Annotated in this window: 86 protein-coding genes (1 of these 86 only partly in view); 47 read left to right on the forward strand and 39 right to left on the reverse strand. The window is 42.6% G+C overall.

Features of this window, described 5'->3' with window-relative positions:
- The 3 genes from AC1DXF_RS11460 to AC1DXF_RS11470 all read right to left on the reverse strand — a co-directional run.
- Nucleotides 1-1,832: the 5' portion of a YfhO family protein gene (locus tag AC1DXF_RS11460; RefSeq protein ID WP_477448647.1), read on the reverse strand. It extends 655 nt beyond the left edge of the window; 1,832 of the gene's 2,487 nt are visible here — the first part of the coding sequence; the start codon lies at nucleotides 1,830-1,832; its stop codon lies beyond the left edge, outside the window.
- Nucleotides 1,833-1,923: 91 nt separating this feature from the next.
- Nucleotides 1,924-2,211: a hypothetical protein gene (locus AC1DXF_RS11465; protein WP_477448649.1), complete on the reverse strand. Its 288-nt coding sequence runs from the start codon at nucleotides 2,209-2,211 to the stop codon at nucleotides 1,924-1,926.
- A 6-nt stretch (nucleotides 2,212-2,217) separates the two neighbouring features.
- Complete coding sequence (locus tag AC1DXF_RS11470) at nucleotides 2,218-2,466, reverse strand: DUF4834 family protein (RefSeq protein WP_477448651.1); 249 nt, start codon at nucleotides 2,464-2,466, stop codon at nucleotides 2,218-2,220.
- A gap of 330 nt (nucleotides 2,467-2,796) precedes the next feature.
- On the opposite strand from AC1DXF_RS11470, the gene AC1DXF_RS11475 reads away from it, so the two are divergent.
- Complete coding sequence (locus AC1DXF_RS11475; protein WP_477448806.1) at nucleotides 2,797-4,053, forward strand: IS4 family transposase; 1,257 nt, start codon at nucleotides 2,797-2,799, stop codon at nucleotides 4,051-4,053.
- A 52-nt stretch (nucleotides 4,054-4,105) separates the two neighbouring features.
- Here the strand turns inward: AC1DXF_RS11475 and AC1DXF_RS11480 are convergent, their stop codons facing one another.
- From AC1DXF_RS11480 to AC1DXF_RS11490, 3 genes are all read right to left on the reverse strand, one after another.
- Complete coding sequence (locus AC1DXF_RS11480; protein WP_477448652.1) at nucleotides 4,106-4,432, reverse strand: DUF6686 family protein; 327 nt, start codon at nucleotides 4,430-4,432, stop codon at nucleotides 4,106-4,108.
- Nucleotides 4,433-4,510: 78 nt separating this feature from the next.
- Nucleotides 4,511-5,437 (reverse strand): DUF6607 family protein, encoded by a 927-nt coding sequence (locus tag AC1DXF_RS11485; RefSeq protein WP_477448654.1) that lies wholly within the window; start codon nucleotides 5,435-5,437, stop codon nucleotides 4,511-4,513.
- A gap of 552 nt (nucleotides 5,438-5,989) precedes the next feature.
- Nucleotides 5,990-6,514, reverse strand: coding sequence for a helix-hairpin-helix domain-containing protein (locus tag AC1DXF_RS11490; RefSeq protein ID WP_477448656.1), 525 nt, complete (start codon nucleotides 6,512-6,514; stop codon nucleotides 5,990-5,992).
- 137 nt (nucleotides 6,515-6,651) lie between these two features.
- On the opposite strand from AC1DXF_RS11490, the gene AC1DXF_RS11495 reads away from it, so the two are divergent.
- Complete coding sequence (locus AC1DXF_RS11495) at nucleotides 6,652-8,895, forward strand: tetratricopeptide repeat protein (protein ID WP_477448657.1); 2,244 nt, start codon at nucleotides 6,652-6,654, stop codon at nucleotides 8,893-8,895.
- 94 nt (nucleotides 8,896-8,989) lie between these two features.
- Here the strand turns inward: AC1DXF_RS11495 and carA are convergent, their stop codons facing one another.
- Nucleotides 8,990-10,090 carry a glutamine-hydrolyzing carbamoyl-phosphate synthase small subunit gene (carA, locus tag AC1DXF_RS11500; protein ID WP_477448659.1) on the reverse strand — a complete coding sequence of 367 codons (1,101 nt, stop codon included), beginning with the start codon at nucleotides 10,088-10,090 and terminating at the stop codon, nucleotides 8,990-8,992.
- A 300-nt stretch (nucleotides 10,091-10,390) separates the two neighbouring features.
- Between carA and panB the strand changes: the two genes are divergently transcribed.
- Together panB and AC1DXF_RS11510 are read left to right on the forward strand one after the other, a co-directional pair.
- Nucleotides 10,391-11,203: a 3-methyl-2-oxobutanoate hydroxymethyltransferase gene (gene panB / locus AC1DXF_RS11505; protein WP_274209530.1), complete on the forward strand. Its 813-nt coding sequence runs from the start codon at nucleotides 10,391-10,393 to the stop codon at nucleotides 11,201-11,203.
- Nucleotides 11,204-11,345: 142 nt separating this feature from the next.
- The gene (locus AC1DXF_RS11510; protein ID WP_147052598.1) at nucleotides 11,346-12,071 is read left to right on the forward strand and encodes an RluA family pseudouridine synthase; all 726 of its coding nucleotides are present in this window, start codon (nucleotides 11,346-11,348) and stop codon (nucleotides 12,069-12,071) included.
- Between the two features lies 1 nt (nucleotide 12,072).
- On the opposite strand, the gene AC1DXF_RS11515 is transcribed toward AC1DXF_RS11510, so the two are convergent.
- From AC1DXF_RS11515 to yiaK, 3 genes are all read right to left on the reverse strand, one after another.
- A complete protein-coding gene (locus tag AC1DXF_RS11515; RefSeq protein WP_477448662.1) occupies nucleotides 12,073-12,429 on the reverse strand; it encodes a helix-turn-helix domain-containing protein in 357 nt (118 codons plus the stop codon).
- A 5-nt stretch (nucleotides 12,430-12,434) separates the two neighbouring features.
- A complete protein-coding gene (locus AC1DXF_RS11520; protein ID WP_477448664.1) occupies nucleotides 12,435-12,728 on the reverse strand; it encodes a type II toxin-antitoxin system HigB family toxin in 294 nt (97 codons plus the stop codon).
- Between the two features lie 79 nt (nucleotides 12,729-12,807).
- The gene (gene yiaK / locus AC1DXF_RS11525) at nucleotides 12,808-13,797 is read right to left on the reverse strand and encodes a 3-dehydro-L-gulonate 2-dehydrogenase (protein WP_477448666.1); all 990 of its coding nucleotides are present in this window, start codon (nucleotides 13,795-13,797) and stop codon (nucleotides 12,808-12,810) included.
- A 173-nt stretch (nucleotides 13,798-13,970) separates the two neighbouring features.
- On the opposite strand from yiaK, the gene AC1DXF_RS11530 reads away from it, so the two are divergent.
- The 6 genes from AC1DXF_RS11530 to AC1DXF_RS11555 all read left to right on the forward strand — a co-directional run bounded on the left by AC1DXF_RS11530 (nucleotide 13,971) and on the right by AC1DXF_RS11555 (nucleotide 20,818).
- Entirely contained in the window at nucleotides 13,971-14,489 is a 519-nt protein-coding gene (locus tag AC1DXF_RS11530; protein WP_477448668.1) for a lipocalin family protein, read from the forward strand.
- Nucleotides 14,490-14,591: 102 nt separating this feature from the next.
- Nucleotides 14,592-15,170, forward strand: coding sequence for a phosphoribosylglycinamide formyltransferase (gene purN / locus AC1DXF_RS11535; RefSeq protein ID WP_477448670.1), 579 nt, complete (start codon nucleotides 14,592-14,594; stop codon nucleotides 15,168-15,170).
- A 144-nt stretch (nucleotides 15,171-15,314) separates the two neighbouring features.
- Nucleotides 15,315-15,650, forward strand: a complete 336-nt coding sequence (locus AC1DXF_RS11540; RefSeq protein WP_090653238.1) for a MerR family transcriptional regulator — start codon at nucleotides 15,315-15,317, stop codon at nucleotides 15,648-15,650.
- 395 nt (nucleotides 15,651-16,045) lie between these two features.
- The gene (locus tag AC1DXF_RS11545) at nucleotides 16,046-18,148 is read left to right on the forward strand and encodes a ComEC/Rec2 family competence protein (RefSeq protein WP_477448672.1); all 2,103 of its coding nucleotides are present in this window, start codon (nucleotides 16,046-16,048) and stop codon (nucleotides 18,146-18,148) included.
- Nucleotides 18,149-18,223: 75 nt separating this feature from the next.
- Entirely contained in the window at nucleotides 18,224-18,868 is a 645-nt protein-coding gene (locus tag AC1DXF_RS11550) for a hypothetical protein (RefSeq protein ID WP_477448674.1), read from the forward strand.
- A 138-nt stretch (nucleotides 18,869-19,006) separates the two neighbouring features.
- The gene (locus tag AC1DXF_RS11555) at nucleotides 19,007-20,818 is read left to right on the forward strand and encodes an LTA synthase family protein (RefSeq protein WP_477448676.1); all 1,812 of its coding nucleotides are present in this window, start codon (nucleotides 19,007-19,009) and stop codon (nucleotides 20,816-20,818) included.
- A 335-nt stretch (nucleotides 20,819-21,153) separates the two neighbouring features.
- Here AC1DXF_RS11555 and AC1DXF_RS11560 read toward each other — a convergent pair whose 3' ends face one another.
- The 4 genes from AC1DXF_RS11560 to AC1DXF_RS11575 are packed head-to-tail and all read right to left on the reverse strand — an operon-like array spanning nucleotide 21,154 to nucleotide 24,437.
- Nucleotides 21,154-21,759 carry a hypothetical protein gene (locus tag AC1DXF_RS11560; protein WP_477448677.1) on the reverse strand — a complete coding sequence of 202 codons (606 nt, stop codon included), beginning with the start codon at nucleotides 21,757-21,759 and terminating at the stop codon, nucleotides 21,154-21,156.
- Between the two features lies 1 nt (nucleotide 21,760).
- Nucleotides 21,761-23,026 carry an adenosylmethionine--8-amino-7-oxononanoate transaminase gene (gene bioA / locus AC1DXF_RS11565; RefSeq protein ID WP_477448679.1) on the reverse strand — a complete coding sequence of 422 codons (1,266 nt, stop codon included), beginning with the start codon at nucleotides 23,024-23,026 and terminating at the stop codon, nucleotides 21,761-21,763.
- Nucleotides 23,023-23,463 (reverse strand): NUDIX domain-containing protein, encoded by a 441-nt coding sequence (locus tag AC1DXF_RS11570; RefSeq protein ID WP_477448681.1) that lies wholly within the window; start codon nucleotides 23,461-23,463, stop codon nucleotides 23,023-23,025. The genes bioA and AC1DXF_RS11570 overlap by 4 nt, the downstream gene beginning before the upstream one ends.
- Complete coding sequence (locus AC1DXF_RS11575) at nucleotides 23,463-24,437, reverse strand: cation diffusion facilitator family transporter (protein WP_477448683.1); 975 nt, start codon at nucleotides 24,435-24,437, stop codon at nucleotides 23,463-23,465. The genes AC1DXF_RS11570 and AC1DXF_RS11575 overlap by 1 nt, the downstream gene beginning before the upstream one ends.
- A 90-nt stretch (nucleotides 24,438-24,527) precedes the next feature.
- On the opposite strand from AC1DXF_RS11575, the gene AC1DXF_RS11580 reads away from it, so the two are divergent.
- A complete protein-coding gene (locus AC1DXF_RS11580; protein WP_477448685.1) occupies nucleotides 24,528-25,721 on the forward strand; it encodes a pyridoxal phosphate-dependent aminotransferase in 1,194 nt (397 codons plus the stop codon).
- A gap of 213 nt (nucleotides 25,722-25,934) precedes the next feature.
- Here the strand turns inward: AC1DXF_RS11580 and AC1DXF_RS11585 are convergent, their stop codons facing one another.
- Both AC1DXF_RS11585 and AC1DXF_RS11590 read right to left on the reverse strand, forming a co-directional pair.
- A complete protein-coding gene (locus tag AC1DXF_RS11585) occupies nucleotides 25,935-26,507 on the reverse strand; it encodes a hypothetical protein (RefSeq protein ID WP_477448687.1) in 573 nt (190 codons plus the stop codon).
- A gap of 400 nt (nucleotides 26,508-26,907) precedes the next feature.
- Nucleotides 26,908-27,261: a winged helix-turn-helix transcriptional regulator gene (locus AC1DXF_RS11590; protein ID WP_477448689.1), complete on the reverse strand. Its 354-nt coding sequence runs from the start codon at nucleotides 27,259-27,261 to the stop codon at nucleotides 26,908-26,910.
- A 103-nt stretch (nucleotides 27,262-27,364) separates the two neighbouring features.
- Between AC1DXF_RS11590 and AC1DXF_RS11595 the strand changes: the two genes are divergently transcribed.
- Nucleotides 27,365-28,108, forward strand: a complete 744-nt coding sequence (locus AC1DXF_RS11595) for an SDR family oxidoreductase (RefSeq protein WP_477448691.1) — start codon at nucleotides 27,365-27,367, stop codon at nucleotides 28,106-28,108.
- Nucleotides 28,109-28,247: 139 nt separating this feature from the next.
- Here the strand turns inward: AC1DXF_RS11595 and AC1DXF_RS11600 are convergent, their stop codons facing one another.
- The 3 genes from AC1DXF_RS11600 to AC1DXF_RS11610 form a co-directional block, all read right to left on the reverse strand.
- Complete coding sequence (locus tag AC1DXF_RS11600; RefSeq protein WP_477448693.1) at nucleotides 28,248-31,427, reverse strand: efflux RND transporter permease subunit; 3,180 nt, start codon at nucleotides 31,425-31,427, stop codon at nucleotides 28,248-28,250.
- A gap of 68 nt (nucleotides 31,428-31,495) precedes the next feature.
- Nucleotides 31,496-32,674 (reverse strand): efflux RND transporter periplasmic adaptor subunit, encoded by a 1,179-nt coding sequence (locus tag AC1DXF_RS11605; protein WP_477448695.1) that lies wholly within the window; start codon nucleotides 32,672-32,674, stop codon nucleotides 31,496-31,498.
- 57 nt (nucleotides 32,675-32,731) lie between these two features.
- Nucleotides 32,732-34,078, reverse strand: a complete 1,347-nt coding sequence (locus tag AC1DXF_RS11610) for a TolC family protein (protein WP_477448697.1) — start codon at nucleotides 34,076-34,078, stop codon at nucleotides 32,732-32,734.
- A gap of 365 nt (nucleotides 34,079-34,443) precedes the next feature.
- On the opposite strand from AC1DXF_RS11610, the gene spt reads away from it, so the two are divergent.
- The 12 genes from spt (at nucleotide 34,444) to AC1DXF_RS11670 (ending at nucleotide 48,424) form a co-directional block, all read left to right on the forward strand.
- The gene (gene spt / locus AC1DXF_RS11615; protein WP_477448699.1) at nucleotides 34,444-35,649 is read left to right on the forward strand and encodes a serine palmitoyltransferase; all 1,206 of its coding nucleotides are present in this window, start codon (nucleotides 34,444-34,446) and stop codon (nucleotides 35,647-35,649) included.
- A 112-nt stretch (nucleotides 35,650-35,761) separates the two neighbouring features.
- A complete protein-coding gene (locus AC1DXF_RS11620; protein ID WP_477448701.1) occupies nucleotides 35,762-36,880 on the forward strand; it encodes a hypothetical protein in 1,119 nt (372 codons plus the stop codon).
- A complete protein-coding gene (locus AC1DXF_RS11625; RefSeq protein ID WP_477448702.1) occupies nucleotides 36,877-37,863 on the forward strand; it encodes an NAD-dependent epimerase/dehydratase family protein in 987 nt (328 codons plus the stop codon). Before AC1DXF_RS11620 ends, AC1DXF_RS11625 begins: the two co-directional genes overlap by 4 nt.
- A gap of 200 nt (nucleotides 37,864-38,063) precedes the next feature.
- Nucleotides 38,064-39,389, forward strand: a complete 1,326-nt coding sequence (locus AC1DXF_RS11630; RefSeq protein ID WP_477448704.1) for an inositol-3-phosphate synthase — start codon at nucleotides 38,064-38,066, stop codon at nucleotides 39,387-39,389.
- 598 nt (nucleotides 39,390-39,987) lie between these two features.
- On the forward strand, nucleotides 39,988-42,546 hold the full coding sequence (locus tag AC1DXF_RS11635) for a DUF5686 and carboxypeptidase-like regulatory domain-containing protein (RefSeq protein WP_477448706.1): 2,559 nt from the start codon (nucleotides 39,988-39,990) through the stop codon (nucleotides 42,544-42,546).
- Between the two features lie 25 nt (nucleotides 42,547-42,571).
- On the forward strand, nucleotides 42,572-43,291 hold the full coding sequence (locus AC1DXF_RS11640) for a CDP-alcohol phosphatidyltransferase family protein (protein WP_477448708.1): 720 nt from the start codon (nucleotides 42,572-42,574) through the stop codon (nucleotides 43,289-43,291).
- 246 nt (nucleotides 43,292-43,537) lie between these two features.
- Nucleotides 43,538-44,164: a sterol desaturase family protein gene (locus AC1DXF_RS11645; RefSeq protein ID WP_477448710.1), complete on the forward strand. Its 627-nt coding sequence runs from the start codon at nucleotides 43,538-43,540 to the stop codon at nucleotides 44,162-44,164.
- Between the two features lies 1 nt (nucleotide 44,165).
- Nucleotides 44,166-45,104: a phosphatase PAP2 family protein gene (locus AC1DXF_RS11650; RefSeq protein ID WP_477448712.1), complete on the forward strand. Its 939-nt coding sequence runs from the start codon at nucleotides 44,166-44,168 to the stop codon at nucleotides 45,102-45,104.
- A gap of 242 nt (nucleotides 45,105-45,346) precedes the next feature.
- Nucleotides 45,347-46,114, forward strand: coding sequence for a hypothetical protein (locus tag AC1DXF_RS11655; RefSeq protein ID WP_477448714.1), 768 nt, complete (start codon nucleotides 45,347-45,349; stop codon nucleotides 46,112-46,114).
- A 434-nt stretch (nucleotides 46,115-46,548) separates the two neighbouring features.
- A complete protein-coding gene (locus tag AC1DXF_RS11660) occupies nucleotides 46,549-47,097 on the forward strand; it encodes a CAP domain-containing protein (protein WP_477448716.1) in 549 nt (182 codons plus the stop codon).
- A gap of 296 nt (nucleotides 47,098-47,393) precedes the next feature.
- Complete coding sequence (locus AC1DXF_RS11665) at nucleotides 47,394-47,666, forward strand: hypothetical protein (protein WP_477448718.1); 273 nt, start codon at nucleotides 47,394-47,396, stop codon at nucleotides 47,664-47,666.
- The gene (locus AC1DXF_RS11670) at nucleotides 47,663-48,424 is read left to right on the forward strand and encodes an MBL fold metallo-hydrolase (protein ID WP_477448720.1); all 762 of its coding nucleotides are present in this window, start codon (nucleotides 47,663-47,665) and stop codon (nucleotides 48,422-48,424) included. The genes AC1DXF_RS11665 and AC1DXF_RS11670 overlap by 4 nt, the downstream gene beginning before the upstream one ends.
- A 345-nt stretch (nucleotides 48,425-48,769) precedes the next feature.
- Here the strand turns inward: AC1DXF_RS11670 and AC1DXF_RS11675 are convergent, their stop codons facing one another.
- The gene (locus tag AC1DXF_RS11675) at nucleotides 48,770-49,237 is read right to left on the reverse strand and encodes a hypothetical protein (RefSeq protein WP_477448722.1); all 468 of its coding nucleotides are present in this window, start codon (nucleotides 49,235-49,237) and stop codon (nucleotides 48,770-48,772) included.
- Nucleotides 49,238-49,494: 257 nt separating this feature from the next.
- Between AC1DXF_RS11675 and AC1DXF_RS11680 the strand changes: the two genes are divergently transcribed.
- The 3 genes from AC1DXF_RS11680 to AC1DXF_RS11690 all read left to right on the forward strand — a co-directional run bounded on the left by AC1DXF_RS11680 (nucleotide 49,495) and on the right by AC1DXF_RS11690 (nucleotide 53,641).
- The gene (locus tag AC1DXF_RS11680; RefSeq protein ID WP_477448724.1) at nucleotides 49,495-50,757 is read left to right on the forward strand and encodes an alkaline phosphatase family protein; all 1,263 of its coding nucleotides are present in this window, start codon (nucleotides 49,495-49,497) and stop codon (nucleotides 50,755-50,757) included.
- A 201-nt stretch (nucleotides 50,758-50,958) separates the two neighbouring features.
- A complete protein-coding gene (locus tag AC1DXF_RS11685; RefSeq protein ID WP_477448726.1) occupies nucleotides 50,959-52,590 on the forward strand; it encodes an amidase in 1,632 nt (543 codons plus the stop codon).
- 124 nt (nucleotides 52,591-52,714) lie between these two features.
- Nucleotides 52,715-53,641 carry a DUF72 domain-containing protein gene (locus tag AC1DXF_RS11690; RefSeq protein WP_477448728.1) on the forward strand — a complete coding sequence of 309 codons (927 nt, stop codon included), beginning with the start codon at nucleotides 52,715-52,717 and terminating at the stop codon, nucleotides 53,639-53,641.
- Here the strand turns inward: AC1DXF_RS11690 and AC1DXF_RS11695 are convergent.
- The 3 genes from AC1DXF_RS11695 to argH all read right to left on the reverse strand — a co-directional run bounded on the left by AC1DXF_RS11695 (nucleotide 53,638) and on the right by argH (nucleotide 55,984).
- A complete protein-coding gene (locus AC1DXF_RS11695; RefSeq protein WP_477448730.1) occupies nucleotides 53,638-54,276 on the reverse strand; it encodes a DUF1345 domain-containing protein in 639 nt (212 codons plus the stop codon). The genes AC1DXF_RS11690 and AC1DXF_RS11695 overlap by 4 nt on opposite strands.
- A gap of 128 nt (nucleotides 54,277-54,404) precedes the next feature.
- The gene (locus AC1DXF_RS11700) at nucleotides 54,405-54,608 is read right to left on the reverse strand and encodes a YwbE family protein (protein WP_477448732.1); all 204 of its coding nucleotides are present in this window, start codon (nucleotides 54,606-54,608) and stop codon (nucleotides 54,405-54,407) included.
- A gap of 41 nt (nucleotides 54,609-54,649) precedes the next feature.
- Nucleotides 54,650-55,984, reverse strand: coding sequence for an argininosuccinate lyase (argH, locus tag AC1DXF_RS11705; protein WP_477448734.1), 1,335 nt, complete (start codon nucleotides 55,982-55,984; stop codon nucleotides 54,650-54,652).
- A gap of 298 nt (nucleotides 55,985-56,282) precedes the next feature.
- Between argH and AC1DXF_RS11710 the strand changes: the two genes are divergently transcribed.
- The 3 genes from AC1DXF_RS11710 (at nucleotide 56,283) to AC1DXF_RS11720 (ending at nucleotide 61,105) form a co-directional block, all read left to right on the forward strand.
- Nucleotides 56,283-56,834: a dihydrofolate reductase family protein gene (locus tag AC1DXF_RS11710; RefSeq protein WP_477448736.1), complete on the forward strand. Its 552-nt coding sequence runs from the start codon at nucleotides 56,283-56,285 to the stop codon at nucleotides 56,832-56,834.
- A gap of 550 nt (nucleotides 56,835-57,384) precedes the next feature.
- The gene (locus AC1DXF_RS11715) at nucleotides 57,385-60,492 is read left to right on the forward strand and encodes an HsdM family class I SAM-dependent methyltransferase (protein ID WP_477448738.1); all 3,108 of its coding nucleotides are present in this window, start codon (nucleotides 57,385-57,387) and stop codon (nucleotides 60,490-60,492) included.
- A gap of 1 nt (nucleotide 60,493) precedes the next feature.
- Nucleotides 60,494-61,105, forward strand: coding sequence for a hypothetical protein (locus tag AC1DXF_RS11720; RefSeq protein ID WP_477448740.1), 612 nt, complete (start codon nucleotides 60,494-60,496; stop codon nucleotides 61,103-61,105).
- A 360-nt stretch (nucleotides 61,106-61,465) separates the two neighbouring features.
- On the opposite strand, the gene AC1DXF_RS11725 is transcribed toward AC1DXF_RS11720, so the two are convergent.
- On the reverse strand, nucleotides 61,466-62,023 hold the full coding sequence (locus AC1DXF_RS11725; RefSeq protein ID WP_477448742.1) for an REP-associated tyrosine transposase: 558 nt from the start codon (nucleotides 62,021-62,023) through the stop codon (nucleotides 61,466-61,468).
- Nucleotides 62,024-62,246: 223 nt separating this feature from the next.
- Between AC1DXF_RS11725 and AC1DXF_RS11730 the strand changes: the two genes are divergently transcribed.
- On the forward strand, nucleotides 62,247-62,498 hold the full coding sequence (locus tag AC1DXF_RS11730) for a hypothetical protein (RefSeq protein ID WP_477448744.1): 252 nt from the start codon (nucleotides 62,247-62,249) through the stop codon (nucleotides 62,496-62,498).
- A 260-nt stretch (nucleotides 62,499-62,758) separates the two neighbouring features.
- Here AC1DXF_RS11730 and AC1DXF_RS11735 read toward each other — a convergent pair whose 3' ends face one another.
- Together AC1DXF_RS11735 and AC1DXF_RS11740 are read right to left on the reverse strand one after the other, a co-directional pair.
- A complete protein-coding gene (locus tag AC1DXF_RS11735) occupies nucleotides 62,759-63,370 on the reverse strand; it encodes a dihydrofolate reductase family protein (RefSeq protein ID WP_477448746.1) in 612 nt (203 codons plus the stop codon).
- Nucleotides 63,371-63,530: 160 nt separating this feature from the next.
- Nucleotides 63,531-63,941 carry a DoxX family protein gene (locus AC1DXF_RS11740; RefSeq protein ID WP_477448748.1) on the reverse strand — a complete coding sequence of 137 codons (411 nt, stop codon included), beginning with the start codon at nucleotides 63,939-63,941 and terminating at the stop codon, nucleotides 63,531-63,533.
- A 133-nt stretch (nucleotides 63,942-64,074) separates the two neighbouring features.
- Between AC1DXF_RS11740 and AC1DXF_RS11745 the strand changes: the two genes are divergently transcribed.
- Nucleotides 64,075-65,052, forward strand: a complete 978-nt coding sequence (locus tag AC1DXF_RS11745) for a GlxA family transcriptional regulator (protein WP_477448750.1) — start codon at nucleotides 64,075-64,077, stop codon at nucleotides 65,050-65,052.
- Nucleotides 65,053-65,292: 240 nt separating this feature from the next.
- A complete protein-coding gene (locus AC1DXF_RS11750; RefSeq protein ID WP_477448752.1) occupies nucleotides 65,293-65,493 on the forward strand; it encodes a hypothetical protein in 201 nt (66 codons plus the stop codon).
- 193 nt (nucleotides 65,494-65,686) lie between these two features.
- Here AC1DXF_RS11750 and AC1DXF_RS11755 read toward each other — a convergent pair whose 3' ends face one another.
- From AC1DXF_RS11755 to AC1DXF_RS11770, 4 genes are all read right to left on the reverse strand, one after another.
- The gene (locus AC1DXF_RS11755) at nucleotides 65,687-66,583 is read right to left on the reverse strand and encodes a slipin family protein (protein ID WP_477363408.1); all 897 of its coding nucleotides are present in this window, start codon (nucleotides 66,581-66,583) and stop codon (nucleotides 65,687-65,689) included.
- 1 nt (nucleotide 66,584) lies between these two features.
- Nucleotides 66,585-66,950: a GntR family transcriptional regulator gene (locus tag AC1DXF_RS11760; RefSeq protein WP_477448754.1), complete on the reverse strand. Its 366-nt coding sequence runs from the start codon at nucleotides 66,948-66,950 to the stop codon at nucleotides 66,585-66,587.
- Between the two features lie 520 nt (nucleotides 66,951-67,470).
- A complete protein-coding gene (locus AC1DXF_RS11765) occupies nucleotides 67,471-67,971 on the reverse strand; it encodes a GNAT family N-acetyltransferase (protein ID WP_477448756.1) in 501 nt (166 codons plus the stop codon).
- Nucleotides 67,968-68,264 carry a type II toxin-antitoxin system TacA family antitoxin gene (locus AC1DXF_RS11770; RefSeq protein ID WP_477448758.1) on the reverse strand — a complete coding sequence of 99 codons (297 nt, stop codon included), beginning with the start codon at nucleotides 68,262-68,264 and terminating at the stop codon, nucleotides 67,968-67,970. The genes AC1DXF_RS11765 and AC1DXF_RS11770 overlap by 4 nt, the downstream gene beginning before the upstream one ends.
- 332 nt (nucleotides 68,265-68,596) lie before the next feature.
- Between AC1DXF_RS11770 and AC1DXF_RS11775 the strand changes: the two genes are divergently transcribed.
- The 7 genes from AC1DXF_RS11775 (at nucleotide 68,597) to AC1DXF_RS11805 (ending at nucleotide 76,136) form a co-directional block, all read left to right on the forward strand.
- Nucleotides 68,597-70,438, forward strand: a complete 1,842-nt coding sequence (locus AC1DXF_RS11775) for a PQQ-dependent sugar dehydrogenase (RefSeq protein WP_477448760.1) — start codon at nucleotides 68,597-68,599, stop codon at nucleotides 70,436-70,438.
- Complete coding sequence (locus AC1DXF_RS11780) at nucleotides 70,428-70,874, forward strand: c-type cytochrome (RefSeq protein WP_477448762.1); 447 nt, start codon at nucleotides 70,428-70,430, stop codon at nucleotides 70,872-70,874. The genes AC1DXF_RS11775 and AC1DXF_RS11780 overlap by 11 nt, the downstream gene beginning before the upstream one ends.
- A gap of 46 nt (nucleotides 70,875-70,920) precedes the next feature.
- On the forward strand, nucleotides 70,921-71,382 hold the full coding sequence (locus AC1DXF_RS11785) for a RidA family protein (RefSeq protein ID WP_477448764.1): 462 nt from the start codon (nucleotides 70,921-70,923) through the stop codon (nucleotides 71,380-71,382).
- 9 nt (nucleotides 71,383-71,391) lie between these two features.
- Nucleotides 71,392-72,597, forward strand: a complete 1,206-nt coding sequence (locus AC1DXF_RS11790; protein ID WP_477448766.1) for an aminotransferase class V-fold PLP-dependent enzyme — start codon at nucleotides 71,392-71,394, stop codon at nucleotides 72,595-72,597.
- Between the two features lie 82 nt (nucleotides 72,598-72,679).
- Entirely contained in the window at nucleotides 72,680-73,972 is a 1,293-nt protein-coding gene (locus tag AC1DXF_RS11795) for an amidohydrolase/deacetylase family metallohydrolase (protein ID WP_477448768.1), read from the forward strand.
- A 23-nt stretch (nucleotides 73,973-73,995) separates the two neighbouring features.
- Nucleotides 73,996-74,925 carry an RraA family protein gene (locus AC1DXF_RS11800; protein WP_477448771.1) on the forward strand — a complete coding sequence of 310 codons (930 nt, stop codon included), beginning with the start codon at nucleotides 73,996-73,998 and terminating at the stop codon, nucleotides 74,923-74,925.
- Between the two features lie 119 nt (nucleotides 74,926-75,044).
- Nucleotides 75,045-76,136 (forward strand): bile acid:sodium symporter family protein, encoded by a 1,092-nt coding sequence (locus AC1DXF_RS11805; RefSeq protein ID WP_477448773.1) that lies wholly within the window; start codon nucleotides 75,045-75,047, stop codon nucleotides 76,134-76,136.
- 97 nt (nucleotides 76,137-76,233) lie between these two features.
- Here AC1DXF_RS11805 and AC1DXF_RS11810 read toward each other — a convergent pair whose 3' ends face one another.
- Nucleotides 76,234-77,025: an SDR family oxidoreductase gene (locus AC1DXF_RS11810; RefSeq protein ID WP_477448774.1), complete on the reverse strand. Its 792-nt coding sequence runs from the start codon at nucleotides 77,023-77,025 to the stop codon at nucleotides 76,234-76,236.
- 122 nt (nucleotides 77,026-77,147) lie between these two features.
- On the opposite strand from AC1DXF_RS11810, the gene AC1DXF_RS11815 reads away from it, so the two are divergent.
- The 4 genes from AC1DXF_RS11815 (at nucleotide 77,148) to AC1DXF_RS11830 (ending at nucleotide 79,446) form a co-directional block, all read left to right on the forward strand.
- Complete coding sequence (locus AC1DXF_RS11815) at nucleotides 77,148-77,525, forward strand: winged helix-turn-helix transcriptional regulator (RefSeq protein ID WP_477448776.1); 378 nt, start codon at nucleotides 77,148-77,150, stop codon at nucleotides 77,523-77,525.
- A gap of 47 nt (nucleotides 77,526-77,572) precedes the next feature.
- Nucleotides 77,573-78,346 carry a DUF2185 domain-containing protein gene (locus tag AC1DXF_RS11820; protein ID WP_477448778.1) on the forward strand — a complete coding sequence of 258 codons (774 nt, stop codon included), beginning with the start codon at nucleotides 77,573-77,575 and terminating at the stop codon, nucleotides 78,344-78,346.
- 294 nt (nucleotides 78,347-78,640) lie between these two features.
- The gene (locus AC1DXF_RS11825) at nucleotides 78,641-79,213 is read left to right on the forward strand and encodes a DUF6088 family protein (protein WP_477448780.1); all 573 of its coding nucleotides are present in this window, start codon (nucleotides 78,641-78,643) and stop codon (nucleotides 79,211-79,213) included.
- 2 nt (nucleotides 79,214-79,215) lie between these two features.
- Entirely contained in the window at nucleotides 79,216-79,446 is a 231-nt protein-coding gene (locus AC1DXF_RS11830; RefSeq protein WP_477448782.1) for a hypothetical protein, read from the forward strand.
- A gap of 82 nt (nucleotides 79,447-79,528) precedes the next feature.
- On the opposite strand, the gene AC1DXF_RS11835 is transcribed toward AC1DXF_RS11830, so the two are convergent.
- The 4 genes from AC1DXF_RS11835 to AC1DXF_RS11850 form a co-directional block, all read right to left on the reverse strand.
- Nucleotides 79,529-80,182: a response regulator gene (locus AC1DXF_RS11835; protein WP_477448784.1), complete on the reverse strand. Its 654-nt coding sequence runs from the start codon at nucleotides 80,180-80,182 to the stop codon at nucleotides 79,529-79,531.
- A 180-nt stretch (nucleotides 80,183-80,362) separates the two neighbouring features.
- The gene (locus tag AC1DXF_RS11840; protein WP_477448786.1) at nucleotides 80,363-81,172 is read right to left on the reverse strand and encodes a sensor histidine kinase; all 810 of its coding nucleotides are present in this window, start codon (nucleotides 81,170-81,172) and stop codon (nucleotides 80,363-80,365) included.
- Nucleotides 81,156-81,821 carry a hypothetical protein gene (locus tag AC1DXF_RS11845; protein WP_477448788.1) on the reverse strand — a complete coding sequence of 222 codons (666 nt, stop codon included), beginning with the start codon at nucleotides 81,819-81,821 and terminating at the stop codon, nucleotides 81,156-81,158. The genes AC1DXF_RS11840 and AC1DXF_RS11845 overlap by 17 nt, the downstream gene beginning before the upstream one ends.
- Before the next feature lie 15 nt (nucleotides 81,822-81,836).
- Nucleotides 81,837-82,394, reverse strand: coding sequence for a hypothetical protein (locus AC1DXF_RS11850; protein ID WP_477448790.1), 558 nt, complete (start codon nucleotides 82,392-82,394; stop codon nucleotides 81,837-81,839).
- Nucleotides 82,395-82,732: 338 nt separating this feature from the next.
- Between AC1DXF_RS11850 and AC1DXF_RS11855 the strand changes: the two genes are divergently transcribed.
- On the forward strand, nucleotides 82,733-83,284 hold the full coding sequence (locus tag AC1DXF_RS11855; RefSeq protein WP_477448791.1) for an inclusion body family protein: 552 nt from the start codon (nucleotides 82,733-82,735) through the stop codon (nucleotides 83,282-83,284).
- Nucleotides 83,285-83,544: 260 nt separating this feature from the next.
- Here the strand turns inward: AC1DXF_RS11855 and AC1DXF_RS11860 are convergent, their stop codons facing one another.
- Together AC1DXF_RS11860 and AC1DXF_RS11865 are read right to left on the reverse strand one after the other, a co-directional pair.
- Nucleotides 83,545-83,904 carry a hypothetical protein gene (locus tag AC1DXF_RS11860; protein WP_477448793.1) on the reverse strand — a complete coding sequence of 120 codons (360 nt, stop codon included), beginning with the start codon at nucleotides 83,902-83,904 and terminating at the stop codon, nucleotides 83,545-83,547.
- On the reverse strand, nucleotides 83,901-84,542 hold the full coding sequence (locus tag AC1DXF_RS11865; protein ID WP_477448795.1) for a TNT domain-containing protein: 642 nt from the start codon (nucleotides 84,540-84,542) through the stop codon (nucleotides 83,901-83,903). The genes AC1DXF_RS11860 and AC1DXF_RS11865 overlap by 4 nt, the downstream gene beginning before the upstream one ends.
- A 253-nt stretch (nucleotides 84,543-84,795) precedes the next feature.
- Between AC1DXF_RS11865 and AC1DXF_RS11870 the strand changes: the two genes are divergently transcribed.
- Both AC1DXF_RS11870 and AC1DXF_RS11875 read left to right on the forward strand, forming a co-directional pair.
- Complete coding sequence (locus AC1DXF_RS11870) at nucleotides 84,796-85,365, forward strand: C40 family peptidase (RefSeq protein WP_477448797.1); 570 nt, start codon at nucleotides 84,796-84,798, stop codon at nucleotides 85,363-85,365.
- A gap of 170 nt (nucleotides 85,366-85,535) precedes the next feature.
- A complete protein-coding gene (locus tag AC1DXF_RS11875) occupies nucleotides 85,536-86,321 on the forward strand; it encodes a hypothetical protein (RefSeq protein ID WP_477448799.1) in 786 nt (261 codons plus the stop codon).
- 103 nt (nucleotides 86,322-86,424) lie between these two features.
- Here the strand turns inward: AC1DXF_RS11875 and AC1DXF_RS11880 are convergent, their stop codons facing one another.
- Together AC1DXF_RS11880 and AC1DXF_RS11885 are read right to left on the reverse strand one after the other, a co-directional pair.
- On the reverse strand, nucleotides 86,425-87,069 hold the full coding sequence (locus AC1DXF_RS11880; RefSeq protein WP_477448801.1) for an START domain-containing protein: 645 nt from the start codon (nucleotides 87,067-87,069) through the stop codon (nucleotides 86,425-86,427).
- A gap of 334 nt (nucleotides 87,070-87,403) precedes the next feature.
- A complete protein-coding gene (locus AC1DXF_RS11885; protein WP_477448802.1) occupies nucleotides 87,404-88,048 on the reverse strand; it encodes an START domain-containing protein in 645 nt (214 codons plus the stop codon).
- Nucleotides 88,049-88,444: the final 396 nt, after the last annotated feature.

Consider the following 88,444-nt stretch of genomic DNA (forward strand, 5'->3'; position numbering starts at 1 on the left):
AAACCACCTACTGTTTTGTAGAAATACGATGAATGCGAGTCGTGAAAAGGATCGCCGGATGTCATGTCAAATACGCGGAAGTTAGGATCGGTATCTTTCATGATAAATTGGTCAACCTCGCGCGGCGTATATTGCTGCTCCAGGTCAGATTTGGCTACAAAATTGGCATCTTTAAGGTAGCGTTTATCAACAGTCCACATATCAATTATAACAATAGCAGCCAACAGCAGGGCGGCAATATTTGCTTTGATTTTTTGTTTGATAATTAACCATAACAGGCCGGCTGTTAACAAAACGAAAACTAATGAACGAATGGCATCGGCGCGCTCTAAACTCGCCCTGTCATCCACTACAGCGTTGGCAACGGAGTTTGCCATTCCGGTATCACCTTTAAAAATTTGTGTAAGGTTAGCCACAAAAGCCACGTGCTCATCTGCCCTAAAGCTCAATAGCGCCTGCGGAATGGCTATCATAAGTAATAATAAACCGCCGGTAATGTAAAAGGCGATTTTAGCGCGCTTTAAAATAAATGCTTTATCGGTATTGGTGATAACTTCGTTCACTGCAAGTAATGCCAGTATAGGGAAACAAAATGCCGCTATCACAAGGGTTGACTCAACCGCCCTGAACTTGTTGTACATGGGTACATAGTTGAAAAAGAAATCGGACAGAAAAGGCAGGTTTTTGCCAAATGACAATAACATGCTCAATAGTACCGCTCCTAAAACCCACCATTTAATACGGTTTTTAACAATCAGCAACCCTAAAATAAACAGGAAGCATATTGCAGCCCCAAAATACCATGGGCCAAATGTACTTGGCTTATTGCCGTAGTACATTGATTGTGAAACAAAGCCCTGTGCCTGGCCTGGATCAACACCTTTATCGGTTAATATTTTTACCGCTTTGGAGTCCTCATCAACAACTGTGCTGCTGCCACCCCCATAAGCGTTTGGTACTAAAAAGGTAAGGCACTCGCCAACGCTTTGGCTCCAGGTATAAGCATAATCTTTATCCAAACCATGATTAGGGCCCGCCGTGCCTTTGGTAGTTAAATTTGCTTTGCCCCTGATGGTATATTGGCTATATTCATAAGTGGTCCACAATGTACTTGCATTTACTGCGATGGCCAATACAATACCGGCCGCCAAAAAACCTATCGACTTTAAAAATGGCTTGGTTTGCTTGTCTTTTATAGCGTGATAAAGTTCGATACCCAATAATATAGCTATAGATAACAACAGGTAATAAGTCATTTGCACGTGGTTACTGCGGATTTCCATAGCAAGGAAAAACGCTGTAAGCGAAGCACCCAAAAGGTAGCGTCCACGTAGAGTTAAAATAATGCCTGCCAGTAACGGGGCAAAAAATGCTATAGCATAGGCCTGGTTACTATGGCCCGCAGTGATATAGATGAAGTTATATGACGAAAACGCAAAAGCTATTGCCCCTGCTGCCGCTAGCCAGGGCGAAAGCCGCAATACGCTGAATAACAGGTAAGCCCCCAATAAATAAAGCAATACAGTATCAACCGGGTTGGGGAACACCGTTTTTAAAGTGCTAATCACATGTGTTGTGAGGTTTAATGGGAATGCGGCCCAGATTTGATAAGCAGGCATCCCACCAAACATTTGATTGGTCCATAACGGTGCTTTACCGGTTGCCGCCCTAACATCGTTAATCTCTTTTTGCATGGACTGCGCCTGAGATACATCACTTTGAAATAAAACCTTGCCCTGTGTTAATGGAGTGATGAAATAAGCAAAGGAAATTGCTATAAAAATTGCCGCAATAATGAGGTGAATACTATTGCGCTTGAACCAGTTATTCATTTATATTTTTTGAAATGGATATTAATTCCTCAAAAATAGAAATTTGAACGGGAATAGGAATTATTAGTTGTAAAGGAATTGCTTAACAGTTTTAGGGGCGGGCGCGCATTACAAAAAAGAAAATAACCATGATAACAAGGCTTGAAATGTAGGCTATCACCTGCGCTTTGTTATAGTCTTCCCGGTATTTACGGATATTAAAGAAATTATAAACCGCCAGTGCGCCAACCACCACCCAAAAAAAAGTACCAATCTTGTTAGCAGATACAAACAACTGCGTTGCCACAGCAAAAACAATAAAGTTTGCAATGATCAGGGTAATGGATTCTGGTGTATTGTTGTGGTTTGGGCGTCGTTTATATACTTCGTCTGGCAACATAAAAGGTTATTTTACTTCTTCATAATCAACAAACTCGCCTTCGGTATCCGGTAACTTACCTTTTTTGCCTTCGGGAATATAGTCAACCTTTACAGCGCCTTCCGGCTTTCTTTGCTGATAATTTTGCTGCTGTTGGGCCTGTTGCTGTGCTTTATTGATAACGCTTTGAAACAAAGCAGGTATCAGGTACCGCATTAAACTGCGGATAATGTATAAAATACAAATTGATATGATCAGGAAACGAATAAGTAACATCTGATTAATTTTAAGCTTACAAATATAAGTATATAACGGGTAAATTGTTTTTTTGATGTATGGATAGATGTGCAAATGTGCAGATTTCAGATGTGTAGATGATTTTTAGGTATGCAGATGAACAAATCTTGCAATCATTTTACAATCACGACATTATTACCGGTGTTTAAATTCCTCATCTGCATATCTGCACATCAATGCCGTTTACTTAAGGAAAAGGTAAAAAAAGATTAGGATAATGAGGCTATTTTTCGTAAATTGATATCATAAAAGGATTTCCGGGAGCTATTTCTCAAGGAAGTAAAATCAACAATCGAAAATGAGTCATTTATTAACAGAAGCCGCTCAGAGAGCGGTAAAAAAGGGTTTTGTCGCAAGCGAAAGATTCATTTTGTCCATCTGATTATTTTGCTTACACAAGGTTTAAGTCGGTCTCTTCAGCGTGAGTTGAACAGTTTTTACCAAAAGCTTTATAAAAAAGATTTTCTGGACCAGCATGTTACCAAAGGTGCATTCAGCCGTGCCYGGGCTAAACTTAAGCYGGAAGCATTTGCAGAATTAAATCAGATCGGGCAGGAAAACTTTTATAGAAATGCTCCATGGCGCAAGTGGCGTAACTTCCGTTTGCTGGCCTGTGATGGCAGCACTGCTATGTTACCTAACCATAGCARTGTGGTACAGGAATTTGGCGTAACCGTCTTTGGCCGGGAAGGGGAGCCGGAACGGCCCCACTCGATAGCCAGAATTTCATTATTATATGACGTACTGAATTTTGTGACGCTGGATGGCAGGATCGCCTCTTATGATACCAGCGAAAAAGCGCTGTTACGAGAACACCTTAACTGCCTGAAAGCTAAYCAGGATCTGTTGATACTTGACCGTGGCTATCCTACCTATAAGCTAATGTTTGAGCTACAGGCGCTTGGTATTCACTATTGTATCCGTTTACAGGATAAATGGTGGCTTGAAGTACGTAAAATGCTCCAAGATGGCGAGCTCGAAAAGGCTGTAGTATTTCAGCTTTCCAAAAAAGAAAAGGAATTACGCGAGCTATATCCTGATGCATCGACGGACATCCGGTGCAGGTTGATTGTTGTTAAGCTTCCTGATGGAAGTCAGCAAATATTATGCACATCCTTATTAGATAAGGAGCAATACCCTGCTGAGTGTTTTGCTGAACTTTATCATTTCAGATGGAATATCGAAGAGGGCTACAAGCTTTACAAAGTCAGAATGGGCCTTGAAGCATTTTCGGGAAAGACGGCGTTATCAATAAAACAGGACTTTTATGCAGGTATTTTTATGATGACAACTGCTGCTGTTATGGCTTTCCCAATAGCCGAAAAGGTTAAACAAATATCACCTAACTCTAAACGAAAGCATCCTCATCAGATCAATCGTGTAAATGCAGTAGCGTTAGTGCGTGATATGGCTATTAACTTTCTCAAAGGAAAGTTGATACGAAAAGCCCTGACCGCTTTTGATAATGTCCTATCCCGAACTACAGAAATTGTCAGACCAGGAAGAAAGGTGCCAAGAAAAAAAGGACGGAAAAAACCACCATCCATGAATTATAAACAACTTTAATCCTTAAGTAAACGGCATTGATCTGCACATCTGAAATCTGCACATCTAAAATCTACTCCCCCCCTTCCATCAGGCTATAAACTTGCTGCATGTAAGCGGCTTCGTTCATAGCGGCATGGAAATCTTCCCATTCATCACTGCTGAAGGTGAACTGTACATCATTTACCGGGGTACGCATTACCATACGCTCCTGCCCGTCGGGAAAGGGGAAGGTATAATTTTCAAAATTAAGCTCAAGCGTAAAATCCCGGAATTGTATAAACTGCTCGGGCGTAAAGCTCAGGATAAGGTTATTATTCCAGATGAAGATACAACGGCACTCCTGGCACCGGCTTATAACCGATGCCCCAACCTGGCTCAATACTTTTGCGTCGCACATAGGTAGATGATTTAATTTGTGCCTGCCCTGTAAAAAAGCTATTACGGCGTTTATTACTACAGAGCAGGACTTTATATTTTAAACTGTTTTTTCAACGTAAATGTCAATTACCTTGCGGGCAGCGGCTTTACTTTTTTCCGGTGTCCATTTTTCTTTAACAGATTGATCTGCCAATTCAAACAACCATTCAAACAACAGCCTGCCATCAACTTTTCCCTTTAATTTAAGGGTTTCCGGTTGGGAATAAACATCATCCCACACCTGGCGAACGGCTGTCCAATAGGGTTGCTGGCTTGCCCACCATTTTTGGGCAAAGGCAAATTTATTTTCGTCTGCTTTAGTGAATTCCTCGTAGCCTTTTTCGCGGGCCAGCAACTTGTCGCCGTTTTCGCTGCGGATTATCTTTTGATTGTCCTGCTCAAACATCCAGCCTTTATCTGTTAAATAAATGCGGTTACCCCGGCGTAATACATTATAATCGCTGCGTTTGGTAAATTCACGACGCGGCAAAGGCGAATCACATGTTGATTGCCATTCGTGGCGGCCATCAACATGTACCCAGGTACCTATGCTTTCATATCGCGGACTATCATCAACCTGGTAAACCTTTTGCACCCAACGCCCTTTTGCATCGGCCGGGTTTAGCTTTGTTTTTTTCCAGGTGCTGTTTTCATCAAAATTGAGCAGGTTAGTTTCTTCGTAAACCCAGTCTTCGCGCCAGTGCTTAATAACCGACGAATCGCCGGTAACCAGGATATGTTGGATCACTATCTTTTTTGGCGATACCTGCTCCACTACAGCCCATTCGTACCCGGCTGCATGATACGGAGCATGGTTTTTATATGCCGTATCGGGCGAAAAGGTCTCGGCATAATCAAAGCTTACTTTGTAAAAGCCGCCCAGGGCCAATACAGCCTTCCTATCCTGCTCCGGTTTCGATTGGGCTTTGATCAACGTGGTTTGAAATGCAACGAGGAGTATCGACAGGCAAAAAATCTTCTTCATTATGCAATATTCTTTTAAAGATGAACTATGATCTGCATTGAACAAAAGCAAAGTAAATCCTTATTTAGAATAAATCCAAATAAAAATAAGAATTAAAAGAAGAGGCAGGAGTTAAGAGACAAAAATTAAGAAACTGCGGTGTAGTGTCAACAGTCAGGAAAATCATGTTTAAAGTTTATTACCTATGTAATAACTTTTAATGCTGAAATGGGTAGCCCCATACGGGGCATAAAAGAATTTTAGATAGATATTGCTACAAACGGGTAGCCTCTACGAGGCACCGGACTTTTGTATCGTCCTAAAAAAAGTTTACAGTTTTTTAGATAATCCTGTTATGTATTTACAGGCTGTTGGGTTAATACTGTCTTGCCTCGTAGAGGCTACCTGTTTGTAGAACAATGCTCAAATGTATCTTTTGCCCCGTAGGGGCTACCCCTTCTATGTCAAGTTTTTAAAGCGATTTTCCATGTCAGCTAAGAAATGATGGAGGGCATTTAGCCCAAAGTTTATGTCAAAAATAACAAATCACACTTATAGCTTACAACTAAGTACTTACAACTTACCCGTAGTATTATCCTTATTCAGGCTATCGGCATACTGTTTCATTTTGGGATATTGCGCCGAATCATACCACGCGCGCTTTGGCCTGTCGGCAGGGAAGCCGTGTTGGGCGCGGTAGGCTTTGCGTTCGGCAGTGAAATGCCACCAACGTTTACTGTCATCGCGGTGCAAAATATAATGAGTCAGCAAACGGTACGAATCCTCAACACATGGGTCGGCCCAGGCGCCGCAATGCTTTTCAAACGCGTCGTACAGCTCAACAGGATCCTTACCTTCAAGCTGCTTTAATGAATAATACCCTTGTTCAATAAGTTCGGTTGCAAAGTTGATGCCTAACGATGGGATGCTTTGAAATTCCATCAGCGCGGCAATTTCATTGGCCCGTTGGGGCGATGCCTTCAGGATAGCTGCTATTTCATCAGGAGCGTAGCCGGCCAGCGTGTTCATTTTTATTTTTTGGCTTTTTAGCACCACCTTTTCTTCAGCGTTTAATTTGAGGTCGATATTCTTTTTCATTGCACCTGTTAAAGCATTAAAATTAATTGAAGAGAATTAATTAAGCCCACTCCTAAAATACCCTATATTTATTAATTAAAATAAATCAAATCAATTTCGCCATTTGTTTCGTATAATGCATTAACTATTTACTGATCTTGAGATTAAAAAAATATATTATTACAGGCAATAGTGTTGCACGGGGATTGATATCAGCGGCTGTTTTTATATTCATAAGCCTTCGGGCATTTGCCAATTCGCATCCCGAAGTTGACAGTATTAAAAACCTATTATTGCCCGCGTCTGCATATCAAAAAAATCCCGATACGGCTACCATTAATAAGCTGAATAAAATAGCATCAAACTATTTTAAATCAAACCCCGATAGCGCTTATTATTACGGTCAAAAAGGCATTGAACTATCGCGTAAAATCAAATACCCCGAAGGGATAGCCAACGGTTTGCTGGAAACCGGGCACGTAAATTATTTTAAAGGCAATTCCACACGGGCTAAACAGAATTTCGACGAAGCGATAGCCATATTCAAAAACCTGCACAACGACAAGGGCCTTAGTAAAGCATACATTTCGTACGGGCGGATGTATAACCAATTGGCCGAATACAAACTCGCCATAGACTATTTAGATAAAGCACGCCTGATTTGCCTGCGCAACCAGGATGAGCCCACCTTAACAGATTGTTATAAAAATATAGGTATAACTTACTTTAGTAGAGGCCAGCTTTCAAATGCGCTTGATTTTTACTATAAAGGACTTTTTATCGCTTTAAAAAATAAATATGTAACAACCTCGGCCGAGATTTATAACAATATTGGCGTAGTGTTGCAAAATATGGAGGTGTTTCCCAACGCGCTGGAATATTTTAAAAAGGCCATCCAGGTATTTGAAGCTACCAATAATAAGCAGGCCATTGGCACCATCAATGAAAATATTGGCGAAGTACTGCTTGCCCAGCATAAGTACGACGAGGCTATAGTGTATTTATTAAAATCGTTAAAAACAGCCAAACAGCAGGATGATAAAGACGGGTTAAGTTCGGTTTATACAGATCTGGGCATGTGTTATGTGCATAAAAACCAAATACCACTTGCCAAATCATATCTTGACACATCATTACGGATAGCCACTAAATACCAGATTGTTTATAACCAGGCTTACGCTTCAAATGGCTTTGCAACGTTTTATAATTTGTTAAAGGATTATAAAAATGCCTATAAATACGCTATTGAAGGCCAGGCGCAAGCCATTAAACTGGGGAATATTTCGGTACGCTCAAACTCTGCTTTACAACTTAATAAAGCGATGGCCGGCCTTGGCAAATTTGAGGACGCCAACCGGATGCTAAATGAATACATCGCGCTTAAAAATCAGGTTAACGATAATGAAAGTATTCAAAAGCTAACATCATATAATTACGAATTGGGCTTTGCCGAAAAAAAGCGGCAGCTTGCCCAGCAACAGCGCGAACGCGACCTGATATATCAACAGAAAATAAAAAGCCAGCGGCTGGTTAATGCTATATTTTCTATCATCATTGTGGGCATGGTTGTTACCCTGGGTATTTATTACCGGCAAAAACAAAAACAGCAAAAGATTAACGCATTGCTTGAGGACCGTAACAGCGAGATATTGAAACAAAAAACCAATATTGACGACCAGGCCGAAAAACTAAACGATTTAAATGTATTAAAAGACCGGCTGATATCTATTTTAGCGCATGACCTGCGCGCGCCGCTAAGCACACTACGCGGCCTTTTCAGCTTATTACAGGATGATAGCATCAGCCACGAGGAATTACTGGAAATGATACCCAGCGTATTAAAAAAGCTGGAATATACTTCTGATTTCCTGGACACCCTGCTGTTCTGGATAAACAGCCAGATGGAAAACTTTGAAGCATCGGTAAAAAACTTTTCGATAAAAGGGCTGGTGAGTTTAGAGATTGAGACCTATCATGAGCAAGCCGAATTAAAAGGCATCACCCTGCTGGATAGTATCCCCGGCAATCTATCTGCCTGGGCCGATCCAAACTCTATCCGCATTGTTATTCGTAACCTGATCACCAATGCGCTGAAATTTTGCCGCGAAGGTGACACCATCGAGATTTCGGCCACGATGGAAGACAACGAAAGAATTATTGTAAAGGTAAAGGATACCGGTGTAGGCATGTCTGCCGATCAGCGCGATAAACTATTTAAAGGCAAGGTAAATAGCAAGATGGGCACCAAAAATGAATCGGGCACCGGCATGGGCATGCTGTTTTGCAAGGACCTGGTTGAAAAATGCCACGGTAAAATATGGGTAACCAGCGAACCGGGAGTAGGTACCGAATTTATGTTTACGCTGCCGGCGGTAGCAGTTGCCACGCCAACAGAGGTATAAACAAACAATAAAAAAAGCCTTTCAAGTTTAAAACTCAAAAGGCTTTCAAAATCATCTGCACATCTAAAATCTGCACATCTGCATATCTGTGGGCTTATTTCATCAGGTTGATAAAATCATCAAACAAATACCTTGAATCATGCGGGCCAGGTGATGATTCCGGGTGATACTGTACCGAGAATGCTTTTTTATCTTTTACACGAATACCTTCTATCGATTGATCGTTAAGGTTCACGTGGGTAATTTCTACTTTATCAGATGCGCGTACTGCTTCTGGTATTACACCAAAACCGTGATTTTGCGATGTTACTTCGCAATGGTTAATGATGATGTTTTTTACCGGATGGTTTAAGCCACGGTGACCGTTAAACATTTTTTTGGTTGGGATATCATTGGCCAGGGCCAGCAACTGGTGGCCTAAGCAAATACCAAACATTGGTTTATCTGCAGCTAAAATTTCCTTTACAGTATCAATAGCATAGGGCATAGCCGATGGATCGCCGGGGCCGTTTGATATAAAATAGCCGTTTGGTGCAAAATCCTTTTCCATTTCGGCATAGGTAGTTTTTGCAGGGAAAACTTTGGCGTAAACATCACGGTCGTCAAAGTTGCGCAGGATGTTTTTCTTTACACCCAAATCAAGTACCGCTACCCGGTAGGCGGCGTCTTCGCTACCAAAAGTGTAAGTTTCGGTGGTTGATACCTGCGACGATAGCTCTAATCCGTCCATTGAAGGCACTTCGGCCAGTTTGGCTTTCAGCTCTTCAATGTCTAATATCTCCGAAGAAATAATAGCGTTCATTGCACCTTTATCGCGAATATGGCGTACTATCTGGCGGGTATCAACATCGCTGATGCCTACTATATTTTGCTGCTGGAAATAGTCCTGGATAGACTCATTGGCCTGTTTGCGGCTGTAAGCAATGTTGTAATTTTTGCAAACCAAACCGGCAATCTGGATATTACCCGATTCAACTTCGATATCGGCTATGCCGTAATTACCAATGTGCGCATTGGTAGCAACCATTATTTGCCCAAAGTATGATGGGTCGGTAAAAATTTCCTGGTAGCCGGTCATCCCTGTATTAAAACAGATCTCGCCGGTAGTGGTACCTATCTTTCCGGCGGCTTTACCGTAAAATGCGGTGCCATCGGCCAATAAAAGTACTGCCGGTAATTTGGTGAAGTGCGTCATTTAGTAAAAAAATTGAATGGATTATTAAATCGGATCGCCTGGTTCAAAGCCCCGTGAAAACTGATAGAAATATTGAAGTAAGGAACTTCCGGATTCACGGTGCAAAAGTAAGAGAATATTTCGGATTTAAAACACGAATTTCACGAATTTAATAGACACGAATTTCACGAAGGGAATAAATTAACCCGAATTGAATGCGCTGCCAGTTGAGTTAATTTATTTGGGTTAGTCTAATTCGATTAAATTCGTGAAATTCGTGCCTTTCAAATTACATTTGCGCTTTCTTTAACACATTTAACTATGTCTGTAAACAAAGAAGTTAAAAGGATTACCACGCATATTCTGCAGGAGATGAAAAACCGTGGCGAAAAAATTGCCATGCTTACCGCATACGATTACTCCATGGCTACCATTGTAGATGAAGCCGGTATGGACATCATCCTGGTGGGCGATTCGGCCTCGAACGTGATGGCCGGGCATGAAACCACGCTTCCGATAACGCTCGACCAGATGATATACCATGCGTCATCAGTCGTTCGTGCGGCCAAACGCGCGTTGGTGGTTGTTGATCTGCCGTTTGGATCATACCAGGGTAATTCTAAAGAGGCGCTTAACTCGTCTATCCGGATCATGAAAGAGTCTGGTGCGCATGCCGTTAAAATGGAAGGAGGCGTAGAAATTGCCGAATCTGTAAGCCGTATCCTTACGGCGGGAATCCCGGTAATGGGCCATTTGGGCTTAACGCCGCAGTCTATCTATAAATTTGGCACCTACACGGTACGCGCCAAGGAAGAAGTTGAAGCCCAAAAATTGCGTGAAGATGCCCTTAAGTTACAGGAACTTGGCTGCTTTGCTATTGTGCTTGAAAAAATACCGGCCAAACTGGCAACAGAAGTTAGCCAAAGCGTGCAAATACCCATTATAGGAATAGGCGCCGGCCAGTGCGACGGCCAGGTTTTGGTGATACATGACATGCTGGGCATCAACAACGACTTTAAGCCGCGTTTTTTACGCCAGTATTCTAATTTATATGAGCAAATGAACGGCGCTTTCAAAAATTACATCAGCGATGTAAAATCAAAAAGCTTCCCGAGTGATAAGGAACAATATTAAGTAGATGTGCAGATTTCAGATGTGCAGATATGCAAATGATTTGAAAATTTGAGGATTTGAAAATTTGAAAATGAGAAGGAAGAACTACCTCCGCTATTAAATCAGCAAATCCGAAATCGAAATTCCCAAATCCGAAATAAAAATGGCCCGCCCCGAGTTTAATTATACCAGTTTTGATGTTACCGATAAGGATATTCTTTATGAGGATAACCACCTTATTGCGGTGAACAAACGTGCCGGGGATATTGTGCAGGTTGACGATACCGGCGATGAATCGTTGGACGATAAAGTTAAAAAGTATATAGCCCAAAAATACAACAAACCAAATGGTGCTTTTTTAGGCGTGGTACATAGGTTAGATAGGCCCGTGAGCGGCGTTATCCTTTTTGCAAAAACCAGCAAGGCACTTGAGCGGATCAATAAAATGTTTAAAGGCCGCGAAATGCATAAAACATACTATGCGGTAGTGCGCAAAAAACCGTATCCTGAATCGGGCACATTGGTACATTGGCTGGTAAAAAATCCACAAAAAAACGTAACCAAGGCCCACGACAAAGAGGTACAGGGTAGTTTACGATCCGAACTGAGCTACAAACTGGTTGCCGAACTTAATGGGTACTACCTGATAGAGGTTGACCCGATAACCGGCAGGCCGCACCAAATCCGCGTGCAGCTATCAACACTGGGCTCGCCTATTGTTGGCGATAATAAGTATGGTTATCCGCGTGGCAGCCTGCGTAAAAGCATCTGTTTACATGCCCGTAAGCTTACCTTTATCCACCCCGTAAAAAACGAGCCTGTCGAAATTATAGCCCCTGTTCCGCGCGATGGCTTTTGGGAGAAGTTTGAAGGGATGATGGTAGGGTAAATCAATAGGCCTGAATCAAAATTTCTGTGGGTATTTTTAGATTATCATGCAAAAGTCTGATCATATCTAACGACAACTTTCTTTTTCTATTCAAAATCTCGCTGGCGCGACTTTTAAGTCCTATTATATTTGCCAAATCACTTTGATCATACCCCATTTGATCCATCCTGAACTTTATGGCTTCGATAGGGTCAGGAAAGCCGATAGGAAAATGCTCATCTTCATATTTTTCTATCAAAATTCCCAAAATTTCAAGTTCATCGCCATCATCTGAGTCTTTTTTAGCATCAAAAATAAGCTCGAGCCTTTTTAAAGCTTGCTGATAATCACTTTCGTTTTTAATAGGCTTTATTGTCATGATGATTAAATTTTTGTTGCATCAATTTTATCATACTCTGCATGAGTGCCGATAAATCGAACCCAAACCATTTGGTATATATAATTGACTTTTACTATTAAACGATAATTATTTCCTTTGATGTTAAACACCACCCTATTATCCTGCAAAATACTTGCACTGGGATATTCCTTTTTGATATCATTTGGATGTTTCCATTCACTGCTACTTGTTTCCTGAAACCAAGCTTTCAATTGTTGTTGACAATCCGGATGTGTCTCCCAAAAATCCCGAAGTACCTTCTTAGCAATAACTCTCAAAACATCCTTATTTAAACAAATTTAACAAAAGTTCCCGAATTGGGAATTAAAAATAAACACTCCACTAAATATAGTTCTATCACAAGTTCTTCACCACCTCCCAGATCCGTTCATCAATCAAAACCCCTTCGGATAAACTTTTTTCGCGCGTTTTCATTGTATTTTCGCCGGGATAATTTATTGTACCGCCTTCTTGCTCCGGCATACTGGTTTTAGTATAAGCGATGATCTCTTCTATTAGCGCATCGGTTTGTTGGCCACTTGCAGGCTTTATGCAGATAAATACCTGCGATATGCCGGAATCGGCCCCGCTTTGTGTAATTTTTGCAGTTGAGTTGCCGCCGCTTAAAACCGTGGCCAAAAGATCGAGCACCAGCGAAAGCCCCGATCCTTTCCAGAAACCGACAGGGAGTAACCTTTTTGACTCAAGAATTGCCGTTGGATTGATACTTAAACTCCCTTCGCTATCATAGCCACCCGGCAAAGGCAGGGGCTGATTACTATTTTCATATTGCTTTAATTTCCCTAACGAATATTGCGATATGGCCATATCCAATACCACATGGCCCTCTTTACGTGGCACAGCTATCACCAGGGGGTTATTGCCCAAACGTGGCTCAAGGCCGCCCCAGGGTGGCAGGTTGGCAATGGTATTTGTAAAACAAATGCCAATGTAACCGGCATCTGCAGCCTGCCAGCCGTAACTACCGCCCCGCATCCAATGGTTGGTGTTTTTTACTGCAACGCAGCCTATGCCGTTATCGTTTGCCAATGAAATGGCCCTATCCATACAAAACCGGGCATTCAGCATCCCGGGGCCTAAATTGCCGTCCCATTGTTCTATTGCGCCAAATCCGCCATCTTTTATAGGTTGTTCAAGCGGTTTAACAAGTCCATCCTTAACATGCTGCACAAAAACGGGGAAACGGTTTAACCCATGCGTGTATATGCCGTCCCTGCTGTTTTCTGCAAAAATAGTGGCACACTGTTCAGCCTTATCATCAGTAAAGTTAAGGCTTAGCAAAACACGTTTAAATTCGGCTTTAAGCAGTGGGAATGGGATACGCATGGGGATAAATTCAAAAGTTAAAAGTAAAAATTCAAAGTTAAAACCGCTACATCAGCTTGAAGATGTTGGCCGTTCCATTAAAATAAAAAACGCTTAAAACAGTTATTTAAATATAACTCCTGCCTGTGGATTAATAACTACAGGATTTCATATTTTTGCGCGTACATTATTTCATGAAAAATAAATTTCCATTATTCTTTGTCCTTGGGTTAGCCGTTGCCTGCGCGCTCGTAAACTCCTGCAAAAAAGATAAAAACAGCAATATTCCCGCCCTTTTAACCAGCGGTGTTTGGGAACTGGCCTCGATACAGGTTTATCATTTTACAGGCAATACACAGTTAGGTGATCCCGACACGTTGAATACCGATTGCGATAAAAGCCAATATTTTGTTTTTAAAAGCGACAATACCTGTAGCTACATAAACTTTAACTGCGCAACACAAACATCATCGGGCACCTGGACATTTACGGAAAACAGGCTTTATTTTACATCGACTATTGGGGTTGATACAACGACGGCAAAAACCGGCAAATTAATATACCCCTTTAATAATACGCAGATTGAAACCCTTGGCACTTACTCACTGGTGTTGCAAACCGGCGACGTTGAACCCAATTATTCGGCCACTAAGGCCCGCACAGTAACACGCTATGGATTTATCAGGCAAAAAGCAATCACAGGTAGCGATTAAATCACATAAAAAATTATATTTGAATATTATTGAACGGTTTATAAATTGCCCCAACTTATTAACTACTGTTTGAGGCAGTTTCATCACCTTTGAAAAACTTTAATGAAGAAACGAATTGCCATTTTTGCTTCAGGCTCGGGATCAAACGCCCAAAAAATAATGGAGCATTTTAAACGCAATGCCGAGGCCGAAGTTGTACTGATACTCACCAACAACCCACAAGCCTTTGTGTTACAGCGTGCCGACAATTTTGAAGTGCCATCGCACGTATTTACCCGCCATGAATTTTTTGAAACCGATGATGTAATCCGCCTGCTCAAAAATCTGCAGGTCGATCTTATCGTACTGGCCGGTTTTTTATGGCTGGTGCCGGCGTCATTATTAAAGGCATTCCCCAACAAGATCATCAACCTGCACCCTGCCCTGCTGCCCAAATATGGTGGCAAAGGCATGTACGGCGATCATGTACACAAGGCTATTTTAGACGCCGGGGAAGAAGAAAGCGGCATAACCATTCATTTTGTAAACGAGCAGTTTGATGAAGGGGAAGTTATCCATCAATCGAAATTCAAAATTGAACCGGGCGACAACCTGGAGATGATCAAATTCAAAGGCCAGCAACTGGAACACCTCCATTTCCCGAAGGTTGTGGAAGCATTGTTGAAGAAGATGAAAAGCTAACACGGTTTAGGGATGTTGCAGGATTGACAGGATTGTAATTAAGGCGATTTCCTGTCGAAATCTGATAACCTGTTTAATCGGGGTTCAGACAAAAAATCCGAAATCCCGGTTCCCAAATCCAAAATCAAAAAGATACCTTTGCATATGGCTTACAAAGAACGTGAAATAAGCAAAATGTATTACACCATGGGCGAGGTATCGGCCATGTTTGATGTAAACCAATCGCTTATCCGTTTTTATGAAAAGGAATTTGATGTACTTCAGCCTAAAAAAAACAAAAAAGGCAACCGCTATTTTACCCCCGAAGATATCGAGAATTTCAAGATCATCTTTCACCTCATCCGCGATAAGGGTTATACGCTAAACGGCGCCAAAGAACACCTGAAAAGCAACCTTGGCGACCACAAAGAAAACCAACGGGTGATTGATTCCCTCGAAAACATTAAAAAATTCCTGCTGGAAGTGCGCGACCAGTTGTAGATATCAGTTAGCATTATCCGGTTGCTAAATAAGAGGCGTAGCCTCGGCCAATATTGTAGCCCCCAGGTTTCAACCCGGGGAATAGCAAACAAAGAGAACCGTAGCTTCGGCCCATAATAATTAACGCGTTTCTCTTAATATTCCAAATATCACTGTGCATTAAATGAACCGTGCCTCCAGCACTCATTCCGCTGGACTTTATAACAACGGGTTAAAACCCGTTGCTACAATATAAGTCGAGCCAACGGCTCTTGAGCTGCAACAACTTGATGACCCTTAGATTCCGGCAATTAAAAAGCGTAATATTCTAATATCGGCCAACCTACTGATTTATTTCAATTCATATATTTGAGATATCCCTCTAAAACATATCTTTATTGTTTTCTATATCATAAATGATCGCGAACCATAAAGGCGAGATCCCGTTTGTTGTATTGCTCCTGCCCTTTTTATCAGGGATATCCTTAGGTATCGGCTTTATCACGGCCGTATACCAGCCTTTGCTTTGGGGCATTTTCGGCGGGTTGAGCATTGCATTTATCCTCCTGAATTTAGCCTACCGGCGGCTGGCCATTTATAAAAACAGGTGGCTTGGCGGGTTATTAATCGCCTTCATCCTGTTTTCGGCAGGCTGCATCAGTGCTATCAACAATAACGAGTTGAACAATGACCGGCATTTTTCCAAAGCGCCGGCGCAATATCTGTCTATAAAAATTAATACCGGGCCACAGCTAAAAAACGGCCTGCTCCGGTTTACAGCAACAGTTGGGCAAAGCGTTAACCATAAACAATCAACCGCTGTTACCGGCACCTTACTGGTCACCATTAAAGACAGCGCAGCCATAGCCCTGCAATATGGCGACGAATTAGTTATCCCGGCCAAATACAGCCCTATCGATCCCCCTTTTAACCCCGCCGAATTCAACTATAAAAAATACCTGGCGCATCAAAACATATATTACCAGGCATTTTTATACCCGGGTATGTACCGGGTTGTAAAACATGGAACGGGCAACCCGCTTATAGCCTTTTCGCTGCGGTTACGGCAGCAAATGATTAACCGGTTTAAGCAGCAAATGCACGATCCCGGCGCCATTGCAGTAGCATCGACCCTGATACTGGGTTACAAAGCCGATTTGAGCACCGATATTTTGCAGGCCTATTCCAAAACAGGCACTATTCATGTATTATCGGTTTCGGGTGCGCATGTGGCCATCATTTATATTTTGCTACAATTTACCCTTGGCTTTTTAAATGGATACAGGCATGGCCGGGTAATAAAAGCGGTTATCATTATCGCGCTTATCTGGTACTATTCCCTGCTCAGTGGCTTCTCCCCTGCCGTTTGCCGGGCAGCAGTGATGATCAGCATGGTTATCATCGGCAAAACTTATGCACGGTACATTAATTTACTTAACATCCTGGCTGTATCGGCATTCGCGCTGTTGTTGTACAACCCGCTTTTAATAACCGATGTTGGCTTCCAGCTGTCATACCTGGCCGTGGCGGGGCTGGTGGTGTTACAGCCGGTTGTGTATAAATGGCTGGAGTTTAAAAACAAATGGGCAAATAAGGTTTGGATGGCCTGCTCGGTATCAATAGCGGCGCAGGTTATCACATTCCCGTTAAGTGCGCTGTATTTTCACCAGTTCCCCATTTATTTTTTGCTGAGCAACCTGCTCATTATTATACCCACATCGGTTATTATGTACAGCGGTGTTGCTTACCTGGTATTTTCATGGGTGCCCCTGCTATCAACTTTGCTGGCCCGGATATTGGAATATACTATCCTGTTTATGAACAAGGTATTGTCAGTTATTGAACATGCGCCTTTTGCCGGCATTGGTAAAATATGGCTTACTGTCCCGGAGTATTTGCTGCTTTATATGATCATTATAAGCCTGTTTTACTATTTGTACAATAAAAAAACGTGGCTCATAAAACTTAGCCTGGCCAGCATGCTGCTATTTGCCATAAGCATCAGCCTGAAAAGGTACCGCGCCGAAAGCACCAACGCCGTCGCGTTTTTAAACCTGCGCAAAAACGTGGGCATTGTATTTAAAAATGGCAGCAGCGCGATAGTGCTTACCAACCTTGCAGATACTGATAAAAATTACAAATATTCCATACAGCCTTATTTAGATAGTGCACAGGTGGAGAATACCAGCATTATAGGTTTAAACCAAAACATCAGTTCAACATGGTTTAAAAAACGAGGCCCGTTAATGCAGTTTTATGATAAAAGGATACTTATATTTGATAAGCGGCTGCAAAACCAACAACTATCAGCCAGGCTGAAAACCGATTATTTATATGTTAATGGCAATCCGCGCATGACGATCGACGACGTTAATAAAACTTTTGGTTACCAGATGCTTGTAATTGATGGCAGTAACAGCAGGCAAACCATTGAAAGATTAGAGACCGGGGCAAGGGCCATGAACATAAACTATAAAATATTAAAGCGTAACAATTCGCTGATAAGCGTATCTAATTAGCAACATTAAACTAACCGCCAATAAATTTGTCTTTTAATTAAAAAGAGGTAAATTGGTAATAATCAAATTAAAACAATGAGCATAAAAACTTTAAGTGTTGCTTTGGGCCTTGCCCTTACTGCAACCGCAATGAGTGCAAACGCACAAAAAAAGTATAGCGAAGGCGTTATCGATTTCACTACCCAGATGATGGGACGCCCTGTTGAAGCTAAAAACTATTTCAGGGCCGATTCAAGCGCATTTGCTTTTTCAAACGGACCTGCCAATATCAAAATTTTAACAAACGCCGAAGCTACATCGATGGTGGTTTTAGTTGATGTTGCTGTTGCCAACATTAAAAAAGCAGCAGTAGCCAGTCCGGATGATATTGACCAGGCAATGGCCGCTTTGCCGCAGCTTACTTTTGCCCCTGGTACCGAAACCAAAGTTATCAATGGCTTTAACTGTAAAAAAGTGGTTGCTACCGATAAAAAAACCAGCAAAACTTACGATATCTGGATTACCAATGACATTGAAATCCCTTCTACCGGTATAGCTAAATATTACCAGGGTATTGGCGGTTTCCCGGTGCAGTATACTTCATTTGCCCAGGGCCAATCAACTGAGGTTACGGTTAAAAGTGTAACCGAGCAAAAACTACCTGCCGGCACCTTTGGTATCCCCGCCGATTTTGAAAAGATCACGATGGACGATTTGAAAGCCATGCGCGGTGGCCGGTAAGCAATTGCTTTAACAATTAACTAAAGGTTTCTTAACATTGCAGTAAAGTACTTACTTTTGTACCCCTGTATGTTAAGAAACCTTTTTAGTTTAGTCAGATTTTTTTTATTCTGGTTATTGTTCTTCGCAATAACCCGTTTGGCGTTCGAGCTATATTTTCTGCCTAAACTTAAAGATGCCGGCTTCGGCGACATCTTACAAACCTATTTTTACGGCCTCCGGCTTGATGCTTCGGCAGCAGCCTATATCAGCGCCATCCCCCTATTGGTTTTCCTGGTTAACTGGTGCATGCCAAAAACGCATGTTAAACCCATCTGGCTTAAAGTATATGTTTGGGTTTGCCTGTTTTTTATCTCGTTAAATACGGGCCTCAATTTTAACATTTTCCGCGAGTGGGGCACCAAAGTGGTGTTCAGGGTATTTAAATCATTGTACGACGCACCATCCGAAGCATTTGCCTCAACAGGCTCATCACCGGTGGGCAGGAGCGTTTTTATATGTATATTATTATTGGCATCGGGTATCTTCCTGTCATTAAAAATCATCGATTTTAAGTTTAAAAAGCCCGTAGTTGAACCACGGCTGAAAGCAGTATTTATCGCCCTGCTCCTTTTTTTCAATTTTGTGCTGATGAGGGGCGGTTTGCAACCGGTACCCGTCGATCAAAACTCAGCTTATTTTTCTGACCATGAATTTTTAAACCAGGCTGCCCTTAATACCGAATGGAATCTGTTTAACAACGTAGTTGAAAACCTTGGCCGCCCGTACAACCCATTTGTATTTATGAAGCCAGGCAGTGCTACCCAGCTTGTGCAGGAGGCCTACAGCTATAATGCTGACAGTACGTTAAACGTACTTACCACCAACAGGCCCAACATTGTCATTATCCAGATAGAAAGCTATACTGCCGATGTAATTGAGTCATTAGGTGGCGATAAAGGCGTAGCGCCCAACTTCGAAAAATTCATTAAAAACGGCATCCTGTTCAACAACATTTATTCATCTGCCGACAGGACCGACAAAGGCATCGTATCTATCATGAGCGGCTTCCCTTCGCAGGCTATTCGTACCATTGTTGCCGATACTTTAAAAAATAAAAGGCTGCCGGCAATAGCGTCGTCGCTTAAAACAGCCGGGTACGCTACATCATATTTTTATGGCGGTAAAAGCAATTACATGCATTTTGACCTGTTTATGAAAAACCACCAGGTTGATCATATTACCGACGAACTTGCCTTTGATAAAAGCCTGGTAAAAACCCAATGGGGTGTTTATGACGATGTGCTTTTTGCCAAACATCTGGATTTTGCCCAACGCCAAAAGCAACCTTTTTTTACCTATCTGCAAACATCAACCAATCATGAGCCTTTTGTGCTGCCCGTAAAAGGCCATTTTCCGGAAGACGACGACGCGGGTGACGCCAGCAACAAGTTCAGAAGTACTGCCTACTTTACCGACTCGTGCCTGAATGCCTATTTTGAACAAGCCAAAAAGCAGCCGTGGTACAAAAACACCCTCTTTATTTTAGTAGCCGACCATGGGCACCGCCTGCCGCGCAATGTATCTGAAGCTTACAACCCTGTAAAATACCACATTCCACTACTATTTTTTGGCGAAGTAATAAAACCCGAATACCGCGGCAAAAAAATTAACAAACTGGGCGGGCAAACAGATATTGCTACCACCCTGCTTACCCAGTTTGGCCTGCCCCATCACCAGTTCAAATGGTCGAAAGATCTGCTAAACCCCACCACCAAAGATTTTGCTTTTTTTGACTGGGACAATGGCTTTTGTTTTATGACACCCCAACAAGTGGTATCATACGATAACTCCGGCCGCAGGGTAGTTTACACTGGCAATAAAAACGCGGATGCGAAAGCCACCAATAAAGCACTATTATACGGCAAGGCTTTTTTGCAGGAAGTGTATACGGAGTATATGAGGTATTAAACCACCCTATTTGTCGTTGCGAGCGATAGCGTGGCAATCTCGTCGCCAATGCCTATCGAACTTGCATATCCGTTTTGCATGGCTACGAGATTGCTTCGTTCCTTATAATGACGTGTTTTTAAGTTGCTGATTGTTAGTATTATTAATTATGTCATTGCGAGGAACGAAGCAATCGCGAACTTTGTATGGCGGACTTGCACAGTTCGCGATTGCCACGCTGCGCTCGCAATGACATAGTTGTTGTGTGGCGCTAAAGCCAATACGTCATCCCCGTTTTTTTCAGGATCATCCTGATGGTTACTCGCAATGACATAGTTTGTTAAGGGATTTTTGATCTAATTGATCGCCGCTCCCAACTGCTCCACCCACATTTCAAACAACCTGGTTTCAAAGGCTACCGCTTTATTGGCGTGTTTTTCCCAATCGGGCGAGAATTTGTGCAACTGGTTAAGCATTTCTTCCAGGTGGCCTTCTTCTTCCAGGATGATTGATTTTACGTTTACCTTGCTGCCGGCTTCGTCAAGGGCCGATTGGTAGATGGGGTAAAGTTCATCGGCACGCACCTCAATAGCATAGGTTACCAGGAGGTAAGCAGCAAAGCGCAGTTCGGGGCCTGTAAGGTTCAATTCGCTTTTAAGGTAACGGCAAACATCAATATCCAGTTGGTTTAAATAGTATTTACTTGAGCCGGGGGCCAGCAGGTATTCGGCGGCGTAGGTTGGCAGCTCTACCCCTGTTTTTTCCAGTTGTTTTTTGAGGTAAAAGGCATGGCGATGCTCTTCGGCAGCATGTTTCAGGATAATATAGGTCACGGTAAGCGGGTCTTCACTGGCCGAAATTTTACGGGCCCCGGTGTTTTCCATCAGCGACAGCGTGTTTAGCCAGCGCGAGTGTAACTGGTTATCGGCTATTATTTGCGGTAGAAGTTTGTTTAATAACATGTTATATTTCTTGTAATGCCTGCTCTATTTTGCCGTAAACATACTGTAGTTCATCATCAGTAATGCAATAGGGCGGTAAAATGTAAATTACGTTGCCCAGCGGGCGTAATATAATACCGGCAGTTAAAAAGTAATGGTATAATTTATCGCGAAGGGAACTGAAATAAGAGGTATTATCCCCTGTTTCCCACTCCATTGCCAGTATAGTACCGGTTTGCCTTACGGTTTTTATTTTAGGGTGATGTTTAATTTTATCAGCAAACAGTATATGTGCATTAACAATCCGCTGGATATTTGCGGCTGTTTCGGACTGCTCAAACAAATCCAGGCTTGCCAGTGCCGATGCGCAGGCTACCGGGTTGGCGGTAAACGAATGACCGTGAAAAAGGGTTTTCAAGCGATCATCGGATAAAAAGGCATCGTAGATGTGTTGGGTGCAGGTAGTTAATCCCAAGGCCATGGTACCGCCCGTTAAGCCTTTAGAGAAGCACATGATATCGGGCTGTACATCAAGATAATCACACGCAAATGATTTCCCTGTGCGACCAAACCCGGTAAAAATTTCATCGTCAATCATCAGCACCCCCTCCTGTTTGCAGTGGGCCATCAGTTCATTCAAGTATTTAGCCTCATACATCAGCATGCCGGCAGAGCCCTGTACCAATGGTTCGAAAATGAAACAAGCCAGGTTAGATTTGAGATTTGAGATTTGAGATTTGAGACTTTGGATGTTTTCTTTGTTGGGCGTATCAATAAACTCTACCTCGAACAATAAACTATCGAAGGCTTTGGTAAATGCGCTGCGTCCGCTTACGGCCATGGCGCCAAAGGTATCGCCGTGGTAGGCATTGTTAAAAGCCAGTATTTTGGTGCGTTGATGGCCCTTGTTATTCCAGTACTGCAGGCACATTTTTATGGCTACCTCGATGGCTGTTGAGCCATTATCTGAATAAAATGCTTTTTGCTGGTTATTGGGTAAATGGATCAACAGCCGCTCCGCTAATTCAACGGCGCCTTCATGGGTAAAACCGGCGAAGATCACATGCTCCAGCTTTTGCAGCTGCTCTGCCACTTTTTTGGCGATATAAGGATGCGCGTGCCCGTGAATGTTTACCCACCAGGACGATACGGCATCAATATATTTTTTGCCTGCTTCATCAAACAATAAAGCGCCCGCTCCCCTTACAATTGGTACAGGTGGCGCCGCGGTTTTCATTTGGGTATAGGGGTGCCATATTACTTTAAGGTCGCGTTCGGTAAGACTCATAGCTCATCCTGTAAAAGTTCAACTACCCGCTTATCTGTAGGGAATGCAAAATCGGCTATACTTAGGGCAGTTAAGTTTATCCACCTGAATGACTGCAGCACTTCGCCTTCGCCGTCAAAATCAAAGGCTACGGTTTTGGTGATTAAATCCACCGGTGCAATACTCCTCACCAAATAATAAACGCTGATGATCTGCGAATCGTTAAAGGCCGATTTCACAAAAAAATCAGTGGTATAAAAATGACCTACAATCTCAATTTCCAGGTTACACTCCTCCATAAACTCACGCTTCAGGCCATCAATCAGCCCTTCGCCCAGTTCCAGGCCGCCACCGGGGAATTTGGTAAATTGCATCCCGTATTCCTGCTCATCGCTTACCAGCAATTCGTCGTTATCATTAAGCAACAGGCCGTAAACCCTTACATTAAAATACGTCATTATTCAAAGTGTTTTTTATTTCGTACTACAATATCCATCGTCCACTCAATAGTTTCTGTTTGGGCCTCGCTCCTGATGGGGCAATTGGGCATGCTGCAATAGTGGCAGCAATTGGGCAAACATGGGTCAGTGTGGATAAACAGTTCGGTTTTTATACCTACCTCCTGGTTAATCATTTTATCAACTAACGATACCTCGGTATGCACGGTAGTCAAATCAAAATAACTGGGTAGGGTAAGGTGGCAATCAATATGCAGTTCATGACCATATTTTTGAGCGCGCAGGTTATGCACATCTATCCAGGCATTGCGGCGCTTATCGCTTAGTACCTTTATTACTTCATTAACTACATCAATGTCGGCCTCGTCCATAAGTCCACCAACAGAACGGCGTACCAGTTTGTAGGCGCTATAAATTAAATACAAGGCTACCAGTATAGATAAAGCACTGTCGAGCCATACCAGGCCCACAAAATGGATCAGTAGCAAGCCTGCCACCAGGCCAATGCTGGTTACCATATCGGCTAATAAATGATGTCCGTCTGCATCAAGCGTTATCGACCGCAATACTTTCCCCTTATGGATCATATAATAACCCAAAGCGCCGTTAACAGCACCCGTGGCACCAATAATAACCGCGCCGGTAAGCAAATCATGAATATTTTCGGGATGAATTAAACTATAAACCGATTTTCCGATAATGATGAGCCCGGCAATGCCTATAAGCGATCCTTCAATAAATACAGAAAAGTATTCCACCTTGCCATGCCCGTAGGGGTGATTTTCGTCGCGCGGCTGCGCAGCAAGGTAAATGCTAAAAAAAGCGAAGGAACTGGCTATTACATTAACAATACTTTCGGCGGCATCACTTAGTACAAAATTGGAAGCGGTTAAAAAAAAGGCCCCGAATTTCGCCATCATCAACACTACACCCGTTATCAGCGAAATTAAAATGATCCTTTTTTGTTCCTTCAAGGCAATCTTTATTAGGCAGCAAATTTATAAATAACAAGCGTAAGTAGCAGTAAAGTTATTTTCTATATTTGCCGCGATAACATAATTTATATGAGCGCATTAAGTAACCGGATAAATAATCTGTCCGAATCAGCAACAATTAAAATGGCCAAATTGGGCCGTGAACTCGCCGCAAAAGGCGTGGATGTGATCAGTTTGAGCTTTGGCGAACCTGATTTTCATACACCAGAACACATCAAAGAAGCTGCCAAACAGGCCATGGATAAGAATTTTACCTACTACACCCCTGTAGCAGGCTATCCTGAACTGCGTAAGGCTGTTGTTGCCAAGCTAAAGAACGAAAACAACCTTGATTATGATTTTAGCCAGATAGTAGTTTCAACCGGTGCCAAACAAGCCATTGCCAACGCGGTATTGTGCCTGGTTAACCCCGGCGAAGAAGTAATTATCCCTACCCCTTACTGGGTATCATATAGCGAAGTGGTTAAACTTGCCGAAGGCGTAAGTGTTTTTATAAATACTACTGTTGAGCAGAATTTTAAGATTACTCCTGAGCAATTAGAGGCGGCCATCACCCCTAAAACCAAATTGTTTATGTTCTCGTCGCCTTGTAACCCAACTGGCAGCGTTTACAGTAAGGATGAATTAGAAGGCCTGGCCAAGGTATTTGAAAAACACCCTCATGTATACATTTTAAGCGATGAGATTTATGAGCACATCAACTATGTTGATAAACATGAATCAATAGCGCAGTTTGATTATATTAAAGATCGTGTGATCATCATCAACGGCTGGTCGAAAGCATTTGCCATGACCGGTTGGAGAATTGGGTACACCGCATCAAACAAAGAGATAGCCGTTGCCTGCGATAAAATGCAGGGACAAGTAACCTCTGGTACCTGTTCAATCACCCAGCGTGCCGGTGTAGCCGCTTACGAAGGTGGTTTAGAAACTGTACTGGAAATGCGCGCCGCATTTAAAAAACGCCGCGATATTGTTTACAAGTTACTGAGCGAAATTGAAGGATTAAAAGTAAACCTGCCGGATGGCGCTTTCTATTTCTTCCCCGAAGTAACTTCATTCTTCGGTAAAAGCTATAATGGTAAAACCATTAAAGATGCTGATGAACTGAGTATTTATCTTTTAGAAGAAGCCCATGTTGCCACCGTTGGCGGCGATTCATTCGGCGACCCTACCGCTATCCGTTTATCATACGCTGCGGCCGAAGATAAGCTGATTGAAGCCGTAAGAAGGATTAAAGAAGCGCTGGGGAAACTTGTTTAAATGTGCAGGTGTGCAGATTTCAGATGTGCAGATGACAAGATCAATTTGAGAATTTGAAGATTTGAGAATTTGAAAATGCTGGCCGATGTAAATCAATTGCGCAAATGAAATCAAAAAAATCTGATAAATCTGCTTAATCCAGGTTCAGATAATAAGAAAGCCCCTCATCATCACGACGAGGGGCTTTCCTGTTTATTAGTGTTGTAGATACCACTATAATCCGAAACCGTAAGCTAAACGTAAACCTACCAGGCCGTAGTTACTGCCCTGTCCCGAGAAGTTTTCATAACGTGCTCCTATATCCCACGATTTGGTTGCATAACCTAAACCAGGTGAAAGGATAAGTTTGGTGTTTTTATCACCGCCGGCTACTGTTGGGTGAACTTCAAAGCCTGCGCCAGCCTCGCCCGAAAGATAGAAACCATCCGAAACGAATGCTTTAAGACCAGCTTTAACGGGAATCATACCCAACGACCGCGCTTTAAAAGTAGACGTGGCAGTACCTGTTGAAGTAGTTACCGAAGAGGTATAAGTTTTCCCAAAGAAATTATAGTAACCCGATGTTAGCGTTAAGGCCACATTGTTGTTTACACCATATTGTAAACGTCCTGTACCTCCTAATTCAAATTTTGAATAATCATGAATGTCGCCGGTTGGTATACCAGCTTCAACACCGATACCAAAGCGTAATTTATTGGCTGGAGTTGTTTGAGCACTAACATTTGTTCCGACGAATATAGCTGCTGCTGTAAAAGCACCTGCTATAACTTTTGTCACTGTTTTCATAGTTGTAATTTTTAGTAAATAGTCCGCGGTTTTATTGCCGCGTTGATACCCCTTTTACAAATACTTTGCCATTGTAGCAATTTTTGACGCTTGTGAGATTGGCATGACTATTCAAAAAACAACTTTTATAACAAGTATGTTACAGAAAATAGGTGCTTAAACATTGATTATCAGCACACTATTTCCCTCTCAAATATCGACTTTTTATCTATTTACGAAATAAATTTAACATCAAATTAATGTACAGAAAACAGGAGTACTACTGTTCAGCATAGTGTATCCTATTAAAGAATTTCTGTTTGGTTTAAACTAAAATGATGTGAAAACAGCGGCCCGTGGCGAGCTATATGGCTTTGCCAAAAACAAAAAAGAGAGGTTTTGAGCCTCTCCTACTTTATTTTTACATATCATCTATAATAACCTGGCGGTGTTTTATTCCCCAATCGGCCAGGTTGTTGATGATAGTCTGCAATGTTTTTCCATACTCGGTCAGGTTATATTGGACGGTTACAGGCTGGGTGTCTAAAACAGTCCGCTTTATCAGCTTATTTACTTCCAGTTCCTTTAATTCCTTACTCAGCATTTTGTTTGATATGCCGTTTACATCGTTCAAAATATCAGAGAACCTTCTTCTATTATAATAGCAAATAGACGAAATAATAGAGATTTTCCATTTACCGTTCAGCACGTCCATTGCGTCATGAACGGCCATAATTTCTTTTTTGTGTCCTGGCACACATACATTGTCTGTCATAAGTTACCTTGTTACCCAAATGTTACTGTTACTTTTAGTTACAAAGTAACTAAAATAAATTTCTATATCCTAAGTTTGCTCTGTAAATAATAAAAAATTAGTCATGAACTTTAAAGGTAAAAATGTAGTTATAACCGGGGGTAGCACCGGAATTGGCTTAGCGAGCGCAAAAGCATTTATCAACGCAGGGGCAAACGTTTGGATTACCGGCAGAAGTGCCGGAAACATGCAAAAAGCGGCCGCAGAGATCAACAGCCCAAATTTGCAAACCGTAGTATCGGACACTTCAAAACTGGCAGAAATTTCGATTCTTGAAAAGGCAGTTACAGCAAGCGGAAACAAATTAGACGTACTTTTCCTTAACGCAGGAATAGCTGTTTTTGCCCCAATTGAACAGGCAACAGAGGCAGATTTTGACGCCCAATTTAACACCAATGTGAAAGGCCTCTTTTTCACACTGCAAAAGTTAATTCCACACCTGGCCAATGGGGCATCTGTAATATTCACATCCTCAACAGTGGCAACAGCTTCAAATTTAGGCACCAGCGTGTATTCTGCCACCAAGGGGGCGTTAAACAAAATTGCCCAGATTGCCGCAAACGAATTGGCCGACAGAAAGATCCGCGTAAATATTATTAGCCCGGGGCCAGTTCAAACACCGGGATTGGAGTATGCTGTACCTCCTGAAGCAAAGGCATATTTAGCTGCAGCCACGGCGCTGCAAAGATTGGGCAACGCCGATGAAATTGCAAAGGCTGTGTTGTTCCTCGCCTCTGACAATGCAAGCTTTATTACAGGAACAGAGTTATTAGCCGATGGCGGCTACATCAATTATGCTATGAAATAATAAACGGGGCTGTTCTTTGATTACTAAAAAAGCCGCATTCACCCAGGCATAGCCAATTAGTTAACTGATTAAAAAAAAGCCCGGTCGATGTTGAAATTTCGTTCAACTTTGACCGGGCTTTAATTATTCCGTTACTTTATTAAGCTTGTGGCCCGTGCCCATTTTCGGGTTTGTAATTTTTTTCCATCTCGGCAAGCTTCTCTTTACCGTAAGCAAATTTGGTGATCAGGTAATACAAAACCGGCACTATAAATATAGCCAGCGATGTAGCGGTTAACATCCCTCCAAATACTGTCCAGCCAATTGTTTTCCTGGCTTCGGCACCTGCGCCGGATGATATCATCAGCGGCACAACGCCTAATATGAAGGCCATTGAAGTCATGATAATTGGCCGCAGCCTTAGCCTTACCGCCTCAAGTGTGGCTTTTTCAAGGTTCATCCCTCTGTCTACCCGCTCTTTGGCAAACTCAACAATCAGGATGGCGTTTTTGGCCGCCAATCCTATCAACGTTATCAAACCAATCTGGGCGTAAACGTTATTAGTAAGGTCGGGCCAGAAACTAAGGAAAAGGATAGCCCCAAACGCGCCTAATGGCACCGATAGCAATACCGAGAATGGCACCGACCAGCTTTCATACAAGGCAGCAAGAAACAGGAACACAAAGCCAATTGAGAGGGCAAATATGTAAACCGTTTTTGATCCCGATAATAATTCCTCGCGGCTCAGGCCCGAAAATTCGTACCCAAAACCTTGTGGCAATGATTTGGCCGCGACTTCTTTTAAAGCTGTGATAGCGTCGCCGCTACTGTAACCCGGTTTGGTGCTGCCATTGATCTCGGCCGAGCGGAACAGGTTATAATGCGCAATTAACGGCGAATTTTCGATAACCTTATAGGATGTAAGTGTACTTAAGGGCACCATGGTACCAAACTGGTTACGCACGAAGTACTGCCCGATATTGCTTACGTTGCTCCTGAACGCGGTATCTGCCTGCGCAAGCACCCTGAAGTTTCGCCCGTAAATGGTAAAATCATTAATGTATGTACTACCCAGGTAGGTTTGCAGGGCGCTGTTAACATCAGATATGGACACGCCTAATTTTTTCGCCTTTTCCCTGTCGATGGTTAGTTGATAGGCGGGTGTACTTGCAGTAAAAAAGGAGAATGCCCTTGCAATTTCCTGCCGCTTGTTTAATTCGGCAATAAATATGCGCAACGTTTTTTCAAATACCTTGATATCCCCGCCTGCCTGTTTTTCTTCCAGGATAAACGAGAAACCACCGGTGCTACCCAAACCCGGTATAGCAGGCGGCTGAATAACCACTACGTTGGCCTCCTTAAACCGGGCCAGCTTTTGGTTTAGTTTGGCAACCAATGCCGTTATCTGATGCTCTTTTTCTTTACGTTCGTCCCAGGGCTTAAGCTGAACAAACATGGTGGCGCTATTGGCCTTACTGGCAAAGCTGATAACATTTAAACCGCCCAATGCAGCATAATGCGCAATTTCGGGGATGCTATCCAGCGTTTTCATCATCTGGTGCAATACATCAACTGTTCGTACTGTTGATGAAGCTTCGGGCAAGTCATAGGTGATATAAACACGTCCGTCATCCTCCAGCGGAATAAAGCCCGATGGTTTATTGTGAAATAGCAGTACCGTGCCGACAATAATACATACCAGTATAATAATAACGAATTTGGAGTTCTTTATTCCCTTATCAACCGTATTGCGGTACTTGCCGGTTACGCGGGTAAACCATTCATTAAATACAAAGAAGAATTTATTAAGCCCCTTTGATTTGTTATCTATTTTATGCGGGCGAAGTAACAACGTACACAACGCAGGCGTTAACGAAAGTGCCACAAAAGCCGATATCAGTACAGATATAGCAATGGTGATGGCAAATTGCTGGTAAAGCCGCCCCACAATTCCTGGTACAAAACCTACCGGTACAAACACCGCTGCCAATATTAAAGCGATGGCAATTACCGGAGCCGATATATCGGCCATAGCGTGTTTGGTAGCCTCTGTTGGTGTCATGCCTTCCTCATCCATATAATGCTGCACGGCCTCAACCACCACAATGGCATCATCAACCACAATACCAATAGCCAGCACAAAACCAAACAAGGTTAGGGTATTGATAGTAAAGTGCAAGGGTATAAAGAAAATGAAAGTACCAATAATAGATACAGGTATAGCCAAAACAGGAATTAATGTAGAGCGCCAGTTTTGCAGGAATAAAAATACTACCACAATAACCAGCCCCAAAGCAATAAGCAAGGTATCAACCACTTCGCTTACCGATACCTTTACCACGGTAACCGCTTCAAAAGGCACTACATAATCAATATCGGCCGGAAAGCTTTTTTTAAGCTCGTTCATGGTGGCATACACATTCTCGGCAGTTTCGAGCGAGTTGCTGTTTGGCGCCTGGTAAACCAGCAGGTATGATGCCCTTTTGCCATCAACAAATGAATTACCCGAGTAGTTAAACTTGCCCAGTTCAATACGTGCTACATCCTTTAAATGTACAATGGCACCGGTACTGGGTACTGTTTTAATTATTACATTCCCAAACTCCTCGGGCTTGCTTAAACGCCCCTTAACCAGTACCGAATATTCAAACGTTTGCGATTTTTGTTGCGGCGTGGCGCCAACGGTGCCGGGGGCTACCTGCGCGTTTTGTTCGGCCAAAGCAGCGGTAACATCGGCAGCGCTCATACCTAATGAAGCCAGCTTAGCAGGATTGAGCCAGATACGCATACTAAAATCATCTGCACGGCTAACAACATCACCCACGCCTTTGGTACGCAGTATAGCGTCTTTTATAAAAACGTTGGCATAGTTATCGGTAAAAGTAACATCGTGGCTTCCCTTTGGCGAAAACATGGCCACCAGCATTAATATACTGGGGTTACGTTTACGTACCACAAGGCCCAGGCGCTGCACCTCCTGCGGTAAAGTAGGCGATGCAATACCCACACGGTTTTGCACATCAAGCGCGGCTATATTAATATCGGTACCTACATCAAAGTTAACGGTCATGCTCATCTGGCCGTTGCTGCTGCTGTTACTTTGCAGGTAGGTCATCCCGGGCACACCGTTTACCTGCACCTCTACAGGGGTTGCAACCGTTTGCTCAACGGTTAACGCATCGGCCCCGGTATAAGTGCCTGTAACCGAAACCGTGGGCGGGGTTATATCAGGATATTGCCCGATAGGCAGGCTGCTCATTGACAGTAAACCAACAATAACAATCACCAGAGAGATCACTATCGCGGTAACCGGTCGTTTTATAAAAGTATCTGCAATCATTCTTTTTATAATTAAGTTTTGCAGGGGTTATCCTGCCAATCGCTTAAATTTTTCTTTATCTGTCAACGCTATTTTTTTGGTGCTGCACCTGCCGGAGGGCCACCTGCGCCAAGTGTAATCCTGCCGCCATCGCGCAAACGCTGGAAACCATCGGTTACCACTTTATCGCCGGCTTTAATGCCACCCATCACTACTATGCTGGTATTTACACGCGGGCCAAGCTTTACTTTTACTTGTTTGGCAATAGTATCTCGCCTGTCTTTTATCGTTTTATCGTCTGCGGTATCTTTAACTGTGGTGTCCCTGGTTACAAAAACGAAGAACTCGCCCATTTGCTCGGTCACGGCTTTATTAGGTATCTGCACCCTGTTGCCCGATTGGCTGTTAAGCACCTGTAAAACACAGCTCATACCATCCTTCAATACATCATCCTCATTAGGGAATTGAATCCTTACTTTAATACTGCCGGTACCACTGCTCACTCCCCTGTCAATAGCTAAAACTTTACCTGTTTTATTATAGGTTTTACCATCGGGCAATTGCAATTTAAAAGTGGTATCGCTGCTTGATTTCTGCAGGCCATAAAAACGGTTAATATCCTGCTCGTTAATTACCACATCCACACCAATAGGGTGCTCGGCCGATATGGTGTTCATCAACGTGGTACCAACGGCCACCTGCGTTCCCAGCCTTACCTGCGATATCCCGATACGGCCGGTAAAAGGCGCCCGGATGGTAGCGTAAGAAAGATCGGTGGCTGCCGATGCCAAACCTGCTTTGGCCACCGCTACCGAGCTTTTGCCGGTTTCATAAGCGGCTACAGCCTGATCTACCGTTTGGCGCGCAATGGCGTCGTTTTTTAACAGCATATTGTAGCGGTCAACATCTTTTTGGGCTTTGGTGAGGTTGGCCTGTGCGCTTAATACATTGGCAGCCGCCTGCTGATAAGCCGCTTGATATTTGCGCTTGTCAATTTCGTAAAGCACTTTGCCCTTTTCAACAACGTCGCCTTCCTTAAAAAATATCCCGGTTACAAAACCCGGCACCTGGCTACGCAACTCAACAGTATTAATAGATATAACCGTTCCCTGGTAACTATCATAATAGGTGGCGTTGCCATTTTTTGCTTCGGCAATTGAAACCGGAGTTGGTGGCGGGGCGGCCGCGCCTTTCTTATCCTGTTTACCGCATGATGCCCATGCCAACAATGCCGCCGGGGCTAACCAAAATATATATCTGTTCTTCATTATAGTGATTTGTTCGTTTGAGTATCTTCTTAAAAAAGCCTGCTGAAAGCTATCTTACTATTGTACAGGTAATGTCCCCAACGCCTTTTGCAGGTCAATTTTGCTGGCCAGCAGCTGGAACAGGGCGTTATAATAATTTAATTCGGCTGTACGCAGGTCTGATTGTGCTACAATAACATCAAGGTAGGTTTTAACGCCTTCGCGGTATTGCAGGCTTACTATTTTATATACATCTTTTGCAAGGTCAACATTTTCACGTACCAGTTTATAGCTGGTGTAATTGCTTTTGTAACCGGCAAGCGCCTGTACATACTCGGTGTTAAGGCTGTTTTTGGTATTTGCAATATCCAGGTCGGTACGTTCAACCTGCAAGCGTGCCTTGCTTAAATTTTGAAGGCGTTTGCCGCCCTGAAAAATGGGGAGGCTTAATGTTAAACCCACATAGCCCGTAGGAAAGGCATTGCTATACAGCGGGCTAAAATTGTGGTTAAAGTATGCATAATTATAACTGCCCACTGCCGATAACGAAGGCAAAAAGCCATAATGGTAATAATCGACATTTAAATTCTTCAGCGCTTTACTCGCTTGCAGCAGCCGGTACTCAATCCGGTTATTTACATCAAGCACCTGGTTGGTATCAATGGCAACCTCCTGCTCATAGCGGGACGAATCATAAGCAAGCGTAATGGTACCCGGGCCGCCTACCCCCATAATTTGCTTTAAATAAGCGGATTTGCTTTTGATAGATTCTTCTGTCGCTTTACGCGTAGCGATAGAATTATTAAGGGCGATAGTTGCCTGTTTAAAATCTGTTTTATCAGATACGCCTGCCTGGTACCGGTTGGTGGCATCCTTCAGGCTCCGTTGTAAGCGGGCAATATCCTCGTTGGTAATATCCAGCTGCTTTTGCGATAACAGCACATCAAAAAAAGCTTTGCTTACATCTGATACAACATTTATCTGGCTGCTTAACGTGTTATCCTTATAATACTCCCGCGAATATTTTGAGGCTTTTGAAGCCAGCAACACATCGTTATTATAAAGAACCTGCGAAGCCGTGACACCAAGTGTTGACAGGTTACGAATGCTGCCTGCGTTTGATGGAATATTGGCCCCCGATGCGCCCGCCTGCGGCTGTCCTTTAAAATAATAATTATAAAGGCCCGATGAATTTACCTGGGGCAGCCATGCCGATAAGCCAATTCTTATATCACGCTCATTTATCTGCTCGTCAATGGAGGCCTGCCTTACAGCCGGCTGGTTGCGCAGCGCGTAGTCAACAGCCTGCTTAAGCGTAACTGGCCCGGTAATTGTATCAACACCTGTTTGTGCGAAAACCGGCGAATGTAAAATTAATGTTAAATTGACTATCGTTAAGAAGGATAAGTACTTTAGTTTTTTCATACGGAAGATATGGATGCCAATGGTCGCTAAACCAAACTACAAATACGGCGGCATTATAGTTTTAGTCAAATTGCATAGGGGATATGCGAATATGTGGTTAATATTAGCAAATTCGCACCAACCACAAAAATTTTACGTAAACTTTATAAAAATGCGATAAAAAACGGGTTTTGGCCGTTTTTACAAAAAAATGAAAATAAGGGATAGCAAATAAATAAAAAAATTAATTAATTTGCCATGTGGTTTAATGTGGCTTTGGCAGAACTTATGTGTTCTGTAGCCTTATTTAAAAAAAATTACACTTACCGTATAAGTTATACACTTATTCATGGTATTTTTACGCAAAATTAAAGCAGAGTTAATACATGGTTAAAAAACTACATGGGAAGATCGCCGAGTTCCAGGTTGCAAATATGCTCCGGGAGAAGGGATTGTATCCTTATTTCAGGCCTATTGAGTCTGCTCAGGACACTGAAGTATTAATTGACAACAAAAGGGTGTTAATGTTTGGTTCTAACTCATATTTAGGCCTTACCAATCACCCCAAAATTAAAGAAGCTTCAAAAAAAGCGATTGATAAATATGGCACAGGCTGTGCCGGATCGCGTTTTTTAAATGGTACACTGGATATTCATATTGAGTTAGAAAACAGGCTTGCCACTTTAGTTGGCAAAGAAGCCGCTGTTTTATTCAGCACAGGCTACCAGGTAAACCTTGGCGTACTATCCTGCATTACGGGCCGTAATGATTACATTATTTTAGACGAGTACGATCATGCCTGCATCATTGACGGCAGCCGCCTTTCGTTTTCAAAAGTGTTAAAATACGCCCACAACGACATGAACGACCTGCAGCGCAAACTGGCATTATTGCCCGAAGAAGCTGTGAAGGTTATTGCTGTTGATGGTATTTTCAGCATGGAAGGTGATATTGTTAAGCTACCAGAAATAGTTCAGCTTGCCGACCAATATGGTGCAAACATCATGGTTGATGATGCGCATAGCCTTGGAGTTATCGGTCATAATGGAGCAGGTACTGCATCGCACTTTGGCCTCACTAAGGATGTTGACCTTATTATGGGAACCTTTAGTAAGTCATTAGCTTCGTTGGGGGGGTTCATAGCTGCCGATAAGGACACTGTTGACTTTATTAAACACCGCGGCCGTTCGTTGATGTTTAGCGCGAGTATGACACCAGGATCTGTTGGCAGCGTAATTGCGGCCCTGGATATCATGGAATCGGAACCCGAAAGAATTCAGAAACTTTGGGATAATACCAATTACGCCATGAAACTTTTGCTTGACGAAGGTTTTGACCTTGGCCCTACCGAAAGCCCGATATTGCCTATTTATGTACGCGATAACGAGAAAACTTTCCTGGTAACCAAACAACTGCAGGCGGCCGGCATATTTGTTAACCCTGTTGTTTCGCCGGCTGTACCTTCAGATTCATCGTTGCTGCGTTTCTCATTAATGGCTACCCATACATTTGAGCAAATTGAGGAAGCTGTTGAAAAACTGACTAAAATTTTTAAAGACGTAGGCGTTACTTCTGTTAAAGAAAAAATATAATTTTATAAAGTGTCCGTGTGCATATTTGGCTGCTGTTTTAATAAAGCAACCGTATACACACGGACTTTTACGTTCATATAGCCTTAGGGCAACCAATTAGTGCAAACCACTCATGATAAAAATTGTAACAGTTAGTTCCAAAAAGGAACTGGCTTCATTTATTGATTTTCCGCATGATTTGTATGAGGACGACCCAAACTATGTACCCGAACTGTTTATCGCCCAGCGCGACCTGCTAACTATTCACCCTTTTCATAAGCATAACAAGATACAGCCATTTTTAGCCTATGACGGCGATAAAATTGTAGGCCGTATCGCAGCCATCCTGAACAATGCCCATAACGAATACAATCATAAAAACGATGGTTTTTTTGGTTTTTTTGATTGTATAAACAGCACCGAAGTTTCAACCCTGCTATTTGATGTAGTTACAGGCTGGCTTAAAAACAAAGGCGTAACAGGCCAGCTTTTAGGCCCGGTAAACTTTAGCACCAATGAACCCTGCGGATTATTGATTAAGGGATTTGACAGCCCGGCGTTTTTAATGAACACCTACAATAAGCCTTACTACGCCAACCTTGTAGAAAGCTACGGCCTTAGCAAAGATGTTGACCTGATTGCCTGGCACTGGGATGGGCAGGAGTATGATGATAAATCGGTAAGATTATTAAACTCGTTAGAGGAGCGCTTAAAACGGAGTAATATCGTTATCCGCAAAGTAAATTTAAAAAATTTCAAAGAGGAAGCCGCTAAGCTTCGCGAAGTATACAATTCGGCCTGGGATAGCAACACCGGCTTTGTGCCATTAACCAACGAGGAATTTGATTACCTGGCCAAAGACCTTAAGCTGATCCTTGACCCTGACTTTGCCTTGCTTGCCGAGCAAAACGGCAAAATAGTGGCGTTTGGTTTGGCCCTACCAAATTATAACGAAATTTTTCAGAAAATAAAACGTGGCCGTTTATTGCCGACCGGTATTTTCAAATTGCTGTTTGGCAAAAAAAACATACAAAGCATCCGCATTTATGCGTTAGGTGTAATAGACGGTTATCGCAAAATGGGTATCGAAGCCTGTTTATATGGCACTATTATAAGAGAGTACAAGGCCAAAGGCTTTAAACATGCCGAAGCCGGCTGGACTTTAGAGCACAATGACATGGTAAACCGCGCGATTGAAGCCATTAAAGGCGATCCGTACAAAACATACAGGTTATACAAAAAGGCGATATGAGGGAAAGGGTTTTAATAACCGGGGCGAGCGGTTTTGCGGGGTTTCATATTATCGAAGAGGCGTTACACAATAATTTTGAGGTATATGCCGCCGTGCGTAAAAGCAGCAAAACAGACCACCTGAAAAATCTCGATATCAAGTTTGTCAACCTTAACTACCGCGACCTTACTGGGCTAAAGCAACAGCTTGCAGATATTAAGCCCGATTATATCATCCATGCGGCCGGTGTTACTGCAGCCAAATCACAGGCGGCTTATAACTATATTAATGCCACCCATACTTTTAACCTCGCTTCTGCTGCTGTACAAGCAGGCATTAACCTTAAAAAGTTTGTGCTCATCAGCAGCCTGGCAGCGCTTGGGCCGCTTAAAACGTTGGTTGGCGCTATCAGCGAAACTACCAAACCAAAACCGGTTACGGCTTACGGCCGGAGCAAACTGCTGGCCGAAGAACAACTAAAAACCATAAACGGCTTAAGCTACACCATTTTACGCCCCACCGCCATTTACGGCCCAAGGGACACCGGTATTTTTATTTTTTTTAAGCAGCTTACCCGTGGCCTTGAGCCTTACATGGGCAAAGCCGAACAAAAGCTAACCTTTATATATGTAAAGGACGTGGCCAAAGCTTCCATAAAATCACTATACGACGGGAGTAATACAGATTATAACCTTAGCGATGGCAATTTTTACAGTAAATATGAGTTAGCTAACTTAGCCAAGGAAGCTTTGAGCTTAAAAACCTTTAAATTTCATTTACCTGTAATATTTGTAAAAACAATAGCCTTTGTATCAGAAAAAGTGAGTTCTTTGAGCAATAAAGCCGCCATCATTAACATGGAGAAGCTAAACGAGCTCATGGCCGTAAATTGGTCGGTTGATATCGAGAGAGCAAAATCGCAGCTGGGGTTTTATCCAACGTATAATTTGCAAACCGGGCTAATTGAAACACTAAAGTGGTATAGGGCCAACGACTGGTTGTAACAACCAGCCCCAAAAACATGAATACATAGCGCATTAAAATTGATAAAAATACAAATTACGCCAATTTACTTAAACGTTTAAGTAAATTGATAACCAAGAACTTAACAATAAACAGAAGCACAAAAAACAACAGAAGGTAAAACAGGCAACTATCAAATAAACCGCCTTTTTGCCCAACAATTAAACAATAAATAAGTATAATGAAAATCAAAATTTCTCCTGCCGAAGGTAAACTGGGTATCCTTATCCCTGGTTTGGGCGCAGTAGCCACCACGTTGATTGCCGGCGTTGAAGCTGTAAAAAAAGGCATCTCGCAACCAATCGGCTCCCTTACACAAATGGGGCACATCCGTTTAGGCAAACGCACCGAAAACCGCAACCCTAAAATTAATGAGTTTGTACCGCTTGCCCAATTAAACGACATCGTTTTTGGCGGATGGGATGTGTACGAAGATAATGTTTACCAGGCTGCATCAAACGCAAAGGTATTAGAATCATCGTTATTAGATGCCGTAAAACCGGCACTGGAAGCCATTGTGCCCATGAAGGCCGCTTTCGACCAAAACTATGCTAAAAACCTCACAGGTACCCACGTTAAAACCGGCACACGTTATGAGCTGGCGCAGCAGGTAATGGAGGATATTAAAAACTTTAAAGAGCAAAACGGTTTAGATCGGGTTGTATTGGTATGGTGCGGATCAACAGAGATCTACTACGAAGCATCGGCCATCCACCAATCGCTTGCAGCTTTTGAACAGGCTTTAAAAGTCGATGATAAGCTGATAGCGCCAAGTATGATTTATGCTTACGCGGCTTTAAAATTAGGCGTACCTTTCTCAAATGGCGCCCCTAACTTAACTGTTGATATCCCCGCTTTAATCGAGTTATCAAAATTAACCAAAACCCCTATCGCAGGTAAAGATTTTAAAACCGGCCAAACTTTAATGAAAACAGTTTTGGCTCCGGGCCTTGCTGCACGTTCGTTAGGTGTACACGGCTGGTTCTCTACCAACATACTGGGTAACCGCGATGGTTTGGTATTGGACGATCCCGATAACTTTAAAACTAAAGAAGTATCAAAATTAGGCGTACTGGAGGATATTTTTAAACCAGAAGATAACCAGGAGCTGTACGGCAACATCTACCACAAAATCCGCATCAACTACTATCCCCCGCATGGCGATAATAAAGAAAGCTGGGACAACATTGATATTTTTGGCTGGCTGGGCTATAAAATGCAGATCAAAATTAACTTCCTTTGCCGCGACTCGATCCTTGCCGCCCCTATCGCGCTCGACCTTGCCCTATTTAGCGATATGGCCAAACGTGCCGGCATGAGTGGTATCCAGGAATGGTTGTCGTTTTACCTTAAATCGCCGCAAACTGCTGCCGGTTTACATCCCGAGAATGATATATTTAAACAATTGATCAAGTTAGAGAACACACTTCGTTATTTAATGGGCGAAGATTTGATAACTCACCTTGGTTTAGATTATTATGATGACATGTTTGCCCAGGAAGCATAATAATTTGTGATAAAAACATGAAACAGCCGTATAAAGTTTGATCTTTATGCGGCTGCTTTATTTATGCGCGATACTTAGACCTATTTGTGCTGCTTTGCTTGTTAATAATTGTTAAATACTTATTGCGGCGGCACATTCGCCCTGCAATTTTCTGTATCCTTGTGTAACAAAAGTTTTTTATTTCAGTCTGTGATTCTGCATATTACGTAATTTAGAATAGGTTTGTTAACGGCAACATGCCTCATATTTATTATTGCCCTTATTTAGTTATAAGTATAATATCGGGGTAATTTATTTTGATGATTGCCGTTGTAGTACCATAGGGAATATTTGACTTTTTGACCACATTAGTCTGTAGGGATTTTTTTTACCTTTGGAACGCAGTTACAAGCGTGTTATAAAGGTTACAAAAGGGTTATTAAACCTATTTAAAGTGGGTTTACAGGCAAACGGGTTGGATAAGGGCGAATGATTGATAAGCTTGGTAATTTAAACTGGTAATTAATATTACCGGTAACCAAAAGGTTAGTTAAATACGGGGGTTGGATTTATATTTATCAATCAAAAAGGTTTGTATTTGCATAATTGCATAAAGTACATGAAGTTTAAAAAAATTTACAAAAGTCTATTCTTTTCAATATTCTTTTTTTCTGTAACATCAATATTTGCCCAAACCACCATTATTACGGGTAGGGTTACTGATGCGGGCAACAAACAAACCCTTCCTTATGTAGTAGTTAGCTTTACCGGAACCACAACCGGGGTTGCTACTGATAATAACGGAAATTATCGCCTGTCAACAACCAATCAAACTTACAAGCAAATAAAAATATCGTTTTTAGGATACAAGGACGCATTTTTGGCCGTGGTACCGGGTAAAGAGCAGGTTATTAATGTAAAGCTTTTCCCTGCGGCGCAACAACTGGCCCAGGTTACTATTAAAGCCGGTAAAAAGCCTAAATACCGTAATAAGGATAATCCGGCGGTTGAGCTGATTCGTAAGGTTATTGAAAATAAAGAAAAAAACCGCCCCGAAGCTTATGATTATGTAGAGTACCGGGAATATGATAAAATGATGTTTGGCGCCGCCAACGTTTCGGCCCAATTCTCTGACCGTAAATTTTTCAGGAAATACAAATTTATATTGGATAACCGCGATAGTACATCTATTCCGGGCAAATCTATATTACCTATTTTCCTTAATGAAAAACTTGTCCAAAACTTTTACCGCAAAAACCCCGAGAAAAACAGGGAAATTGTTATTGGCGAAAAAAATGTGAATTTTGGCCCGGCTGTTGATAACGCCGGCTTAGCACAGTATTTTAAGCATCTTTACACCAAGGTTAATATATACGATAACAATGTTTTACTGATAACCAGCCAGTTTTTAAGCCCGATATCAGATAACTCGCCCAATTATTACAAGTTTTTTATTACCGATACTATTACCGATAACAAAGGCCAAAAACTGGTACAATTAAGTTTTACGCCGCGCAACAGTAATGATGTTTTGTTTGAAGGGAGCATCTATATTACGCTGGATGGCAATTATGCGGTTCAAAAAGCATCGCTATTGGTAAACAAACATATCAATATCAACTTTATCAGGTCTATCCAGGTCGACCTGGATTTTGAACAAAATCCTGATAACAGGTACCACCTCAGCAAAAGCGTTACCATAGCCGATTTTGGGGCATCGAAAAAAGATGCAAAAAGCAGTTTGTTTGGTATGCGTACCATTACTTATGGTAATTACATAGTAAACAAGCCAAGGCCGGATACTGCCTATACCAAACAATCGGAAGAGTCATCAGATGAGGCCCGTAACCGCAGTGATGCATTCTGGCAAAAAAACCGCCTGGATACCTTAACTACGGCCGAATCAAAAGTTTATAAAAACATTGATAGCTTAAAAGATATGCCATCGTTTAAACGCACGGTAGATATTGCAACCATATTGCTTGCCGGCTATAAAGGATTTGATAAATTTGAGATTGGCCCTGCCAACACTTTTTACAGCTTTAACCCGGTTGAAGGTTTTAAATTACGGTTTGGCGGCCGTACCACTCCTAACCTCAGCAGGCGCTATTATTTTGAAACCTATGCCGCCTATGGCTTTAAGGACGAACGATGGAAGTACTTCCTGAGCGCTACTTATTCGCTTAATAATAAATCCATCTATAAATTCCCGCAAAATTATTTAAGGGCAAGCTTCCAGCGCGATACAAAAATACCGGGGGCCAACCTTCAGTTTGTTCAGGAGGATAACTTCCTGCTATCATTTAAACGTGGTGTAAACGATAAGTATCTGTACAACAATAACTACAGAATTGATTACGTACACGAGTTCGACAGCCATTTTTCATACAGCGCCGGTTTTAATAACTGGAAACAAGAGCCGGCAGGGTCATTATACTTCAGGCCGGTAAATGACCTTACCCACCCTGTACATGATTTAACCACAACCGAAATAACCGCAGGCTTAAGGTATGCGCCCAATGAAGAATTTTACCAGGGTAAAATTTACCGTACGCCGCTGCCAAACAAATACCCTATTTTCCAGGTACAATTTACCGCCGGCTTAAAAAACGTTTTTGGCGGCGAATATAATTACCAAAAGGTAGATGCACGTATTGACAAACGGGTTTACGAATCGCAATTAGGCTATGCCGATGTGGCCGTATATGGCGGTAAAGTGTTTGGCACAGTGCCATATCCGCTGTTATCAATTCCGCGTGCCAACCAAACTTATGCTTATGATATTGACTCATATAACCTGATGAACTTTTTGGAGTTTGTATATGACCATTATGAAGGTATCCGGATCGATCAGCATTTTATGGGTTTCTTCTTTAACAAAGTACCGCTATTTAAAAAATTAAAATGGCGCGAAACAGCTTCCTTTAAAGTACTATGGGGCGGATTGAGCGATGGCAATAATCCATCGATCCACCCATCATTGTACCAGCTACCGGTTGATGCCAATGGAGTGCCGCTTACTTATTCATTAGGCCGCACGCCTTATGTTGAAGGAAGCGTTGGTATCGAAAACATATTTAAGCTAATTCGTGTTGATTTTGTGCAAAGGTTTAATTATCTTGATCATCCGAATGTAGCAAATTGGGGTATACGCACCAGAATTAAATTTGATTTTTAATTTTGTACATCAAACTATTACAAAAATGGAACAAAAAATATCGCTTAGAACAAACCTGCAGTTAGGTATTTACCGGGTGATTGATCCCGTTGTGAAAATTCTGATCAAGGTTGGGTTAACACCAAACGCGGTTACATCAATTGGTTTTGTGCTGAATGTAGGTGTTGCAGCCATTTTTATTTTAGGTGCCGAAGAAGGTAACCGCGGCGATTTGCGTTACGTTGGCTGGGCAGGCGGTTTAATATTGTTTGCAGGCTTGTTTGATATGCTTGACGGCCAGGTAGCCCGCTTAGGCAATATGAAATCGACTTTTGGCGCACTGTACGATTCGGTACTTGATCGTTATAGCGAATTAATCATGTTCCTGGGTATATGTTATTACCTGGTAGGGCACCACTATTTTATAAGTTCGATAGCTGCCTTTATAGCGCTCATCGGTTCTATGATGGTAAGTTATGTAAGGGCGCGTGCCGAAGGTTTGGGTGTTGAAGTGAAAGGCGGATTAATGCAACGGCCCGAGCGTGTAGTTACTATCGGTGTTTGCGCGTTAATAAGCGGTATTGTAGCCCAGTATATTGGCGGCAATTACAAATTGTTTGTACCGGGAATTAAGTTTCACATATTTGAGCCTATATCAATCTTTACCTTCCCATTGGTGTTGCTGGCTGTGCTAACTAATATTACAGCCTTTAACCGGTTAAGGGAAGCAAAAAGAGCCCTGATAAAACAACAGGAAGGCTCGTAAGTGGTGAGTGGTGAATAGTGAGTGGTGAGTTTGAACTTATAAAGCGGATTAGTTATTTCGCCGAGGTATCTAATTAAACTTGGTCTTCGTCAGATAATCGTCGACTTGGATTTTACGGCCTTGAGACCCCGTTAAAATATCGTACTTTCGCAGCTAAGCTGGTTGCGGCTTCGGCGCAAATCAAATCAATATAAAAGATTAAATAACAGGCAGAGAAATCGTCAAAAATTTTAAACCTGATATATTATGGCAAAAAAAAATTATGTATCTAACTCACAGGAATCTGTGAGGATGTTTAAGAGTAACTTTTTAGAGGGTTTATCAAAGGTGCATTATACTGTACCCTTGTATATTTTTGTACCGGTTATCATTTATTCAACCTACCTGACTTTTAACGCAGGTATTGGTTTTATAAAATACACCGAGCTGTTTATTTTAGGCTTGTTCGTCTGGACAATTACCGAGTACATTATGCACCGTTTTGTTTTTCACCTTAAACCCAACGAAAACTGGGAATGGGCAAAAAGGCTGCATTTTATTATGCACGGTGTGCATCATGATTACCCAAGCGATGCCAAACGTTTGGTATTGCCACCATCGTTGAGCATTCCGCTGGCCACCGGCTTTTACTTTTTATTTAAATGGATATTGCCCGCCGATAATGTTTTTGGCTTTTTCCCGGGCTTTATATTAGGCTACCTGTTTTATGATATATCGCATTATGCTATGCATCATTTTAACTTTAAAAGCGGCCTGTTTAAAAAAATAAAACAACACCACATGCTGCACCACTACCAGGATCCCGACAGGGGTTACGGAGTTAGCTCGCCGCTGTGGGATAAAATATTCCGTTCGGGATTCTTAAAAAAATAAGGTGAATACTGCTGCTCACAACGGTGTAACAATCAATACCAAAACAGTACTTATTGTTACGCTCATTTCAATAGGGTATTTAGTACTCTCCTACTTTTTAATTGGTTACAAAAGTGACGAGCTTACGCTTGTGCTGATATTTAATTCCCTTTTTTACGCCTCGGCTGTTACGCGTAAATTTATTCTCGGCTTCAGTATCTTCATCGTTTACTGGATCATATTTGATTATATGAAGGCTTTTCCTAATTATAATTTCAACGCGGTACATATAGCCGATATTTATAATTTCGAAAAACGCCTGTTCGGCATCCACTACAATGGCAGTCTGCTTACACCAAATGAATATTGGCGCATAAACGGTAATACAGTTATTGATGTTATGGCAGGCATATTTTACCTATGCTGGATACCTGTACCACTTGCTTTTGCAACCTTTTTATTTTTTAAAAACAAAAAACAGTTCCTCAAATTTTCACTCACCTTTGTGCTGGTTAATTTATTGGGCTTTGTGGTTTATTATGCCTTCCCTGCGGCCCCACCCTGGTATGTACAATATCACGGCTTACAATTTCATCCCCTAACCCAGGGCAATACCGCCGGGCTGGCTAAGTTTGATGCCTTTTTTCATGCCGGCGTTTTTAAGTCCATTTATGCCAAAGGCTCAAATGTATTCGCGGCTATGCCATCGTTACATTCATCGTACCCGGTTATTGTTTTATACTACGGTATTAAAAACCGCCTGGGTAAATCAAACTTATTTTTTGCTGTGGTAATGCTGGGCATCTGGTTTACCGCGGTATATGCCAGCCACCACTATGTGCTTGATGTGCTGGCAGGTATCACCTGCGCCTCTATCGGCATTTTCCTTTTCAATTTTTCGCTGGCGCGATCAAAGGCATTACAACATTTCATCACCCGGTATGAACAGACTATTGTTTAGTACATAATACTAATACCGGGCTTAAATCCTGTCCAGTTTTGTGTACCAAATGCAATGTGCAAAAAAAGCCCGCCAATTGTTAAAAAAAAAACATCGCTTGGTTTTAACCTAAAAAGTGCCATTCAGGCTCAAAAACCAATAATTTTTAATCAGCCCGTCTGCTAAGCGGTAAAACCGGCTAACCGGGCACATTATTTGACTAAGTATATATTAAATATATTGGTATATTCGATAAGCCCTATATGAAGAAACTGCTTACTTGCCTCATCTTTACGTTCTTAGCCGGATCCAAATTATCAGCTTACGCTGGTGACCTGGATAGCCTTAAGCAAAAATTACAACTCACAAGCGATTCATTAAAAGGCCCTATCTACAACGCGATTGCGCAGGAATACATGCATTACGATACGGTTAGCAACAGAAACTTAAGGCACTATTACAAAAACGAAGCGTTAAACTATTCGATGCTTGCTTTGCACGTATACTCCGGCATGAACGATTCTTTAGGTTTGCGCACTTGTTACAACAACCTGTCAAAAATATACAGGTCTCAGCATAATTACAGCCAGGCCAAGTGGTTCATACTGCAATCAAACACCATATCCCGTTTAAAACATGATATTCCTAATATCATCACATCATTAATCGAGCTCTCGGCTATAAAAAGCGATATCAAAGATTACACCCTTGCCATGGGCGATTTAAACGAAGCCTTAAAAATAGCGGTAAAAAATAAAGATCCCAGGAATGAATCGGCGGTACAGGTAGCCTACGCTAATTTGTACCGGCACATGAAAAATTACGACAAAGCAGCCGTAGCCATAAAACGACATGAATTTTTAGACGACAGCATCCAGAAAACAGAGGAAAGCAAATTGGCGATGCTCAGCAAAAAAGATTCTGTTCAGATCAAAAAGCAAGACTCTGTCATCGTCAAAAAAAAAGTATATACCTCCAGCTTCAAACGCGGCTCCAAGCTCGCCTCGGCAAGGCATACAGTCTCATTGTAACACTTATTGTTGCCCTTGCGGTAATGGCAACAGCTGTAATGGTTTATTACTGGCGGAGTAAAAAGCGAAGCCGGCGGCGTATAAGGCCCAGGAAACCGCGGTAGTAATACAACCATCAACAAGCCCTAAGAAGCACCTAAATTTGATTTAGATTATTTATTATATATAAAAATCATTGTCGTTGACTTTAGTCAACGGAATAATGACCAAAAGAAGGGAGGCTTTAGCCAAAATTCGCTTAAATAATTGGGCTAAAGCCCGTGATAGGACTTTGCTTTTACCGTTGACTAAAGTCAACGGCAATAAATAATCTTCGTTTTTGGACAGCCCTAAGCAGACCACTGTTATCCGCATACAAGGCCGCACCAACAAAAAGCAAATTTCTCTGTTAGGACATACTAAACCTCATTCAATTTTGTTTGTCTGATAAGTATATGACTAAATCATTTTTACGCACTATATATTTAGCTGCCATATTATTAATGTGCGGTAAAGCCTACGGGCAAACCGAACAATTTAAAAGCGAGTTTTTAAACCGGATAAACCAAACCCGTACAAAGGGATGCAATTGCGGCGATAAATATTTCCCGCCGGCCCCTGCCCTAACCTGGAACGATAAATTGTTTGATGCCGCCACCGCCCACGCAAAAGATATGGCCAAACGCGGCTACTTTAGCCATACCAGCAAAGATGGCCGCAACATGGAAGACAGGATAGTTTTGGCAGGCTATAAGTTTAAAGGGTTTAAAAGCTTTACCATAGGCGAAAACATTGCCCAGGGCCAGCAAAGTATAGCCGAAGTAATGGATGGCTGGTTTAAAAGCGAAGGGCATTGCCGAAACCTCATGAACCCCGATTTTAAAGAGGTTGGCGTAGCCGAATATAAAACCTACTGGGTACAGGATTTTGGCGGCCGCACACAATTCTCGGCCGAACAACAAAAACTAATCAAATCAGGAAAGTATAAGCTGATACAGAATTGATTGATGTGCAGATGGGAATTAATTAATGTGCAGATATGCAGATTTCAGATGTGCAGATGGAATAGCGGGCAAACTAATAGGCAAATTTCGGATGTGCTGTTGCGGTTTTCAAAGCATGCCAATTCTTAAGTCACTGACTCTTAGCTAATAAAATTTTTAATATTTCACTTGTTTCGCACTCTACGCTTTTGCATCTGCGCATCTAAAATTCGCACATCTGAAATCTGCACATTTGAAATCTGAAATCTGCACATCTGCAATCCGCACATCCGCATAAATTTACTACTTTTGAAATAATGCTGCCCGCTACCAATCATACACTCGAAAAACTGGAGATTTTGCTCAAAACAGCAGGCTACAAGGTGCGGTATGAGAAAGGCAACTTTAAAACCGGGGCATGCCTGTTATTAAACAGCCGCATGGTAATTGTAAACCGGTTTTCGAACCTGGAAAGTAAAATTCTGGCCCTGGTTGAACTGCTCCGCGAACTGGAAGTGGATTTTAGATTGCTGGATGACAAACAGGTTGCATTTTTACAGGACATCAAACAAACAAAATTGCAGCTGTGACCATAACATTTTTAGGTACCGGAACATCGCAGGGCGTACCTGTTATTGCCTGCGGGTGCGAGGTGTGCACATCTGCCGATGCATACGACAACCGTTTACGCACCTCCATTTTAATAGAAGCCGAAGATAAAACCATTGTTATTGATTCGGGTCCCGATTTCAGGTACCAGATGTTGCGTGCAGGCGTAAAACGTTTAGATGCCATTGTATATACCCACGAACACAAAGACCATATTGCCGGGATGGATGATATCCGGGCATTTAACTATTTTCAGCAAGGCCCTGTAGATGTTTACGCCGACTTCAGGGTACAGCGCGCGCTTGCCCGCGAATTCCCTTACGTATTTGATGGTACAGGATATCCGGGTATTCCGCAGGTCACTGTGCACCCTATCGGTTTAGATCCTTTTAATATTGGCAGCGTAAAATTTATCCCCATCGAGGTTCTGCATTACCTGCTGCCGGTACTGGGCTTCAGGATAAATGATTTTACCTATATCACCGACGCCAAAACCGTATCAGAGGCCGAAAAAGAAAAAATAAAAGGCTCAAAAATATTGGTGATCAATGCCCTGCAAAAGCAAACCCATATCTCGCACTTTACGCTCGATGAGGCTATTGATTTTGCCATCGAAATTGGCGCTGAAACAACTTATCTTACCCATATAAGCCACCGCCTGGGCAAACACCAGGATATATCGGCCGAGCTGCCACCCAATATCCGGCTGGCTTATGATGGTTTAAAACTGGAGATTTAAAAGAACGCTTTAGAAGCTATCTAAAAATGATTTATTGATGTTTTTATACTTCAATGAAGCATATCCATGCGTCGTTGTGAGTATCCATCAGTTAAAACCTAAAAAAATGAGGATGACGTGTTGGCTTGAGAGCATCACAACAACTATATCATTGATTACTTCGTTCCTTATAATGACACATTTATAGGCCATTGATTATCAATATTAAAACACCGTCATTGCGAGGCACGAAGCAATCCCGAACTATGTGGGACTTAGCATGTCGGGGATTGCTTCGTACCTCGCAATGACGGTCGTTTAAGACATTGTTTTAATTATATTAAAATAATGTCTGGCAAGGCTGTGTTATAAATCGATATAACTAATCCTCTCTATTGCACCTTTGTATTGGTTTAAATGCCCTGTATCGTGGGCATCAACCCGCCCCTTTATGGTTACATGCTTATTATTTATTGGGGTAAACTGGCCATTATTATATTGGAAAAGGCCGATACGCGTTCCCTCTAAATAAAGCGGGCAGTCGGGGTTAAAATTTATCCAGATGGCATGCCCTGCCGAGTGATCGGCAAAAAAGTTATCATTAAACAAGGCCGATTGCTCCGGTGCTTCTATATATTTACCCGTAACCTCTACATATTGCCTATCGTACTTTTTAAGGTTCTTTACCAGTTCGGTAAAAGGAACACGCTTATAAACGGGCGAGAAATCGTCATTGCAATCGCTTTTAAATACCTGTTTGCCATGGCCGCAGCCCAACAAAGCTATCGTTAAAATGGCCGGGAGTAATATTTTGATCAGACATTTTAACATCATCAGGAAGTGTTTATGTTTTTAAATTTGAAGTTACTTTAAATTAAAGCTGTTTATGTACTGTAATGGCATTTATACAGTAAAACAAGCCCGTTGTTCTGCAACAGCGGCAGTTTCACAACCTTAAACGTAGAAATGGAAGCTGGTGATGAAGCACGATGACTTAATCTTAAATGGCCTAATCAATGTAGCTAAATCTTTACCGCCGGTTATCATCTCCATAACACTGTTTTCATATGTTTGAATTTTATCAGGCGCTCATGAAAAAATTCACTCTCCTATTTATATTAATCCAATTCTCAACCCGGTTATTTGCCCAGGTAGATACATCGCAGCAAGTAATCCCCGGCCGTAAAAACAGCATCGCGCAGCAAAAAAAACCTTATGTCATATTAATTTCTGCTGATGGTTTCAGGTATGATTATGCCGAAAAATACCGGGCTAAAAATCTGCTGGCGTTAAGTGCACAAGGCGTTAAAGCGGCTTCGATGATCCCATCCTATCCCTCGGTTACGTTTCCTAACCATTACGCGTTGGTAAGCGGTTTATACCCTTCGCACTCGGGCCTGGTTAACAATACTTTTTATGATCGTGATCGTAAAGATTCTTATTCGATGAGCAAAAAGGATAAGGTTAAAGATGGCTCATGGTATTACGGCGCGCCGCTATGGGTATTGGCCGAGCAGCAACATATGCTTTCGGCCAGTTTTTACTGGGTTGCATCCGAAGCCGCGATTCAAAACGTATTGCCAACCTATTATTACAACTATAACGAAAAGATTGACATTCATAACCGCATACAAACAGTGGTTAACTGGCTTAACCTGCCTGCAGAAAAACGGCCGCATTTAATTACATTCTATTTTCCGCAGGTTGATCATGCCGGTCATGTATACGGACCCGATGCCCCTGAAACAGCACACGAGGTGCGTTTTGTGGATTCGGCTGTGAACGAACTTAATAAAGCAGTAAAGACTACCGGCCTTAAAGTGAACTTTGTTTTTGTATCAGATCACGGGATGACCAAAGTGGACAAAGAGAATCCAATTGGCATCCCGGCAGCTATCGATACCTCCAAATTCATCATATCAGGCGATGGCATTTTGGTTGAACTGTATGCAAAAAAAGCTACTGATATCCCGGCCGCCTATCAAAACCTAAAAGCAGCCGCAACAGATTATGATGTATACCTGAAAACCAATATGCCCGCCAGCATGCACTACGGCAAAACCGATGATTGGCATAACCGCATTGGCGATATATTACTGATACCCCATTATCCAAAAGTATTTAACCTGTACAGCAAAAAAATTAATATCGGCTGGCACGGGTATAATCCACATAAAATAAAAGATATGCACGCCACATTTTTAGCCTGGGGCCCGGCATTTAAATCGCATACTCAAATACCGGCTTTTGAAAATGTGGATGTATTTAATTTGATAAAACGCATATTAGGGCTTACTTATACCGGCAAGGTTGATGGCACCGGCAAGTTGGTGCATAGCACATTAAAAAAGTAATGCCCCAGCTTAAGCAAGGTGTGGCCATCCAGTCTGAAAACGCATCGGCCGCATGTTATCGTTAATTGTATACCAAACGTTAACTGCTAACCGTCTGCGCATAAACCGGCTGTACGCAAATACATGGTGTAACATTTTAGGTTGATAATTTTTTATCCCACAAATATTTTGTTATTTGTAGATGCTTTTCAACAACCGGTTATGCACAGACGAAATTTTCTTAAAACAGGGTCATTAGCTGGCCTTACGTTATCAACATTAGTTGCCACATCATGCAGCCAGCCGGCGGCAGACGATAAGAAACCGGATACCACCGCTACAGACAGCAAAGACGACCTGTTTGAGCTCCTGGAAGTTACCATAACAGATTTGCAGGAAAAAATGAAGGCCAAACAATATACATCGCGCCTGCTTACCGAACTTTACCTGAAGCGAATTGATGAAATTGACAAGAATGGCCCTAAGCTAAACTCCGTTATTGAATTAAATAAGGATGCTTTAAATATGGCCGATGCCATGGATAAAGAGCGGGAGAAAGGCAAAGTACGCGGCCCCTTACATGGCATACCAGTGCTGATAAAGGATAACATAAATACCGGCGATAATATGCATACCACAGCCGGCTCGCTGGCGCTGGGTGATAACTATGCCAAACAGGACGCTTTTATTGTACATAAACTGCGTGAGGCCGGTGCTGTGTTGCTGGGAAAAACCAATTTAAGCGAGTGGGCCAATTTTCGTTCAACGCATTCAACCAGTGCCTGGAGCAGCCGGGGCGGGCAAACCAAATGCCCCTACATCCTCGACCGTAACCCCAGCGGATCAAGCGCCGGTTCGGGGACCGCCGTAGCGGCCAACTTATGCACCATAGCCATAGGTACCGAAACCGATGGATCGATAGTATCGCCATCATCAGTAAACGGGCTGGTGGGCATTAAACCAACGGTAGGTCTGTGGAGCAGGTCGGGGATTATCCCTATCTCTAAAACCCAGGACACGGCCGGCCCTATGGCCCGCACGGTTAAGGATGCGGCTATTTTTTTAGGGGGTTTGGCAGGGGTTGATCCACAAGATAGTTTTACCCTGGCCGGCAAAGGCAAGGCCGAGGCTGATTACACCAAATTTTTAGATGCCGACGGCTTAAAGGGCAAACGCCTCGGGGTCGAAAAATCGGCATTGGAGGGCAACCCTGCCATGGTGGCCTTACTAAAAGACGCTATTAAAACCCTGGAAAGCAAAGGCGCTACCGTAATTGAAGTTGAGTTGAATAAAGAGCTGAAAGATATTGGCAAAAGCGAGTTCCCGGTTTTATTATATGAATTTAAAGATGGGCTAAACCAGTATTTAAGCAACGCTAACAGCAAAGTAAAAACCCTGGCCGATGTAATTGCCTATAACAAGCAAAACGACGCCAAAGCGATGCCATTTTTTAAACAGGAAACCCTTGAACTGGCCCAGGCCAAAGGCGACTTAAATACCGAAGAATACCTAAAAGCCGTAAAGCAAACAAATGCCGGCACCCGCAAAGCGATAGATAAGATTTTAACCGATAACAAGCTGGATGCCATCATAGGCCCTACCAACGGCCCGGCAGTTTGCGTCGACCTGGTAAATGGCGATTATGATAACGGCTTTAGTTTCTCCAGCCCGGCTGCCATGGCAGGATATCCGCATATTACGGTACCCATGGGATTGTTGCATGGTTTGCCTGTCGGTTTATCATTTTTCAGCACCGCCTGGAAAGAAGGCGATATTATTAAGCTGGGGTATGCTTATGAGCAGGCGAGTAAAAAAAGGGTTAAGCCATTGTTTAAGGTGGATTTGTTGGGGTAATAGAGAGTGGTTGATTGGGTGAGTTGTTGATTGAGTTAAACTCTGCGCACGATATACGCCGTACTACCAGACTTTTATTTCAACTTTTTCTAACTTAGCCCAACCGTTCACCAATAAGCTTACTATGGAATTTGGCAAAGTAGCACCCGAAGAATTACCCTTAATAGATTTTACACTTCCGCCCGATACAGAACTTACAACTACGGTATTAGCTACGGCTAAAGAAAATGAACCGATACAGGTTCACGTTGGCTGTGCCAAATGGGGCCGCAAGGAGTGGATCGGGCAAATCTATCCGCCAAAAACCAAAGAGGCTAATTTTTTAGATGAATACGTAAAACATTTCGATTGCATCGAACTGAACGCCACCTTTTATAATGTTTATGGCCCCGATACCATTGCCAAATGGAAAGCCAAAGCCCAAAGCAACCCCAATTTTAAATTTTGCCCCAAGTTTTCGCAGAGTATCAGCCACATCCGCAGGTTAAAAAATGCCGATGATATTACTACAACTTACTATGAAGGCATCATGGCTTTCGGCGAAAAGCTTGGGCCGTTATTTTTGCAATTGAGCGATAACTACACCCCTAAAAGCTTTCCCGAACTGAAAGCATACCTGGAAGCTTTGCCCAAAGATGTACCCGTTTTTGTAGAGCTGCGGCATAAAGAATGGTTTGCCCAACAGGAAAACAGCGACAAAGTATTCAGCCTGTTCCGCGATCTTAATATTGGCGCCGTAATAACCGATGCCTCCGGACGCCGGGACGTAATACACATGAGTTTACCTACACCTCATGCCTTTATCCGGTTTGTGGGCTGTACTGATAAAATAGGCGAATACAGCATTGATGAAGCCCGCCTGGATATGTGGGTAGAAAGGATAAAAAAATGGCAGCAGGAGGGTTTAAAATCGGTTTGGTTCTTTATGCATCAGCATGATGAACGGTTTTCACCCATACTGTCGGATTATGTAACCAAAAAATTAAACACGGCCCTTGGCACAAATTTACTTCGCCCCAAATTCATTGATCCGCCAGGTGGTTTATTTTAGTTTGATACCAGTCCCGAAATCACATTAATGCTTAATGCCACAATAGCGGTATTAAAAGCAAAAGATATCATCCCGTGAATCCATGCCAGCCGGCGGATTTGCCGGGACGAGATCTCGATATCCGATACCTGGAAAGTCATCCCCAACACAAAGGAGAAGTATACAAAATCAAGGTAATCAGGCTCAAAACCCTTCTCATCGCCTGGAAATTGCAGTCCGCCCAAAGGTTTGATCTTGTTATCACCGTCGGTATCTGTGGCGTAATACATGTGGGCATAACGCAGGGTAAATATGGTATGCACCAATATCCAGGAAATGATTACCGACGTCATTCCCAACAATACATGCCCTGTAACTACTGCGGGAGATAGCTGTTTAGATGATTTAAGCAGGAAGAAGATCGCCAGCAAACTGATAACAGACGCGATAATTACGAATGCAAATATCAATACCCGGCTGGAATCCTCAATTTTGGCTATCCGCCTAACCTCCTTCGGGTGCGACGACAGGATGATTACCCAATCCATCACTATAACGCTCAACCCAAATGCCGACCAGGTAACCAATACTGCTGCTGGTATGCTAAAACGCCCCCAAATAAAAGCCAGGGTAGCTGTAGCTACAATGAACGACACCAATAAACGGTGATGAGTATCTAACCGTAACCATAATCTTGATTTCCGAGGGGCGCTTGCCGGCATATTGAGTTATACTATATTAAGTACAAGGCAAATATGATAAACAATTGTGTAGAAACTATGAATTAATCTTCATCATCAACAATCCAGGCTACCCGGCCAACCTGGCCGTCGTCCAGTTGTACCTTGATGCCGCGTGAATGGTATGAAGAACTGGTTAACAGCCTTTTCACAATGCCGCGGGTAAGGGTGCCGGTACGCTGGTCTTTTTTAAGGATGATATTCACTTCCAGTCCGGGGTATATGTCGCTTCTGTTTTGTCCGTTCATTTTTAGGATTACACTGATTTGTAGACTGATTTCACCGATTATTACTTTACTAATCCCTTTATTGCCGTTTCAACTTTCCCAAAATCAAAGTTAGTCAGCAGCTTATCAAATGCAGCGGTTATATGCTCGTTACCCAGGTTGCCTATACTGCCTTCGTGGGTATGGTTTACAGTTTTATCAGGGTTAAAATCGCCTTGTTCTATAGCTAAGCCCACTTGTTTGTAAGCATCCCGGAACGGTGTTCCGCTTAATACCATGCGGTTAACTTCCTCAACGCTAAACAGGTAGGCGTACTTGGGATCCTTTAGTATATCAGCATTCACTGTTATGTTTTGGAGCATGAAGGTGGCCATATGCAGGCATTTCTTCAGGTCGGCAAAGGCGGGGAACAGGAGTTCTTTAAGCAATTGCAGCTCACGGTGATAGCCGGATGGCAGGTTGGTGGTCATCATGGCCACATCGGTGGGCAGGGCTTGCAGGCGGTTGCATTTGCCACGCATAATTTCCCAAACATCCGGGTTTTTTTTGTGGGGCATAATGCTGCTGCCGGTAGTTAACGTATCGGGATAGCTTACAAAGGCAAAGTTCTGGCTAAGGTAAAGCGCTTGGTCCATAGCCATTTTGGCAAGAGTAGCTGCTATACTCGATAACGCCTGGGCGATGATCCGCTCAGTTTTACCGCGACCCATCTGGGCGTATACTACGTTGTAATTCAGGCTATCAAATCCTAATAACTGGGTAGTTAGTGTACGGTTAAGCGGGAACGACGAGCCATAACCGGCTGCCGAACCCAGGGGGTTTTTGTTGGTGATTTTATAAGCAGCCAGCACCAGTTCCAGGTCATCGGCAAGGCTTTCGGCATAGGCGCCGAACCAGAGGCCGAACGAGGATGGCATGGCCACCTGCAGGTGGGTATAGCCCGGCAGCAGCACGTCTTTATGCTGCTCGCTTAGTGTAATCAACTGGCGGAAAAGGATTTCGGTTTCCTCAACTACCTGTTGCAGCTGGTGACGGAAGAATAATTTGAGGTCGACCAGCACCTGGTCGTTGCGGGAGCGGCCGGAATGGATCTTTTTGCCGGCATCGCCAATGCGTTGGGTAAGCAGCATTTCTACCTGCGAGTGTACATCCTCTACCCCATCTTCGATGGTGAAATTACCGGCCTCAATATCGGCATAAATGGCTTTAAGCTCGCGCTGAACAAGCTCAAGATCAGCATTATCCATCAGGCCAATACTTTCAAGCATACGGGTGTGGGCCAGAGAGCCCAGTACATCAAAGGCGGCCATTTCCTGGTCAAACTCCCTATCCTTACCTACGGTGAAATCCTCTACCAGCTGATTTACATTAGTGGTTTTTTGCCATAACTTACTCATGGTGCAAATGTAGAATTTAGTAGCAAGATTTTAGTATCAAGTCGCAAGTATCAAGATTTTTAGCGGGGCGGTTACAACCCAGGTCTTGATACTACCACAAGGTGTTCGGTTTTTTACGGGGATAAACAAGCGTTCGGAAATTGCTTCGTTCCTTATAAGCCGGATAAACAAACAATAGCCTTTGCCTTAAACGCCTCTTTTTTGTCGCACCTGGCCCTCACCGCTATGAATGCCGTATTTTATTTTTGATATTTATTTAGCAAAATCGGTCATAAAAATTAACACTAAAACCAACCCCATGAGAACTGTAACTTTTGGCATGAATATCAGTATAGATGGCTGTTACGAACACACCAAATTTAATGGCGATGAAGAAATTCACCAATATTTTGCCGACCTGGCGCACGACGTAGACCTGGTGGTATACGGACGTAAAATGTACGATTTGATAGTTCCGTACTGGACCGAGGTGGCCAAAACCCAGTCGGGAACGGCAGCGGGCAATGCGTTTGCGCAAACCGTTGTCGACGTTGATAAAATTGTTTTTTCGCGCACCCTCCAAAGCGTGGAAGGCAATACACGCATTGTGCGCGACAACCTGGAAGCCGAAATCCTGGACCTGAAACAGCAGCCTGGCAAAAAAATCTCCATCGCCGGCGTAAGCCTGCGTTCGCAACTCATGGCGCTCGGCCTGGTCGACGAAATTCATATAGTAATTCACCCGGTAATTGTTGGCGAAGGAAAAAAGCTGATGGATGATTTCCCGCTGCCGGAAAACCTAAACTGGAAACTGGTGGATTCCAAAGTTTTTAAATCGGGATGTGTTGGGTTGCATTATGTGAAGGGGTAAGGGCGGCGTTGCTGTCAAAAACAGGTTTGGTAGGTAAGCAGAAAGCGTACTTTTCCCGCCACCATTTGGCCCTGCAAAACGTACAGCTGCGGCTTAGCCTGCGGCAGAGGGAAATACTTGCGGTAGCCGGATGATATTGCACCATGTCCGTGATGTTTTCCATAGCCCATCCAATTTAGTGCAGGTCTTGTGTATGGGCTTTGAGGTGTGGTTAATCTGCTTTATGATATTGTCTTGTCTTTCAATAAGTCACAAGTCCTCTACTTCACAATCAGCCACACAAGCCAAAAAGGGGCACAATTACATTTAATTAACTCTTTAAATTTAGCCACGCAGTTAAAGAGACAACTCATAGTCAGTTGGTAAACAATTTGCAGCTAAGAAATTGCTTAATACTCATATAATTATTTACAAGAAATTTTGAATTACTAATAATATTAGCATAAATTTACAAAGCGATTATTAAGAAATTACTAATAATTACCTTATGTTTAATGCATATATGGGTTTAAATAGTGGTTTTCATTTGGTAAACATCTTTTAACTAAAAATGGATAAAGATTTTTTTATCAGTGAATTAGATTTTGGCCGAGCTGTATCAACTGCAGATGAAAATTTACATATATCTGACTATCAGAGGGATATTATTCAACTCGCCACAACATTTGGAGTTGATCAGGTATATTTTTGCGATGAGTTTCCTGCGGTATTTATCAAGCACGTTGCAGATTTTTCAGACACTAATCTGAAAGAAATAATTAATATTCATCATAAGGTCTGGAACTTTAAAAAGGTATTACAGCTTTATATCATATCAGACTTCGAGATTCGTATCTATAATTGTGTAGAAAGGCCGGTTTATTTATCGGACAGTCTTACGGATATTGAAAGGGAAACGAGAAAAATAGAGTTATACCGTTGCTCAAAGACGGATAAAGAAAAGCTTAAAACCTTAAATAATATTTTCTCACGAATCGCAATCGATACCGGTGTGATATGGAATCTGGAAGATGCGAACGCTGTCAAAAAGAAAATCAACCTACAACGTCGGGTTGATAAGTATTTGGTCAATAGCCTGATTAATGTTGCCCAAAAACTCCAGCAAAATGGATTAGGGAATATTGATTTAATCCATAAATTAATCATGCGTTCTTTATTTTTGCTGTTTTTGGAAGACAGAGACGCCACTGATGCCAATTTTTATCAAAATATAAAGGTAAACGCTGAAAGTTATTTTGACATACTTCCGGATGTTGATGCTACCTATAAGTTATTTGAGGGTTTAGAAACGCACTTTAAAGGAAATTTATTTTCGGTCAGTGCCAATGAAAAGGAATCAGTTAAACCTTCTCATTTAGAGGCGATTAAAAGATGCTTCATCAATGGGTATGAGAGTGCCGAGCAAACAACACTTTTTGATAACTGGAGATTATTTAACTTTAATATCATACAGATCGAACTGTTAAGCGAGATTTACGAAAATTTCCTGTCAGAAATTGATTTAAAAGAAAAGGAAGAAACAGGGACGTTTTATACCCCGCCATCACTTGTAGAATTAATATTAAATGAGAAATTGCCGATTAACGGTGGCGAAACGGAATACAAAATTAAAATACTTGATCCTGCATGTGGGTCTGGAATTTTTCTTGTAGAAAGTTTCAAAAGACTGATTAAAAGGTATGAAAAAAATAAAAACGAAAAACTCACCGATTATACCGTATTAAAAAAACTTCTTTTAGATAACATTTTTGGCATCGAGATAGACCCAAAATCTGTAAAAGTCGCTGCTTTTAGTTTGTACCTTGCTTTACTGGAGAATCTAAATCCAAAAACTTTATGGCAAAAAAAAGAACTGCCCAATCTGATAAACGATCCCGAAGATCAGACATTAAAAGAACAAGGACATAATCTTTTTTGCAGAGATACGATCGCGGTTAACCCCGAGATTGAAAGTAAAAAATTCGACCTAATCCTGGGCAACCCGCCATTTGGTATCGGAAAGCTAACCGACACGCTTCGCAATTACTGTGATCAATATGGATTTGCCAAAGAAATGGTTCTTCCGTTTATTCACAAGGCTACACTATTATCGCCAAACGGTGATATCGCTTTGATATTCAATACTAAAGTTTTAACGAATGGCGGTACAACTTATCAGAATTTCAGGAAGTGGTTATTCAATGAGTGCTATGTCGAAAAAATATTTAATTTTTCGATTCTAAGAAAAGCGCCTCAAAACTTTGGCGGACAACTTTTTGGCTCAGCCGTTGGCCCAATCAGTATCGTATTATACAAAAGCAAGGCACCTAAAATTATCAATGACCGTATTTTATATTATGCACCTAAAACCTATGTAAAAATGGATGTTTTAGAGGGCATTGTCATTGATAAAACCGATCTCAAGTTTTTACCAAGAGAGCTCTGCAAAGACCCCAAAACTAAGATATGGAAAGTTGCTATGTGGGGTAATTTAAATGACCTGCAACTGATTAACAAGTTAATTGCCAAATCTACTGATATTGGTGAAGTTCTTTTGGAGAAAAATATCCAGAATGGCGTTGGTTTTCAACTGCTGACACAAAGCTCGGACAAACCAAGCAGAAGCGAATATTTAGAGTCATTACCTTATTTAGACGCTGAACATATAACCAGGTATTATACCAATGAAAATAATTTAAAGCCAATAGTTAAGTCGATTAAAACGAAAAAGGCTACCGAATTTTATACAGCCTTTAATAAAGTAAGAACACTTTATGACCTTCAAAAGGTTGAGGTTTTCAGGAGGCTTGGCGATTTAGCTGCTTATAAAGCGCCACACATGGTTTTAAAAAAGGGTCTGGAAAACAACTCTATATGCGCATCTTACCTGGACAAGGACTGTTCCTTTAGAGATGGTGTATATGGATTCTATGGCAGTTCTGAAAATGCTGAATTTTTAAAAACACTTGTTGGCTATTTCAATTCCAAATTAAGCGCTTATTTTCTGTTCCTGACTATTTCATCTTATGGAATTGAAAGAGAGCAAATCATGAAAAATGAATATTTGTCCATTCCATTTAACCTCAATGAAACAGATCAAAAAGTTTTAGCTGATCACGTAGAATCATTTAGGAAGCAACCTTTTTTAATGCCTAAGCCATCTTCGATATTTAATGATGATATCGAAAGCTTAATCGCAAGAAGCTTTGATCTCTCTGAACGAGACAAGATTTTGATAAACGATATTGTGAATATTAACATGGACCTATTTCACAGACAGGAGAAATCACTAACCCTTTTTCCAGTATTGGATTATCAACCTTACGCTGACATGATCTGCTCGGAGATAAATAATCTTTTGGATCAGACCGAGTTAAAAGTTTATGCTACCATGTTCCTTTCACAGCATAGTAGCCCGCTTTCCCTTCTTAAACTGACCTTTAGCGATGAAGGTAAACCAGCGAGTGTTTCTAAAGAAGATCTTAATGAGGAATTAAAGGCCCTTGATAAAAAGCTATATCAAAAGCAGGCCGCCAATATTTATTTCAGAAAAAAATTAACCTATTACGAGGATGATGATATTTTTATCATTCGCCCGAATCAGCGACGGTTTTGGAGTTTGACAATGGCAATGGAAGACGCAGCTGATCTGATCGTAGAAATCTTAAATATGAAATAAAATGCTAGGTCAACTGAATATTAAATATGCCAACATTTTACGCCAACAATTTGAATTTCGTTGTTTAAATTTAATCATTCAAGCATACCAGGCCGCACATATTAGTAAAACAATTACGCTAACTTTTGACGAAGAAGACATTACCGAGGTTTTAAATAATTTCTTAGATGATAATCCCCAACGTTTAGCATGGCAAATTGCTACCAATACAGAGAACCGTTTGAGGAACAATAAGGTAGTTAAAGTAAAAGGATTTTCGAAGCAGGCAGCAAGGATTGATTTAAGGTTTACGACCGTAACATCTTCAATGGAATATCGCTATTACATGGAAGCTAAAAATCTCAAGATTAAAAGTTCTGCGTTAAAAAGGCGCTATATCAAAACGGGTATAGATAATTATATATCTACCAAATACAATGGTGGTTTTTTGGTTGGCTACGTATTGCAGGGAAACATCAGTGACAATGTTAATGGCGTTAACAAACTATTGATTAAAGATAAAAGAGCCACTGAAATCATCACGTTAAGTGCTACAAAAATAGCAGGCCTTGATCAATTCTTGTCGACACACCCGACATTAGAAATAAAGCACATGTTTTTCGATTTTACTTGAATCATTGATGGCTATTTTCGGGCTTGTTTTCGCGTTGTTCCATTGCCAAATTAAGATTTTCAAATAGGGCCTCGCCCTCGTTGGTCTTCCCCTACCGCGCTTTGTTGTGTGTCGTCACCAACAAATATCGGCGTCAAATAACAAGTTTTATGCCGACAATCCAACAACATGCATCTGCTCACCCTCTTTTTCACAGCCATAACTCAAACGCACAATGCCCGACGAAAATACCTGCGTGTTGGTTAACCGCATTTGTAAATTATGGCTGAGCGTGGGAAATAAACCCCCTCTCTTTGGCGCAAGTCTTGCGGGCTGGAGGTGCGAAGGGTGACTTGTGACTTTCTTAGTAAATGCTCGTCATTAGTAATAACATTCAACCTCCATTAGTATGCCGCCTTTCTCCTGGTAATTACTGGCGCTGCTGTAAAGATAGTCTGCGGCTTCGGCAACCAAACCTGCTTTAACGGGGTTTTGGTGAATATATTCCAATTTTTGTGAAAAAAGACTTGAATTCGGGTGTAATTCAATTGGATGGTTCTCCTGTTCCCAAAATTGATAGTGAGTGTTGTTCCCGTTTGCTTTACCTGCATCTGAAAATATCCGAAGCATCCAATTTCGCCTGCTTTCTGACCGATTGCCAATTATTTCCTGGATGATTTTAACCGAAGAAAACTTTTTCATGTCCCGCATAATTGCGGGTAAACTTTGTATCCCTTTACTGCTTATAATTAAATGAACGTGGTTACTCATAATCACATAACCGTGGATGGCCAATCCTTTTTCCCTGGTGCAATGCCTAAAGCTTTCTATTAAAATATCCCGGTAAACCTGACGCGTAAAAACATCTACCCATTCCACAACGGCAAACGTTACAAAGTAAATCCCTTCAGGATTGGCAAATTTATATTTGGTGCTCATGCTTTAAATATAAATAATGTCCGTTATAAAAGCAACGTTATTACCCGATAACGGGTATCAATGAATAGCAAACACCCAGACGTTTTAAGCATCCGGGTGTCGTTGTAAGTTATGGTATCCTTCAAGTCACAAGTCAGCCTTTGCCCTCTTTGCCCACCCACAAGACTTGCGCCAATGGCGAAAAACGCTTGCAGGAGCCGGGAGAATTTATTAAAATTGAAAGATGACCACTGATTTAATCGTTTACGAGAATGCTCTATTCGAACACATTAAGAAAGTAAAATATATTAATGAATTATTAATTAAAAAATTCGAGTTAAGGGAAATTCCATACAGAGTGTCTGGCAAAGCATTCCCAAAAGTTGGAGAAATTCAAGATGAACATGGAAATACTATTTTTTATCATTTCGCCCCCTGTTGGTCTTCCCCTACCGCGCTTTGTTGTGTGTTGTCACCAACAAATATCGGCATGTAAAAAGCTTTAAGGTTTACGTAACGCCATCTTAATTTCGGCTTGGCACTTGCCGGTGCTCACTACCCTATTTGAAGATTTCGAATGATTATGTCTATAGTTCTGACTATAATGATGAATTTAATAAATTTTTGTCGGTATTAAATGCCATACCCAACCGCACAAAACTATGCGTGTGGTCTGCAGACTACACGTCCCGGTAGATGGAGTCAGGAACTTCGAACAGCGGTTTTTATCCCTTATAAATATACAAATAACAAGTTTTATGCTGACAAACCAACAACATGCATCTGCTTACCCGCTTTTTCACAACCATAACTCAAACGCACAATGCCCGACGAAAATACCTGCGTGTTGGTTAACCGCATTTGTAAATTATGGCTGAGCGTGGGAAATAAACGTTTCCCGGTAGAAATTACTACCGGGTGCACCCAAAGTTCGTACCTATCCACCAGGTTTAGCTTCATGAGTGATGATACCAGTTGTCTGCTCCCCAAAACTATGATATCCCGGCCCGGCTGGGCTTTTAACTGGTCTATCTCTTTTTTTAACTTTCCTTTTAGCAGGATGGTATTGCGCCAGGGGGTAAGGTGGATTGATTTGGATACCACCGCTTTGGTGTGCCGGTTCATCAGTTCGGCCATTACAATATCTTCTTTGGCCATCAGCAGGTCGTTGGCTTTTGCGGGCCAGTAGCTGGCAAAGGCTTCATAAGTGCGTGCACCTAATAAAATGGTATCTGCCCGGGCCAGTTGCCGGCAAAGGCTTTCGCACAATTCGTCATCCCAGTATTTAAAATGCCAGTCAAGGCTGCCATCGGGCCCGGCCATAAAGCCATCTAAAGTTACATTTACCGATGCCACCAACTCCCTCATTTTTTATTATAATTATTATTTACAGGCTATATATTATTAGGGAAACCGCTTTTTGATTTTTCGCGCCAGGGCGCTAAGTCGCAAAGCAATTCCTTATTTTTCTTTGCGTCATTTTCTTTGCGTCTTTGCGCGAATTATTTTAAAGCCGGTTTCCCCCGGTTTACCACTTACCGCCAAAGTTGAGCAGGCTTTTTAATTTTCCATCGCGCAGGTAAAGGCTTAGCCATACCAGTACGCCAAAAACTATAGGGAAATAGGCGGGCTGGCCGGCTCTCATCATAATAGCTACAGCGCCACCCAGGTAGCCGGTAATTAAAATAGCGCCCAAAACAGCAGTGCGCGGAATGATGTAGATGATGGTGCAAACCAGGAGTATAGCCCCTATTACCTGTACCATGTTTTCGCCGTAGCCAAAAAAAATGGTGCCTTTTACCGAGTGGCTTTCTCTCATGATTTTGGCGATAGCATCAAACAGCAGGAATAAAATGCAGATAACGCTGATGATACGCCCGGTTAACAACGATGATTTTGAAGGCGTAGCCGCCGTGATTGGTGATACTGTAGTTTCCATAATGATATTTTTTTGTTGGTGATTTTGTTAATTCAAAGGTAGTGTGGCGTAAATAAATAAGTACTGCACGTATTTGACATCTGTAGGGTGTAAATGCGACTTTTTATTTTTTGATTGCTTAGATTTGATCAACATGAAACACATTTCGATACTGGTGCCCTATGAGGCCGTCCCGTCTGCAATCGTCGATCCGCGGTATATGTTCACCGCCATCAATCAATTTTTGGTTAGCGCCGGTAAACAGCCCGCGTTTGAGGTTCAATTGGTGGGCTTAACCGCCCAGGTACCGCTCAACAACGGCGCTTTCGCGGTTAATACGGATGTGCTGATAAGCGACCTTAAAAAAACCGACCTGGTGGTTATCCCCGCGCTATCGGGCGATATGAAGGCCATGGTTGAGCTGAACAAGGATTTTGTACCCTGGATTATCAACCAATATAAAAATGGCGCCGAGGTGGCTTCCCTTTGTCTTGGCGCTTTCCTGCTGGCATCTACCGGGTTGCTTAACGGAAAATCGTGCTCTACGCATTGGATGTCGGGCAACGAGTTCAGGGCCATGTTCCCGGAAGTGGCCATGACCGATGGTACCATCATTACCGAAATTGACGGCCTTTACTCAAGCGGCGGCGCCAGTTCTTACTGGAACCTGTTGCTGCACATTATTGAAAAATATACCGGCAGGGAACTGGCCATTATGGCGGCTAAGTTTTTCGCTATCGAGATCGACCGGAAAAGCCAGTCTCCATTTGTCATGTTTAACGGGCAAAAAAAGCATGAGGACGAACCCATTAAGCTTGCACAGGAATTTATTGAACATAATTACACCGGGAAACTTTCTGTAGATGACCTGGCCGACCAGTTTGCCATTGGCCGCCGCCATTTTGAACGCCGTTTTAAAAAAGCCACCAACAACACCCCGGCCGAATACATTCAGCGGGTGAAGATAGAAGCCGCCAAAAAGCAGCTGGAAAACTCATCAAAAAATGTAAACGAGATAATGTACCAGGTGGGTTATAATGATGCTAAGGCTTTCAGGGCGGTGTTTAAAAAGTTCACCGGCTTATCGCCCGTCGATTATAAACACAAATACAACAGGCAGGCGGCGGCGTAAAAAACACCCAGCTACCGCAAGCACTTTTCGCTCGGCATGTAAAAAGCTTTAAAGTTTACGTAACGCCATCTTTCTTTCGGCTACCCCTGTCTTGTTGCCTGCAATACCAACAGGGGGGCAATGTTGCGGTGCTTCTATCAACATAAAAATTCATATTTGGTGCTCAAACGGTATCTTTACCAATAATAATGCGCGAATCTACGCCTGGTTTATTGTTAAAAATTCATTAAATTTGTTTCTATGGAAACTTTACTTATAAACGTTCCGGAACAGAAAAGCACCTTGGTTAAACAGCTTTTGAAGGAGTTAGGTGTAACCATTCAAAATCAAACTAAAGCCCGTAAGCTGGCCCAGGAGATAAATCAAAGTATCAAGGCCGGGCCAAAACCCAACCTTGATGAAATTACCGAAGAAGTAAGAGCTTACAGGGCCGGACAATAAAATGATTGTTGTTATTGATTGTAATATTTGGATAACGCCGCTGCAGCAAGCACTTCCGGCTGCCGCAGGCATCCCAGCCTGTGCACCCGCATGCAAATCACGATGTCGTTGTAAAGCACAGCCCTCCAACCCTACCGACAGCCCACGTTAGTGATGGCTGCGAAATTACTTGAGCATCGAGTTTTGTGAATGTTTACACATCCTGCTTGGGTTCGTTTGATTTTGCCAAGGAGATCAATCCGCCCATAGCGCCCAGGTTCATGGAATCCAATGCCGAGCTTGGCACTATCACCATCGATCCTTTTTCTTTCAGTCCCTCAAACAACATGTTCATCCCCCTCAGGTGTAAGGCCACCGGGTTATTGATGTATTGTTCACTTGCAACCGCAAATTTTTCGGCAATCTCCACTTCGGCGGTGCCCAGTATTACCCTTGCCCTGCGTTCTCTTTCGGCCTGGGCTTCCTTGCTCATGGCATCGGCTAATAATTGGGGGATAACAATATCTTTGATGCCCACATTCTGGCAGGTTATGCCCCAGGGGTTGGTATGCTCATCCAGTATCCGTTGCAGTAAATCCGTCACTTTATCCCGTTCCTGCAACAGCTCGGCCAATTCGTGTTTACCTATTACATCCCTTAATCCCGTTTGCGCTATGTAAGCAATAGCCACCTCGTAATCCTGCACTTCAAGCGCGGCCTTTTCAACGTCCCATACCGTCCAGTACACTACGGCATCAACATTTACCGGCACTGTATCTTTGGTTAGCGTTTGCTCGGCTTTAAACTCGGTAACCCTAACCCGCTGATCAATATAATTATCTATTTTGTCAACCAGGGGTATGGTGAAAAATAAGCCCGGGCCACGTAGCCCGGTATATTTACCCATGCGTAAAACAATAGCCTTTTCCCACTGATCTGCTATATGCACCGAGTTGGCCAAAAACAACGAAGCTATCAGCAACAGCCCCAGGGTTAAAGCGTTAATGCATTCCAAATAATACAAACCAATAGCGCCCGCTGTTAACACAACAAATATCACGGCTGCAATCGGGTTAACGCCCAACTTGGTATTCTTTTTACTACTTATCATATTATTTTTTTTTAAGTTGATTAATAATGTCGTCGGTCGAAAAACCATAGCTGAATGCAATGGACGAAAATTCGTTACAGATCTCTTTTAATTTGGCGCTTCGCTCCTTTTCGGTTATCTGTATCCTTATTTCGCTTATAAATGTGCCTGTACCCTGCTGCGTTTCTAAAATATCCTGAATTTCCAGCTCTTTGTAAGCTTTGGCCACCGTATTCAGGTTTACTTTTAAATCCACAGCCAACGAACGCACAGTGGGTAATTGTTCGCCTGTTTTCAGGTTTCCCGCAGCTATGCCAAAGGTGATCTGGTCAATTATCTGCCGGTAAAACGGGGTACCCGTTTTAGGATCTAATTTAAATTTAATCATGTTAAAATACTATTGTACTATACATATAGTACAAACATACAACAAGTTTCTTATTTTCAAAATATTAATTTTCTTAGCGCCGACGATTGTATCGTATGCCCTTCCATCTGCCCCCCGATAATTGCCCGGGTGTACCGCATGCAAATCACGATATTGTTGTAAAGCACAAAGCTCAAACCCTACCCGCAGTCCGCGTTAGTGATGGCAGTGGATACCGGCCCGCGCCTAAGGCCTGTGCAGTATGAACGTACAGCACGGGCCGCAGGCAACGCCATTTTTAAATTCAAAAGTTAAAACTGCGCAGCGCTCTTGAACACCTAAAAAAACAATTAAACAGTGAAAAATTCAAAAGTCAAAAAAAAGTGCAGCGTGGTTAGCGTCAAGATTTTTACGCCCTTATCGGTGTTCACTACCGCGCTTTGCTGGGTGTTGTTGCCAACAAATACCTGCACTTAAGGAAATTTCTTAGATTAACAACCCTGTTGGTGTAGGGATAGCGGGTTTAGCACACCAATTCCTGTTACAACCCCAACTGCGCTATATCGGCCATAGGAAGGAACATCTTGCCGCTATCGGGCAAAAGGATAAATCCGAATTTTTCATAAAATGCAACGGCATCGTCATCTAAAGGATCAACCACTACGCCGATTGATCCTAAGCTTTTATTGGCTATGTCGAAACTTCGTTTCAGGGCATCTAATAAAATGATGCCGCCCAGGCCCTGCCCTTTAAATTTCATGTCAATTGCCAATCTGCCAAGTAAAGTTACCGGGAGTGTTTTATAGGCGCCCGGCATCTTTTTTTTAACCGTTTCGGGCATCAATTCAGCAGGGATAGAGGAATTGGAAAGCGTGTAATAACCTTTTATGACTGTATCCTCAAACATGGCAAATACCACGCATAACTTGCGTTTAACGTCCTGGCCAGCTTGTTTGTGCAGGTAATTATCCAGCATTTTCTTACCGCAGCTGAAATCCTTTTTATTGAGTGCCGAGTTCAGCAGTTCTATTTTTACGCTCATTTATTCTCTTGCAGGAATAATTTATAACGTTCTGCGGCATCGCGTAATTTTTGATTTGGGCCGGATGGATTTACGAGCGCATTAAAAAATATCTCCCGGTCCTTTTCGGATGCAATAATGGCATTGTGTTCATGGATGATGGCGTTTGCTTTTTCCTGTACTGCATTAATAATGAAATCAGTCAGCGTGCGAAATCCCCCCAGGCTGGCGGCATATTCAAAAAGGTCTTTTTGAGCTTTAGGTATTTTAGCGTCAAACCTGGCTTTTGCCGGTACCGTTAATTGCTTTTCCATATCAATGTTTCTCCTGAAACAAATATACGGAAATAATACGTACAAGAAAAAAGTACCAATTATAAAATCGCAAACTTAAAAGCCGAAAGCTTTCCTCTCGCCCCCTGCAGGCACTTTACATCGGCACATTGCTTCTGTTTAACAAAAAACCGGGCAGCGCGTAAATATTTCAACCTTTCGGAGGGATAAACTGCCGGTAGTCATGTGTAATAGGAAATATATAATCAGGTACAAGCCAGGCAATCACTAATCCCCCTGATGATTGCCGGGGTTTATCTGATACCAGGCGTTGTATAGGTTATCCGGAATTGTATATAAAATTTATTGTTTGCATGAATAATACCAAAGGCATAAGGAGGGCTTCGGCTGCTGCTTCGCGTTATGTTGGCCCGCGTTTATTGAAGTTGGCCTGCGCGGCAGCTTTGCTTGTATTTATGGGATTTGGGTGGATGGCGGCCGATAACAAACTCCCAACGGCCGATGCAGATAATGGCGGACTATTTTTACCGGCAGGTTTCGGCGGGCTTGTGGTTGTGGATAGTTTAAAGGGCCAGGCACGGCACATAGCTGTTAACACAAACGGCGATATTTATGTAAAAGCCCGCGACCATTATGCCAACGATGGCTATGGTAATGTGGCCCTGCGGGATACCAACGGCGACGGCCGGGCCGATGTGATAACCCCTTTTGGCAAATATGATGGCCACACCTACGGCACAGCTATGCGGGTTCATGACGGCTACCTGTATTTCAGTTCGGAACTGATGGTTTACCGGCTGAAGCTTAAGCGCGGGCAACTGGTACCCGATAGTAAAATGGATACCATTGTTATTGATAACCCACCCTATCATGAACATCAAACCAAACCCATCGCCTTTGATAATAAGGGCCATATTTTTGTGGGATGGGGAGCCGGGTCAAATGCCGGGCAGGTAAACAACCGGCAGCCGGGTTCGCCGGGCGTTGGCAGCCCGGGCGGGGCCGATAACGCCAACCCTTGGTTAAAAGACCATGGCGGCATATGGATGTTTGATGCCAATAAAACCAACCAGCACCAGGCCGATGGTGTAAAATATGCCACCGGCTTAAGAAGCATTGTTGCCCTGGATTGGGACCCCAAAAGTAAATCGTTATACACCATTAACCATGGCCGCGACGATTTCAGGCTGCTATGGCCCGACTTGTACACACCCTGGGAAAGCGCGGTGCAACCCGCTGAAGAGTTTTTTAAAGTACAGCAAGGCCTTGATGGCGGCTGGCCCTACTATTACTACGACCCTATTAAAAACAAAAAACTGCTTAACCCCGAATTTGGCGGTGATAAAATTAAAGAGGGCGACGGCGCAAAGCTAACCCAGCCACTGATTGGCTTCCCGGCACACTTTGCGCCCAACGATTTATTGTTTTACAAAGGAAAGCAGTTTCCTGATCATTACAAAAATGGCGCATTCATTGCTTTTCATGGCGCCACAGATAGGGCGCCTTATCCGCAGGCTGGCTATATCATTGTATTTGTTCCGTTTAAGGATGGGCGGCCTTCAGGGACATGGGAGGTTTTTGCCGATGGTTTTGCGCAGGTTGACCCTATTGTAAACGTAAGTAATGCCGTATACCGCCCCATGGGCCTGGCCGAAGGGCCGGATGGCTCATTGTACGTAAGCGACACCGAAAAAGGAAGGATCTGGCGTATTATATACACCGGCGACAAAAAAGCCTTCGGCCCGGCACAGCTTGCAGCCATGGAAACGCGAAAACAAACGGCATCGAATATTCGAACGCCTGATGAGATCAAGGATAACCTGTTTAAAGATGTGGCCGCCACATCGGTTGTATACAGCACCTATTGTGTGGCCTGCCACCAAAACGACGGCAAAGGCGATGGAAAGCGTTTCCCGCCGCTGGTACAATCCGAATGGGTAAATTATAATAAAACCCGGTTAATTAAACTGATACTTAACGGGTTAAAAGGCCCCGTAAAGGTAAAAGGGCTTTCGTACAACGAAGTAATGCCCGCACACGGCAGCTTTTTATCTGATAAACAGGTAGCCGAAGTACTTACCTACATCAAATCCAATTTTAACAACATCCCCGAAATTGTAACACCGGCAGACGTAAGCTCCGTGCGAAAAATGGCGGATAAGCAAATACAGCAACAACAGCAACATGAAGATTAATAAATTAATAACCGGCACTTTATGCGTTGCTTTAACTGTTCTGTGCTGCCAGGCAGGGGCGCAGGTAAAGAAAAAGACCGCCGTAAAAAAGAAAGCCGCCGCGCCAACAGCCATATCAAAGCCCCCCTTTGCCACCGTCCCCGAAATTGAGGCCGGTAAAGCCCTTATTTCCAAATCCGATTGCCTGGCATGTCATAAAGTTGAAGAGAAACTGGTGGGGCCGGCCTACATAGCCATCGCCGGCAAATACCCGCAGGACCAGGCATCCGTGGCTATGCTTTCGCAAAAAATAATCAGTGGCGGCAGCGGCACATGGGGCCAGGTGCCCATGGCCCCTCATTCCGCGGTAAGCGCCGATGAAGCTAATAAAATGGTAAAATATATCCTTACGTTAAGTGCCCAAAACGCTGCGGCTCCTACAAATAAATCGCGCTAACAATAACTAAAACAACATATACACCATCACACAAAATAAAAACGACATGGAAAAAAGAAGATCTGTTTTAAAAAGGATACTGGCCTCGGCAGTAGGCATATCCGTATTCGGTATAAGCAAAGACGCCATAGCCGCGCCCGCCGATGAAAAGGTAGCTAACAATGTAACATCATTCCAGGATGTGCCATTGTTTTCGGGCTCGACCAAACTGGGTAACATGGTTTTTGTAGCCGGGAAAGGCGCCCACGTTGAACCCTTCGAGATTAAGGCCCATACTGAGATTGTGCTTAAAGAGCTTGAAAAAGAACTGATAAAAGCCGGCTCGTCTATGGAAAAAGTACTCAAGGTAACCGTGTTCCTGAATGACATTGCCGACTACCAGGGCATGAACGAAGTTTACAAAGGCCGCTTTGGCAAAAATCCGCCGGTGCGTACCACCGTTGCCGTAGCTAAAGGAGGTGTGCCCGGTAACTCGCTGGTTGAGATGGATTGTATCGCTTACATATAATAATCAAAAATGAAACGCAGAGACATACTCAAGGGCCTTACCCTGTTACCGCTAACAGGCAGCCTGGTAAGCAAAGCCGCCGTTACGCTTCCCTCGTTCCCGCCCAAAAAGCCGGCGCGCGATCTGTTTAAAGAACTTGGTGTTACACCTGTAATTAACGCTTCGGTAACGATGACTTTCTTATCCGGTTCGCTGATGCTGCCGGAAGTGTTGGAGGCTATCAGTTCAACCTCGCACGATTTTGCCAACATGTACGAGTTGCAGGATAAAGTTGGGGCGAAAATTGCCGAAATGTTGCATGTAGAGGCCGCCATGGTTACATCCGGCGCGGCTTGCGCTATATTGCTGGGTACCGCGGCTGCCATAACCGGTACCGATCATGAAAAAATTAAGCAGCTGCCCAACCTGCCGGAGCCACGACCCGAGGTAATTATGCAGAAAACACACAGGTACCTGTTTGACCAGGCCGTAACCACTACCGGCGCCAAAATTATTGAAGTTGAAGGCCCGGATGAAATGGAAAAAGCCTTTAACGATAAAACGGTAATGGCCCTGTTTTTTAACGCCGCCGAAAAAAGCAGTATTACACACGCCGATTTTGTGGCAATTGCCAAACGGCATAGCATACCGACCTTTTTGGATGCCGCAGCAGATGTACCGCCTGTAGAAAACCTGTTTAAGTTTCAGAAAATCGGTTTCGACCTGGTGACCTTCTCCGGCGGTAAAATGATACGCGGGCCGCAGAGCGCGGGCTTACTTTTTGGCCGTAAAGACCTTATTACTGCCGCCCGCCTTAACCACAGCCCCAACGAGGCGCCTATTGGCCGGCCTATGAAAGTAAACAAGGAAGAAATGTTTGGCATGTACGTCGCGCTAAAAGCGTACCTGGAACGGGATCATAAAAAAGAATGGGAAGACTGGATGCAACGCACCAAATACATCGGCGCGCAACTGGAAAGCCTGCCCGGCGTTAAAACCGAAACCGTAGTTGATCCCGGCCCTTCCAATGCTTACCCAAGCCTGAACGTATCCTGGGACAGCGGCAAAATAAAAATCACACCTGAGCAGGTAGTAACGGCTTTAAAAAACGGCACACCAAGCATTGTGGCCAACGGGCGCGGCACTCACCTCACCATAGGCGTGGTGCTTTTGCGGCCAGACCAGGTTGATATTGTGGCAGGAAAAGTAAAATCCATATTGCAACAAGCTGTTTGAAAACAATATTCCCCCAACATACATCTGCCTGTTAAAAATTACACCTGCAATACTTTATTATGATTTAAATACTTAACCCAAAATGCAAAAAACCTACTTCTTATTATTGGTGCTGTTAAGCGTATTAAGCACGGCGGTAATGGCACAGTCGTACGATATTGTGATTAAGGATGGCCACGTGATCGATCCTAAAAATGATATCGACGCCATCATGGATATTGCTATTATCAACAATAAAATAGCGCTGGTATCCAAAAATATCGACGCCAAACAAGCGGCAGATGTAATTGAGGCCAAAGGCATGTATGTAGTGCCCGGATTAATTGATATCCATACCCATAATTTTGGCGGTACCCAGCCCGATCATCAATATGAAAACGGGAACCTGGGCCTGGCGCCAGATGGATTTACCTTCCGGAACGGGGTCACTACGGTTGTAGATGCAGGCAGTTCGGGCTGGCGAACTTTTTCGACCTTTAAAACGCAAACCATCGATAACTCCAGGACCCGCGTGCTGGCATTTTTAAACATTGTTGGCGAAGGCATGCGCGGCGATTACGAGCAGGATCTGAACGACATGGACCCGCGGATGACTGCCCTGATTGCGAGAAGATATAAAGATATTATAGTAGGAATAAAGCTTGCCCACTACGAAGGCCATGACTGGGCGCCTACCGACCGCGCGGTGGAGGCCGGCACGGCGGCAAAAGGAATACCTGTGATGATTGATTTTGGCGGCAGCACGCCCCCCTTGCCGCTTGAAGAGTTGTTTTTGAAACACCTTAGGCCAGGCGATATTTTCACCCATTGTTTTGGCCAGTTAAATAGCCGCGAACCTATTGTAGACCTGGCAACTAACAAGGTAAAACCCTTTGTATATGAAGCCCGGAAACGGGGCATTGCTTTTGACGTAGGCTACGGCAATATCAGCTTTGCCTATTCGCAGGCGCTGCCTGCGGCCAAAGAGGGCTTTTTCCCAAGCTCCATCAGCACCGATTTGCACGTGGGCAGCATGAATGATGCTATGAAGGATATGCTTACCTGCATGACCAAATTTTTGGCCATGGGGATGCCCCTGCACGATGTAATACAGGCCTGTACCTCAAACCCGGCGAAGGAAATAAAACACGAAGAATTGGGAAACCTATCGGTAGGTTCGGGCGCCGATGTTGCTATCCTGAGCATTGTCGACGGCAAATTCGGCTTGTTTGATTATACGGGTTACAAGGTTGAGGCCAACAAAAAATTTGTATGCGAGCTCACCCTCAGGGCGGGTAAAATAGTTTACGATCTTAACGGGATAGCGTCGCCTATTTATCCTCCTAAAATCAACACCAAAAACCCGCAAACTGCATTAATCACAGAAAATCATTAATATTATCCCGTTTAATAAAAGTTATGAAATACTATCAACTTTTAATCCTTGGGCTTTTTGCGTGTGTTGGCTGTTGCCGCAACGCCACAGCGCAAACCATTTCGAGGGATGAACTGATCTTTTATACGTCGGAATGGAAAGGCGAGCGCTTTGCCGACGGCAGGCCCAAAATTCCGGATGATATTATAGAAAGAGCAAAAAAAATAGGCATTGAAGAGGCCTGGACAGTATTAAAAAACGAAGGTTATAACAACCAGTTTGAGGGCGGGTGGAAACTGGTTAACGATACCTTACCTGTTGTTGGCCGTGCCGTTACGGCCATGTTTATGCCAAGCCGTCCCGATATAGAAAAAAACATTAAAGAGCGGGGCAATAAACAAGGGCGAAAAGGCAACACCAACGCCTGGCCTATAGAAACATTAACCAAAGGCGATGTTTACGTTGCCGATGGCTTTGGCAAGATAAGGGGAGGAACATTAATAGGCGATAACCTGGGCAATTCCATTTTCAGCAAATCGGGCAGCGGCGTTATTTTTGACGGCTCGGCACGCGACCTGCAGGGGCTTAAAGAAATCAATGGCTTTAATGCCTTTGTACGCGATTTTGATCCATCGTACCTTGAAGAAATGGTGCTGATGGGACTTAACACCCCCATCCGTATAGGCCGTGCCGTAGTGCTGCCCGGCGATTTGGTTATATCCGAAAAAGAAGGTGTACTATTTATTCCGGCGCATTTGGCCGAAAAAGTGGTTGCTACCGCCGAATTCATCGCCCTGCGCGATGAGTTTGGACATGCCATGCTTAAATCGGGCAGGTTTGCCACCGGCGAAATTGATAGCCAGTGGACCAGCAAGGTGAAAGACGCGTTCATGAAATGGCTTGATCAAAATCCCGGCAAAATAAAAATGACCAGGGCGCAATTAGATGCCTTTATGGAAAAACGTACCTGGTAACCAAATGTTAAGTCAACAGTACTAAGTCTTAAGTCAAAAGTCTTTTTTTTGACTTAGAACCTAAGACTTTGAACTAAAGACTAATCTTTATACGATTAACATAACCTAAATTTAAACAGTTGAAAAATACAGTTGTCTACAAACTCATAACAAGTATTGCCCTGCTTTTTGCGCTTGCTGCAGCCTGGGAAATTTACCGGGATGGCATTGCGTATGCCGGCCCGTTTATCATCGCATTCTTTATCTTGCTATCTGTAGCATGCCGCGGATGGGATCTGTTAAAGGGATTCACCTTTACGCTTATCATTTTCGCGGCAGTTACCGCGGCATTATTCTATCCGCAATATTTTGTTGAAGTAAAAGGTTTTAAGCTGTCCGGCCTTATTACGCCGCTGCTGCAACTTATTATGTTCGGGATGGGCACATCTATGGGCATTAAAGATTTTGCCGGGGTTATTCAAACGCCCAAAGGAGTACTCATAGGTGTTGGCAGCCATTTTTTGATTATGCCGCTACTTGGATTTACGCTGGCCAAATTAAGCGGTTTTCCGCCAGAGATTGCCGCAGGCCTAATCCTCGTGGGGTGTTCGCCAAACGGGACGGCCTCCAATGTTATCTCATACCTGGCAAAGGCCAACCTGGCGTTATCAGTTACCATAACCGCCGTATCAACCATGCTGGCGCCGTTTTTTACGCCGTTGCTTATGAAACTGCTTGGCGGCGCGTTTATTAAAATAGATGTGCTTGGCATGATGTGGGATATTATGAAAATTGTGATTTTACCTATCGGCGCAGGTATTCTTTTTAATAAATACCTGCTTAAACGGGCAGCGTGGCTGGAAACACTCATGCCATTGATATCCATGTTTGGTATCGCTTTTATTATCGTAATTATTACTGCGGCCGGACGTAACAGCTTGCTAAATATTGGCGCAATGCTGGTGTTTCTGGTGCTTATTCACAATTTATTGGGTTATACCCTGGGTTACTGGGCGGGCCGGTTATTTAAAATGCCCGAACGCGATTGCCGTACCATGGCCATTGAGGTAGGCATGCAAAATGCCGGCCTTGCTTCCGGGCTGGCAAAAGCGATGGGAAAAATTGCTACAGTAGGCCTGGCCCCTGCGGTATTTGGTCCGCTGATGAACATTACGGGATCGTTACTAGCCAACTACTGGCATCGCAAACCATTGGAGAAAAATATCAAGTAACAGGTATCAAGATTTTTTAAGGACGGCGTTAATTGACGGTGGGATGCCGGAATACGTTCGACATCCCATTCTCCATGATGTAGCTGTCACAATAGTGTTAAATGGTTGGTATGGTGCCCCCGTCAATTACATATTCAGTTCCGGTTAGGTATGCTGCACGCGGAGAAACCAGGAAACCTACCAGTTCTGCTACTTCTTTAGGCTCGGCAGGCCTGCCCATTGGAATTCCTCCCAGGGAATCCATTACCGCCTTTGTCGCCTCTTCTATTGTAACACCTGAACTTTCTGCCAGTCGTTCCATCATCCGGATTGCCGACGTGGTTTTTATCCATCCTGGTGATACCGTAAGTACCCGTACACCCCTCGGTGCAAGCTCGTTAGACAGGCCTTTACTGTAATTGATCAGTCCGGCCTTAGCCGCCGCGTAGGGTAAGGTAGAATCATGTAACGGCAGACTGCCTTGTATAGAAGCTATGTGTATAATACATCCCGAAGCTTTTGCAAGCATATATGGCAGCAGTCCCCTGTCCAACCTAACCGGAGCTAATAAATTAGTTTGCAAAGTTTCTTCCCAGTGCCTGTCGGTTAATACGCTAAATCCACCGCCCGGAGTTTCTGAACCTCCCATGTTATTAATCAGGATGTCGACACCGCCAAATTCCTTTGTTATCCTGTCTATTACAAAAGTGGTACCGGCTGGGGTACTCAAATCTGCTGCTATAAAGGTAAAGTCGGCCACTATAGTTTCCGGCTGGCTGCGTGCGGTTACAATAATCCGCGCACCAGCCCGGGCAAGTCTTTCTGCAATTGCTTTACCGGCCCCTTTTGTGCCACCGGTAACCAAAACAATTTTCCCTGCCAGTTCATTATTAAAATTGTACTTATCCATATCTTAATTTTTATAACACAAAATTGGGCCATATATGCAGCGCAAACAAGTACGGAAAAAAGATTCAATAGGGACAAATTTATCCGTATGGCAGTAATCAAGCTAATATTTTAACTTCGTAAATGACCTACAAAAAGAAAATAACACCATCGCTAAACTGCGGGCTCGACCTGATAGCCGAGGTTATTTACGGTAAATGGAAAATACGTTTGTTATATTTTATCAACGAAGGGTATAAAAGGCCAGGCGAGTTGCAGCGTAAAATTCCGGATGCATCAAGGCGGGTACTAAACATGCAGCTTAATGAGTTGGAGATACACGAGCTTATTACCAAAAAGATATTTGCCCAGCTCCCGCCGAAGGTAGAATATTCCTTAACTGGTTTGGGTGAAAGCCTGATACCCATTATTACCACCCTTGGTAAATGGGGCGACGAACACCAGGACCGATTGAGAGATATTATTATTAAAGCGAATGCAGAAGGTAATCTAAAGATTTGAGTTGTGTACATTTGAGCATCAGGCCTTTCCGTTAAAAACTTTCACGAATGAATTTTTTCAAAAAGAAACAGGACAAAAGCGAAAATAATTTTGACAACTTTCCTCCTATTGGTGGGTTAATGGTTTCAAAAATGGTGGTTGGCCAGGGCATCAAACCAGGATTTATGTACCGGGAAAAAAGGACCCAGCCTGAAGATAGCGGCTGGCGGATTTTTACCGGATTTGAAACGGAAGAATACACAGATAATCCTGATAATACAGGTATTTATAATCCTTCTACTATTTTGAAAATTGATCCATCGATTGAAGATATTTTACTCAAAGGAGTTGGTTCAGTGTATGAAAAAAACGTCGGTGACAGCGAATGGTATAAGGTTACCGACTTTGAATTGGAAGATGATTACATGGTGACGCATAGATTGACGCAAGAATGGACGATCGGGATTAATAATTTGTTTGAACGAAAAGTAGAGGAAAGCGGTGATTTGCTTTACACAACGGGAGATAAATCTGTGAGACTGGCTTTTTGGAATGAAGAAGGTAAAAACAAAGAAAAAATATATGCCGAACATCAGGAGGATATCAAGAACAGAGATCAAACACTTGCTAAAACACTAAAAACTTTTGATTTTTCAGATGATCAAATTGCAAGACCTGGTTATCTAATCCGGGAAGGAGATGGGGCAAAAACCTATAATGTGCTTTATGGATTTTCAATTATTAACAGCCAACTTATATTAGCTGCTTTTTATTTTGATGAAGACGAAGATTTAAATTGGGCAATTGAGACCTGGAAAAACATAAAAGCCTCAAAAAAGTAAACAGTCAAATTTTAACCTCTATCTCTTCAGATCCAGCCAAACATTCTTCCATAAATCGCTGGTATATTACCCTTGCGTTTTTTGAAAACAAATAATATTGCAGACTGTGCCAATATTAGTGTTCCCTACCACGCTTTGTTGTGTGTTGTTATAAACAAATCTCAGCATGCAAAAGGCTTTATATTTTCATGACGCCATATTTCCTTCGATTTTAAAAATAGCTATTGCATGAATTTTCAATAAAAATCCTTGCATAGCCTTCGATTTATCATCAACTTTGTAAAAAGTAAAAAGATGTCGACGCTGGAACAACTTAAAACACATTTGCAGGAAGGCCAGGTTTACCGCAGGAGCGACCTCACGGAATGGTCGAAATCGGTGGACAGGCATCTGCATGCCCTACTGGAAGAGGGTATATTACAAAAACTATCACAAGGTGTTTACTATTATCCCAAAAATTCCAGTTTTGGAAAAACACCACCGGAAGAAGAAGCTTTGGTACGCTCATTCTTAAAAGATGATCGCTTTCTGCTCACATCTCCTAATCTGTATAATGCATTGGGTGTGGGCACTACCCAACTATATAACCAGCGTATCGTTTATAACCATAAACGACATGGAAAATTCAAATTGGGTAACCGCACATTTGATTTCCAGGTAAAACATCATTTTCCTGAAAAATTAACACCTGAATTTTTGCTCGTTGATTTGGTTAGTAACTTAGACAGACTGGCCGAAGATCAGCAACAAGTACTAGTCAATGTTTTATCCAAAGCCCGGAGCATGAATAAAAATGAGCTACAGCAAACCCTCAGCCAATACGGAAACGGCAAGGCTAAGCGCTTGCTCACTCCGGTGTTCGCATAAATTTGCAGGCGCTTATCGGAACGCCGGAATATTTAACACATAAGGAAGAGCGTTTCCCTAAACCCGACTTAGCTATTCCATTAAATCAAAATGAAGCCTTTATGTTGAGCGATGAAGAGTTAAGGGCTTCGTTCAAGAAACGATACACCGATACCGCGGCGCTATACTACAATGGTCAGCCTGATTTCGATGTTTTATTGGCACGAATCCATCAGCATATCGATAATTTATAAACTCCTGCAGCTCTTGGGCTTTTATCACGCCGTAGTTCAAGTCTTTACCTCACGCAAGGGCCGGAAACCCATGATAAGTATATCATATTATCCCGTTTTTTACCGCAAACATTACCAGGCCGGCCGTATTCCGAACGCCTACTTTTTCAATCAGCCTTATCCTGATCCCTTCTATTGAGCGTGGGCTGAGGAAAAGTTGTTTGCCCATTTCGGTAGCGGTTTTTTCTTCGCATATCAGTTTTAAAACTTCCTGCTCGCGCTCGGTAAATTCAATATTTTGGTTAAACGATGGCTTCAGGTTACCCTTTATTACCAATTTTTTCAGGAGGGCTTTGCTTACTATATCGTTAAAATAGTAGCCATTTTCATATACTGCATAAATTGCCTTGCCAATCTCTTCCGAGTCGGCATTTTTTAATAAATAACCGTTTGCGCCAATCTCCATCAAATGGATGATAAACTTATCATCATCGTACATGGTTACCACCAAAATTTTAACTGAACTAAATCTCCTTTTTACCAGTTTGGTAGCTTCTATGCCATCCATTACCGGCATCTTTAAATCCATAATAATAACATCCGGCAGCTCTTTCTCCATCCCTTCTATCAAATCCTGGCCGTTACTGGCTTCCATGGTTACTTCAAAATCATTGTGCTGGGCCAGCCCAACTTTTAAACCATCTCTGAATATAGTGTAGTCGTCTGCTATCGCTATTTTTATTTTATTGGGCTTCATAGTTTGTATTGATTAAATGGTGTATCGAAAGCCCCCTCTAAATCTCCCCCGGTAGGGGAGACTTTAACTCCGAGGCTGATAAATTCATTTGCTACCCAAATTAAAGGGCAAAAATTATTTTGAAATTTCACTTAAATATCATAATCAAGGATAAAAATATCCGTAAACATTGTTGTTATTTCAGTAATTCAGGTTGTCTTTTACATATATATCAATACAATACCCCCCGGCCACCTGCGAAAATGTAAGCTGACCTTTTATCAAAATTATACGACTTTGTATGTTCTTTAATCCAAGCCCGTTTTTCTTAAAACGTAGCTCTTCATACTGCTTCTGGGTTAGTCCGTTGCCATCATGAAAAATGGTTAGCCTTAACGCATGATTTTCATAAACCGAACTGATATGCAGTGTTTTGGCGTCGGCGTATTTAATGATATTATTTACAAGCTCCTGAAATATCCTGTAAACACTTATATCGTTTTCGGTTGTTGGCGCGGTATACGAATCGGCCAGGTCGGTTGTGGTCTTGATGATATTGGAGTTATGGACTATTTTTTCGGCAAAGTGCTGGATCGCGGTATTCAGGCCCAATTCTTTCAATATGCCCGAATGAAGATTATGCGAAATGTCCCTTACCTGTTTAATGGCTTCGTCCAGTAACTCTTTGGCCTTTTCATAAAGTTGCTCGTTTTTTTCGTCAAAAACATTAATTTTTATTCCCTGGAAATGCAGTTTTGATGAGGATAATATAGCGCCAACCTCGTCATGTAAATCTTCGGCAATCCGGTGCCGTACAGCTTCTTCGCTGCGTACCGCTGCTTCAATTAATTGGTTTTGCTGATTTTCGCGTAAATTTTGAATGTTTTTTTGGTATTGAAATTTTTTTCGCTGAAAAAAAATAAAAATCAATAAAACACTCGCAAACAGGAAAAGCATCACTGCTATCCCCATAAACAGAAAAAGCTTTATTTCTTTATAATTCTGACTCATAAAAGGCCTTTGCTATAAAAACACAGAAGATGATAAAGGCGATATTGTGGATATTCCATAAGCTCACTGCAAAATTTTGCAGATGTACGGTAAGCTTGTTATAAAGCAGGAATATGAAAAAATTTACAGTTACATAAATCCCCAGGCCGGTAACAATCCATAAATCGGGTTGTTTTTTGCTTATCTCTGCGTCGTCGTTTATCCTGAATAAATAATATTGAATACAATAAAACAACAGCAGCGCTGCTTCAACCGATAACAGCAGGCTGCTAAACTGCCAATAGTCGAAAAAATGCTGGTAAAAACTAAAGTTTACAATTACAAAGCCGGCAAAAATAACTTGAATTACTTTTTTTGTTTTAGTAAGAAATGGCTGCTTAAGCCGGATAAAATAGGAACTGAATAACAGGAACCTAACTATAGAATGGATATTATACAAATAATTATTCGACTGAAATTGAACGGGCAGTTTTGTCCTGAATTTCCAGGTCAGGTCGATCCCTATATTCAACAACAGCGCTATCCAAACATAAATGATAACAGGCTTATTAACGGCCGGTTGCTTTTTACGGATGTAAAGAAAAGTCAAAGGTATGAGCAATGCCCAAACCTCCGACCAATCAAGAACGTTTTTAAGAATATTTTGCACAGCCTTTATATATTTCTATTTCATTGTAGCCGGTGGCGAAGGGTTTGAATTTATATCGCCATTCTCGCATTTTAATATAACACCTCCTTTTATGATTTGAACCTGGTAAACAACATGCCGGTTGGCCGGAAGTATTATAGGAGTCAGCAAGAGGTAGTCAAAATCCCGTTTATTTCCGCCGGAATCCTTTAACATATCGATTATGGTTTTTTTGGAAATATAGGAGTTGCCCAATATGGCTTTACCGCTTAGCGTGATTAAACTATCTTTTGCCAATGATAATGTATCGGGGTTAGCGGCATTTAAGTAGTTTCCCGCTGTATCAATGATGTACGAAATGAGTTGACAGGGATGCTTTTGACTATCAGCATCGGGTGTATAAAACTGAAAAACAAAATTATTGGTTTCAGCCGAAGCGAGCCAATGATTAATTTGCCCGGAAGTATATTTTAACGAAGCAAATTTAATGGCACCGCCAGCAGGCGGCCGGCAGGCTGTTACAAATAAAAATACACAAAAAATAAGCGCAAGAGGAAGCAATCTGGTGAAATTGCCAAAGGGTTGTTGTTGCATAATAAATTGATTTACAAGGTTTGCGATGTATAACTTAACAGTTAATGAGCTTAAAGGCTGGTCAAATTATCTAAGGTTAAGTTAAGTATATTGTTTTAATAATTAATATAATAATACACTTTTTTTTCGCAAATGCCCATTTTCTACGTATAAATACTTATTTATTTTTTTCGGTATTTCTACTCTTCCCTAATTTCTGTTTCAGAGCAATATTTGTATCGCAATAAGGGCGTATGATACCGGTTAAGAAGCTTCGGTTATACGCCCCTGAGCAGGAGCTAACTCGAAAATCCTTTTAAAGAGTAGAGACCATTATTTAACTTTTAAATTTACTACTTATGGCAATTTCACCAGCAAGCGATTCCAATGAAATCGTTTATATCCAAATCGTTATCGATACCGAAGCTATTATAGCCGATAACCCTTCTCCAAGTACCAACGCAGATAGCCCCACCGGCCTGGCGCATAATTATATGTATATGGTAGCCACCAGGGGCAATGTATTTACGCCGCAATCTGAAGGAACGGCAGACCTTAACGTAAAGGCCATTACCGGCGATGTTATCCGCTGGTACGCAGTATCTGAAAATGGCAATTTTGACACCGCCGTAGCTATTTACAAAATTGCACGATACGACAGCAGCGATGATGTATTCAGCGCAGTTGACTTTAACGTATTTAACAGGACAGGTATCCTGCCAACCGACAGAGCCACATTCCCGATTACATTTTCGTTACAGAGTTACTGGTTCAACAGTGCAACCATCCTTAAAACCGGAACAGAAAACTATAGTATCAGTTTTGCACTTTACCGCCACACGAGGGACCAGGCAGAGCCGGTATTATTCGGCTACTTTTGGTGGGATCCAACGCTTACCATTCAGTTTTAAACCAAGGCGAGGTAAAACGCTGCATAGTTAACAACAGTTAGCAGTTCCCCATGCCAAAGCCCTGAGCGGTTTAACCGCTAATAGCCGACTTGTGATTTGTTACTCAAAACGCAAGTTGGCTATTTCATAAAGCGGCTTTTATAAGTATCAAGTCACAAGTATCAAGTATCAAGATTTTTTTGTCTATGGAATCAATTAAAGCATATTATGTTATCCGTCAACCGATAGATTCATGAATGATATCTTTTTGAGACACATAGCTAGTCTACCGTCCAAAAGCCCTCGAGGTAAAGCATATAGCGACCAGGTTGAAACTCGCCGTAGGCAAAAACAATTATGGTATTGCCCTTTTTATGGTAATATAGCCTTAGGTTATTGCTGCCTTTATATAAATTCAGGAAACCGCCATCGGTAGCAAAAGCCCCGGTTTTTATGATGAATGTAAAGTCGGCATCGCTGACAATCCCTTGCAGGTCTTCAAAGGTATTATTGGCAAAGTCGTCCAGTTTTATGGTTATGCCCAGGGCTGTTTCACGGCTCAAATCAATTGATTTGTGCAGCATCTCCTGTTCGTGACCGTCAAATATGAGCGACTTTGCCTTTTTATAGTTGATTATCATTTGGGGCCTTCTTTATCTTTTTGTTCGGCAATATACCCCCCTTTTTTCAGATCGTTGATATTATATGGCAATTCAAACTGAATACCTAAACCGGGCTTATTAAACCAGGGGATAATTTGTCCGCGTTTGACACTGTCAATGGGTTTTATAATCTTATAAACCCTATAAGGCGACTGTAAGGTTTTATCGGGCAAAGCGCGTTGCGGGAACGGCACACCTACAAATGATACAAAGGTGCCCTTGTCCTGGAAAACACTATCGGCATCGTAATAACCTCCATAGCGATCAACCAGCAGACCGGCCTGCAGCGTAATCATTTTTAGCGAGAGGGCGCCACGGTTTGGGGGCCAGCCGCCATTAAGGTTGTTTGTGCTGAAAAACTGTTCCAATGCGGCCCATTTTTCATATTTCCAAAGTTGCCAGGCAGTTTGGGCAAGCGGCTTTTTGGTACTGTCGGCAAAATCGGCGACTGAGGCAACAAAAACACTGTACGAAACGCCGCGTACAAGGCTGTCATTTTTTTGATGTTCTCTTCCTGAACCGGTTATGTGTTTGTGTGTTTTTTTGGTGTGCCCAGTTTGCGCATCCACAACAAAAGGCAGCAGTACTGCCAACAGCAGTATTCTTATTGTTTTCATAGGACAAGATATTTGGTTTATTAATTAGCTTAAAGTTAATATATGTAAATACTTTATCAATACAAACCGGCATATTTATTTTCAATAATATGTTGATATAACTAAAAATATCAAAGCAATCCATTTTGGTGTCCCTGCCGCTAAAACCGCTACATTTGTTAGCATGCTCAAAAAGCTTGATACTGGCCATTGACTTCGTGACATCAACTATTGATTATCAAAAACAATTGTACGGCATTCATGTATACTGTACATGTATGCCATTCCTCTGTATCTCCTTATCTTATTGACATTTAGCGGTTGCGGTGGTTGCGGCCATGAGGCGGTGGTAATTAACGGGCAAACGTTACTGCGTCGTGATACCCTGCCGCCGCCGGCTCCGGATAGCGCGGAATTTGTTACCAGGATAAAAACTATAGGCACAAACCCCGATAGCCTGGTTGCATTTGCCCAAAGCCTGCGGGGTATCCCCTATCTATACGCCTCAACCGATCCGGCGCAGGGATTTGATTGCTCGGGCTTTATAACTTATGTGTTTAACCATTTTAAGATAGCCGTACCCCGGAGATCGATGGATTTTGACCACGTACACAACCAGATTCCGCTAAGGGAGGCCAAAACCGGCGATCTCGTGCTGTTCACCGGCACCGATAGTACCGACCGTGTACCTGGACACATGGGTATTTTAATTGTAAAACCCGGCCAACCAATGGTGTTTATCCACTCCACCTCGGGCAAAGCTAAAGGTGTTACCGAAACGCCTTTCAGCCCATATTATGATGGCCGGTACTTGAAAACAATAAGAGTATTTGAAGGAGAGTAGCAAGTAGTTAGTATCAGATAGCAAGATTTTTTTTGCCGGGAGATGTGATAGGCGGGAGGTAAAATAGTACAAACATCCGATAGTTCAACAAATTTAAATTTCGGTTAAGTTTTTTACGCCGCAGGAACTATTTACACAAAAACAACGTTTGTATCGAAAATACTGAAACCATGAAAAAGATATTTACTAAAACAGTACAACTACTGTCAGTTGCCATTTGCCTTACTCCTACCCTGGCGAAGGCGCAAAACGCCGATACCGTTAAAACTAAAAACTGGATGCACAGCGGCTGGCATAAAGACATGACCGGCGGCCTTGAATTACAAGCCGAGTACCGTAAAAATAACGTACGCGATATTAATGCTTATTTGGCGCCCAAGGGTTTCCCGATGCTGGCCAATAACAGCACCTGGTTTAACCTATCAATGACCAGGATGTATAACAACCGCTTTATTACAACACTGGGTATTGGCGGCACAGCGCCCGAGTCGGTAACTGCTAATGACGTAAAGGTGTCAATTTTCAGGGGGCAAATCCAGATTGGGGCAGGGTATAACCTATCTGCCAACACAGCTTATCGTTTTTATCCTACTGTGGGCCTTAATTTCCAAAACTCGTTCCTGAAGGTGAAGGATAAAGGCAACATTAATAGCACTACCGATTTTGGGCAGGAGATTACCCAAAGCTCATCAAGCAAAACGCTTAACCAGCATACCTTTGGCATCGAGCTTGGCGGCGGCTTTGACTATGTGATACACCTCAAATCAAAACAAATGGATTGTGTCACCGTCGATCGTACCATCCCGATCGGTATCCGCGCCGGCTACTACATCGCTGCCAACAACAGCGACTGGAAGGTAGACGACCACAAACTTACAACCGGCCCCGACAGCAAACCTAACGGCGTGTTTTTAACCCTTGTACTGGGTTTGGGCTACGGGGTACATAAAAATTAGATTTGAGATGTTAGATATGAGATTTGAGACAAAAGATTCTTATCCTTTGTCTCAAAGTCTTTGCCTCTTTGTCCGTAAGCTCCCCCTTCAGGGGGCCGGGGGGCTAATCAACTATATAAGCCAGCTTTGCATTTTTGTAGGCTGGCTTTTGTAATTGCAGCTTCAGCTTTTTAAAGCTTTCTATAGGGCCCTGGGTTACAAACATATTTACCAGCCAGGACGGGATATTCCCTCCGGGATCGGCATGAAGGGTGTACTCTATTTTCACCTTACCATCGCCGGTTGGCGTTATAATCCATTTGCCGGTTGATTCTTCTATCCGTACGGTATTGGGCTTGCGGGGCACCATATCTGCAATACAGGGAGCATCAACGGTGATTACTTTGGTAGCAGGGTCCTGCGTAACTTTTATGTGGGCAATAAAATCGCGGTTGTGCACCGGCCAGGGCACATTAACCAGCGAGTAGTAATATAATTCTGACGGCGACACCTGTTTGATAACATAGCTGGAAGCGGTATGGTAAACCCAGCCGTCGCCATTGCTGATATCCATTAAAACCGCCACCAGTTGCGATGGTGTTGCGTCAAGACTGCACTCCACTTTGATAGCTTTAACTTTTGAGGTGGCAACGTTGCGGGTATAAACTTTAATACCGTCGTCGTTTTTATCAAGGGTCCAACTACCATCGGGGTTTGCAAAGGCAAAATTCACAACCAACAGAAGTAGCAAGGTTAATTTTTTTTTCATGTTATTACGGGTTACAGGATCCGTTACATCAAAACTATAAGGCTTATTTATTTTGCTTGTCAGTACAAGGTCATTTGCCCTAAGGTTAATATAAATGTGAAATTGCGATGGCAATTCGCCCGGACATAGCCGGTGTAAAAGGATTGAATAACCGAACGCTTAAACTTCCCCTTTAGGGGGCTGGGGCAACATCATATTAAGAAAAATAGAAGGGCAAATAATATCGACCATTGAATTTCGAATGTCCAACATCGAAGTTTTTCCTTCATTATTCGGTGTTGGATATTCGATGTTCGATATTAAATCGACCTTAATTCCGTTGGGACCTTGGGACTTATTCTGTTATGTAAGATACTTTTACGTTTTTATACGCAGGTTTTTGCAATTGTAATTTGAGTTTTTGGAAGCTTTCGGTTGGGCCTTTGGTGGCAAACATATTGCTCAGCCACGCGGGGATACTGCCACCGGGATCGGCATGCAGGGTGTACAATACTTTCACTTTATCTTTACCAACAGGGGTAAGTACCCATTTGCCTTTTGAATCGGCCACGCGCACCACACCGGCCTTTCGGGGTACCATATCAGGGATGCAGGGTGCATCAACAGTAATGACTTTGGTAACCGCATCCTGCGATACTTTAATATGGGCTATAAAATCGCGGTTGCTCACCGGCCAGGGCACCTCCACCATCGAATAGTAATACAATTCCGATGGCGATACCTGCTTTATTATATAGTTTGATGAGGTATGGTACAGCCAATCCTCGCTGTTTTTTACGTCCATCAAAACGGCTACCAGCCGCGAGGCCGGAACATCAAAATGGCACTCCACTTTAATGGCGTTTATTTTTGAGTTGGGTACTTTGCGAGTATAAATTTTTACGCCGTCGTTACTGTGTTTTAATACCCAACCCTCGTCGTTTTGGGCAAATGCTGTATTTACAATCAGCAGGATTAATAATGTTAATTTGTAGTACATGGTAGCAAAACGGGTTGCAGGTCCCCGATGCAACAAAGCTATATACAAAACAGGCCGGTTGTAATACCGGCCTGTCAGTTTAACGTCATTTAGAAAGCCTCACCCAAAAATATTGTGTACACCTCTTTTGATCCTTTATCATTTAATAAAAAAATGTCATTTCCTTTGGTCTAAAGATAACAATATTAAGATTTGTTATTGTTAGAAACGGGGGGTGCAGGGGGGTGTTAAAAACTAAAAAGTTTGTGGATAACGTTAAATAAAAAGGCAGGGTGAACTTTTGTCATTTCTGGTTTTGGAGAACCTGCGTTCGTATTAGTTCCCTGCCTTTTAAGATTGCCCAAGGCCCAGCTAGAATAATTCTCTTGATTCATCAAAGGTAATTGGCAAAAGGCA

This window comes from Mucilaginibacter sp. P2_A5 (genome assembly GCF_056404995.1).

Coding starts and splice junctions, on each gene's coding strand:
- AC1DXF_RS11465 (WP_477448649.1), bottom strand. CDS start 2,211: ATGTTGCCAGACGAAGTATATAAACGACGCCCAAACCACAACAATACA.
- AC1DXF_RS11470 (WP_477448651.1), bottom strand. CDS start 2,466: ATGTTACTTATTCGTTTCCTGATCATATCAATTTGTATTTTATACATT.
- AC1DXF_RS11480 (WP_477448652.1), bottom strand. CDS start 4,432: ATGTGCGACGCAAAAGTATTGAGCCAGGTTGGGGCATCGGTTATAAGC.
- AC1DXF_RS11485 (WP_477448654.1), bottom strand. CDS start 5,437: ATGAAGAAGATTTTTTGCCTGTCGATACTCCTCGTTGCATTTCAAACC.
- AC1DXF_RS11490 (WP_477448656.1), bottom strand. CDS start 6,514: ATGAAAAAGAATATCGACCTCAAATTAAACGCTGAAGAAAAGGTGGTG.
- carA (WP_477448659.1), bottom strand. CDS start 10,090: ATGACGCACTTCACCAAATTACCGGCAGTACTTTTATTGGCCGATGGC.
- panB (WP_274209530.1), top strand. CDS start 10,391: ATGTCTGTAAACAAAGAAGTTAAAAGGATTACCACGCATATTCTGCAG.
- AC1DXF_RS11510 (WP_147052598.1), top strand. CDS start 11,346: ATGGCCCGCCCCGAGTTTAATTATACCAGTTTTGATGTTACCGATAAG.
- AC1DXF_RS11515 (WP_477448662.1), bottom strand. CDS start 12,429: ATGACAATAAAGCCTATTAAAAACGAAAGTGATTATCAGCAAGCTTTA.
- yiaK (WP_477448666.1), bottom strand. CDS start 13,797: ATGCGTATCCCATTCCCACTGCTTAAAGCCGAATTTAAACGTGTTTTG.
- AC1DXF_RS11530 (WP_477448668.1), top strand. CDS start 13,971: ATGAAAAATAAATTTCCATTATTCTTTGTCCTTGGGTTAGCCGTTGCC.
- purN (WP_477448670.1), top strand. CDS start 14,592: ATGAAGAAACGAATTGCCATTTTTGCTTCAGGCTCGGGATCAAACGCC.
- AC1DXF_RS11540 (WP_090653238.1), top strand. CDS start 15,315: ATGGCTTACAAAGAACGTGAAATAAGCAAAATGTATTACACCATGGGC.
- AC1DXF_RS11545 (WP_477448672.1), top strand. CDS start 16,046: ATGATCGCGAACCATAAAGGCGAGATCCCGTTTGTTGTATTGCTCCTG.
- AC1DXF_RS11550 (WP_477448674.1), top strand. CDS start 18,224: ATGAGCATAAAAACTTTAAGTGTTGCTTTGGGCCTTGCCCTTACTGCA.
- AC1DXF_RS11560 (WP_477448677.1), bottom strand. CDS start 21,759: ATGTTATTAAACAAACTTCTACCGCAAATAATAGCCGATAACCAGTTA.
- bioA (WP_477448679.1), bottom strand. CDS start 23,026: ATGAGTCTTACCGAACGCGACCTTAAAGTAATATGGCACCCCTATACC.
- AC1DXF_RS11570 (WP_477448681.1), bottom strand. CDS start 23,463: ATGACGTATTTTAATGTAAGGGTTTACGGCCTGTTGCTTAATGATAAC.
- AC1DXF_RS11580 (WP_477448685.1), top strand. CDS start 24,528: ATGAGCGCATTAAGTAACCGGATAAATAATCTGTCCGAATCAGCAACA.
- AC1DXF_RS11585 (WP_477448687.1), bottom strand. CDS start 26,507: ATGAAAACAGTGACAAAAGTTATAGCAGGTGCTTTTACAGCAGCAGCT.
- AC1DXF_RS11590 (WP_477448689.1), bottom strand. CDS start 27,261: ATGACAGACAATGTATGTGTGCCAGGACACAAAAAAGAAATTATGGCC.
- AC1DXF_RS11595 (WP_477448691.1), top strand. CDS start 27,365: ATGAACTTTAAAGGTAAAAATGTAGTTATAACCGGGGGTAGCACCGGA.
- AC1DXF_RS11600 (WP_477448693.1), bottom strand. CDS start 31,427: ATGATTGCAGATACTTTTATAAAACGACCGGTTACCGCGATAGTGATC.
- AC1DXF_RS11605 (WP_477448695.1), bottom strand. CDS start 32,674: ATGAAGAACAGATATATATTTTGGTTAGCCCCGGCGGCATTGTTGGCA.
- AC1DXF_RS11610 (WP_477448697.1), bottom strand. CDS start 34,078: ATGAAAAAACTAAAGTACTTATCCTTCTTAACGATAGTCAATTTAACA.
- spt (WP_477448699.1), top strand. CDS start 34,444: ATGGTTAAAAAACTACATGGGAAGATCGCCGAGTTCCAGGTTGCAAAT.
- AC1DXF_RS11620 (WP_477448701.1), top strand. CDS start 35,762: ATGATAAAAATTGTAACAGTTAGTTCCAAAAAGGAACTGGCTTCATTT.
- AC1DXF_RS11625 (WP_477448702.1), top strand. CDS start 36,877: ATGAGGGAAAGGGTTTTAATAACCGGGGCGAGCGGTTTTGCGGGGTTT.
- AC1DXF_RS11630 (WP_477448704.1), top strand. CDS start 38,064: ATGAAAATCAAAATTTCTCCTGCCGAAGGTAAACTGGGTATCCTTATC.
- AC1DXF_RS11635 (WP_477448706.1), top strand. CDS start 39,988: ATGAAGTTTAAAAAAATTTACAAAAGTCTATTCTTTTCAATATTCTTT.
- AC1DXF_RS11640 (WP_477448708.1), top strand. CDS start 42,572: ATGGAACAAAAAATATCGCTTAGAACAAACCTGCAGTTAGGTATTTAC.
- AC1DXF_RS11645 (WP_477448710.1), top strand. CDS start 43,538: ATGGCAAAAAAAAATTATGTATCTAACTCACAGGAATCTGTGAGGATG.
- AC1DXF_RS11655 (WP_477448714.1), top strand. CDS start 45,347: ATGAAGAAACTGCTTACTTGCCTCATCTTTACGTTCTTAGCCGGATCC.
- AC1DXF_RS11660 (WP_477448716.1), top strand. CDS start 46,549: ATGACTAAATCATTTTTACGCACTATATATTTAGCTGCCATATTATTA.
- AC1DXF_RS11665 (WP_477448718.1), top strand. CDS start 47,394: ATGCTGCCCGCTACCAATCATACACTCGAAAAACTGGAGATTTTGCTC.
- AC1DXF_RS11675 (WP_477448722.1), bottom strand. CDS start 49,237: ATGATGTTAAAATGTCTGATCAAAATATTACTCCCGGCCATTTTAACG.
- AC1DXF_RS11680 (WP_477448724.1), top strand. CDS start 49,495: ATGAAAAAATTCACTCTCCTATTTATATTAATCCAATTCTCAACCCGG.
- AC1DXF_RS11685 (WP_477448726.1), top strand. CDS start 50,959: ATGCACAGACGAAATTTTCTTAAAACAGGGTCATTAGCTGGCCTTACG.
- AC1DXF_RS11690 (WP_477448728.1), top strand. CDS start 52,715: ATGGAATTTGGCAAAGTAGCACCCGAAGAATTACCCTTAATAGATTTT.
- AC1DXF_RS11700 (WP_477448732.1), bottom strand. CDS start 54,608: ATGAACGGACAAAACAGAAGCGACATATACCCCGGACTGGAAGTGAAT.
- argH (WP_477448734.1), bottom strand. CDS start 55,984: ATGAGTAAGTTATGGCAAAAAACCACTAATGTAAATCAGCTGGTAGAG.
- AC1DXF_RS11710 (WP_477448736.1), top strand. CDS start 56,283: ATGAGAACTGTAACTTTTGGCATGAATATCAGTATAGATGGCTGTTAC.
- AC1DXF_RS11715 (WP_477448738.1), top strand. CDS start 57,385: ATGGATAAAGATTTTTTTATCAGTGAATTAGATTTTGGCCGAGCTGTA.
- AC1DXF_RS11720 (WP_477448740.1), top strand. CDS start 60,494: ATGCTAGGTCAACTGAATATTAAATATGCCAACATTTTACGCCAACAA.
- AC1DXF_RS11725 (WP_477448742.1), bottom strand. CDS start 62,023: ATGAGCACCAAATATAAATTTGCCAATCCTGAAGGGATTTACTTTGTA.
- AC1DXF_RS11730 (WP_477448744.1), top strand. CDS start 62,247: ATGACCACTGATTTAATCGTTTACGAGAATGCTCTATTCGAACACATT.
- AC1DXF_RS11735 (WP_477448746.1), bottom strand. CDS start 63,370: ATGAGGGAGTTGGTGGCATCGGTAAATGTAACTTTAGATGGCTTTATG.
- AC1DXF_RS11740 (WP_477448748.1), bottom strand. CDS start 63,941: ATGGAAACTACAGTATCACCAATCACGGCGGCTACGCCTTCAAAATCA.
- AC1DXF_RS11745 (WP_477448750.1), top strand. CDS start 64,075: ATGAAACACATTTCGATACTGGTGCCCTATGAGGCCGTCCCGTCTGCA.
- AC1DXF_RS11750 (WP_477448752.1), top strand. CDS start 65,293: ATGGAAACTTTACTTATAAACGTTCCGGAACAGAAAAGCACCTTGGTT.
- AC1DXF_RS11755 (WP_477363408.1), bottom strand. CDS start 66,583: ATGATAAGTAGTAAAAAGAATACCAAGTTGGGCGTTAACCCGATTGCA.
- AC1DXF_RS11760 (WP_477448754.1), bottom strand. CDS start 66,950: ATGATTAAATTTAAATTAGATCCTAAAACGGGTACCCCGTTTTACCGG.
- AC1DXF_RS11765 (WP_477448756.1), bottom strand. CDS start 67,971: ATGAGCGTAAAAATAGAACTGCTGAACTCGGCACTCAATAAAAAGGAT.
- AC1DXF_RS11770 (WP_477448758.1), bottom strand. CDS start 68,264: ATGGAAAAGCAATTAACGGTACCGGCAAAAGCCAGGTTTGACGCTAAA.
- AC1DXF_RS11775 (WP_477448760.1), top strand. CDS start 68,597: ATGAATAATACCAAAGGCATAAGGAGGGCTTCGGCTGCTGCTTCGCGT.
- AC1DXF_RS11780 (WP_477448762.1), top strand. CDS start 70,428: ATGAAGATTAATAAATTAATAACCGGCACTTTATGCGTTGCTTTAACT.
- AC1DXF_RS11785 (WP_477448764.1), top strand. CDS start 70,921: ATGGAAAAAAGAAGATCTGTTTTAAAAAGGATACTGGCCTCGGCAGTA.
- AC1DXF_RS11790 (WP_477448766.1), top strand. CDS start 71,392: ATGAAACGCAGAGACATACTCAAGGGCCTTACCCTGTTACCGCTAACA.
- AC1DXF_RS11795 (WP_477448768.1), top strand. CDS start 72,680: ATGCAAAAAACCTACTTCTTATTATTGGTGCTGTTAAGCGTATTAAGC.
- AC1DXF_RS11800 (WP_477448771.1), top strand. CDS start 73,996: ATGAAATACTATCAACTTTTAATCCTTGGGCTTTTTGCGTGTGTTGGC.
- AC1DXF_RS11810 (WP_477448774.1), bottom strand. CDS start 77,025: ATGGATAAGTACAATTTTAATAATGAACTGGCAGGGAAAATTGTTTTG.
- AC1DXF_RS11815 (WP_477448776.1), top strand. CDS start 77,148: ATGACCTACAAAAAGAAAATAACACCATCGCTAAACTGCGGGCTCGAC.
- AC1DXF_RS11820 (WP_477448778.1), top strand. CDS start 77,573: ATGAATTTTTTCAAAAAGAAACAGGACAAAAGCGAAAATAATTTTGAC.
- AC1DXF_RS11825 (WP_477448780.1), top strand. CDS start 78,641: ATGTCGACGCTGGAACAACTTAAAACACATTTGCAGGAAGGCCAGGTT.
- AC1DXF_RS11835 (WP_477448784.1), bottom strand. CDS start 80,182: ATGAAGCCCAATAAAATAAAAATAGCGATAGCAGACGACTACACTATA.
- AC1DXF_RS11840 (WP_477448786.1), bottom strand. CDS start 81,172: ATGAGTCAGAATTATAAAGAAATAAAGCTTTTTCTGTTTATGGGGATA.
- AC1DXF_RS11850 (WP_477448790.1), bottom strand. CDS start 82,394: ATGCAACAACAACCCTTTGGCAATTTCACCAGATTGCTTCCTCTTGCG.
- AC1DXF_RS11855 (WP_477448791.1), top strand. CDS start 82,733: ATGGCAATTTCACCAGCAAGCGATTCCAATGAAATCGTTTATATCCAA.
- AC1DXF_RS11860 (WP_477448793.1), bottom strand. CDS start 83,904: ATGATAATCAACTATAAAAAGGCAAAGTCGCTCATATTTGACGGTCAC.
- AC1DXF_RS11865 (WP_477448795.1), bottom strand. CDS start 84,542: ATGAAAACAATAAGAATACTGCTGTTGGCAGTACTGCTGCCTTTTGTT.
- AC1DXF_RS11870 (WP_477448797.1), top strand. CDS start 84,796: ATGTATGCCATTCCTCTGTATCTCCTTATCTTATTGACATTTAGCGGT.
- AC1DXF_RS11875 (WP_477448799.1), top strand. CDS start 85,536: ATGAAAAAGATATTTACTAAAACAGTACAACTACTGTCAGTTGCCATT.
- AC1DXF_RS11880 (WP_477448801.1), bottom strand. CDS start 87,069: ATGAAAAAAAAATTAACCTTGCTACTTCTGTTGGTTGTGAATTTTGCC.
- AC1DXF_RS11885 (WP_477448802.1), bottom strand. CDS start 88,048: ATGTACTACAAATTAACATTATTAATCCTGCTGATTGTAAATACAGCA.